The 111,253-nt window shown below is 69.8% G+C and carries 106 protein-coding genes and 1 pseudogene (1 of these 107 only partly in view); 57 read left to right on the forward strand and 50 right to left on the reverse strand.

Annotated elements, in window-relative coordinates:
* The first annotated feature begins 164 nt into the window (after positions 1-164).
* Genes moaB through ppk2 form a run of 3 tightly spaced genes read left to right on the forward strand, consistent with a single transcriptional unit; the run spans position 165 to position 1,826 of the window.
* On the forward strand, positions 165-683 hold the full coding sequence (gene moaB, locus SLW55_RS02605; RefSeq protein WP_267095789.1) for a molybdenum cofactor biosynthesis protein B: 519 nt from the start codon (positions 165-167) through the stop codon (positions 681-683).
* A 13-nt stretch (positions 684-696) separates the two neighbouring features.
* Complete coding sequence (locus SLW55_RS02610) at positions 697-1,041, forward strand: helix-turn-helix domain-containing protein (RefSeq protein WP_017911650.1); 345 nt, start codon at positions 697-699, stop codon at positions 1,039-1,041.
* Positions 1,038-1,826 carry a polyphosphate kinase 2 gene (gene ppk2 / locus SLW55_RS02615; RefSeq protein ID WP_152182232.1) on the forward strand — a complete coding sequence of 263 codons (789 nt, stop codon included), beginning with the start codon at positions 1,038-1,040 and terminating at the stop codon, positions 1,824-1,826. Before SLW55_RS02610 ends, ppk2 begins: the two co-directional genes overlap by 4 nt.
* A 313-nt stretch (positions 1,827-2,139) precedes the next feature.
* On the opposite strand, the gene SLW55_RS02620 is transcribed toward ppk2, so the two are convergent.
* Together SLW55_RS02620 and SLW55_RS02625 are read right to left on the reverse strand one after the other, a co-directional pair.
* On the reverse strand, positions 2,140-2,778 hold the full coding sequence (locus tag SLW55_RS02620) for a TlpA disulfide reductase family protein (protein ID WP_226978512.1): 639 nt from the start codon (positions 2,776-2,778) through the stop codon (positions 2,140-2,142).
* Positions 2,779-2,783: 5 nt separating this feature from the next.
* Positions 2,784-4,058: a YihY family inner membrane protein gene (locus SLW55_RS02625; RefSeq protein ID WP_043093046.1), complete on the reverse strand. Its 1,275-nt coding sequence runs from the start codon at positions 4,056-4,058 to the stop codon at positions 2,784-2,786.
* 76 nt (positions 4,059-4,134) lie between these two features.
* Between SLW55_RS02625 and wrbA the strand changes: the two genes are divergently transcribed.
* From wrbA to ybaK, 4 genes are all read left to right on the forward strand, one after another.
* The gene (gene wrbA, locus SLW55_RS02630) at positions 4,135-4,731 is read left to right on the forward strand and encodes an NAD(P)H:quinone oxidoreductase (RefSeq protein ID WP_209249102.1); all 597 of its coding nucleotides are present in this window, start codon (positions 4,135-4,137) and stop codon (positions 4,729-4,731) included.
* Positions 4,728-5,084 (forward strand): DUF2069 domain-containing protein, encoded by a 357-nt coding sequence (locus SLW55_RS02635; protein WP_043093047.1) that lies wholly within the window; start codon positions 4,728-4,730, stop codon positions 5,082-5,084. The genes wrbA and SLW55_RS02635 overlap by 4 nt, the downstream gene beginning before the upstream one ends.
* Positions 5,085-5,163: 79 nt before the next feature.
* Positions 5,164-5,649: an asparaginase domain-containing protein gene (locus tag SLW55_RS02640; RefSeq protein WP_017909075.1), complete on the forward strand. Its 486-nt coding sequence runs from the start codon at positions 5,164-5,166 to the stop codon at positions 5,647-5,649.
* Between the two features lie 9 nt (positions 5,650-5,658).
* Positions 5,659-6,132, forward strand: a complete 474-nt coding sequence (ybaK, locus tag SLW55_RS02645) for a Cys-tRNA(Pro) deacylase (protein WP_017909074.1) — start codon at positions 5,659-5,661, stop codon at positions 6,130-6,132.
* A 6-nt stretch (positions 6,133-6,138) separates the two neighbouring features.
* On the opposite strand, the gene SLW55_RS02650 is transcribed toward ybaK, so the two are convergent.
* The 4 genes from SLW55_RS02650 to sufT form a co-directional block, all read right to left on the reverse strand.
* Complete coding sequence (locus SLW55_RS02650; RefSeq protein WP_267100041.1) at positions 6,139-7,830, reverse strand: S8 family peptidase; 1,692 nt, start codon at positions 7,828-7,830, stop codon at positions 6,139-6,141.
* Positions 7,831-8,201: 371 nt separating this feature from the next.
* Entirely contained in the window at positions 8,202-9,974 is a 1,773-nt protein-coding gene (locus SLW55_RS02655) for a S8 family peptidase (RefSeq protein ID WP_017909072.1), read from the reverse strand.
* Between the two features lie 578 nt (positions 9,975-10,552).
* Positions 10,553-11,653 (reverse strand): branched-chain amino acid aminotransferase, encoded by a 1,101-nt coding sequence (locus SLW55_RS02660; RefSeq protein WP_267100040.1) that lies wholly within the window; start codon positions 11,651-11,653, stop codon positions 10,553-10,555.
* 109 nt (positions 11,654-11,762) lie between these two features.
* A complete protein-coding gene (gene sufT / locus SLW55_RS02665; protein ID WP_017909071.1) occupies positions 11,763-12,314 on the reverse strand; it encodes a putative Fe-S cluster assembly protein SufT in 552 nt (183 codons plus the stop codon).
* A gap of 105 nt (positions 12,315-12,419) precedes the next feature.
* Between sufT and SLW55_RS02670 the strand changes: the two genes are divergently transcribed.
* The gene (locus tag SLW55_RS02670) at positions 12,420-12,839 is read left to right on the forward strand and encodes a hypothetical protein (protein WP_017916700.1); all 420 of its coding nucleotides are present in this window, start codon (positions 12,420-12,422) and stop codon (positions 12,837-12,839) included.
* A gap of 177 nt (positions 12,840-13,016) precedes the next feature.
* Here the strand turns inward: SLW55_RS02670 and SLW55_RS02675 are convergent, their stop codons facing one another.
* Positions 13,017-14,459, reverse strand: a complete 1,443-nt coding sequence (locus tag SLW55_RS02675; protein ID WP_267113217.1) for an NAD(P)(+) transhydrogenase (Re/Si-specific) subunit beta — start codon at positions 14,457-14,459, stop codon at positions 13,017-13,019.
* Positions 14,460-14,590: 131 nt separating this feature from the next.
* Positions 14,591-14,902 carry an NAD(P) transhydrogenase subunit alpha gene (locus SLW55_RS02680; RefSeq protein ID WP_017909519.1) on the reverse strand — a complete coding sequence of 104 codons (312 nt, stop codon included), beginning with the start codon at positions 14,900-14,902 and terminating at the stop codon, positions 14,591-14,593.
* Positions 14,903-15,066: 164 nt separating this feature from the next.
* Here SLW55_RS02680 and SLW55_RS02685 point away from each other — a divergent pair, with 164 nt between their 5' ends.
* From SLW55_RS02685 to SLW55_RS02695, 3 genes are read left to right on the forward strand one after another with little or no spacing between them, the layout of a single operon-like run.
* Positions 15,067-15,642, forward strand: a complete 576-nt coding sequence (locus SLW55_RS02685) for an RNA polymerase sigma factor (RefSeq protein ID WP_017909518.1) — start codon at positions 15,067-15,069, stop codon at positions 15,640-15,642.
* Positions 15,639-16,055, forward strand: a complete 417-nt coding sequence (locus SLW55_RS02690; protein ID WP_320744489.1) for a hypothetical protein — start codon at positions 15,639-15,641, stop codon at positions 16,053-16,055. The genes SLW55_RS02685 and SLW55_RS02690 overlap by 4 nt, the downstream gene beginning before the upstream one ends.
* Before the next feature lie 5 nt (positions 16,056-16,060).
* A complete protein-coding gene (locus tag SLW55_RS02695) occupies positions 16,061-16,561 on the forward strand; it encodes a DUF3106 domain-containing protein (RefSeq protein WP_267085387.1) in 501 nt (166 codons plus the stop codon).
* 226 nt (positions 16,562-16,787) lie between these two features.
* Here the strand turns inward: SLW55_RS02695 and SLW55_RS02700 are convergent, their stop codons facing one another.
* The 3 genes from SLW55_RS02700 to SLW55_RS02710 form a co-directional block, all read right to left on the reverse strand.
* Positions 16,788-17,867 carry an NAD(P) transhydrogenase subunit alpha gene (locus SLW55_RS02700; protein ID WP_267100039.1) on the reverse strand — a complete coding sequence of 360 codons (1,080 nt, stop codon included), beginning with the start codon at positions 17,865-17,867 and terminating at the stop codon, positions 16,788-16,790.
* Between the two features lie 543 nt (positions 17,868-18,410).
* Positions 18,411-20,726, reverse strand: a complete 2,316-nt coding sequence (locus SLW55_RS02705; protein WP_267100038.1) for a DUF1631 domain-containing protein — start codon at positions 20,724-20,726, stop codon at positions 18,411-18,413.
* A 223-nt stretch (positions 20,727-20,949) separates the two neighbouring features.
* The gene (locus tag SLW55_RS02710) at positions 20,950-23,181 is read right to left on the reverse strand and encodes a DUF1631 domain-containing protein (protein WP_267100037.1); all 2,232 of its coding nucleotides are present in this window, start codon (positions 23,179-23,181) and stop codon (positions 20,950-20,952) included.
* Positions 23,182-23,336: 155 nt separating this feature from the next.
* Here SLW55_RS02710 and SLW55_RS02715 point away from each other — a divergent pair, with 155 nt between their 5' ends.
* From SLW55_RS02715 to SLW55_RS02730, 4 genes are all read left to right on the forward strand, one after another.
* The gene (locus SLW55_RS02715) at positions 23,337-23,912 is read left to right on the forward strand and encodes a nitroreductase (protein WP_152237899.1); all 576 of its coding nucleotides are present in this window, start codon (positions 23,337-23,339) and stop codon (positions 23,910-23,912) included.
* Entirely contained in the window at positions 23,909-24,832 is a 924-nt protein-coding gene (locus SLW55_RS02720) for a 5'-3' exonuclease H3TH domain-containing protein (RefSeq protein ID WP_267102857.1), read from the forward strand. Before SLW55_RS02715 ends, SLW55_RS02720 begins: the two co-directional genes overlap by 4 nt.
* A gap of 241 nt (positions 24,833-25,073) precedes the next feature.
* The gene (locus SLW55_RS02725) at positions 25,074-25,625 is read left to right on the forward strand and encodes an NUDIX hydrolase (RefSeq protein ID WP_267117146.1); all 552 of its coding nucleotides are present in this window, start codon (positions 25,074-25,076) and stop codon (positions 25,623-25,625) included.
* Positions 25,618-26,415, forward strand: a complete 798-nt coding sequence (locus tag SLW55_RS02730) for an N-formylglutamate amidohydrolase (protein ID WP_320744493.1) — start codon at positions 25,618-25,620, stop codon at positions 26,413-26,415. The genes SLW55_RS02725 and SLW55_RS02730 overlap by 8 nt, the downstream gene beginning before the upstream one ends.
* A 30-nt stretch (positions 26,416-26,445) precedes the next feature.
* Here the strand turns inward: SLW55_RS02730 and SLW55_RS02735 are convergent, their stop codons facing one another.
* Positions 26,446-26,916 (reverse strand): hypothetical protein, encoded by a 471-nt coding sequence (locus SLW55_RS02735; RefSeq protein WP_320744495.1) that lies wholly within the window; start codon positions 26,914-26,916, stop codon positions 26,446-26,448.
* A gap of 399 nt (positions 26,917-27,315) precedes the next feature.
* Here SLW55_RS02735 and SLW55_RS02740 point away from each other — a divergent pair, with 399 nt between their 5' ends.
* Complete coding sequence (locus SLW55_RS02740) at positions 27,316-28,206, forward strand: transglutaminase family protein (protein ID WP_267085624.1); 891 nt, start codon at positions 27,316-27,318, stop codon at positions 28,204-28,206.
* Between the two features lie 73 nt (positions 28,207-28,279).
* On the opposite strand, the gene pip is transcribed toward SLW55_RS02740, so the two are convergent.
* From pip to prmC, 5 genes are all read right to left on the reverse strand, one after another.
* On the reverse strand, positions 28,280-29,221 hold the full coding sequence (gene pip, locus SLW55_RS02745; RefSeq protein ID WP_152238576.1) for a prolyl aminopeptidase: 942 nt from the start codon (positions 29,219-29,221) through the stop codon (positions 28,280-28,282).
* A gap of 119 nt (positions 29,222-29,340) precedes the next feature.
* Positions 29,341-31,701, reverse strand: coding sequence for a hypothetical protein (locus SLW55_RS02750; protein WP_320744497.1), 2,361 nt, complete (start codon positions 31,699-31,701; stop codon positions 29,341-29,343).
* Positions 31,698-32,543: a hypothetical protein gene (locus tag SLW55_RS02755; protein ID WP_320744499.1), complete on the reverse strand. Its 846-nt coding sequence runs from the start codon at positions 32,541-32,543 to the stop codon at positions 31,698-31,700. Before SLW55_RS02755 ends, SLW55_RS02750 begins: the two co-directional genes overlap by 4 nt.
* A 383-nt stretch (positions 32,544-32,926) precedes the next feature.
* Entirely contained in the window at positions 32,927-33,631 is a 705-nt protein-coding gene (locus SLW55_RS02760; protein ID WP_320744501.1) for a hypothetical protein, read from the reverse strand.
* A gap of 43 nt (positions 33,632-33,674) precedes the next feature.
* Positions 33,675-34,508, reverse strand: a complete 834-nt coding sequence (gene prmC / locus SLW55_RS02765) for a peptide chain release factor N(5)-glutamine methyltransferase (RefSeq protein WP_320744502.1) — start codon at positions 34,506-34,508, stop codon at positions 33,675-33,677.
* Positions 34,509-34,748: 240 nt separating this feature from the next.
* Between prmC and ahpC the strand changes: the two genes are divergently transcribed.
* The 5 genes from ahpC to SLW55_RS02790 all read left to right on the forward strand — a co-directional run bounded on the left by ahpC (position 34,749) and on the right by SLW55_RS02790 (position 39,732).
* Positions 34,749-35,315: an alkyl hydroperoxide reductase subunit C gene (gene ahpC / locus SLW55_RS02770; RefSeq protein ID WP_010341941.1), complete on the forward strand. Its 567-nt coding sequence runs from the start codon at positions 34,749-34,751 to the stop codon at positions 35,313-35,315.
* A gap of 162 nt (positions 35,316-35,477) precedes the next feature.
* Positions 35,478-37,070: an alkyl hydroperoxide reductase subunit F gene (gene ahpF, locus SLW55_RS02775; RefSeq protein WP_320744504.1), complete on the forward strand. Its 1,593-nt coding sequence runs from the start codon at positions 35,478-35,480 to the stop codon at positions 37,068-37,070.
* Positions 37,071-37,221: 151 nt separating this feature from the next.
* Positions 37,222-38,175, forward strand: coding sequence for a LysR substrate-binding domain-containing protein (locus tag SLW55_RS02780; protein ID WP_320744506.1), 954 nt, complete (start codon positions 37,222-37,224; stop codon positions 38,173-38,175).
* Positions 38,176-38,285: 110 nt separating this feature from the next.
* Complete coding sequence (gene rnk / locus SLW55_RS02785) at positions 38,286-38,717, forward strand: nucleoside diphosphate kinase regulator (protein ID WP_017915104.1); 432 nt, start codon at positions 38,286-38,288, stop codon at positions 38,715-38,717.
* A 46-nt stretch (positions 38,718-38,763) separates the two neighbouring features.
* Positions 38,764-39,732: a transaldolase gene (locus SLW55_RS02790; RefSeq protein ID WP_320744507.1), complete on the forward strand. Its 969-nt coding sequence runs from the start codon at positions 38,764-38,766 to the stop codon at positions 39,730-39,732.
* Between the two features lie 81 nt (positions 39,733-39,813).
* On the opposite strand, the gene SLW55_RS02795 is transcribed toward SLW55_RS02790, so the two are convergent.
* Positions 39,814-40,419, reverse strand: coding sequence for a Vps62-related protein (locus SLW55_RS02795; RefSeq protein ID WP_152238569.1), 606 nt, complete (start codon positions 40,417-40,419; stop codon positions 39,814-39,816).
* A 415-nt stretch (positions 40,420-40,834) separates the two neighbouring features.
* On the opposite strand from SLW55_RS02795, the gene SLW55_RS02800 reads away from it, so the two are divergent.
* On the forward strand, positions 40,835-41,404 hold the full coding sequence (locus SLW55_RS02800) for a type 1 glutamine amidotransferase family protein (protein ID WP_267097087.1): 570 nt from the start codon (positions 40,835-40,837) through the stop codon (positions 41,402-41,404).
* Positions 41,405-41,596: 192 nt separating this feature from the next.
* Positions 41,597-42,826 (forward strand): hypothetical protein, encoded by a 1,230-nt coding sequence (locus tag SLW55_RS02805; protein WP_320744509.1) that lies wholly within the window; start codon positions 41,597-41,599, stop codon positions 42,824-42,826.
* A gap of 86 nt (positions 42,827-42,912) precedes the next feature.
* Here SLW55_RS02805 and msrA read toward each other — a convergent pair.
* Positions 42,913-43,562, reverse strand: a pseudogene (gene msrA, locus SLW55_RS02810) (peptide-methionine (S)-S-oxide reductase MsrA).
* Between the two features lie 103 nt (positions 43,563-43,665).
* Positions 43,666-44,187: an SgcJ/EcaC family oxidoreductase gene (locus tag SLW55_RS02815; protein WP_320744511.1), complete on the reverse strand. Its 522-nt coding sequence runs from the start codon at positions 44,185-44,187 to the stop codon at positions 43,666-43,668.
* 127 nt (positions 44,188-44,314) lie between these two features.
* On the opposite strand from SLW55_RS02815, the gene SLW55_RS02820 reads away from it, so the two are divergent.
* From SLW55_RS02820 to SLW55_RS02830, 3 genes are read left to right on the forward strand one after another with little or no spacing between them, the layout of a single operon-like run.
* Positions 44,315-45,016, forward strand: a complete 702-nt coding sequence (locus SLW55_RS02820) for a helix-turn-helix transcriptional regulator (RefSeq protein WP_320744513.1) — start codon at positions 44,315-44,317, stop codon at positions 45,014-45,016.
* Positions 45,013-46,923: an ATP-binding protein gene (locus SLW55_RS02825; protein ID WP_320744515.1), complete on the forward strand. Its 1,911-nt coding sequence runs from the start codon at positions 45,013-45,015 to the stop codon at positions 46,921-46,923. The genes SLW55_RS02820 and SLW55_RS02825 overlap by 4 nt, the downstream gene beginning before the upstream one ends.
* The gene (locus SLW55_RS02830; protein WP_320744517.1) at positions 46,920-47,393 is read left to right on the forward strand and encodes a response regulator; all 474 of its coding nucleotides are present in this window, start codon (positions 46,920-46,922) and stop codon (positions 47,391-47,393) included. The genes SLW55_RS02825 and SLW55_RS02830 overlap by 4 nt, the downstream gene beginning before the upstream one ends.
* Positions 47,394-47,468: 75 nt before the next feature.
* On the opposite strand, the gene SLW55_RS02835 is transcribed toward SLW55_RS02830, so the two are convergent.
* Entirely contained in the window at positions 47,469-47,696 is a 228-nt protein-coding gene (locus SLW55_RS02835) for a DUF2007 domain-containing protein (protein ID WP_152182097.1), read from the reverse strand.
* A gap of 257 nt (positions 47,697-47,953) precedes the next feature.
* Here SLW55_RS02835 and SLW55_RS02840 point away from each other — a divergent pair, with 257 nt between their 5' ends.
* The 7 genes from SLW55_RS02840 (at position 47,954) to rlmM (ending at position 54,481) form a co-directional block, all read left to right on the forward strand.
* Positions 47,954-49,705, forward strand: a complete 1,752-nt coding sequence (locus SLW55_RS02840) for a glutamine--tRNA ligase/YqeY domain fusion protein (protein ID WP_320744519.1) — start codon at positions 47,954-47,956, stop codon at positions 49,703-49,705.
* 459 nt (positions 49,706-50,164) lie between these two features.
* Complete coding sequence (locus SLW55_RS02845; RefSeq protein ID WP_295965455.1) at positions 50,165-50,941, forward strand: AraC family transcriptional regulator; 777 nt, start codon at positions 50,165-50,167, stop codon at positions 50,939-50,941.
* Positions 50,942-50,980: 39 nt separating this feature from the next.
* Complete coding sequence (locus tag SLW55_RS02850) at positions 50,981-51,940, forward strand: DMT family transporter (RefSeq protein WP_320744521.1); 960 nt, start codon at positions 50,981-50,983, stop codon at positions 51,938-51,940.
* A 46-nt stretch (positions 51,941-51,986) separates the two neighbouring features.
* A complete protein-coding gene (locus SLW55_RS02855; protein ID WP_267100020.1) occupies positions 51,987-52,367 on the forward strand; it encodes an STN domain-containing protein in 381 nt (126 codons plus the stop codon).
* Between the two features lie 59 nt (positions 52,368-52,426).
* A complete protein-coding gene (locus SLW55_RS02860) occupies positions 52,427-52,834 on the forward strand; it encodes a hypothetical protein (RefSeq protein WP_267100019.1) in 408 nt (135 codons plus the stop codon).
* On the forward strand, positions 52,834-53,394 hold the full coding sequence (locus SLW55_RS02865; protein WP_017914178.1) for a nucleoside deaminase: 561 nt from the start codon (positions 52,834-52,836) through the stop codon (positions 53,392-53,394). Before SLW55_RS02860 ends, SLW55_RS02865 begins: the two co-directional genes overlap by 1 nt.
* A gap of 22 nt (positions 53,395-53,416) precedes the next feature.
* Positions 53,417-54,481, forward strand: a complete 1,065-nt coding sequence (gene rlmM, locus SLW55_RS02870) for a 23S rRNA (cytidine(2498)-2'-O)-methyltransferase RlmM (RefSeq protein WP_267100018.1) — start codon at positions 53,417-53,419, stop codon at positions 54,479-54,481.
* Between the two features lie 117 nt (positions 54,482-54,598).
* Here rlmM and SLW55_RS02875 read toward each other — a convergent pair whose 3' ends face one another.
* Positions 54,599-55,714 (reverse strand): Gfo/Idh/MocA family oxidoreductase, encoded by a 1,116-nt coding sequence (locus SLW55_RS02875; protein WP_320744523.1) that lies wholly within the window; start codon positions 55,712-55,714, stop codon positions 54,599-54,601.
* Between the two features lie 125 nt (positions 55,715-55,839).
* On the opposite strand from SLW55_RS02875, the gene SLW55_RS02880 reads away from it, so the two are divergent.
* The 4 genes from SLW55_RS02880 to SLW55_RS02895 all read left to right on the forward strand — a co-directional run bounded on the left by SLW55_RS02880 (position 55,840) and on the right by SLW55_RS02895 (position 58,490).
* Complete coding sequence (locus SLW55_RS02880; RefSeq protein WP_267100016.1) at positions 55,840-56,739, forward strand: SMP-30/gluconolactonase/LRE family protein; 900 nt, start codon at positions 55,840-55,842, stop codon at positions 56,737-56,739.
* 81 nt (positions 56,740-56,820) lie between these two features.
* On the forward strand, positions 56,821-57,543 hold the full coding sequence (locus SLW55_RS02885) for a hypothetical protein (RefSeq protein ID WP_017907756.1): 723 nt from the start codon (positions 56,821-56,823) through the stop codon (positions 57,541-57,543).
* 43 nt (positions 57,544-57,586) lie between these two features.
* Entirely contained in the window at positions 57,587-57,982 is a 396-nt protein-coding gene (locus tag SLW55_RS02890) for an EF-hand domain-containing protein (protein ID WP_267100015.1), read from the forward strand.
* A gap of 187 nt (positions 57,983-58,169) precedes the next feature.
* Positions 58,170-58,490 carry a hypothetical protein gene (locus SLW55_RS02895; RefSeq protein ID WP_010340011.1) on the forward strand — a complete coding sequence of 107 codons (321 nt, stop codon included), beginning with the start codon at positions 58,170-58,172 and terminating at the stop codon, positions 58,488-58,490.
* 254 nt (positions 58,491-58,744) lie between these two features.
* Here the strand turns inward: SLW55_RS02895 and comJ are convergent, their stop codons facing one another.
* The 3 genes from comJ to ubiH all read right to left on the reverse strand — a co-directional run bounded on the left by comJ (position 58,745) and on the right by ubiH (position 61,840).
* On the reverse strand, positions 58,745-59,227 hold the full coding sequence (comJ, locus tag SLW55_RS02900) for a competence protein ComJ (RefSeq protein WP_267100014.1): 483 nt from the start codon (positions 59,225-59,227) through the stop codon (positions 58,745-58,747).
* A gap of 223 nt (positions 59,228-59,450) precedes the next feature.
* On the reverse strand, positions 59,451-60,629 hold the full coding sequence (locus SLW55_RS02905; RefSeq protein ID WP_320744526.1) for a UbiH/UbiF family hydroxylase: 1,179 nt from the start codon (positions 60,627-60,629) through the stop codon (positions 59,451-59,453).
* Positions 60,626-61,840: a 2-octaprenyl-6-methoxyphenyl hydroxylase gene (gene ubiH, locus SLW55_RS02910; RefSeq protein ID WP_043093093.1), complete on the reverse strand. Its 1,215-nt coding sequence runs from the start codon at positions 61,838-61,840 to the stop codon at positions 60,626-60,628. Before ubiH ends, SLW55_RS02905 begins: the two co-directional genes overlap by 4 nt.
* Positions 61,841-61,983: 143 nt before the next feature.
* Here ubiH and SLW55_RS02915 point away from each other — a divergent pair, with 143 nt between their 5' ends.
* From SLW55_RS02915 to SLW55_RS02955, 9 genes are all read left to right on the forward strand, one after another.
* Entirely contained in the window at positions 61,984-62,568 is a 585-nt protein-coding gene (locus tag SLW55_RS02915) for a hypothetical protein (protein ID WP_320744528.1), read from the forward strand.
* A 5-nt stretch (positions 62,569-62,573) separates the two neighbouring features.
* Positions 62,574-63,128 (forward strand): cob(I)yrinic acid a,c-diamide adenosyltransferase, encoded by a 555-nt coding sequence (locus SLW55_RS02920; RefSeq protein WP_043093097.1) that lies wholly within the window; start codon positions 62,574-62,576, stop codon positions 63,126-63,128.
* Between the two features lie 24 nt (positions 63,129-63,152).
* On the forward strand, positions 63,153-64,058 hold the full coding sequence (locus SLW55_RS02925; protein ID WP_043093099.1) for a histone deacetylase family protein: 906 nt from the start codon (positions 63,153-63,155) through the stop codon (positions 64,056-64,058).
* Positions 64,059-64,220: 162 nt separating this feature from the next.
* Complete coding sequence (gene lptD / locus SLW55_RS02930; protein WP_148830593.1) at positions 64,221-66,572, forward strand: LPS-assembly protein LptD; 2,352 nt, start codon at positions 64,221-64,223, stop codon at positions 66,570-66,572.
* Positions 66,569-67,930, forward strand: coding sequence for a peptidylprolyl isomerase (locus SLW55_RS02935; protein WP_150410673.1), 1,362 nt, complete (start codon positions 66,569-66,571; stop codon positions 67,928-67,930). Before lptD ends, SLW55_RS02935 begins: the two co-directional genes overlap by 4 nt.
* Positions 67,931-67,933: 3 nt before the next feature.
* Positions 67,934-68,911, forward strand: coding sequence for a 4-hydroxythreonine-4-phosphate dehydrogenase PdxA (gene pdxA, locus SLW55_RS02940; protein WP_320739574.1), 978 nt, complete (start codon positions 67,934-67,936; stop codon positions 68,909-68,911).
* Between the two features lie 129 nt (positions 68,912-69,040).
* Complete coding sequence (gene rsmA, locus SLW55_RS02945) at positions 69,041-69,835, forward strand: 16S rRNA (adenine(1518)-N(6)/adenine(1519)-N(6))-dimethyltransferase RsmA (RefSeq protein ID WP_152235574.1); 795 nt, start codon at positions 69,041-69,043, stop codon at positions 69,833-69,835.
* A 333-nt stretch (positions 69,836-70,168) separates the two neighbouring features.
* Positions 70,169-70,552, forward strand: a complete 384-nt coding sequence (gene apaG / locus SLW55_RS02950; RefSeq protein ID WP_010340000.1) for a Co2+/Mg2+ efflux protein ApaG — start codon at positions 70,169-70,171, stop codon at positions 70,550-70,552.
* Positions 70,552-71,475 (forward strand): symmetrical bis(5'-nucleosyl)-tetraphosphatase, encoded by a 924-nt coding sequence (locus SLW55_RS02955; protein ID WP_017916442.1) that lies wholly within the window; start codon positions 70,552-70,554, stop codon positions 71,473-71,475. The genes apaG and SLW55_RS02955 overlap by 1 nt, the downstream gene beginning before the upstream one ends.
* Positions 71,476-71,604: 129 nt before the next feature.
* On the opposite strand, the gene SLW55_RS02960 is transcribed toward SLW55_RS02955, so the two are convergent.
* From SLW55_RS02960 to SLW55_RS02995, 8 genes are all read right to left on the reverse strand, one after another.
* A complete protein-coding gene (locus SLW55_RS02960) occupies positions 71,605-72,111 on the reverse strand; it encodes a dihydrofolate reductase (protein WP_267100053.1) in 507 nt (168 codons plus the stop codon).
* A 92-nt stretch (positions 72,112-72,203) separates the two neighbouring features.
* Positions 72,204-72,998 carry a thymidylate synthase gene (locus SLW55_RS02965; RefSeq protein ID WP_295965446.1) on the reverse strand — a complete coding sequence of 265 codons (795 nt, stop codon included), beginning with the start codon at positions 72,996-72,998 and terminating at the stop codon, positions 72,204-72,206.
* Positions 72,995-73,903, reverse strand: a complete 909-nt coding sequence (lgt, locus tag SLW55_RS02970; RefSeq protein WP_017916439.1) for a prolipoprotein diacylglyceryl transferase — start codon at positions 73,901-73,903, stop codon at positions 72,995-72,997. Before lgt ends, SLW55_RS02965 begins: the two co-directional genes overlap by 4 nt.
* Positions 73,904-74,743: 840 nt before the next feature.
* Positions 74,744-75,235 (reverse strand): TPM domain-containing protein, encoded by a 492-nt coding sequence (locus tag SLW55_RS02975; RefSeq protein ID WP_320744532.1) that lies wholly within the window; start codon positions 75,233-75,235, stop codon positions 74,744-74,746.
* A complete protein-coding gene (locus tag SLW55_RS02980; RefSeq protein ID WP_320744534.1) occupies positions 75,235-76,209 on the reverse strand; it encodes a TPM domain-containing protein in 975 nt (324 codons plus the stop codon). Before SLW55_RS02980 ends, SLW55_RS02975 begins: the two co-directional genes overlap by 1 nt.
* Before the next feature lie 24 nt (positions 76,210-76,233).
* Positions 76,234-76,866 carry a LemA family protein gene (locus SLW55_RS02985; RefSeq protein ID WP_043093112.1) on the reverse strand — a complete coding sequence of 211 codons (633 nt, stop codon included), beginning with the start codon at positions 76,864-76,866 and terminating at the stop codon, positions 76,234-76,236.
* A gap of 74 nt (positions 76,867-76,940) precedes the next feature.
* Positions 76,941-77,690 (reverse strand): TerC family protein, encoded by a 750-nt coding sequence (locus tag SLW55_RS02990; RefSeq protein WP_010342213.1) that lies wholly within the window; start codon positions 77,688-77,690, stop codon positions 76,941-76,943.
* Between the two features lie 39 nt (positions 77,691-77,729).
* Positions 77,730-78,110: a diacylglycerol kinase gene (locus SLW55_RS02995; protein ID WP_010342212.1), complete on the reverse strand. Its 381-nt coding sequence runs from the start codon at positions 78,108-78,110 to the stop codon at positions 77,730-77,732.
* Between the two features lie 188 nt (positions 78,111-78,298).
* On the opposite strand from SLW55_RS02995, the gene SLW55_RS03000 reads away from it, so the two are divergent.
* Positions 78,299-79,015, forward strand: a complete 717-nt coding sequence (locus tag SLW55_RS03000) for an SGNH/GDSL hydrolase family protein (RefSeq protein WP_320744536.1) — start codon at positions 78,299-78,301, stop codon at positions 79,013-79,015.
* A 34-nt stretch (positions 79,016-79,049) separates the two neighbouring features.
* Here the strand turns inward: SLW55_RS03000 and SLW55_RS03005 are convergent, their stop codons facing one another.
* The 3 genes from SLW55_RS03005 to SLW55_RS03015 form a co-directional block, all read right to left on the reverse strand.
* Complete coding sequence (locus tag SLW55_RS03005; protein ID WP_152236702.1) at positions 79,050-80,330, reverse strand: HAMP domain-containing sensor histidine kinase; 1,281 nt, start codon at positions 80,328-80,330, stop codon at positions 79,050-79,052.
* 108 nt (positions 80,331-80,438) lie between these two features.
* On the reverse strand, positions 80,439-81,152 hold the full coding sequence (locus SLW55_RS03010; RefSeq protein ID WP_003481607.1) for a response regulator transcription factor: 714 nt from the start codon (positions 81,150-81,152) through the stop codon (positions 80,439-80,441).
* A gap of 92 nt (positions 81,153-81,244) precedes the next feature.
* Positions 81,245-81,868, reverse strand: coding sequence for an arylesterase (locus SLW55_RS03015; protein WP_242004321.1), 624 nt, complete (start codon positions 81,866-81,868; stop codon positions 81,245-81,247).
* A 160-nt stretch (positions 81,869-82,028) separates the two neighbouring features.
* Here SLW55_RS03015 and SLW55_RS03020 point away from each other — a divergent pair, with 160 nt between their 5' ends.
* The 3 genes from SLW55_RS03020 (at position 82,029) to SLW55_RS03030 (ending at position 86,177) form a co-directional block, all read left to right on the forward strand.
* The gene (locus SLW55_RS03020) at positions 82,029-82,631 is read left to right on the forward strand and encodes an ATP-binding cassette domain-containing protein (RefSeq protein ID WP_017917228.1); all 603 of its coding nucleotides are present in this window, start codon (positions 82,029-82,031) and stop codon (positions 82,629-82,631) included.
* Positions 82,628-85,111 carry an FtsX-like permease family protein gene (locus SLW55_RS03025; RefSeq protein WP_320744538.1) on the forward strand — a complete coding sequence of 828 codons (2,484 nt, stop codon included), beginning with the start codon at positions 82,628-82,630 and terminating at the stop codon, positions 85,109-85,111. The genes SLW55_RS03020 and SLW55_RS03025 overlap by 4 nt, the downstream gene beginning before the upstream one ends.
* A gap of 151 nt (positions 85,112-85,262) precedes the next feature.
* Entirely contained in the window at positions 85,263-86,177 is a 915-nt protein-coding gene (locus tag SLW55_RS03030) for a trypsin-like serine protease (RefSeq protein ID WP_295943274.1), read from the forward strand.
* Between the two features lie 200 nt (positions 86,178-86,377).
* On the opposite strand, the gene SLW55_RS03035 is transcribed toward SLW55_RS03030, so the two are convergent.
* From SLW55_RS03035 to SLW55_RS03055, 5 genes are all read right to left on the reverse strand, one after another.
* Positions 86,378-87,316 (reverse strand): DUF6607 family protein, encoded by a 939-nt coding sequence (locus SLW55_RS03035; RefSeq protein ID WP_295943272.1) that lies wholly within the window; start codon positions 87,314-87,316, stop codon positions 86,378-86,380.
* 49 nt (positions 87,317-87,365) lie between these two features.
* Positions 87,366-87,953, reverse strand: a complete 588-nt coding sequence (locus tag SLW55_RS03040; protein ID WP_267093524.1) for a Hemin transport protein — start codon at positions 87,951-87,953, stop codon at positions 87,366-87,368.
* Positions 87,954-87,959: 6 nt separating this feature from the next.
* The gene (locus SLW55_RS03045; RefSeq protein ID WP_320744540.1) at positions 87,960-90,185 is read right to left on the reverse strand and encodes a TonB-dependent hemoglobin/transferrin/lactoferrin family receptor; all 2,226 of its coding nucleotides are present in this window, start codon (positions 90,183-90,185) and stop codon (positions 87,960-87,962) included.
* A 175-nt stretch (positions 90,186-90,360) separates the two neighbouring features.
* Positions 90,361-90,561 (reverse strand): hemin uptake protein HemP, encoded by a 201-nt coding sequence (locus SLW55_RS03050; RefSeq protein ID WP_017907561.1) that lies wholly within the window; start codon positions 90,559-90,561, stop codon positions 90,361-90,363.
* Between the two features lie 192 nt (positions 90,562-90,753).
* Positions 90,754-91,725, reverse strand: a complete 972-nt coding sequence (locus SLW55_RS03055) for an aldo/keto reductase (RefSeq protein ID WP_152238307.1) — start codon at positions 91,723-91,725, stop codon at positions 90,754-90,756.
* 229 nt (positions 91,726-91,954) lie between these two features.
* Between SLW55_RS03055 and SLW55_RS03060 the strand changes: the two genes are divergently transcribed.
* The 5 genes from SLW55_RS03060 to SLW55_RS03080 all read left to right on the forward strand — a co-directional run bounded on the left by SLW55_RS03060 (position 91,955) and on the right by SLW55_RS03080 (position 96,878).
* The gene (locus tag SLW55_RS03060) at positions 91,955-93,253 is read left to right on the forward strand and encodes a nucleoside transporter C-terminal domain-containing protein (protein ID WP_267093521.1); all 1,299 of its coding nucleotides are present in this window, start codon (positions 91,955-91,957) and stop codon (positions 93,251-93,253) included.
* 67 nt (positions 93,254-93,320) lie between these two features.
* On the forward strand, positions 93,321-94,274 hold the full coding sequence (locus SLW55_RS03065; RefSeq protein ID WP_152236694.1) for a ribokinase: 954 nt from the start codon (positions 93,321-93,323) through the stop codon (positions 94,272-94,274).
* Between the two features lie 94 nt (positions 94,275-94,368).
* Complete coding sequence (locus SLW55_RS03070; RefSeq protein ID WP_267100002.1) at positions 94,369-94,974, forward strand: DUF4893 domain-containing protein; 606 nt, start codon at positions 94,369-94,371, stop codon at positions 94,972-94,974.
* A 54-nt stretch (positions 94,975-95,028) separates the two neighbouring features.
* The gene (gene dusB / locus SLW55_RS03075) at positions 95,029-96,027 is read left to right on the forward strand and encodes a tRNA dihydrouridine synthase DusB (RefSeq protein ID WP_267085591.1); all 999 of its coding nucleotides are present in this window, start codon (positions 95,029-95,031) and stop codon (positions 96,025-96,027) included.
* 23 nt (positions 96,028-96,050) lie between these two features.
* Positions 96,051-96,878, forward strand: coding sequence for a methyltransferase domain-containing protein (locus SLW55_RS03080; RefSeq protein WP_320744542.1), 828 nt, complete (start codon positions 96,051-96,053; stop codon positions 96,876-96,878).
* A gap of 413 nt (positions 96,879-97,291) precedes the next feature.
* Here the strand turns inward: SLW55_RS03080 and SLW55_RS03085 are convergent, their stop codons facing one another.
* The 4 genes from SLW55_RS03085 to SLW55_RS03100 all read right to left on the reverse strand — a co-directional run bounded on the left by SLW55_RS03085 (position 97,292) and on the right by SLW55_RS03100 (position 101,561).
* Entirely contained in the window at positions 97,292-97,963 is a 672-nt protein-coding gene (locus SLW55_RS03085) for a hypothetical protein (RefSeq protein WP_267100000.1), read from the reverse strand.
* Positions 97,964-98,640: 677 nt separating this feature from the next.
* Entirely contained in the window at positions 98,641-99,714 is a 1,074-nt protein-coding gene (locus tag SLW55_RS03090) for a metal-dependent hydrolase (RefSeq protein WP_320744543.1), read from the reverse strand.
* 380 nt (positions 99,715-100,094) lie between these two features.
* Complete coding sequence (locus tag SLW55_RS03095; RefSeq protein WP_043090382.1) at positions 100,095-100,772, reverse strand: hypothetical protein; 678 nt, start codon at positions 100,770-100,772, stop codon at positions 100,095-100,097.
* 126 nt (positions 100,773-100,898) lie between these two features.
* Positions 100,899-101,561, reverse strand: coding sequence for a hypothetical protein (locus SLW55_RS03100; protein ID WP_152243943.1), 663 nt, complete (start codon positions 101,559-101,561; stop codon positions 100,899-100,901).
* A gap of 369 nt (positions 101,562-101,930) precedes the next feature.
* On the opposite strand from SLW55_RS03100, the gene SLW55_RS03105 reads away from it, so the two are divergent.
* Positions 101,931-102,317, forward strand: a complete 387-nt coding sequence (locus SLW55_RS03105; RefSeq protein WP_148827875.1) for a hypothetical protein — start codon at positions 101,931-101,933, stop codon at positions 102,315-102,317.
* Positions 102,318-102,386: 69 nt separating this feature from the next.
* Here SLW55_RS03105 and SLW55_RS03110 read toward each other — a convergent pair whose 3' ends face one another.
* The 3 genes from SLW55_RS03110 to SLW55_RS03120 form a co-directional block, all read right to left on the reverse strand.
* Complete coding sequence (locus SLW55_RS03110) at positions 102,387-104,357, reverse strand: tetratricopeptide repeat protein (RefSeq protein ID WP_267121340.1); 1,971 nt, start codon at positions 104,355-104,357, stop codon at positions 102,387-102,389.
* Positions 104,358-104,994: 637 nt separating this feature from the next.
* On the reverse strand, positions 104,995-105,813 hold the full coding sequence (locus SLW55_RS03115; protein ID WP_017915584.1) for a UDP-2,3-diacylglucosamine diphosphatase: 819 nt from the start codon (positions 105,811-105,813) through the stop codon (positions 104,995-104,997).
* Positions 105,810-107,525: a lysophospholipid acyltransferase family protein gene (locus SLW55_RS03120; protein ID WP_267093515.1), complete on the reverse strand. Its 1,716-nt coding sequence runs from the start codon at positions 107,523-107,525 to the stop codon at positions 105,810-105,812. The genes SLW55_RS03115 and SLW55_RS03120 overlap by 4 nt, the downstream gene beginning before the upstream one ends.
* Positions 107,526-107,731: 206 nt before the next feature.
* Here SLW55_RS03120 and metK point away from each other — a divergent pair, with 206 nt between their 5' ends.
* Positions 107,732-108,943, forward strand: coding sequence for a methionine adenosyltransferase (gene metK, locus SLW55_RS03125; RefSeq protein ID WP_010342184.1), 1,212 nt, complete (start codon positions 107,732-107,734; stop codon positions 108,941-108,943).
* 430 nt (positions 108,944-109,373) lie between these two features.
* On the opposite strand, the gene SLW55_RS03130 is transcribed toward metK, so the two are convergent.
* Together SLW55_RS03130 and SLW55_RS03135 are read right to left on the reverse strand one after the other, a co-directional pair.
* Positions 109,374-110,591 (reverse strand): histidine-type phosphatase, encoded by a 1,218-nt coding sequence (locus SLW55_RS03130; protein ID WP_320744547.1) that lies wholly within the window; start codon positions 110,589-110,591, stop codon positions 109,374-109,376.
* Positions 110,592-110,635: 44 nt separating this feature from the next.
* Positions 110,636-111,253 carry the 3' portion of a Ca2+-dependent phosphoinositide-specific phospholipase C gene (locus tag SLW55_RS03135; RefSeq protein ID WP_320744548.1) on the reverse strand. Its footprint extends 498 nt past the window's final position, so 618 of the gene's 1,116 nt are visible here — the last part of the coding sequence; its start codon lies beyond the right edge, outside the window; it ends in the stop codon at positions 110,636-110,638.

Raw genomic sequence — 111,253 nt, forward strand, 5'->3', positions numbered from 1 at the left:
GGCGATCCCAGCGCGCGATCACCACGCACAGGCGCACACTTCGGCGGCCCGAAGCGCCCCCATTGCCGTCGTCCACGACAACCCGCCACCCCCGCCGTAGCCGTGGCTGAAGCGCCAACGCACCCAGGCTGTACGCCGGCCGGGCGAGCCGCTAGGCTGCCGGCATGACCGCCAACGCCGACTTCATCGCCTTGAACCTGTGCGTGCTGACCGTCTCGGACACGCGCACCCTCGACCAGGACAGCTCCGGCGACTATCTGGTCGCCGCTCTCGGCGGCGTCGGCCATCGCCTGCACGCACGGGAACTGCTGCCGGACGACCGCTACCGGATGCGCGCCACGGTCTCGGCCTGGATCGCCGATCCGGAGGTGGACGGCATCCTGGTCACCGGCGGCACCGGCTTCACCGGCCGCGATTCCACGCCCGAGGCGCTGCTGCCGCTGCTGGACAAGGAGATGCCAGGCTTCGGCGAGCTGTTCCGCGCGATCAGCGTCGAGGAGATCGGCACCTCCTCGCTGCAGTCGCGCGCCTTCGCCGGCCTGGCCAACGCCACCTTCCTGTTCTGCCTGCCCGGCTCCACCTCGGCCTGCCGCACGGCCTGGGAGCGGATCATCGCCGCGCAACTGGATGCCCGCACCCGCCCCTGCAATCTGGCCACGCTGCGCCCGCGGCTGAAGGAATGACCTGGACTCCCGCATGCCCCTGGACACCACGTTGCGTCTGCTGGCCAAGGCCAGCGGCATGAGCGCCGCGGACATCGCCGCGGCCATCCCGCGCGCCGGCGCGGCCACGGTCAAGGCCTGGATGGCGGGCGAAAAGCTGCCCGGACGCGCGCAGCTCACCGCCCTGGCGCGCACCTTCGGGGTGCCCGCCGGCGCGCTGCTCGGCGAACTGGCCAGCCAACTCGACCCGGCACGCACCCGCGGCGAACACGATCTGCTGCAGGCCTACCGCGCCCTCGACACCCGCCAGCAGGGCGCATTGCTGGAAGTGGCACGCAGCATGGCCGGTACCGGCACCCGCAAGCGGAGCAGCAAATGAGCCACCTCAAGCGCAAGCAGTACAAGGCCCTGATGCAGCCGCTGCAACTGGAACTGACCGCGATGGCGCAGGCGGTGCAGCACAGCGGCGAGCGCGTGCTGGTGCTGTTCGAAGGCCGCGACACCGCCGGCAAGGGCGGCGCGATCCAGGCCATCGCCGAACACCTGAACCCGCGCCAGTGCCGCGTGGTCGCCCTGCCCAAGCCAACCGACCGCGAAGCCACGCAGTGGTATTTCCAGCGTCACATCGCGCATCTGCCGGCGGCCGGCGAGATCGTGCTGATGGACCGCAGCTGGTACAACCGCGCCGGCGTGGAGCGGGTCATGGGCTACTGCAGCGATGCCGAATACCACGCCTTCCTGCGCCAGACCCCGCTGTTCGAGCAGTTGCTGGTGGACGATGGCATCCGCCTGTTCAAGTACTGGCTGTGCGTGGACCAGGCGCAGCAGGAAAAACGCTTCGCCGAGCGCCTGCACGATCCATTGAAGGGCTGGAAGCTGTCGCCGGTGGACCTGAAGTCGCGCAGCCAGTACGCCGACTACACCCGCGCGCGCGAGGCGATGCTGGAAGCCACCCACCGCGACTATGCGCCATGGACCCTGGTCGACTTCAACGACCAGAAGCGCGGCCGCCTGACCCTGATCCGGCACCTGCTCGACCAACTGCCGGAAACCCGCCTGCACGAACCGGACCTGGATCTGCCGCCGCTGAAGCAGAAGCTGCACAAGGAAAAGTTCGGATTGCTGCAGCCGATTCCGTCGTATGAGGCGGGGAGTGGGGATTAGGGAGTGGGGATTGGTTGAAGCCTGCGGCGCGCAGTCGTCGCTTTGCGACCGCGCGTCGCCGGGCGCGCCTCTCTCAGCCATTCCGGGAACAGCGCGTCGCGGTTGAAGCCGCCTCTACGGTTGTCTCGGCTCGCGCACCACTAAAGAGGCGGCTGTCCCCGCAGGAGCGGCTTCAGCCGCGGCGAGCGAAGCCATCCCATCCTCTGGTCGCGCAAGGCGTCGGGACTGAAGTCCCTCCCACAAGGAAGACTTTTCGCTTCCGACGCGCGCATCCCCAATCCCGAATCCCCAATCCCGGCGGCGGCCGCGGTCATCACCCCGCCGCCTTTCCCTTCCCCTTGCCCTGCCCGGGCGCCGGGCCACCGGCCGCGGCGATCGCGGTTTCGATGTCGTGGGCGGTGACCGGCCCCAGGAATTGCTTGGCGAGCTTGCCGTCGGGCGCGATCAGGTAGGTCATCGGCAGGCCGCGCGGGGTGGCGAAGTCGGCCGGCGGCGCATAGGTGTCGACGATGACGATCGGATAGGCGACCGGATGCTGCTTCAGGAACGCCTGCATCTCCGCCGGCTCGATGTCCTCGTAGGCCAGGCCCACCACCTCGATGTTGTCGCGCATCACGTGCAAGGCCGACAGTTCCGGCATCTCCTTCAGGCACGGCGCGCACCAGGTGGCCCAGAAGTTCACCACCACCCACTGCCCGCGGTGCGCGGCCAGGTCGTACTCGCGGCCGTCCACGGCCTTCATCTTCAGGGTCGGCTCGGGGCGGGTCTCCTGCACCACGGACGGCCCGGCCGCCGGCGCGGCGGGCGCCTCCGGCGCTGCCGGGGCGGGTGGCGCCTTGGGCGCGGTGGACGACGCGGTGGTCGCGCCGCCGTCGGCCGGCTTGGGCGTGGGCTGGCGGTCGCACCCGGCCAGCAGGGCGGCAGCGGCGAACAGCGGGAACAGCAGGCGCATGGCGGTCATGCAAGGTCTCCAATCTCGGTGTAGAGGTCGCCGACGCGACGCTTGAGCACGTCGCGCAACGGCAGGCGCAGTTCGTCCAGCGCGCGGCACGCCGCCTGGCCCAGGGCGTCGTCGCGGCACGGCAGATAGGTCTCGACGACAGGGATGCGCAGCTGGCAATTCTCGTACAGCTCGGCCACCGGCACGTCGCTCAGATCGCGGGCCAGCATCCAGTCGCCCTGCTCGGTACGACTGAGCAGGCGGATGCGCTCCAGTTCGCACAGCAGCTCCTGCACCAGCGAATCGGTCAGCATCGGCTCCAGTTCCAGGAGTTGGTCCTCCTGCAGCCCCCTGCCCTGCCTGCGCGCCTGCGCGAAGCGCCCGAGCAGGCGCAGCAGGCCGTAGATCTCGTAGCCGGCCGGCAGGCGCATCGAGGCCGGCTGGTAGCGGAAGGCGGCGATCGAAGAGGACACCGAGGCACCGAGCAGGATCGCGATCCAGCTCAGGTAGATCCACAGCAGGAAGATCGGCACGAACGCGACCGTGCCGTAGATGCGCTGATACGACTGGAAGCTGCCCAGATACAGGCTCAGGCCCCACTTCACCAGCTCCAGCAGCAGCACCGCCAGCAGTGCACCCGGCACCGCATGGCGCAGCTTGACCGTGTGGTGCGGCACCACCCGGTACACCAGGGTGATGCAGACGAATTCGATCAGCACCGGCGCCACGCTCAGCACCACCTGCGCCAGCAGCCGGCCCTCGCTGGTCTTGAACAGCGGCAGCGCGAAGAACCGCGCCGATACCGCCAGCGAGGCCGCGGCCAGCAGCGCGCCGAGGGTCAGCACGGTCCAGTACACCAGGAAGCGGGTCAGCTGCGGCCGCGCCGACACCACCCGCCAGATCTGGTTGAAGGTCTGCTCGACGCTGTTGAGGGTGATCAGCAGCGAGACCACCAGCGCTATCACGCCGGCGGTGGTCAGTTGCCCGGCGCTGGCCGAGAACTGCCGCAGGTAGGACTCCACCGAACGCGCCGCGGCCGGCACGAAGTTGGAAAAGATGTAGTCGCTGAGCTGGTCGCTCCACTTGTCGAACACCGGGAACGCCGACAGCACCCCGAACACCACCACCGCCAGCGGCACCAGCGCGAAGATGGTGGTGTAGGCCAGCGAGGCCGCGGCCTGGAACAGGCGGTCGTCGAGGAAGCGCCGCCACAGGAAGCCGGCGAAGCTGCGCATGCGCGCGCGGTCGCGCAGGCGATCGGCCCAGAGATTGACGGTGTCCAGCGGCTGCATCGGGCAAGGGTACCCGATGCGCATGGACGCCGGCATCGTCGATACTGGCGGTCGTTCCGATCCACGAGAGGGCCGCATGGCCGAGATTCTGGTCCTGTACTACAGCCGTGGCGGCTCGGTGGCGCGCCTGGCGCGGCAGATCGCACGCGGCGTCGGCGAAGTGCCGGGCATGGCCGCGCGCCTGCGCACCGTGCCGCCGGTGGCCGCGGTCACCCAGACCAGCGCACCGCCGGTGCCCGACAGCGGCGCGCCGTACGTGGATGCCAACGACCTGCGCGAATGCGTGGGCCTGGCGCTCGGCAGCCCGACCCGCTTCGGCAACATGGCCGCGCCGGTCAAGCACTTCATCGACGGCCTCGGCGCCGACTGGGCCAGCGGCACGCTGGCCGGCAAGCCGGCGGCGGTGTTCACCTCCACCGCGTCGCTGCACGGCGGCCAGGAAGCCACCCTGCTGTCGATGCACCTGCCGCTGCTGCATCACGGCTGCCTGATCGTCGGCATTCCCTACACCGAACCGCTGCTCAGCAGCACCCGCAGCGGCGGCACGCCGTACGGCGCCAGCCACGTCGCCGGCGCCGACGACGATCCGCAACCCAGCGAGGAAGAAGCGCAGCTGGCGCGCGCGCTCGGCCGGCGCCTGGCCGAGATCGCGCAACGACTGGCGGCGCCATGAGCGGCGGGCGCCTGCGGGTGGCGCTGGGGGCGACGCTGCTGGCGTTGGCGGCACTGTTCGCGACCTGGTTCCACGACGATCGCCACCGTCTCGCCGCCCTGCTGGTGTTCGCGCTGCCGCCGCTGTTGCTGGCCGTGGGCGTGCTGCGCGGCTCGGCAGTGGCACGATTCTGGAGCGGCGTCGGCGCGCTGCTGTGGTTCAGCCACGGGGTGATGACCGCCTGGAGCCACCCGCCACAGCGTGGCTACGGCTGGGCGGAACTGCTGCTGGCGCTGCTGGTGGTGGGCCTGTCCAGCGCGCCGGGCATCCGCGCACGCTTCGCGCGCCGCCGCGGCGCAGCCGGGCGCGACTGAGCGGCCGCCCCGCCGCGCCCGGTATCATGGACGGCCTGCGCGGCCACGGCCGCGCCCCGACATGCTTCTAGGAACGGCAATGGAAGAACTCCTGATCGTCACCACCGGCGGCACGATCGACAAGATCTACTTCGACGACAAGTCCGACTACCAGATCGGCGACCCGCAGATCGGCCAGATCCTCAAGGAACTGGGCGTGACCTTCCGCTTCACGGTGATCCCGATCATCCGCAAGGATTCGCTGCACATCACCGACGAAGACCGCGAGCTGATCCGCGCCACCATCGCCGCGCAGTCCGCGCGCCATGTGTTGATCACCCACGGCACCGACTCGATGGTGCAGACCGGCAAGGTGCTGCAGGCGATCGAGGGCAAGACCATCGTGATGACCGGCGCGCTTAACCCGGCGCGCTTCCGCGGCTCCGACGCCGAGTTCAACATCGGCTGCGCGGTCGGCGCAGTGCAGTCGCTGCCGGCCGGCGTCTACATCGCCATGAACGGGCGCATCTGGGATCCACAGAAGGTGCGCAAGAACGTGGCGGCGAACCGTTTCGAAGCGGCCTGAGCGGCGACGATGTCCAAGGCCACGCGCGCAACCAAGGCGCTGGATGCGGCCGGCGTCGTCTACCGGCTGCATCCCTACGACTACGAAGCCGAAGCCGGCGCCAAGGGCCTGCAGGCCGCACAGGCGCTGGGCCTGCCGCCGGAGCGGGTGCTGAAGAGTCTGATGGCCTGGGTCGACACGCGCGCGGTCTGCGTGGTGGTCCCGTCCGACCGCCGCGTGCAGTTGAAGAAACTGGCCGCCGCCGCGGGCGGCAAGGCGGCGCGGATGATGGAGGCCGCCGAGGCCGAGCGCCGCACCGGCTACAAGGTCGGCGGCATCAGTCCGCTGGGCCAGCAGCGGCCGGCGCCGGTGCTGATCGAGCAAACCGCACTGGGCGCAGGCAGCGTCTGGTTCAACGCCGGGCAGCGCGGCCTGCTGCTGGAAATGGAGGCCGCGCAGGTGCTCGACGCACTGCAGGCACGTGCCTGCGATCTGTGCGAGTGAGGCGCGTCAGTAACTCGCGGTCGCACTCACGCCCGCCACCGCGGTGACCGCCTTGATCCGCACGTAATAGAGCCCGGCCGGCAAGGTCAGCGTGCAGCGCTCGGTGGTGCCGGCGGCGACCGACCGGCAACCGTATGCGGTATCGGTCGGCAGGGCGCCCGCGCGCAGGTACAGATCGGCATTGCCGCTGCCACCGCTCAGGGCCAGCGTCAGCGCCGACGTGCCGGCGGGCACGGTGATCTGGTAGTACAGCGACGTTCCCGCCTTGAGCGACAGATTTCCCATCGGCACGCCACGCACCAGCGTCTGCGCCTTCACTGTCGCCGCCACCGCCGCCCCCGCATTGACCAGCCCTGCACCGCAGCCGGCGGTGCACGCCACCGGCAGCGGGCTGGCGGTGGCCTTCAGCCGGGCCTCCAGTTCCGCCGGCGTCAGCGGATTCAGCGCTGCCGACAGCGCCAGCGCGGCGACGCCGGCCACGTGCGGCGCCGCCATCGAGGTGCCGCTGTAGGACGCATACGCCGGCGCCCCCGGCCCCAGCGTGCCGGTATTGAGCGTGGACAGGATGCCCTGTCCGGGAGCGGCAATGTCCACGCCCGCCCCATAGTTGGAAAAACTGGCACGGGCGCCGGCGGAGGTGGTCGCGGCCACCGCGATCACGTTCGGACAGTTGGCGGGCACGCTGCCGACGACATCGCTGTTGCTGTTGCCCGCAGCGACGACGACGCTGGTCCCGCGCGCAACCGCACTCGCGATCGCCCCTGCCATCGTCGGCGAACAGCTTCCGGCGGCACCCAGCGACAGGTTGATGACCTGCGCCGGCGTCGGGTTGGCGGGAACGCCAGCGATGGTGCCGCCGGACGCCCAGACGATGGCGTCGGCGACATCGGAGAGATAACCACCGCATTTACCCAGCACACGCACCGGCAGGAGCTTCGCGTTGAAGGCGACGCCGGCGACACCGGCGGCATTATTGGTGACCGCGGCGATGGTGCCGGCCACATGCGTGCCGTGCCAACTCGAACTCGCCGCCGGCGTACCGGCACCGCAGGTATTGGCGGGATAGCCATCGCCCGGATCGGCGGCGTCACGGTCGCGGCCGCCACCATCGCCGGCCACCAGGGGATCGCTGATGAAGTCGTAGCCCGGCAACACGTTCGCCGCCAGATCCGGATGTGCGGTGATGCCGGTATCGAGCACTGCGACCACCACACCCTTGCCCGTCGCCAGATCCCAGGCCGGGCGCACATTGATCGTCGCCGTACCGGTTCCGAACGCCCATTGTTGGGACAGGCCAGGATCGTTCGGGACCAGCGAGGGGCGCAACAGCACATCGACCTCCACGCGCGCGACGGCCGGATCGGCGGCCAGGCGCCGCATCAGCGTCTCCGCCTCGACGCGATCCAGGCTGCGATCGGCGGCGATGACGTCGGCACCGGTCGCCAGGCGCCGCAACGATGCCAGGCCGAGGGCACGGCCGCGCCGGGCCGGCAACATGCGCGCGGCCTCCGCCAGCGGTGCCGCGCGCGAGGCCAGCGCAGGCGCGGCGTCATCGCGATAGGTGACGATGAAACGCTGTGGATTCGGCGTCGTCGCCAGCGCCTGCAATCCGATCTCGCCGGCAGCGGCGGTGCCGGCGGCTGCCAGCAGCAAAAGGCACGCGGCGCTGCGGCGCCGGAGCACGCTGTACTTGAACATGAGACTCCCCCCGGGCTATACACGTGGCGCAGTCGGCCGCCCACCGCGCAGGTTCGAACGTGGCGGTGCAGGCCGCGGCCACCGCGTACGCGACAGCCGCAGAACGGTCCTGCACCGCGGATAGCGGCAAGGCGCGGATCGGGTAGAGGGCGCAAGCGGCGCAATGTGCAGATCTGTGATCGGCGACGAGCCCGGCTGTGGAATGCATCAAGACGACCGGACCAGGGCGGCCGGACGCGGCACAAACAAAAAAGCCCCGCGCCGAAGCGCGGGGCGACCGAGAGTGGCGGCGGCGGCGTCCTGGCCGACCGCTGCGATCCGGCACCGGGAGGTGCGCGGCGGCCATGCCGCGGCCGCCGCGACGGAGTGCCTCAGTAGTCGGCCTTCAGGCTGACACCGGAGAACGTGCTGTACGCCTTCACCCGCACATAGTAGGTGCCGGCCTGCGGGGAGTTGAAGGTGCAGCTCTCGTTGTTGCCGTTCTTGTACGGACGGCAGTCGTAGGCCGAGTCGGTCGGCGCGCTGCCGAAGCGCACGTACAGGTCGGCATCGCCGCTGCCGCCGGAGGTGGTGACCACCAGGCTGCTGGCACCGGACGGCACCTTGACCGTGTAGTTCAGCGAGGAACCGCTGTTGGCGCTGAGGTTGGTGACCGCCACGCCGTCCTGCAGTTCGTTGCTGCTGCCGCCACCACCGCCACCACCGCTGCTGCCGCCGTTCAACGCCGCGGTGACCGCCGCGTTGGCGTCGAGCAGGCCGGCGCCGCACCCCTGCGAGCAGGAGAAGCTGGCCGCGGTGTTCTTGATGGTGCTTTCCACCTGCGCCGGGGTCAGCGCGGTCGGCGCCACCGACTGCATCAGCGCGACCACGCCGGCCACGTGCGGGGTCGCCATCGAGGTGCCGTTGTACGAGGCGTAGCTCGGGTTGCCCGGGGTGGTGGTGCCGTCGTTGAGCGTGGACAGGATGTTCGAGCCCGGCGCGGAGATGTCGATGCCCGCGCCGTAGTTCGAGTAGCTGGCCTTGGCCCGCGACGAGGTGGTCGCCGCCACCGCGATCACGTTGTTGCAGTTGGCCGGCACCGAGCTGGACACGTTGGTCGAGCTGTTGCCCGCCGCCACCACCACCGTGGTGCCGCGGCTGACCGCGCCGTTGATGGCGTTCTGGTAGGTGCTCGAGCAGGTGCCGCTGCCGCCCAGCGACATGTTGATGACTTCGGCCGGGTTCTGGTTGGTCGGCACGCCGCTGACGGTGCCGCCGGAGGCCCAGGTGATCGCATCGGCGATGTCGGAGGTGTAGCCGCCGCACTTGCCGAGCACGCGCACCGGCAGGATCTTGGCCTTGAACGCGGTGCCGGCCACGCCGGTGCCGTTGTTGGTGATCGCGGCGATGGTGCCGGCCACATGGGTGCCGTGCCAGCTGGAATTGGAGGCGGGCGAACCGGAGTAGCACTCGCCGGCAGCGGCCCAGTCGCCTTCGTCGGCCGGGTTGCTGTCGCGGCCGTTGCCGTCGCGCGCCGAATCCGCATCGCTGATGAAGTCGTAGCCCTGCAGGACGTTGGCGTTGAGGTCCGGGTGGCTGGTGATGCCGGTGTCGATCACCGCCACGACCACGCCGTCGCCGCTGGCCTTGTCCCAGGCCGAGCGCACGTTGATGCCGGCGTTGGTGGTGCCGAAGGCCCACTGGTCGCCCAGGCGCGGATCGTTCGGGGTCAGCGCGATGGTCATGCGCTGGTCGACCTCGACGTACTCGACGTTCGGGTCGGCGGCGATCTGCCGCATCAGCGTCTCGGCCTCGGCGCGGTCCAGCGGACGGCTGGCCTTGACCACTTCCGGACCCACCGCCAGGCGGCGCAGGCTGGTCAGGCCGAGCGCGCGGCCGTTCTTGGCCGGCAGCGCGGCGGCGGCCGACTGCAGCGTCGCGCGCAGCGCCGCCGAGGGCGCCGCAGCGGCGGCGGACGCGCTGGAGATGCTGACCGGCGCGGCATCGCGGGTCTTGACGATGAAGCGTTGCACGGTCGGCTCGGAAGACAGGCCGGAGAGGTTCACGTCACCGGCGAAGGCTGGGGTGGCCAACAACAGGGAGGTGAGAGCGGAGGCGCCCAGCACGACCAGCCACGGACGCTGGCGCGACCCACGATGCGACATTTCGGACATTCGGACTTCCTTTCGGTTGAGTAGCCGCCTGATGGCGGTGTTCCGCGCCGCACCGGTCCGGTCGAAACCTGAACCTGGCGTGCGTTGCGAGCCCGGTCGGATGGCGTGTTGCCGACCATTCATCGACGCTAGCTCAGTACAAGCGCGTATGGAGCAGGGTGTGACGGAAATCCGTTGTACAAAACGACGAAATGCAATGACCGTCGATGTCATAAAGAGAACCGCACCTCATTTTTGCTGCGTTGCAGCATGGAAAGACGCCAGACTTGGCAAATCAGGGGCAGATTTTTGGCTCCCGCGCGACACGCGGGACAAGAAAAGGAGACAGTGGATACAGACGACAGAGGCCGCCTGCATGGCAGCGCCATACATCGGGACGGACACGGAATGTCCGGGGAGCGGATTCCCGGGAAGGCGCGATGCGGAGGCGGGGCGGCGACACATCGCACGCCCCGGCGCACCAGCGCGGACGTCGCCGGCGATGGTCGACGCTGTCGGACCATGCGCCAAGTGGCATGAGGTCCATTCGCCAGGGCAGCCGACAGCCGCCCCAGCGTTGGGCGCTCGGCTCAGCCCAGCCGCACCAGCCAGCCGTGGCGGTCGGCCACGCGGCCGTACTGGATGTCGGTGAGTTCCTGGCGCAGCGACAGCGTCACCGGGCCGGCGGGCGCGGTCAGGTCGCCGACCGCGAAGTCCTTGCCCTTGAGCTGGCCGATCGGGGTCACCACCGCGGCGGTGCCGCAGGCGAACACCTCGGCGATCTCGCCCGAGGCCACGCCGTCGCGCCACTCGTCGATGCTCACCTGCCGCTCCACCACCTGCATGCCGCGGTCGCGGGCCAGTTGCAGGATGCTGTCGCGGGTGATGCCTTCCAGGATGCTGCCCGACAGCGCCGGGGTGACCAGGCTGCCGTCGCGCATCACCAGGAACACGTTCATGCCGCCCAGTTCCTCGATGTACTTGCCCTCGACCGGATCGAGGAACAGCACCTGCGAGCAGCCCTGCGCCTGCGCCTGCTGCTGCGGCAGCAGCGAGGCGGCGTAGTTGCCGCCGCACTTGGCCGCGCCGGTGCCGCCCTTGGCGGCGCGCGCGTAGTCGGTGGACAGCCAGATCGCCACCGGCGCCACGCCCTTGGCGAAATAGGCGCCGGCCGGACTGGCGATGACGTAGTAGCCGGCCTTCTGCGCGGCGCGCACGCCCAGGAAGGCCTCGTTGGCGATCATGAACGGACGGAAATACAGGCTGGTTTCCGGCGCCGACGGCACCCACGCCGCATCGACCGCGATCAGCTGCCGCAGCGATTCCACGAACAGCTCGACCGGCAGCTCCGGCAGCGCCAGGCGCTGTGCCGAGCGCTGCAGGCGCTTGCCGTTGGCCTCCGGGCGGAAGGTCCAGATCGAGCCGTCGGCATGGCGGTAGGCCTTGATGCCTTCGAAGATCTCCTGGCCGTAGTGCAGCACCGAGGCGGCCGGGTCCAGCGCCAGCGGGCCGTAGGCGCGCACTGCGGCGTCGTGCCAGCCCTGCTCGCGGCTCCATTCGATGGCGACCATGTGGTCGGTGAAATAGTTGCCGAAGCCCGGCGCGGCGAGGATCTGCGCGCGCGCCTCGGCGCTGCGTGCGGCGGTGGACGGGGTCAGGCGGAACTGCGTGGACGGCTCAGTAGCGGACACCGGGAATTCCTGTGGTAGTCGAGGGATGGCCAGGGCCGCAGCGTCGTGGCGACGGCAGCGGCGGCGCCCGATCGGGCTCCGTCGCGACGCGCGAGGCGTCGCGCGCGGGTCAGAGCATGCCGGTTTCCAGGCGCGCGGCCTCGGACATCATATGCCGGCCCCACGGCGGATCGAACACCAGCTCGACGTCGGCCTCGGCGATGGTCGGGATCATTTCCAGTTTGCTGCGCACGTCGTCGACCAGGATCTCGCCCATGCCGCAGCCGGGCGCGGTCAGGGTCATCTTGACCTCGACGGTGCGCTGGCCATCCTCGCGCGCATGCATGGTCACGTCGTAGATCAGGCCCAGATCGACGATGTTGAACGGGATCTCGGGGTCGAAGCAGGTGCGCAACTGCTGCCAGATCAGGGCTTCGACCTGCTCGTCGCCGGCATCCTCGGGCAGTTCCAGCCCCGGCGGCGGCTCCTTGCCGATGGCGTCGCCGTCCTTGCCGGCGATGCGGAACAGATTGCCCTCCACGAACACCGTGTAGCTGCCGCCCAGGGCCTGGGTGATGTAGCCGTAGCTGCCGGCGGGCAGGGTCACCGCGTCGCCCTGCGGCACCATCACCGCGGCGCAATCGCGTTCGAATTGGACAGGTTCGCTGCTGCGTGAGTACATGGGGGCGATATGGGGACAGGCCCCGCCGGTGCAAGTCGTGCAGTTTATCCGAGTGCGCGGGGCGCGCGCCGGAAGTATCCTGTACGCCTTCTCCGGGAACATCGAATGCCGCCTTCCTCCACGCCGGCCAGGCCGTCGCACTGGCTGTGGCCCCTGTTGCTCGCCATGGGCTGTTTCACCGCGCTGATCGCCTGGTTGCTGGTGGCGCTGTCGCTGGGTCGCCAGGCCGGCTGGATGGCCGTGGTGGTGGCGCTGGAGATCGCCTGGATGCTGCGTTTAGGCAACCTGCCGCGCGGCCCGCTGCGCATCGCCGTGGCGATGAGCGCCACGGTGCTGGTGATCGTCGCCGCCAACTGGGGCATCGCCGCCGCGCAGATGGGCGCGGGGCTGGGCCTGAACGTCTGGGATTCGTCGCTGAAGATGGGCGCCCACTACGCCTGGACCCTGACCGTGCTGGCCAACAGCCCGGGCGACCTGCTGTGGCTGGGCATCGGCGTGGCCACGGCGTATTTCAGCGCGCGCTGAGCACGGTCGGAGCGCGGCGGACGCCGCTGGGTGGCGATGGTGGTTGCGGCCTGATCACACCCCGATCATCCGCCTTGGCCATGAGGCGCATCGTTTTTTTTGTAGGCGCGGCCGAAGCCGCTCCTGCGCCCTGCGCTCGCTACGTCCCCCCTGCCCCGCCACTCCGCCTGCAACGGCTCAATGCCCGCCGCCATCCAGCGCCTTCAGTTCGCTGACCAGGGCGCCGGCCGCCTCGGCGCCGTCGCCGTACAGCATGCGGGTGTTGTCGGCATAGAACAGCGCGTTCTCGATGCCGGCGAAGCCGGTGCCCTTGCCGCGCTTGATGACGATGACGTTCCTGGAATTGACCACGTCCAGGATCGGCATGCCGTAGATCGGACTGGCCGGGTCGGTCTTGGCCACCGGATTGACCACGTCGTTGGCGCCGATCACCAGCGACACGTCGGTGCTGGCGAACTCGGGGTTGATGTCGTCCATGTCGGCGATCAGGTCGTAGGGCACGCCGGCCTCGGCCAGCAGCACGTTCATGTGCCCGGGCATGCGCCCGGCCACCGGGTGGATCGCGAACTTGACCTTGACCCCGCGCTCGATCAGCCGCTGCGCCAGTTCCCAGATCTTGTGCTGCGCCTGCGCCACCGCCATGCCGTAACCGGGCACGATCACCACGCGCTCGGCGTAGGCCATCATCGCCGCCACGTCGCCGGCCTCGATCGGCTTCTGGCTGCCGGCGATCGCCTGCGCCTGGCCGCCGCCGCCGAAGTTGGAGAACAGCACGCCGCGGATCGGCCGGTTCATCGCCTTGGCCATCAGCCGGGTCAGCAGGATGCCGGCCGCGCCGACCATCATGCCGGCGATGATCAGCGCCTCGTTGCCGAGCACGTAGCCCTCGAAGGCCACCGCCAGGCCGGTAAAGGCGTTGTACAGCGAGATCACCACCGGCATGTCGGCGCCGCCGATCGGCAGCGTCATCAGCACGCCCAGGGCCAGCGCCAGCACGAAGAACAGCACGATCGCCAGCGGACTCAGGCTGATCGCGGCCCAGGCGCCCACGCCCAGCATCGCCACGCACACCAGCAGGTTGAACACCTGCTGCGCGGGGAAGGTGACGCGCCTGTCCAGGCGCCCGTCGAGCTTGGCCCAGGCGATGATCGAGCCGGACAGCGACACCGCACCGATCGCCGAGCCGATCACCGCCAGCGCCAGCGTGGTCGCATCCGGCTGGCGCGCGGCCAGCGCGGCGATTGCGGCCTCGCTCCAGTGCGTGGTATCGCGGCGCATCAGGAACGAGAAGCGCAGCAGCTCCACTGCGCCGATCGCCGCCGCCGAGCCGCCGCCCATGCCGTTGTACAGCGCGACCATCTGCGGCATGTCGGTGATCGCCACCTTCTTGGCGGAGATCCACGCCGCGGCGGTGCCGAGCACGATCGCCAGCACGATCAGCGGCAGGTTGTGCAGACCCGGCAGCAGGAAGGTGGCGGCAGTCGCCAGCAGCATGCCGAAACCGGCCCAGCGGATGCCGCTGCGCGCGGTCCTGGGCGAGGCCATGCGCTGCAGGCCGAGCAGGAACAGGGTGGCGGCGACCAGATAGCTGCTCTTGATCAGGATCGGCAACAGTTCCATCAGCACGCGTGCTCCGAAAAAGGACATCTGCCCGAGTGGCAGAAGGTACGAGAGGACGCCCGGCGCGAGGCCGAGCAGTGCCAATAGGACGGCCACGGCCAGCGCCGCGGCGGTGCGCCGATGCCGCGCATTCAATCCTTCGCCTTGGTCTTGGAGGCATCCGGCTTGCTGGACTTGAACATGTCCAGCATGCGCTCGGTCACCACATAGCCGCCGGCGGCATTGCCGGCGCCGAGCAGCACCGCGACGAAGCCGATGGCTTTCTCCAGGGTGGTGTCGGCATGCCCCAGCACCACCATCGCGCCGATCAGGACGATGCCGTGGATGAAGTTGGAACCGGACATCAGCGGGGTGTGCAGGATCACCGGCACCCGCGAGATGATCACATGCCCGGCGATGGCCGCCAGCATGAAGATGTACAAGGCCACGAACCCGTCGCTCATCGCACCATTCTCCCGGGCGCCGCGCCCGTCCGCCGCATCATAACCGCGTGCTGAACCGCTGTGCGATGCCGGCATGCGCTTGCGCGAAGGCCGCGAGGCCCGGCCGGTCAACCACGCCCGCCACCGCGCGTTAACCACGGCATCCCCCTGCCGGAAGCTAAGCTGTGCTGGTGAGCACGCCCGCCCTCGCACCGCCATCGACCGATGCCGACACCGAACAGCGCCCGCTGCCGGCGTCGCTGGACGCGTTCCTGGCCGAGATCGGGCCGCGCGCGTTCCGCTTCGCCGAAGCCGGACTGCGCCAGCGCGAGGACGCGCTGGACGCGGTGCAGGACGCGATGATCAAGCTGCTGGCCTACCGCGAGCGCCCGGCGCAGGAATGGACGCCGCTGTTCTGGAGCATCCTGCGCCGGCGCATCATCGACCTGCAGCGCCGCCGCACCTTCCGCCTGCGCTTCTGGGCGCCGACCAGCGAGCGTGACGCGGACAGCCCGCCGGACTGGGCCGACGACGGCCCCAATCCGTCCGAGCAGCACGAGCGTCGGCAGACCCATGCGCGGCTGGTGACGGCGCTGCGCGCGCTGCCCGCGCGGCAGCGCGAGGCCTTCACCCTGCGCGTACTGGAAGAGCTGGACGTGGCCACCACCGCACGCGCGATGGGCTGCTCGGAAGGCTCGGTAAAGACCCATCTGTCACGCGCCCGCGAGGCGCTGCAGAAACATCTGGAGGACGTCCGATGACATCCGATCGCACCCGCCCGGCGGATTTCGACACGCAGATGCGCGCCGTCCACCAGGCCGGCTTGCAGGCCCTGCCCGCGCCGACCCTGGCGCGGCTGCGCGCCGCACGCCAGCAGGCCAGCCGTGCGCACGCGGCGCCAAGCCGGCGCTGGGGCTGGCTGCTGGCGGCGGTCCCGGCGCTGCTCGGCGCGGCGCTGGGCGTGCATCTGCTGCTGCGCCCCGCACCGTCGATGCCGACCACCACCACCGCCAGCGTCGCCACCGCCACCGCCACTGCCACGACCGTGGCCGCGACCGCCTCGGTGCGCGCCGGCGCGGCCGCCGACAGCGACCAGGCCGCGACCGCGATGCTCGACGAAAATCCCGACCTGTACCTGTGGCTGGGCTCCGATACCTCGCTGGCAATGGAATGAACCCGATGACTCGCCTGATCCGTCTCTCCCTGACGCTGACGCTGCTGGCCGGCACTGCCGTCCCGGCGGCCTTCGCCGCCCCGCCCCCGCCCGGGCCGCCGCCACCGCCGAGCGCGGCCGACCGCGACGACGACTCCGGCCCGCCGCTGCCCGACTGGGAACACCTGAGCCCACAGCAGCGCGAGCTGCTGATCGCCCCCCTGCGCCAGCGCTGGAACGATGCCCCGCAGCAACGCCGACGCATGTTCGAGCACGCGCAGCGCTGGCAGTCGATGACCCCCGAGCAACGCGACCGAGCACGCAAGGGCGCCCGCCGCTACGAGGACATGACCCCGCAGCAGCGCGAGGAGGCGCGGGTGCTGTTCGAGCGCATGCGCACGCTGCCGCCGGACCAGCGCAAGGCGCTGCGCGACCGCTGGGAAGCGATGACGCCGGCGCAACGCGCCGCCTGGATCCGCGCCAATGCCGGCCCGGACAACCTGCCGCCGCCGGATGCTGCCAGGTAGGCGAAACGCGGCGCCGGTTCAAGCCCGATGCGCATGGCGCGCGCGCCCTCGCCTCGTCGTGTGCGGCGCATGGAGTCCAGCGCCGCAGAAATCGCCTCGCAGGAGCGGCTTCAGCCCCCACGGCGTTCCCGGTGAACCCGGTCGCGGCTGAAACCGCTCTTGCACGGGCTCACCTTGGCCGCAGATCAGCGCCGCCCGAGCCGGCGCCCAACCATCGCGGCCGCACTCACGCCGTCCAGCGCGTCTTCGCCAGCAGTTCGTCGTTCCAGTCGTAGGCGATCGCGCCGTCCTTCAGGAACAGGGCGACGAAGTTGTAGACGTTGCGTGCGTACATCTCGCTCGCATGCACCGCGCCCATGCTGGCCAGATCCAACGGCCCGGCAATGGTCACGCCGGCGTGTTCGATGGTCTCGCCCGGTCGGGTGAGCTCGCAATTGCCACCGGTCTCGGCGGCCAGATCCACCACCACGCTTCCCGGCTTCATTCCGGCGACCATCGCCGCGCTGAGGATCTTCGGTGCCGGCCGCCCCGGCACCGCGGCGGTGCACACCACCACGTCGATGCCCTTCAGGTGCTCGGCCAGGCGACGCTGCTGCTCCGCGCGCTCGTCGTCGGTGAGTTGCCGCGCGTAGCCGCCCTCGCCGGCGGCGCTGACCCCGAGATCGAGAAACTTGCCGCCCAGCGATTCGATCTGCTCGCGGGTTTCCGGGCGCACGTCGAAGCCCTCCACCTGCGCACCCAGGCGCTTGGCGGTGGCGATGGCCTGCAGGCCGGCCACGCCGGCGCCGACGATCAGCACCTTGGAGGGGCGGATGGTGCCGGCCGCGGTGGTCAGCATCGGGAAGAAACGCGGCGCCAGCTGCGCGGCGATCAGGGTCGCCTTGTAGCCGGCCATGCCGGCCTGCGAGCTGAGCACGTCCATCGCCTGCGCGCGGGTGGTGCGCGGCAGCCGTTCCAGCGGAAAGGCGACCAGTTGCCGCGCCTGCAGCGCCGCCGCGCGCGCCGGATCGGCCTGCGGCTGCAGGATGCCGACCACGCCGGCGCCCTCCTTGAGCTGCTGCAGCGCCACCGCCGGCAGCGGCTGCACGCACAGCACCAGATCCGCCTGCGCCGGGCTGTTGGCATCGGCCAGGCTGGCGCCGGCGGCCAGGTAGGCCGCATCGACGAAGCCGGCCGACACGCCGGCCTGCGGCTCGACCCGCACCTGCGCGCCCAGGGCGACCAGTTTCTTGACCGTCTCCGGCGTCGCCGCCACGCGGCGTTCGCCCTGCGCCGATTCCTTCACCACCAGCACCTGCACTGCCATGCGATTCCCCGTGCCTTGCCTGTCGTCCGCGCCGATCCTACAGCGTCCGCACGCCAGGTGGAGGCGTCGCGCACGCCAAGTGGGCATCGGCGACCGGGCGCGTTGGCGCCCCCGACCCGAGGGCGCCCGGCGCACGCCGCCTCGGCGAAGGCGTGTTCTCCGCCGGGGCGGCCAGGGGCATGGCCAGGTCGGGAAGGACGCGGCGTGCGAGGAACCCCTGCATCGCCGGCAAGCGATCGCCAACGCGGGTCAGGCGCAGGCGCGGCGTCAGCCGCGACCGGCAGCGCGAGGAAACCCGGTCTCGGCGGAGGAGACCGCCTGATCCAGCCAAGGCCGACAGACAGGAAACGGCGGCAGCCGCGAATGGGGCTCCGAGTAAAGCCCCTCGCGGCTGAAGCCGCCCCTACGGTCGCGACGGCATAGCGACCAACGGCCGCCGGAACGCGTCGCTGGCGATGCGCTGACGCCGCCGATACCTACAGCCGAGCAGCACGCGACACGTGCAACGCCACGGCGGCGATCGCCCGCGCCGCCGCGGTGCTCTCAGTGCAAGGTCGCGCTATGCGGATCGAGACGGTCGATGACGCCCTGCATGGCGCTGTCGAAGGCGCCGTCGTCGACGTGCGCGCGCAGCCGGCCCAGCCGCACCATCACCGCCAGTTCTTCCGGCGAGGCCACGCAGAAGCGCACGCCGCGCCGGTTGACGAACAGCAGGCGCGACGAGATCGGGCTCACCCACGACAGCTTGCCGGCCTGCATCTTGCCGTCGCGGTCGACGAAATCCAGCCAGGTGCCGATCTGCATCGTGCGGAAGCGGTCGGCATCGGCGTTGTCGAAATCGTCCATGGTCTGCGGCGGCGCCACGTCCACCGGTTGCGCCTCCTGCACCGGCGGCTGCGGCAGCGCCACCTGCGGCAGCTCCGGCAGCGGCCGCTCCAGTTCCGGGCGCAGCTCGGCCACCGCCTGCAGCGTGTCGTGCAGCGCGTCGATCGCGGCCGTGGCCGCCTCGGCATGCAGGCCGACGCTGGCGAAGACCCGCTGCAGCGCGCCCTGCCAGGCCTGCAGCCAGGGCTTGCCGACGATGTGCCGCTGCGCCTCGGCGGCTTCCTCGAGCAGGCCGTCGGCCAGCGCCAGCGCATCGCGCACGCCGGGGCCGCCCTCGCCTTCGCGCAGCATCGCCATGGTCAGGTGGTGCTGCCACGGTTGCCGCAGGAACTCCTGCAGCGCCTGCGGCAACTGCCGGCCCTGCAGGCGCACCTGCAGTTCGGCCTCGGCGCGCTGCCGCGCCAGTTCCAGCTTCTCCTGGCCGCGCTGGGTCTCGGCGGCGCGGCGCTCGGCGATCTCGATGCGGCGGCGGTGCTGCACCAGGAAATCGCGGAATTCCTCCTCCAGGGTCAGGAAGATCGCCAGGTTCTCGTTGAACTCGGCCACCAGCCGGTCGATGATCTCCTCGACCTTGCCCATCAGCACGCGCTCGGCCTGGCTCTCGCCGGTGTTGCCCTCGCAGGCCTCGGCCAGCGAATTGAGCAGGCGCCGCGCCGGATGGGTCTTCTGCACGAACATGCGCCGGTCCAGCAATGCGACCTTGACGAACGGCACCACCAGCCGGCCGATCAGTTCGCGCGAGCGGCCCTCCAGGTCGCGCTCGTCGAGCATCACGTCGAACAGCATGCCGACCAGGTCGATCGCGTCCTCGTCGACCGGATCCAGCCGCGCATGCGCTGGGTCCACGCCGAACTGGGTGGCGTTGGACAGCACCTCGCTCTTGAGCCGCTGCGCCAGCGATTCGCTGTCGTCGCCGATCGCCGCGCGCAGCGTCGCGCTGGGCGTGGCCTGCAGCAGCGACAGCACCGACATCATCTCGCGCTGGCTCAGCGGGCGTTGCTGACCGACCGCCGCGGTGGCCGCGGAGGTGGCGCTCTCGCGCGCGTTGCGGGTCTGCTGCAGCAGTTCGTGCAACGCCTCCAGCAACACGCCCTGACTACCGCCGGGCAGGCGCGCCTCGCCGTCGTCGTAGCGCTCGCCGGCCTGCAGGCTGCCGCGGCGCTCGGCCCAGCGGTTGACGAAGCGGTTGGCCCAGGCCGGCGCGTAGTGCTCTTCGTCCTCGCCCAGCTCGGCACCGACGCCATCCCCGGCAGCGCCTGCCTCGCGCGGCGGGCGCTGCTCCGGCGGCGGTGCGCGCCGCGGCGGCGGCGGCGGTCGCGGCCGCGAGATCTCCGGCATGATCCCGGCCTGGGCGAGGCTGTCGTCCAGGTCCTGGTAGAGCTTGCCGACCCCGGCGGTGAAGTCGCGTTCGCACAGCTTGATCAGCACCAGCCGCACTTCCGGGGCCAGGTCGCTGGTGGAGAACGCGGCATGCACGGCCACGCCGATGTGTTCGGGGCCGATCGGATTGGTGTCCGCATCCAGCTCCAGGCCGCCGGCGATCCAGCCCAGGCGCCGGTCGATGCGGGTCAGCACCGGCTTCCATTCGCGCAGCAGCACGCTGGCGAGGTTGCGTACCGCCAGCCGCGATTCCAGCTCGTGTTCGGAGATCAGGCTCAGGCCCTGCCCGTAGCCGGCCAGGGCGACTTCGGCCGAGAGCGGCGCGCCGGCCTCCAGCGCTTCCCAGGCGGTATGCAGTTGCGCGCGGAAGCGCGCGGCGATCTCGTCGCGACGACGGCGCAGTTCGCGCATGCCGTCGAGGAACAGCAACTGCGACGCGCCGGCACTCTCGGCGCGATCGAACAGCACGTCGTCGAAATGCGCCAGCGCCGCGGCGAAGGCCTGGCCCAGCACTGGCAGCATGCCCTCGCGCGCCTGCGTCAACAGGCGCGGGTCACGCGCCGGGTGTGCGTGCGGGCTGGGGCTGAAACTCATGCGCGACGGCTCCGCGCCATGGACGGCGCCAGATAGAAGGAAGGTGGAAGACGATCGGACGCGGCCCCTGTTTCCGCTCCTGCATGGTAGGCAAGGTGTCTGAACAGCGACCGTGATGCGCTGCGCATTTCTGGCTCCAGAACGTGACCTCGTGCAGGATCGTAGGCATGGAAGGCGTCACTACGGCGGCAATGCGGCATGAATACGGCACGCCCGTCGAGGATCAGGCCGCCACCGCCACCCGTTCCAGGCGGTCGACCACGCCCTGCATGGCGCTGTAGAAGGCATCGTCGTCGCGATGCAGGCGCAGCCGGTCCAGCCGCGCCATCACTGCCAGCGCCTCGGCCGAGGCGACGCACAGCCGCCCGCCGCGGCGGTTGACGAACAGCAGGCGCGCCGAGATCGGGCTCACCCAGGTCAGTTTGCCGGGCTGCACGCGGCCTTCGCGGTCGACGAAGTCCAGCCAGGTCCCCAGCGGCAGGGTGCGGAAGTAATCGGCGGTGATGTGGTCGAAATCGGTGGCCTGGACCGGTTCCGGCAGTGCCGGCACGGTCTCGGCGGCGGGCGGCTCGGGCACGTCCACGCCCGTCGCCGGCAGCGCGGCCTGCAGCGGCCGCGCGTGCGCCAGATCGTCCAGCGCCGTGTGCAGGGCCTGCCAGGCGGCTTCGGCCGCCGCGGCGTCCAGGCCGACGCTGGTCCACAGCCGGGTCAGCTCGGCATGTTGCGGCTGCAGCCAGCCTTCTACCGGCACCGCACCGTTCTGGGCCTGGCGGCACTGCGCCAGCACCGCATCGCCCAGCGCCAGCGCCGCGGCGAGCGCGCTGCCCTGACCGTCGTCGCGCAAGGCCGACTGCTGCACGTACTGGCACCAGGACTGGCGCAGGAAGGCCTCGATGGGAGGCGGCACGGTCAGGTCGTCGCCGGCCTGTTGCAGCAGATCGTGCAGCGCCTGCGCGGCGCGCTGCCGGGCGACCTCGCGGCGCTCCTCCGCCCGTTGCAATTCGGCCGCGCGGCGCTCGGCGATCTCCACCCGGCGCCGGTATTGCTCGTAGGCGCTGCCGAACTCGGCCTCCAGCGCCAGGAACACCGCCAGGTGCTCGTCGAAATCGCGCACCACCCGCTCCACCGCCGCCTGCGCCTGCGCCAGCAGCGCCTGCTCCGGGCCGGTGCTGCCGGCATTGCCGTCGCAGGCGTCGGCGAGCAGATTGAGCAGGCGCCGCGCCGGATGCCCGTCGCGCACGAACAGGCGGCCGTCGATCAGCGCCACCTTGGCCATCGGCACCAGCATCTGCCCCAGCAGTTCGCGCTGCGCAGGTTGCAGCACGCATTCCTCCAGCATCACATCGAACAGCAGGCCGACCAGATCCAGGGTGTCGGCATCGGCCGGATCCAGGCAGGTGCTGGCCGGGTCCAGGCCGAGCGAGGCGCCGATACCGGCGATCTGCCGGCGCAGGCCCAGCGCCAGCGGGCCGCCGTGTTCGCCGACGACGGCGAATCCGGCCAACGGCATGGTCTGCAGCAACGACAGCACCGACAGCAGCTCGCGCGGCGACAGGCAGCGCCGGCCGTCGCCCGGGCCCGCGTCCGGCTGCGCCTCGTGCAGCAGCGCGCGCAGCGCCGGCGGCAGCACCTCCTGCTCGTTGCGCGCGTGTGCGTCCAGGGCGCGCGCGGCGCGGCGCTGCGCCGCCGACAGCGGCGCGGCGGTGTCCCAGTTCTCGAAGAAGCGGCTGATCCAGTCCGGCGCCGCCTCGTCCTCGCTCGCGCCCAGGCGCGGGATGGCGCGGCGGCGCTGGCGCCCGCTCGGCAGCGCGCGGGCGCGCGCGACCTCGTTCAGGCGCTGCTCCAGTTGCGCATACAGTTCGCCGACGCGCTCCTGCAGTTCCTGCTCGCAGATCTTGACGATCGCCAGTTGCACCTGCGGCGCCAGCACCAGCCCGTGCAGCGCCGCGTACACCGCCGCGCCCAGGTGCTCGGGGCCGAACGGGTTGTTGTCGGCATCGATGCGCTGGCCGCCGGCGATGAAGCCAAGAAACCGGTTCAGCCGCATCAGCTCCGGCCGCCAGCGGTGCTGGATCGCCCCGGCCAGGTTGCGCACCGCCAGGCGCACGTCCAGTTCCTGTTCCGAGACCAGGCTGAGGTCGCCGCGCTCGCGCGCCAGGCTGCGCTCCACCGACAGCGGGCGGCCGGCTTCCAGCGCCTGCCAGGCCTGGGCCAGGTGCGCGCGGAAGCGCGCGGCGATCGGCTCGCGCTGCTGGCGCAGCAGCTGGATCGCCTCGAAATAATCGTTCTGGGTCGGCCCGGCGCGCTCGGCCATGCGGAACAGCGCTTCGGCCAGCACATCCAGCACCTCGCCGAAAGCGCCGGCGAGCGGAACCGACACCACATCCCGGACCTGATCGAGCAGATCCGCGTTGCGGCTGGGCGACAACTCTTCAGCGTATTCAGCAAGGGTCATGGCAGTGTGATACGCAGGCAGCAGTGAGACCGACGTCAATTCGGAAGCTAGCGGCAGATCAGCAACTCAACGCGATTGTCCGTGTAACTGCGGCATCCGCTGCCGCCTGCGAGCGCCCGACTATAATTCCGCGCCCGCCCCACGGAATCGAGACTATGCGCACAATTCATTCGCTGCAAGCGCTGGATGCGCGCCGTTCAGTGCCATCCAAGCAGCTGGGCGAGCCGGGACCGGACGCGGAGACGCTGCTGGCGATGCTGCAGTCGGCGGTGCGTGTCCCCGATCACGGAAAGCTGGTGCCGTTCCGCTTCCTGCGCATCGCCGGCCCGGCGCGTCAGGCCCTGGGCGACATCCTCGCCGCGCGCACTCAGCAGCGCGATCCCGGCGCGGCGCCGGCGGCGGTGGAGAAGGATCGCGAACGCTTCGCGCATGCGCCGGTGGTGATCGCGGTGATCGCCTGCCTGCAGCGCGGACACAAGGTGCCGGAAATCGAACAGTGGATGACCGCCGGCTCGGTGTGCTTCGCGCTGCTGCAGGCCGCGCAGGCCTACGGCTTCGGCGCGCAGTGGCTGACCGGCTGGATGGCGTATGACGAAACGGTGTCCGCGCGGCTGGGCCTGGCCGAGCACGAGCACGTCGCCGGCTTCATCCACATCGGCACCGCCCGCCTCGACGTGCCGGAGCGTGAGCGGCCGGACCCACGCGCGCTGCTCAGCGACTGGACGCCGTGAACGCAGGCCTGCCCCTGTCGCGGCCGCTGTACCTGGTCGACGCCAGCCTGTACGTGTTCCGCGCCTGGCATTCGATTCCCGACGAATTCCAGGACGCACAGGGCTGGCCGACCAATGCGGTGCACGGCTTCGCCCGCTTCCTGCTCGACCTGCTCGAGCGCGAGCGCCCGCAGCACATCGTGATCGCCTTCGACGAAGCGCTGGACAGCTGCTTCCGGCATCGCCTGTACGCCGCCTACAAGGCCAACCGCGCGCCGGCGCCGGACGCGCTGCGCCGCCAGTTCGCGCACTGCAAGGCGCTGTGCGCGGCCCTGGGCCTGGGCGTGCTGGCGCACCACGACTACGAGGCCGACGACCTGATCGGCAGCGCCCTGCACAGCGCCCGCGGCAATGGCTTCCACGGCGTGATCGTCTCCGCCGACAAGGATCTGTCGCAGCTGCTGTTGGAGTTCGACGAACAATGGGACTACGGCCGCGGCCAGCGCTGGGGCGCGGCCGGGGTCAAGGCGCGCCACGGCGTGCATGCGCACCAGATTGCCGACTATCTGGCGCTGACCGGCGATGCGATCGACAACATCCCCGGCGTCACCGGCATCGGCGCCAAGTCGGCGGCGATCCTGCTGGCGCATTTCGGCGACCTGGACACGCTGCTGGCGCGGGTCGACGAAGTGGCGTTCCTGCGCCTGCGCGGCGCCGCGCAGATGGCCGTACGCCTTCGCGAGCAGCGCGAGCACGCGCTGCTGTGGCGGCAGCTGACCACCATCGCCCTGGACGCGCCGCTGCACACGGCCACCGTGAATTTCGCCCGCGGCGCGGCCGATGCCGACATGCTGCACGGCCTGTGCGAGGCGCTGCGCTTCGGGCCGCTGACCCGACGCCGCCTGCTGCAGGCGGCCGGCCTGGAGTTTGTGGCCGGCTGAGCGCTGGCCTTCGCCACGGGAAGGCGATGCCGCTGCCCGAAGCAGGCACGCCCTCGCACGCGCTGTGCCGGTTGCACCGTGCCGTCGCGACAGGCGCCGAGCGACTCGCGCGGCGCCAGCGACCCCGGGCACGACTTGGCGCGCATCAAAAAAACACAACGCACGTTCTACACTGCACCGCATCGCCGGACCGCGCCGTGCGCGACCGCGCCCTCTTCCTCCGCCATCTTGCGAGCTGCCCATGCCCCGCCACGATTCCCCGCCCCGCGTCGTCTACGAAGGCAAGTACCAGCGCATGGTCGTGCGCGGCACCTGGGAGTATTCCGAGCGCGTGCACGCCGGCGGCCTGGCCGCGATCATCGTGGCGGTCACGCCGGACGACGAGGTGCTGTTCGTCGAACAGTTCCGCGTGCCGCTGCAGGCGCGCACCATCGAGATGCCGGCCGGACTGGTCGGCGACATCGATGCCGGCGAATCGATCGAGGTGTCGGCGGTGCGCGAACTGGAAGAGGAAACCGGCTGGACCGCCGAGCACGCCGAGGTGCTGCTGATCGGCCCGACCTCGGCCGGCGCCAGCAACGAGAAGATCGCCTTCGTGCGCGCCAGCGGCCTGCGCAAGGTCGGCAACGGCGGCGGCGACGCCAGCGAGGACATCACCGTGCATTCGGTGCCGCGCAGGCGTGCCGCCGCGTGGCTGGTGCAAAAGATGGGCGAAGGCTACGCACTGGACGCGAAGCTCTGGGCCGGCCTGTGGATGATCGAACACGAGCTCGACGGGACGCCGCGTGGCTGAGGGTCTCAGCCACGCATTGCCGCCGCTGCTGGGCGCGGACGACCCGGCGGTGTTCAGCATCCACCGACCACACGGTACATCGCCGTTCGTGCTGCTGGCGGACCACGCCGGCCGGGCAGTGCCGCGCGCGTTGCACGGCCTCGGCCTGGCGCAGGCGGAACTGGACCGGCACATCGGCTGGGACATCGGGATCGCCGGCACCACCCGCGCGCTGTCCGCGCTGCTCGACGCCTGGGCGATCGAACAGACCTACTCGCGGCTGCTGATCGACTGCAACCGCCCGCTCGCCTCGCCGACACTGATCCCGTCCGTCAGCGACCGCACCGTGGTGCCGGGCAACGCCGCACTCACGGCGGCGCAGCGGCAGCAGCGCATCGATGCCGTGCATGCGCCCTACCACGCGCGCATCGCCGCCGAACTGGACGCGCGCGGCGCCGCCGCGCGCCCCACCGTGCTGGTGATGATGCACAGCTTCACCCCGGTGATGGACGGCGTGCCGCGGCCCTGGCATGCCGGCGTGCTCTACCACCGCGACACCCGTTTCGCCCACGCGCTGTTGCAGGCGCTGCGCGAGGAAGACGACCTGCTGGTCGGCGACAACGCGCCGTACGCGGTCAGCGACAGCAGCGACTACGCGGTGCCCGTGCACGGCGAAGGCCGCGGCCTGCCGCACGTGGAACTGGAGATCCGCCAGGACCTGATCGCCGATGCCGCCGGCCAGCAGGCTTGGGCGCAGCGGCTGGCGCGGATCTTCACCAGGCTGCAGCCGCAGTTGCTGGCGCTGGGCTGAGTAACGCCGACGCCCTTCCCGCACCACGCCTCATGCCAGCGTCGGCACTGGCATCCACGGAAACGCCTTGTAGCCCTGCACCTGCAGCGGAACGCCGAGTGCGGCGAAATCGGCCGCGATCGCCGCGGCACGAAGACCATCCAATGCCTCGCCCACGGTCAGCGACCCGGCGCGACAGGCGGCCAACGCCTGGCCAATCGGCCAGTCCAGCAGGTGCGCGACCTGCTGCGCTATCGGCTTGACGCATTCGGGCGGACAGCGCGCAAGCACCAGATCGAACGAGGCAAAGACGCCTGCACCGACGCCAACCGCGCGCGCCGCCGCGGGCGGCGTGTCATCGTCGCCGAATGCAGTGGCTTCGTCGGGCGGCAACCAGAAGCGCGCCTGCAGCGGATCCTCGCCGGTGGCATGCACCCAGCCGAACGCCTCGTGCACGTGGCCGTCGTCGTTGCAGGCGGCAAAGGCATCCAGCGTATCACGCAAGGTCAATAGCGGAATCATACGTCGTCGGGCAGGCAGCGCGCGGCAGCGCAGTCTACGGCAGGTGTGCGGACGCTGAAGGAGAATGAAGCCTGCGAGACCGGAGCGAGACGTCGCTGGACATCGCCTGGCGTGTCGATCCGCGACCCCGTTCGACGACGACCGCTCGCCCGCACCCAAGCAGTCCGCGACCGGCAGCGCCGCCGCGATGCGCCCCCAGTGCAGCGGTACGCGGCTGGCGCAGCGGCGCCCGCGATCCGCAACGCCCGGTTGCCCCTGCGGCCGTTCGGCATGCACTGGCCACGACGCCGCTCAGCATGCTGAAGCGGCTGCCGCCCGCCTTCACACTAAGCTGAGTGTCTCCTGCGCACGCTCGGGCTGGACCGGTCCGCCGGCACCCCGCCCCGCACCGGACCCCACATGCTCATCCGCCTCGGTTACGAAATCCGCTACCGGTTCGCGCAAGCGACGCCGATGCTGGCGATGCTGGACATCCACGACAGCCGCCGCGACGACATCGTTGCCGCCACCGCCTTGCACAGCGTGCCGGCGCTGCCGTTGCACCGTTATCGCGATGGCTTCGGCAACCGCTGCACGCGCCTGCAGGCGCCCGCCGGCACGCTGACCCTGCGTGCCGATGCGGTGGTGCGCGACAGCGGACTGCCGGACCAGTACCGCTACGACGCCGCGCAGACGCCGGTGGAGCAGTTGCCCGACGACGCCCTGGTGTACCTGCTCGGCAGCCGCTACTGCGAGACCGACCTGCTCAGTGGCATGGCCTGGGAGCTGTTCGGCGGCACGCCGCCCGGCTGGGCACGGGTACAGGCGATCTGCGACTACGTGCATACGCGCATCGCCTTCGGCTATGCCCATGCCTGCGCCACCAAGAGCGCCGCGCAGGCGCTGCAGGAAGGGCGCGGCGTGTGCCGCGACTTCGCGCATGCGGCGATCGCGCTGTGCCGCTGCATGAACATCCCGGCGCGCTACTGCACCGGCTATCTGGGCGACATCGGCGTCCCGGTCTCGGACGCACCGATGGATTTTTCCGGCTGGTTCGAAGCCTTCCTCGACGGGCGCTGGTACACCTTCGATGCACGCCACAACGTGCCGCGCATCGGCCGGGTGCTGATCGCGCGCGGCCGCGACGCCGCCGACGTGGCGATCAGCACCACCTTCGGCGACAACGTGCTCGAATCGTTCGTGGTGTGGACCGACGAGACCAAGCAGGCACAGCTCGACACGCGCCCCTGCGCAGCGGCCGGCGCCATCACCGCCGCCGGATGCGAACCCGGCAACGCGCTGACCTGCTGAATCATTGCGGTGGACGGTGCCGCCATGCGCAGCACCGCCCTTCCGTGAACGCGCTATGCAGCCGCGCGCGGACTCAGGCGAAGCCGTCGGTGGCGCGCACCAACGCGTCGACGTTCTCGGGCTCGAACGCGGAATGGCCGGAGGCCGGGGTGATCTGCAGCGTCGCCTTCGGCCAGGCCTTGGCCAGGTCCCAGGCATTGGCCAACGGGCAGACCACGTCGTAGCGGCCGTGCACGATCACCCCGGGGATGTCGGCGATGCGGTGCGCATCGCGCAGCAACTGATCCTCGACCTCGAAGAAGCCGCCATTGACGAAGTAGTGGTTCTCGATGCGGGCGAAGGCCAGCGCGAAGTGCGGGTCCTCGTGGCTGTCGACGAAATCGGCGTCCACGTGCAGGAAGCTGGTCGCGCCTTCCCACACGCTCCAGGCCTTGGCCGCGGCCAGACGGGTCGCCTCGTCGTCGCTGGTCAGGCGCCGGTGGAAGGCCGAGATCAGGTCTGCGCGCTCCACCGGCGGGATCGCCGCGACGTAGTGCTCCCATGCGTCCGGGAACAGGCGGCCGGCGCCTTCCTGGTAGAACCACTCCAGTTCCCAGCGACGCAGCATGAAGATGCCGCGCAGCACCAGTTCGGTGACGCGCTCCGGATGGCTCTGCGCGTAGGCCAGCGCCAGGGTCGAGCCCCAGCTGCCGCCGAACACCTGCCAGCGGTCGATGCCCAGGTGCGTGCGCAGCCGCTCGATATCGGCGACCAGGTCCCAGGTGGTGTTGTCGACGAGGTCGGCATGCGGCGTGGAGCGGCCGGAGCCGCGCTGGTCGAACAGCACGATGCGGTACTTGGCCGGATCGTGGAAGCGGCGCATCTTGGCGTTGCAGCCGCCGCCGGGACCGCCATGCAGCAGCACCACCGGCTTGCCGTGCGGATTGCCGCACTGTTCGTAGGACAGGGTATGCCGTGCGTCCACCGGCAACATGCCGCTGTCGAACGGCTCGATCTCGGGATACAGCGTGCGCATGGCGACTCCTGCGGGAAAACCGCGATTCTACCCATGCGCGCCACTTGAGCGGCGCTGACCAGCAACGGCCGGCCGCGAACGGACCTGGCGCAGCGCCGATCGGCCAACCGGGGTCGGGATCAACCGATCGCCGGCGCGCCTCTGCCGCCAGGGGCGTCCTGCAACCGCTGCTGCGCTTCCATGGCCAGGTGCTGCGCGCGCTGCTGGTTGAACGCCTGCGCCTGCTGCACCGTCTCGTGCATCGGTGCAGCAGCCTGCGCCACGTCCGTGGCGGCGCGGAAGCCCGGCGTGGTGCCGGACACCCACAGCGTGTCGCCGGCCATCTGCACCCGGTCGATCTTGTCGGCGCCGGCGATGCCGGCCTGCTTGGCGCCGAGCATCGCCTGCGCGACGTGCGCATCGCCGATCTGCGCCGGCACGTCCTTGCGGATGCGCGCGAACATGGCCTGATCGGACGCAGACAGCGCACCCAGCGTCTGCGCACGCTCATAGGTTTGTGCGGCCGACGGTGCCATGTGGGCTCCGGACGCAGGCGTCGCCACCGCCCCATGCGGATGCGCCGCTGCTGGCGCCTGCAGCTGCGCGGGCGCGGCGGCCGGCGCGCTGCGCTGGAACCACTGCCCGGGATGGGTCAGCGTGTCGTAGGCCTTGCCCGCCGCGTGCTTGGCGGCATCGATGCCCTGCGTGGCGGTCTGTCTTGCGGCTTCGTACGCGTGCGTACCAACCCGCGCGGCGCTGTCGGCCGCTTGCTTCGCCGCATCATAGACACTGGTGGCCGCACGTCCAGCTTGCGCAACGCCTTCGGTCACTACGTGTTTGGACGCGTCGTAGGTCTGCGTGACAGTGCGCTCGACATGCTCCACACCGTTTATGACCACGTGCTTCGCCGCACCGTAGGTTTGAGTGGCCGCGCGCCCAACCTGCTCCGCGCCTTCAGTCACCACATGCTTCGCGGCGTCGTAGGTCTGGGTGGCGGCACGACCGACCTGCTGGGCGCCTTCGGTCACCACGTGCTTGGTTGCGTCGTAGGTTTGCGCCACCGCACGTTCGGCCCGGTCGATCCCATCGGAGACCGCCTGCTTGCCGAGCTGATACGTCTGCGTGGCGGTTTGCGCCGCGACCCGCGCGCCATCGTAGGCATCGACGATGTGATTGGCGACGTTGGCCACGCCCGCCTGGAAGCGAGGATCATGGATCCGCTCCACCACGGCGTCGGCAGCCGCATGCGCGCCTCGCTCCACGGCGCCTTTGGCCGATTCCAGCCCGCCGCCCACCCACCGCGCCGCCGCATCCGCACCTTGACCGTGCAGACGGGCGGCTTCGCCCACCACATGTCCAGCCAGCGGCGCAACCGGGATGAAGGGCGCGGTAAGGCGCCCGCCCTCCCGCGCCAAGATCGCGATACGTTCGTCCAGCGCTTGCACGTAGCGACCGCCGGCGCGCACGGCATCGGCACCGTGTTGCAGGCCGTCGGCAACCCCGCGCACGGGCGCGCCACGCGCGATGGTGTCGCGAATGGGGGGATCGGCGTTGAGCACGAGGTACTCGTTGAGTTGCCGCCGCAGATTCGGCGACAGTTGGCCCTGCCCGTCGTTCCCGCGCATCTGCCGCAGCGACTCGGACAGTTCGGCGCGTGCGAAGGACACATCGCTGCCGAAGCGGTCGATGGCGTCCTTGTTCGCCGCGTAGCGCTGCGTCGCTTCCTGGAAACGCTGGGGTTGCAGGATATTGTCCGGACTGTCGCTGCTGAAGTGCTGCTGGCCGCCGTGGTCGCTCAGCCGCATCGCGATCAGCGCGTTTGGCGGCGCCGACCCGGGCGGCGCATCCAGGTAGCGGCCGGCCCGCAGGCTCTGGATGTCCTCTTCGCTGGCCAGCGACACCACCTTGCCGACATGCGGACTGGCCGCGCTCACCACGTCGCCGGCCATGCGGTAGTTGGTGAGCTGGAAGCCCGGCTGCGGCGGGCCATCGATCATGTCCGCCGCGCCGAAGCCGTTGTAGGTGGCGCCGCGCAGGCCATATTTGGCGGCCTGGAGTTCCGCCAATGCGCCGCCCAGGGAGTGGCCGGCAGCGAATATCTGGGTTTTCGGGATGCCCTGCGCAGCCGCTTTGGCGATCATCTGCGCTGTAAACGCGTCGGCCGCAGACCTCTGCGCGTTGACGGTATCTCGCACCATCTTTGCATCGACGGCGATGTCCTGCAGCGTCGTCAGCGCGTGGTCCGCTTTTTCCGAAACACTCTTACCTGAAAATAGACCAGGATCAGTACCTCGGTACGCGACAATAACATTGTGAGGCGACGCAACGCTTTGATACGCAGTTGCGTGAAAGCCGGTAGCCGGATCACTGGCATAGCCAAATATCTTATAACCCTGGCCATCCAGAGAAACATATCTATTGTTATCGCCCACATCACGCTGTGATCGGTTGGCATACGAGTCATTACTTGCATCAGCTAACGCTTGATCAATGACTTTCATGACTTGACTTCCTTAACAGTGATCGTCACTGGGAAATAAGCATCAGGGTCTTTAAGAACCTCGGGATCGTCAGACTGGAACTCTAGCGCACCATAGGGAACCAAAGCAGGATCCCCATAAGAACTATTCTTGAAATAGCTTTTCCCACCACCCTCGCGCAAGATTTTTTCCAACAACCCTCCCCAACCGAATTTCACACCCTTGCCAATCGCGCTAACACCCACACTTGTCACATCCCAGTGGCAAACCCCGAGATTGAAATAATCTTCATCCAGCAGGGCATCGCGATAAAAATATCCCTTCCATGTGTGGTCATCCACCTGGACCATAGGAATATCGAGCCCGGTGTTAGGCACATGCTGCTCGCCAAGAACTGGCATCATCGGCACACAATTCTTATTGATGACGTCATATCCAATGTAAGCACCCTTGAAAGAATCCCACGGTCCCGGCGCATTTGACGTGGCGATGACCTCGTAGCGCTTGACCGGATGCGGATTCAGATGCCCGGTCGCACCGTCGTTGCCAACATCGATACCTTTCGAACAACCGGCGGCGGTCGCGGCCAGGGGCATAATGGCGGCAGCGGCCAGGTGGTGCAGTTTCATCGTATCGTCCTCGGGGGGATAGGCCGCAGGCAGCGCGGCAGTGGGGTCTGGTGGCAATGGCAGTCTCGGCTTGCTCCAGGGCGCAATCGGCACCCCACCACGCGGCAGCGCGCCGAGCCTGGCGTAGACGTCCGCATTGATGCTGCCCATGTCGCGCAGGAGTTGCGCATCGCGCATCGTGCGGGCGCGTGGACGATAGGGATTGTCGCTGTACGTGCTCTTTTCGTCGCTCATCGCGCCACCTCTCCTTTATCAAGACTCCAAGTTGCGACTGCGATCTTACTCGCTGGAAACCATGTCGCCACTGCCCATCGCGCAAAGGGTACAAGTGAGATCCTGACCCACATCCATGGCCCGGATTTTCCTGATGAATCGCCATCGGGCTCTGATACCGGCATGCGGCAGCGTCAGGTATTGGTTACATAACTGACTGGAAGCCTGTAGCTGAGCCACTGGAAAAGCCGAAAACCCAGTAGCGCCTCTCACCTGAATGCACCTGCTTCTTGCAGCGATATCGCTTCGAGGACGATTCACATACGCGTCGTTGGCCGCATCGGCAACCGCTTGATCAATCCCCTTCATGGCTGGGCCTCCCTGACAGCGAGGGTGACAGAGAACTACGCGTCCGGATGCTGTAGCACTTCAGGATCAGCAGGATCGAAATCCTGTGCCCCGTAAGGGACCAGGGACTTATCCCCATGCGCGACCTTCTTGAAATACCTGGTCCCTCCACCTTCGCGCAGAATCTTCTCCATAGAGCCGCTCCACGCAAACCTCAGGCCCTGAGCAATCGCACTGGCGCTCACGCTCGTGACGTCCCAATGGCACACCCCAAGCTTGAAGTAATCCTCATCCTGCAGCGCATCACGGTAGAAATACCCCCTCCACGTATGGTCGTCTACGCGGGTCATCGGAACGTCGAGTCCGGTATTGGGGACTTGCTGTTGACCAATGAAGGGGATCATCGGAACGCACTTCTTATTGACGACGTCGTATCCGATGTAGGCGCCCTCGAACGCATCCCACGGCCCCGGCGCATGGGACGTGGCGATGACCTCGTAGCGTTTGACCGGGTGCGGATTCAGATGCCCGGTTGCGCCATCGTTGCCGACGTCGATGCCGTTGGAGCAGCCCGCGCCAGCCACGAGGATGGCAGCGACAGCGAGTGCGCGCAGGATTCTGAGACGGGGCCTGCGACGAGCGGTCACGCCGGCAGGGATCCACGCACCCTCGGCATGCCGCGCACCCGTCTGTGCCACGGCGGGCGTGGGCGGTAATCGCATTCGAAAGGCGACTGAGGGTGAACATTGCGGGTCATCCATGTCCGGCATCGTTACCCACGCACCATACCCCGGCGCCGGCGGGTCAGGCCAGCGGCTGGCGCCCCAGCGTGACCCGATCGCGCGCCTCCAGGTCCTGATACGTCGCCACCTCCGCGAAGCCGGCCGCCTCAAGCAGCGCGCGCACCGTCGCGCCCTGGTCCCAGCCGTGTTCCAGCAGCAGCCAGCCGCCGGGCAGCAGATGCGCCGGCGCATCGGCGACGATCCGGCGCAGGTCGTCCAGCCCATCGGGGCCGGACGCCAGCGCGCTGGCCGGTTCGTAGCGCAGGTCGCCCTGCTGCAGGTGCGGATCGCCGGCGGCGATGTACGGCGGGTTGCTGGCGATCAGATCGAAGCGCTGGCCGGCCAGCGGCGCCAGCCAGGCACCATGGACGAAGGCGACGTTGCCCAGGCCGTGCGCGTGCGCATTGGCCTGCGCGACCGCCAGGGCGGCTGTACTGAGGTCGGTGGCCGTCACCTGCGCCTGCGGGCGCTCGCTGGCCAGGGCCAGGGCGATCGCGCCGCTGCCGGTGCCGAGGTCGGCGATGCGCCGGCCCGGCGCCGGATCCAGTCGCTCCAGCGCCAGTTCCACCAGCCGCTCGGTGTCCGCGCGCGGGATCAACGTGGCCGGTCCGACCGCCAGGTCCAGGGTCCAGAAGCCGCGCCGGCCGGTCAGGTAGGCCACCGGCTCGCCCTGTACACGCCGGGCGAGCAGCGCCTGAAACCCATCCGCCACCTCGTCCGCCAACGGATCGCGGGCGTGCGCGAACAGCCACGCACGGTCGCGTTGCAGGGCGTGCAGCAGCAAGGCTTCGGCATCGCCGCGCTCGACCTGGGTGCAGGCGTCGCGCAGCAGGGATTCGGGGGTGGGCGCATTCATCGCTGTCACGATGACGCAGCGAGCGCGGAAAAGCCAACGTGGTAGAACGGACCGACGCCCATGCGCCCTGGGCGGCTGACGCGCTGTTCGCGCGGCAGTGCAGCAAAGAGCCAGGCTTGGGAATCGATAGGGGAAACCTATCTATTCAATTCCATCAATCGATTTGAGAGATCTATCGGCGCCCCCTATCATGAGCCTTGTTCCATCCCCCGACCCCTATTGCAACCACGAGGAAACTCCATGTCGTCTTTGATCAACACCCAGGTCCAGCCGTTCAAGGCCAACGCCTACCGCAATGGCGAATTCATCGAAGTCACCGACGCGGACCTGAAGGGCAAGTGGTCGGTGCTGATCTTCATGCCGGCCGCCTTCACCTTCAACTGCCCGACCGAAGTGGAAGACGCCGCCGAGCATTACGCCGAGTTCCAGAAGATCGGCGCCGAGGTCTACATCGTCACCACCGACACCCATTTCTCGCACAAGGTGTGGCACGAGACCTCCCCGGCGGTGGGCAAGGCCCAGTTCCCGCTGGTCGGCGACCCGACCCACCAGCTGACCCGCGCCTTCGGCGTGCACATCGAGGAAGAAGGCCTGGCCCTGCGCGGCACCTTCGTGATCAACCCGGAAGGCGTGATCAAGACCCTCGAGATCCACGACAACGCGATCGCCCGCGACGTCACCGAGACTCTGCGCAAGCTCAAGGCCGCGCAGTTCGTCGCCTCGCACCCGGGCGAGGTCTGCCCGGCCAAGTGGAAGGAAGGCGAGAAGACCCTGAAGCCGTCGCTGGACCTGGTCGGCAAGATCTAAGCCGCCCGCGCTCCCATCTCCGCCTCGCGGCGGGGGTGGGGGTGAACCGCAGCCGGCATCGCGCGCCGGCGCCGGCTGCGGTTCATCCCTCCTCCCCTCTTCGCAGCGCGCTGCTCCGGCAGCGTGCCTCCCCCTCGCTTTGCCCAACGTCAGGAGTCCGCCATGTTGGATGCCGATCTGAAAACCCAGTTGAAGGCCTACCTGGAGCGGGTCGTCCGGCCCATCCACATCACCGCGTCGGTGGACGATGGCGCCAAGTCGCGCGAGATGCTCGACCTGCTCGAGGACCTGGTGCTGCTGTCGGACAAGATCACCCTGGACGTGCACCGCGACAGCGGCGAGCGCGCGCCCTCGTTCGCGCTGAACAGCCCCGGCCACGACATCCACCTGCGCTTCGCCGGCCTGCCGATGGGCCACGAGTTCACCTCGCTGGTGCTGGCGCTGCTGCAGGTCGGCGGCCACCCGTCCAAGGCCACCGCCGAACTGATCGAGCAGGTGCGCAACCTGCCCGGCGAGTACCGCTTCGAAACCTATTTCTCGCTGTCCTGCCAGAACTGCCCGGACGTGGTGCAGGCGCTGAACCTGGCCGCGGTGTTGAATCCGAACATCCAGCACGTGGCGATCGACGGCGCGCTGTTCCAGGACGAGGTCGAGGCGCGGCAGATCATGTCGGTGCCCACCGTCTACCTCAACGGCGAAGTCTTCGATCAGGGCCGCATGACCCTGGAGCAGATCGTGGCCAAGCTCGACACCGGCGCGGCCAAGCGCGATGCGGCGGCGATCGCGGCCAAGGCGCCGTTCGACGTGCTGGTGGTCGGCGGCGGACCGGCCGGCGCGGCGGCGGCGATCTACGCCGCGCGCAAGGGCATCCGCACCGGCGTGGCGGCCGAGCGCTTCGGCGGCCAGGTGCTGGACACCATGGCGATCGAGAACTTCATCTCCGTGCAGGAGACCGAAGGCCCGAAAATGGCCGCGGCGCTGGAGCAGCACGTGCGCCAGTACGACGTGGACATCATGAACCTGCAGCGCGCCGAACAGCTGGTGCCGGCCGGTGCCGACGGCCTGGTCGAGGTCAAGCTGGCCAACGGCGCCTCGCTGAAGAGCCGCACGGTGATCCTGTCCACCGGCGCGCGCTGGCGGCAGATGAACGTGCCCGGCGAAGACCAGTACCGCAACAAGGGCGTGGCCTATTGCCCGCACTGCGACGGCCCGCTGTTCAAGGGCAAGCGCGTGGCGGTGATCGGCGGCGGCAACTCCGGCGTGGAAGCGGCGATCGACCTGGCCGGCATCGTCAGCCATGTCACCCTGGTCGAGTTCGACAGCAAGCTGCGCGCCGACGAAGTCCTGCAGCGCAAGCTGCGTAGCCTGGGCAACGTCGACATCCTGGTCAACGCGCAGAGCACCGAGGTGCTCGGCGACGGCCAGAAGGTCACCGGCCTGGTCTACAAGGACCGCGTCGGCGGCGATGTGCATCGCGTGGCGCTGGAAGGCATCTTCGTGCAGATCGGGCTGCTGCCGAACACCGAATGGCTGCAGGGCACGGTGGCGCTGTCGCCGCGTGGCGAGATCGTGGTCGACGACCGCGGCCAGACCTCGCTGCCGGGTGTGTTCGCCGCCGGTGACGCGACCACGGTGCCGTACAAGCAGATCATCATCGCCATGGGCGAAGGTTCCAAGGCGGCGCTGAGTGCGTTCGACCACCTGATCCGGCACAGCGCACCGGTCGCCAGCGGCGACGTGGCCGAAGCGGCCTGATCCGCATCCGTCCCGTGCCGCTTCGCCGGCGCGGGACCAGGGCGTGCGATCTCCACCGTGCGCGTCCATCTGTCTCGCCGGCATGTGCGCCACACGCTCTATGCTGTGACCCTGCGTCACCTCCCGCCGCTGCGTTCCGAGGAACCCGCTGATGAACCTGCGTGATCTGAAATACCTGGTGGCGCTGGCCGATCACAAGCATTTCGGGCGCGCCGCCGCGGCCTGCTTCGTCAGCCAGCCGACGCTGTCCACGCAGATCAAGAAGCTTGAGGACGAACTGGGCGTGCCGCTGGTCGAGCGCGCGCCGCGCAAGGTCATGCTGACCCCGGCCGGGCGCGAGGCCGCCAGCCGCGCGCGCGGCATCGTCGCCGAGATCGAGCAGATGAAGGAGGCGGCGCGGCGCAGCCAGGATCCGGAAGCCGGCACCGTGCGCCTGGGCATTTTCCCGACGCTCGGCCCGTACCTGCTGCCGCATGTGATCCCGCGCATCCGCGCGCGCTTCCCGCAGCTGGAACTGCTGCTGATCGAAGAGAAGAGCGACGTGCTGCTGACCCGCTTGCGCGAGGGCCGGCTGGACGCGGCGCTGCTGGCGCTGCCGTTGCACGACGAGCAATTGCATGCCGAATTCCTGTTCGAGGAACCGTTCGTGCTGGCGGTGCCCGAGCAGCATCCGCTGGCGCGGCGGCCGACCCCGCTGACCATGGACGAACTGCACGCGCAACGCCTGCTGCTGCTCGAGGACGGGCACTGTCTGCGTGACCAGGCGCTGGAGGTGTGCCACCTGTCCGGCGCGCTGGAGAAAGCCGAGTTCCAGGCCACCAGCCTGGAGACGCTGCGGCAGATGGTCGCCGCCAACGTCGGTGTGACCCTGCTGCCGCTGCTGGCGGTGCAGCCGCCGGTGGCCAATCCGCCGAACCTGCGCCTGCTCCCGTTCGCGCCCGACGGCGGGCCGAGCCGGCGCATCGCCATGCTGTGGCGGCGCAGTTCGGCGATGGGCGCGTTCCTGCAGCAACTGGCGCACCTGTTCGGTGCACTGCCCGAGGAGCTGTTCACGCTGCCGGCGCAGGCGTCGCTGCCGGACCAGGCGCCGCGCCAGGTGGCCTGAACAGGCCGACCGGCCGCGACGTCGCATCGGCGCCGGCTTGCTTGCACAATGGGAACGGGGGCGGCGCGGTGCCGCCTCCGTTCGTTGTGCCATCCAACCGGAGCCTGTCCATGACCTCGCAACACCACAGCGGCCTGCCGCCCTCGTTGATCGTCTCCAGCCGCGACCTCGCGCGCCTGGAAGCCCTGCTCGACTCCCCTGCCTTGCACCAGCACCCGGCCGCGCAAGCGCTGGGCGCAGAACTCGACCGCGCCACCGTGATGGCGCCCGACCAGATTCCCCCCGGCATCGTCACCATGCATTCCCGCGTGGAGTGCGAAGACGAACTGCACGGCGAACGCCATCAGCTGACCCTGGTCTATCCGCACGAAGCCGATGCCGCGCATGCGCGCATCTCGGTGCTGGCCCCGGTCGGCAGCGCCCTGCTCGGCCTGGCCGTGGGCCAGTCGATCGACTGGCAGGCGCCCGGCGGACGCCCGCTGCGCCTGCGCGTGACCGCGGTGCAGCGCGCCGACGACGACAATGCGCGCGCAGCGCGTTAACGTGCGCGGCCCTATCCTTGTTCCCACTCGTTCCCGAGAGATACCGATGACCTCTTCCGCCCCCTCCAAGCTCGCCCAGTTGCGCGAGTTGTCCGTGGTCGTGGCCGATACCGGCGACTACGACGCGATCAAGCGGCTCAAGCCGGTGGACTGCACCACCAACCCGACCCTGGTGAAGAAGGCGCTGGACCTGCCGGTCTATGCCGACCTGATCGACGAGGCGCTGGCCTGGGCGCGCGGCCAGGACGGCGACTACACCGCCCTGGTCGACGAGATCGCCGACCGCCTGACCATCGGCGTCGGCGCCAAGCTCAGCGCGCTGGTGCCCGGCCGCGTGTCCACCGAAGTGGACGCCGACCTGGCCCACGACACCGCCGCCACCATCGCCAAGGCGCACAAGTTCATCGCGATGTACGCCGAGCGCGGCATCCCCAAGGACCGCATCCTGATCAAGGTCGCCGCGACCTGGGAAGGCATCGAGGCGGCGCGGCAGCTGCAGCAGGACGGCATCGACTGCAACCTGACCCTGATCTTCAACCGCACCCAGGCCCTGGCCTGCGCCGAGGCCGGCGTGTTCCTGATCTCGCCCTTCGTCGGCCGCATCCTCGACTGGTACGTGGCCAAGGGCCAGACCCCGGCGACCATCGACGAGGACCCGGGCGTGCAGTTCGTGCGCGGCGTGTACGACGAGTTCAAGCGCCGCGGTTCGCAGACCGTGGTCATGGGCGCCTCGTTCCGTTCCACCGCGCAGATCGAGGCGCTGGCCGGCTGCGACCGCCTGACCATCTCGCCGGACCTGCTGGAAAAGCTCGACGCCGACCACGGCCCGCTGCCGCGCAAGCTCTCGCCCGGCCAGGCCGACGGCGCCAAGATCGAGCCGATCGACGTCAAGCGCTTCGCCGCCGACCTGGCCGCCGACCCGATGGCCACCGAAAAGCTGGCCGGCGGCATCGACACCTTCGCCAAGGATCTGCAGGCGCTGCGCGACACGATCCGGCACAAGCTGGTCGGCTGAGCGTCGCGCACATCACGGCAACGAAAGAGCGGCGGCGACGCCGCTCTTTTTCTGTCCCCGACACGCGCGCGGCAGGCTCGGTCAGGGCGGCAGCATGAGGTCGAAGGTCTGAATATCCGTCGGATACCCCTGGCTGCGCTGATAGCCACGGGCGAAACACGCGCCGGAGTACGGAAGCTGCCACACCAGCACGTTGCGGTCGGCGCCGGACTCCGCGTTGTCCCAGATCAGGTTTTCCTTGCCCAGCGTGACCACCTGGCAGAATTCGTCGCGCACGCACATCAGGCTCGGGTAGTCGGCAAGGCTTGGCGGGGTATTGAAATCCGCCACCGCGATCGACCCGAGCGCGATGTATCCGGCCGGCGCCTGCAGGTTGTAAATGCCGAGATTGCAGGGACTGTCGTTGCCTTCGCACTCCCACACGGTCGTGAAGCCGAGGGGCGCGCTCAGGCATAGATTCTTGTCGGAATCGTATTCCTGCAACACGACCACCGGACCGGATGGGGACGGCGGATTGGCGTAGTTATTGGTCGCGTACAGGCCAATGTAGAAATAATCCTCGCCATGGCCAATGCCGCTCACCAGCGGATGCCAGAAGCTGATTTCCCGTCCCGAACGGCTTCCCTGGTCGGTGATCTGTTTGTTGAGGTCGAAACTGTTGCAGACGCCCTGACAGAGAAAGCTCATCACCTGTTCTCCAGATACGAACCATCGAACCACGCAGGCGAAGACACAGGCATCGACGAACCGCAGCCTCGTCGGCGCCGTGCTCCGATCTCGAAATTCCGCTCCCCCTTTCACACCGTGCGTCGTCCTCGCCCGGCACAGGTGCGACCGCACGGTTTGTAACATGCTTTTTGCACACCGTGGTTGCAAGACATGCCACATCGACTTCATGGCCGCTTGCATGGCCGCTTGTGCACGCGCCGCACCATGACTGGCCGGGCGGCGCCCGGGATAGTCGAACCATACGCCGGGGCGACGTCGCTCCTCCGGGCAGGGTGCCGCATGACAGGCCATCGCGCCCGGTCGTCGCCGTGCGTTTGGCGCAGCGGCGACGTCTTCCCGGCTATGCTGCCTCCCCGCGTGCAGAGGCAAGGCAATGGCAACGATCGCAGTGGTGATGGTGGACGGCGTGGCGGACTGGGAAATCGGCACGATCCTGCCGGCAGCGCGGGCCTGGTTCGGCGACACGATCCAGATCGCCAGCATCGACGGCAAGCCCATCACCTCGATCGGCGGGCTGGAGCTGCACCCCACCTATGCGCTGTCGGACCTGGCGCCATTGGACGCCGACCTGTGGCTGCTGCCCGGCAGCGACCGCTGGCAGGCCGGCGAGATTCCAGGACTGAGCGCACTGCTGCAGCAGCGCCTGGAGGCTGGCCGCGGCGTGGCGGCGATCTGTGGGGCGACCCTGGCGCTGGCCTACGCCGGCCTGCTCGATAGCCGCCCGCACACCAGCAATTCCGAAGCCTTCCTGCGCGAGCACGCCGGCGTCTACGCCGGCAGCGCGCATTACCAGGAGCGCCGCGTGGTCAGCGCCGGCGGCCTGATCACCGCCCCCGGCACCAGCCCGGTCAGTTTCGCCGAGGAATGCCTGCGCCTGCTGCACCCCGAACGCGAGGAGCAGATCGCGCAGATGCGGCAGATGTTCGCGGCCGAGTTCGTGTAGCGCGACCAGTGCCACCTGTCATGCAGACTGCGGTGGCGTCGCATGACTACACTTGTCGTCACGCACCGCGTGGTACGCCATCGGCGGCTGAGCGCGGCGTCGCGATCGACCCTTGGCGGGCGTGACGCAACGGCGGTCACGCATGCCAGCGCGCCAGCAGGGTGCTTCCACGACGTCGACAGGAGAAGGCGCATGCGCGGATGGATGGCGCGTTATTTGTTTTCGCTGGCGCTGGCCGCCGCCAACGCCACCGGCATGGCCGCCACACCGGCACCGACCCGGGTCGCGATCCTGGGCGTGGAGCACGCGGCGCAACTGGTTTCCGAACGCGACCAGCCGGGCTTGCTCGCGGCGTTCCTGGAGCAACTCGCGCCGGACGCGATCTGTATCGAACGCCCGCCGGAGCAGGCGGCGCGCGGCGATTACTACGAATACACCTACGAGGTGCAGGGCGTGATCCTGCCGTACGCTGCGGCGCATCCCGTCGCCCTCTGTCCGATCGACTGGATGCCGCCGGTGGAGGACGCCAGACTCGGCTTCGGCGTGGACCTGGACACCCCGCTGGAACTGCGCCGCGAACAGGGCTTCCAGGGCTTCCTGTCGTTCCCCGACAAGGCCGCCCTGCAGCGCGACTTCTTTGCGGCGGATGCGGCCGAGAACGTGGCCGCGGTGCGGAAGTGGGCGCAGACGCCGGCGCCGCGGGCCGACCAGGACCTGCCGCGACGCCTGTACCTGTACCGCACCTTCCTGCAGGCCCAGCGCATCCGCGCCGCAGCGCTGGCGCATCCGGGCAAGACCGTGCTGGTCGTGGTGGGCTATTTCCACAAACCGGACCTGGAGGCGATCCTTGCGCACGACCCGGCGATCGCGCTGGTGCAGCCGTCGACGCTGGGGCGCCCCACTGCGGACGCGGTCGAGCGCGCCGCCACCGCGACGCAGCGCGCCGCGATCCTCGCCTTCAACCTGCTCGGCACCCAGGCCGAGACCGGCAACGTCGACTGGGCATGGATGAGCCGCGTCCTGGCTGCCTACGCCGCCGACGCGCCGGCCGCCGAAACGGCGCTGTTGCGGATCCGCCTGGCCCTGCTGAGCGGCCAGCTCGCACCGGCCGAAGCACGGCGGCGCTACGCACGGCTCGCCGAGGAAACTCCAGCCGAGCTGGCATTCGGCTGGACCGGCGTGCAGGACCGCACCCGCGTGGATTCGTTCTTCGATCCCTTCGGCAATCTGACGGTCCGCCAGCGCGCGACGCTGGAACTGGCGCGGACCGACTACGCGCTCGGCCGCAGCCGCGACGGCGACGCGGCGATCGAACGGCTCAAGGCCGACCTGTCGCCACGCAAGGCGCTGCAACTGTCCGGCTATGCGGCACGGCTGCGGCCCGTCGCCGCGAGCACGCGCGATTCGCGCGCCGCGAAGTAACGGGCTCGCGTCGAGACGTCACCCGCGGTCGCCGTGACCCTCGATGGCGACAGCATCCTGCGCGAACGACGCGCAGGTGCGATCGTTCAGGCCTCCAGCCCGATCGGGCAACTCACCCCGGCCCGCCCAGGCCGCAGTAGCCGCCCGGGTTCTTGGCCAGATACTGCTGGTGCTCGTCCTCGGCGTAGTAGAACGGCGGCGCCGGGAAGCGGATCTCGGTGGTGATGGGGCCGTAGCCGGCGGCGTCCAGGCGCTGCTGGTAGGCGTCGCGGCTGGTCAGCGCGGCCTCGTACTGCGCCTGGGTGGTGCAGTAGATCGCCGAGCGGTACTGGGTGCCGGTGTCGTTGCCCTGGCGCATGCCCTGGGTCGGGTCGTGGCTTTCCCAGAAGGTCTGCAGCAACTGCTCGAAGCGCACGGTCTGCGGGTCGAACGCCACCAGCACCGCCTCGGTGTGGCCGGTCTGGCCGGAGCAGACCTCGCGATAGGTGGCATTGGGCGTCTCGCCGCCGGCGTAGCCGACCGCCGTGCTGAACACGCCGGGCAGCGACCAGAACTTGCGTTCGGCGCCCCAGAAACAGCCCAGGCCGAACTGCACCTGCTCCAGGCCGGCAAAGGCATCGCGCAAGGGGTGGCCATTGACGAAGTGACGGTTGTGCAGCGGCAGCGGCTGCGCGCGTCCCGGCAGGCTCTCGCCCGGGCGCGGCAGGCGCTGCTTGAAGGCACCGATTCCCAACATGGCATGGACTCCTGGCAGCGACGACGATGTCGTGTGGATGGCGCTGCCGGAGTCCGCTTTCAAGTGCGCCCGACCACCGCGGCGGCGGTGACAGGCGCGACGTTCACTTCGCTGCGGCGCTGGCCGTGGCGGCGGCGACCGGTTCCGGCATCGCCGAGCTGTGGTGGTTGATGATCAGCCAGCGCCCGTCGCGCTTTTCGTAGACGAAGGTGTAGCGCGCCTGCACCTGGCGGGTGCTGCCGTCAGGATTGTTCAGGGTGAAGGTGTAGACGCCGGCGTCGACCGCGCTGTCGTCGTCGAGCAGCCGCACCTGGCGGTAGTTGATGGCCCCGCGCGGCTTGGCGGCGAGGAAGTGGCTGAAGTAGTCCTCGATCTCGGCGCGGCTGGCGCGCACCTGGTTGGACACGGTGGGCAGCAGCACGCCGTCGCGGGCGTACAGGTCGGCCACGCGCTGCGGATTGCCTGTGGCCAGCGCCGCGTTCCAGCGGTCGAACAGGCCGGCGATCTCGCGTTCGGCGCTGCTGGCCGGCGTCGCCGGCTGGCCGTCGTAGTGCATCGCCGGCGCGGCCAGCGCGGCGGAGGTGGTGGTCAGGCCCAGTGCCAGGGCGAACAGGATGCGACGCATGGGAAGTCTCCGTTTGCTGAGGGGATGCCGTCTCGAGGCGAAGCGAGTATCGGCAGCGGCGGCTTGCGCAACATCCGCCGGGCGGCATATCCTCGAATATGCCGTTCGGCATATCGGAGACGCGCCAGTGCACCCTCCCTCCAATGCAGGCCAGTGGCGTGAGGCACTGCGCCGCGACGCCGCCGACGCGGCGCGCTGGCAGGCCGTGGCCGCCGCCGCGGCGGCGCTGCGCGAGGCCGGCGATGCCGCGCAGGCCGCCGCGCACGCACTCGTGCCGGCCAGTGCCCTGGTGGCGGCCCCGCATGCTGCGGTGCTGGCGGTGCGGGGCGCCCGCTGCCTGGTACTGGCCAGCCAGGGCGATGCGTTGCCGCCGGGCGCCAGCGTCGCCGTCGAGGCGTCGGCGCATGCCTGGCGCCTGCGCGGCACGGCCGCCACCGAGGCCGGCGAACTGTGCCTGCCGATCGCCACGCTGGGCGTGCCGCTGGGCATGCTGTGCCTGGGCTGGGACGCCCGCACCGTCCCGGCACCGGAGGACGTGCAAGCCCTGTCCGCGATCGCCGCGCTGCTGGCGCCGCTGGCGGCCGAACCGCCGCGTGCGCCGCGGCGGCGCAAACCGGCGCAGGCCGACCGCCTGGCCGTGCTCAGCGCGCGCGAGCGGCAGGTGCTGGCGCTACTGTCGCGCGGGCTGACCAATGCCGCGCTCGGCGCCGAACTGGGCATCAGCGCCGGCACCGCCAAGGTCCACGTCGAGCGCATCCTGCACAAGCTGCAGGTGGCCGACCGCACCCAGGCCGCGGTGGTCGCGGTGCAGGCGGGGGTGGCGCTGTGAGGGCGCTGGCGCGGCGCTGGAACGACTGGCCGCTGACCCGCAAGAGCCTGGCGCTGGTGGCGCTGCCGCTGTTGCTGCTGGTGGCGGCGCTGGTGGCGATCTACAGCGTCGAGCGGCAGAACATCGCCGCCGAGAACGACGTGCGCCGCACCCTGCAGTTGCTCAGCGATTTGCACGAGGCGCATGCGCTGCTGGCCGAGACCGCCGCCGGCGTGCGCGGCTACCGGCTGGTGCGCCAGGACGCGTTCCTGACCCCGTACCGCGACGCCGAGCCGCGGCTGAAGACCGTGGTGCAGCGCCTGTCGCAACGCATCACCGACCCGCGCCAGGCGCAGCGCTTCGCCCGCATCCAGCCGCTGTTCGAGGAGAAGATGCAGGGCTGGCGGCGGCTGCTCGCGCCGGACCTGAGCCGCGAGGAAGAGATCCGCCAGCTGCGCGAGGGCAAGGTCACCCTCGACATCCTGCGTGCGGAACTGCGCGAGCTGCGCAACTACGAGACCGCGCAGTTGCAGGTGCGCACCGCCAAGGCGCAGGCGCTGCGCCAGCGCAACCTGCTGATCACCCTGTGCGCGGCGATGCTGGGCGGACTCGGTGCGGTACTCGCGGTGGCCTGGTTCGCCTCGTCGCTGTCGCGACGCCTGCGCCAGCTCTCGGCCAATGCCGACCGCCTCGGCGACGGCCGGCCGCTGGCGCCACAGCCACCGGCCGGCGACGAGCTGGGCCAGGTCGCGCAACGCCTGCAGCAGGCCAGCACCCTGCTCGCCGCGCGCGCCGAGGAAGCGCAGTCGGCGCGCCGCGAGGCCGAGAGCGCCAACCGGGCCAAGACCGAATTCCTCTCGCGCAGCAGCCACGAACTGCGTACGCCGCTCAACGCCATCCTCGGTTACGCGCAGGTGCTGGAGATGGACCTGACGGGCGCGGCGCAGCGCGACCACCTGCAGCACATCCTCGGCGCCGGCCGACACCTGCTGGGACTGATCACCGAACTGCTGGACATCGCCCGCATCGAGGCCGACCAGCTCGACCTGAGCCCGCGCCCGGTGCCGGTGCATGCCGCACTGGAAGAGGCGATGGGCCTGGTCGCACCGGAGGCGCAGGCGCGCGGCATCGTGCTGCGGCCGCCGCAGTTGCCGCCGGAGTGGACCGTGCGCGCCGACCCGCAGCGGCTGCGCCAGGTGCTGATCAACCTGCTGTCCAACGCGATCAAGTTCAACCGCCCGGGTGGCGCGGTGTGGGTGAGCGCGGTGCCCGAAGGCCAGTCCCTGGCGCTGAGCGTGCACGACCAGGGCCACGGCCTGACGCCGGCGCAGGTGGAACGATTGTTCACGCCGTTCGAGCGGCTCGGCGCCGAGCGCTCGGCGATCGAGGGCACCGGTCTGGGCCTGGCGCTGAGCAAGCGCCTGACCGAGGCGATGGGCGGGCGCATCGCCGTGGACAGCGGCGCGGACGGATCGCGCTTCACCATCGCGCTGCCGCTGGACCGCCCACAGGCAGCGGCACTGCCTGACCCCGCCGTGATGGCGACGACGGCGAGCGGGATCCAGCGCCAGTTGCTGAGCGTGGAGGACAACCCGTCCAACCAGGCGCTGATCCGCACCCTGGTCGAACGCCGCCCGCACTGGCGCCTGCACGAGGCAGCCAGCCTGGCGCAGGCGCGCGCGCATCTGCAGCAGGCCACGCCCGACCTGATCCTGCTCGACCTGCACCTGAGCGACGGCAACGGCGAGGACCTGCTGCAGGCGCTGCGCGCGCAGCCGCACACCGCGGCGATCCCGGTGGTGGTGATCAGCGCCGATGCCACCGCGACCACGCTGGTGCGCGTGCAAGGCGAGCCGGTGTGCGCCTACCTGACCAAGCCGCTGGACGTGGCCGACTTCTTCTCCGTTCTGGACCGACACCTCGCATGACCCGCAACGATGTCCTCGCCGCGCGCATCCTGATCGTCGACGACGAACCGGCCAACGTGCGCCTGCTGGAAGAACTGCTGCAGCACGAAGGCTTCCGCCAGGTGGTGGCGACCACCGACCCGCAGCGGGTGCTGGGCCTGGTCGCGGCGTTCGCGCCGGACCTGATCCTGCTCGACCTGATGATGCCGGAGCTGGACGGCTACGCGATCCTGGAACAACTGGCGCGCCTGGCCGGCCCGTCCAGTTTCCTGCCGGTGATCGTGCTCACCGCCGACCCCAGCCGCAGCGCCCGCCACCGCGCCCTCGGCCTGGGCGCCAAGGATTTCCTGACCAAGCCGCTGGACACCTTCGAAGTCGCCCTGCGCGTCTGGAACGTGGCCGAGACCGTGGTGCTGTTCAAGCGCCTGGGCGGCCTCGCCGTGGCGGATGCCGCGCCGCCGGGTTGGCTGACGGCCGGGATTGGGGATTAGGGATTGGGGATTCGCAACGGCAGCCCCCCGCTTTTGCCAATCCCCAATCCCGACTCCCCAATCCCAGCCCCCAAACTACATCGCCCGCGTCACCTGCCCGCCCAGGCCCAGCGTCATCAGCACTTCCTGGGCTCTTTCCAGCAGTTCGTCGGCCACGCAGACCTGGACCACGCCGAACGGCAGTTCGCCGGCGCCGCCGAGCAGGGCCTCGCCGAACACGAAGGCGGTGATGCCGGCATCCTCCAGCGCGTGCTTGGCCAGGTGCGCATCGATCAGGTGCTGGGCGCGGTAGGCGATCTGCATGGTCGGCCCCTCAGCCGTACACAGCGACATTGGCGACGGCACGGGAGACGCGCCGCACGCTCGCAGACAGGGTCTGGGCGCCGATAACGAGGCTGAGCAAAGGCATGGCGCGTTCTCGCAAAGGGAGATCGGCAGAGTACGCTGGGGACGCCGGTCGCAGCCAGCCGAACCGAGCCCCCAGCGTCAACAGAGTCAACATAGGGTCAACGTTTGTTGACCCGAGTAGACTGTTGCGCACCCAATTTGTTGACGCGCGCATGTCCGACACCCCCGCCACCGACGCCTCCGCCCCGGCCGAGAAGAAAGACTTCATCCGCCAGATCGTCCGCGAGGACCTGGCCAGCGGCAAGCACACGGCCATCCGCACCCGCTTCCCGCCCGAGCCCAACGGCTACCTGCACATCGGCCATGCCAAGGCGATCTGCCTGGACTTCGGCATCGCCGCCGAGTTCGGCGGGCGCTGCAACCTGCGCTTCGACGACACCAATCCGGCCAAGGAAGATCCCGAATTCGTCGCCGCGATCCAGGACGACGTGCGCTGGCTGGGCTTCGACTGGGCCGAGCTGCGTCACGCCTCGGACTATTTCGAGGTGTACTACCTGGCCGCCGAGAAGCTGATCCGCGACGGCCACGCCTTCGTCTGCGACCTCTCCGCCGAGCAGGTGCGCGAGTACCGCGGCACCCTCACCGAGCCGGGCCGCGACTCGCCCTACCGCACCCGCAGCGTCGAGGAGAACCTGGACCTGTTCCGGCGCATGCGCGCCGGCGAGTTCCCGGACGGCGCGCGCACCCTGCGCGCCAAGATCGACATGCGCAGCGGCAACATCAACCTGCGCGACCCGGCGCTCTACCGGATCAAGCACGTCGAGCACCAGAACACCGGCAACGCCTGGCCGATCTACCCGATGTACGACTTCGCGCATTCGCTGGGCGATGCGGTGGAAGGCATCACCCACTCGCTGTGCACGCTGGAGTTCGAGGACCACCGCCCGCTGTACGACTGGTGCGTGGACAAGGTCGATCTGGCCGGCCACCCCGAACTGCTGCAGCCGCTGCTGGACAAGGGCCTGCCGCGCGAGGCGGCCAAGCCGCGGCAGATCGAGTTCTCGCGGCTCAACATCAACTACACGGTGATGAGCAAGCGCAAGCTGACCCAACTCGTCGCCGAAGGCCTGGTCGACGGCTGGGACGACCCGCGCATGTACACCCTGCAGGGCCTGCGCCGCCGCGGCTACACGCCGGCCGCACTGCGCCTGCTGGTCGACCGCGTCGGCATCAGCAAGCAGAACTCGGTGATCGATTTCTCGGTGCTGGAAGGCTGCCTGCGCGAAGACCTGGACGCGCACGCCGCGCGGCGCATGGCGGTGATCGAGCCGCTGAAGCTGGTGCTGAGCAACCTGCCCGAGGGCCACAGCGAAACGCTGACCTTCTCCAATCATCCCAAGGACGAGAGCTTCGGCACGCGCGAAGTGCCGTTCTCGCGCGAACTGTGGATCGAGCGCGAGGACTTCGCCGAAGTCCCGCCCAAGGGCTGGAAGCGGCTGGTGCCGGGCGGCGAAGTGCGCCTGCGCGGCGCCGGCATCGCCCGCGTCGACGAGGTGATCAAGAACGACGCCGGCGAGATCGTGGAACTGCGCGGCTGGCTCGACCCGGAATCGCGCCCGGGCATGGAAGGCGCCAACCGCAAGGTCAAGGGCACCATCCACTGGGTCAGCGCCGCGCACGCGGTCGAGGCCGAGATCCGCCTGTACGACCGCCTGTTCTCGGTGGAGAAGCCTGACGACGAGTCCGACGGCAAGACCTACCGCGACCACCTCAACCCCGACTCCAAGCGCAGCGTGCGCGGCTACGTCGAACCCGCCGCCGCCCAGGCCGCGCCGGAGCAGGCGTTCCAGTTCGAGCGCACCGGCTATTTCGTCACCGACCGCTACGACCACCGCGCCGACGCGCCGGTGTTCAACCGCAGCGTGACCCTGCGCGATACCTGGAGCGGCGGCCAGGGCGGCTGACCAAGCGCGTGTGCGATGCCTCCAGCGACGGCGATGTCCTGGAGGAAGGCAGCGCATCGGCCGCGGACCGCGTGCCCGAACATCTGCCGCGTCGTTCGGCGCTATCGCGTCGGGACTGAAGTCCCTCCCACAGGATGGCTGCATGCGCGGCTGCTTCCTGCAGGGCCAGCGTTAGCCGTGCCGCTTTTGTCGGTAAGGCGTTGCGGCCGAAGCCACCAAAAGCGGGGATTGGGGATTCGGGATTTTCCCGCGAGTGCTGGGCGGTTGCGATTGCACTGTGGGAGGGGCTTCAGCCCCGACGGGCTTTACCGATAACGCCTGTCGGGGCTGAAGCCGCACCCACCGTGGAGTCGCGGAGTGGCTTTTTGTCGCCAGAGGCGCCGCACATACCGTGCACTCGCGAAAAATCCCCAATCCCCGCCCTTCCCCCGCCACCGCCCGCGCGCTAGCGTAACGGGCATGTCCCCCGCCCCGTCCTTCAGCCTGCGCAGCTACGGCCGCGACGGCGCCGCCCATCAGCACGACCACGTACAGTTGGTGCTGCCGTTGCACGGCTCGATGGAACTGGAGGTGGACGGCCGCGGCGGCTATCTGGACCGTTTCCGCGCCGCGGTGGTCGCGCCGCAGACCCGGCATGCGCAGTCCGCGCTGGATGCCAACCGCTTCCTGGTCGTCGATTGCCGCACCGATGCCTTCGGCGACGACGCGCTGGAGCACCTGCGGCGACGGCCGTTCCTCGACCTGCCGCCGCCGCTGCAGGATCTGCTCGCCGACCAGACACCGCATCCGGACCTCGCTGCCGCCCATGCACGAGCCGGCGCCGCCGTGCTGGCCTGGCTGCAGGCGGACACCGCGCCGCGCGGCTGGCAGCGGCTGCAGGCGCTGTGCCGGCGCATCGAGGCCGCGCCCGGCCAGGACTGGCCGGTGCGGCGCATGGCGCAGCTGGCGCACCTGAGTCCGAGTCGCCTGCACGCGCTGTTCCGCGCTGCGTTCGGACGCACGCCGCAGGACTGGGTGGCGGCACGGCGGCTGGACTGGGTGCGCCGACAGCTGGCGCACGGCACCCGGCCGATCGCCGACCTGGCCCAGGACAGCGGCTATGCCGACCAGAGCGCGCTGACCCGCGCGCTCAAGCGCAGCACCGGGCAGACCCCGGCCGCCTACCGCCGCCGTCATCGCCCGGCGCCAGGACAGGAGTCTGGGACAAGCCGGCCGCTGCCGGCGCCGGCATGCTGAGCCGTCACGGCTGACACGGCCGACACGGAAACGAACCGCATGCGCGAACGTCTATGGGCAGGGGTCGGCAGCGGCATGGTCGCGGGCGCGCTGTGGGGCCTGGTGTTCCTGGCGCCGCAACTGCTGAGCGCCTTTTCGCCGCTGCAACTGGCCATCTCGCGCTACCTGGCCTATGGCGCCATCGCTGCCGTGGTGCTGCTGCCGCGCTGGCGCACCGCCACCGCGCCGCTGGGCGCGCCCGAATGGTGGGCGCTGCTGCGCCTGAGCCTGCTCGGCAACATCGTCTACTACGTGCTGCTGGGCAGCGCGGTGCAGTGGGCCGGCGGCGCCGCCACCGCGCTGATCATCGGCCTGTTGCCGGCGGCGGTCACGGTGATCGGCTCGCGCGCGGCCGGCGCGGTCCGCCTACGCCGGCTCGCCGCGCCCTGCGCGCTGTGCGTGCTCGGGGTGGCGCTGGTCGCGGTGCAGACCCTGGCCGTGGCGCGGCCGCACATTCCCGCCAGCCTCGGCCTGCGTGCGGCGGGACTGGCCTGTGCGGTCGGCGCGCTGGCGTGCTGGACCGCCTACTCGATCAAGAACGCGCGCTGGCTGCGGCGGCGCCCGGACCTGTCCGGCCGCGACTGGTCGCTGCTGACCGGCGTGGTCACCGGCGCGCTGGCCCTGACCCTGGCGCTGCCGGCGTTCGCCCTGTCAGGCACGGCCCATGCCGGCGCCGACTGGATGCGCTTCTGGGGCATGGCGCTGGTGCTGGCGCTGTTCGCTTCGGTGATCGGCAACGCCTGCTGGAACCACGCCAGCCGGCTGCTGCCGCTGACCCTGGTCGGGCAGATGATCGTGTTCGAGACCGTGTTCGCGCTGCTGTACGGCTTCCTGTGGGAACAGCGCTGGCCGACCGCGCTGGAACTGCTGGCGATCGCCTGCCTGCTCGGCGGCGTGCTGTGGTGCACGCTGGTGCATGCGCGGCCGCAACCCACCGTGCGCGAAGCCAAGCCCGGTTAAGCGGCGCTGCCTAGACTTGCGAAGGTCCTCCAACGGGAATCGCGCCATGCACACCGTCCTGCGCCGTTGCTGTCCCGCTCTCGTCCTAGTCGCCGCACTGGCTGGCTGCCACGCCTCCAACGCGCCATCCGGCGCGGCGCCGAACCCGGCCACCAACGCCATCGCACCGGCGGCAACCGGCAAGTGTGACGCCGTCCCCGACCACGCCTACGACCTGCCGGCCGGGCGCTTCGATGAGGTGTCGCAGCAACTGGCCCACGCCACCGGCTGCATGGTCGTGTACCGCGATCCAGGCCTCGCATCGTTGCCGGTCAACGCGGTGAAGGGACAGGTCAGCATCCGCCAAGCGCTGCACCAGGCGCTGGACGGCACAGCGCTGCGGATCTCGGAGGAAAGCGCCGACGCGATGACCGTCGTGCGCCGCTGACCCGGCGGCGGCGCGGTGGGTTGCTACCATGGCCGCACTCCACCGCACGGAAGATCGCCATGCCCCGTCATTTCGCGTCGTTGCTGTGTTCCCTGTGCCTGCTCGCCGGCATGCTGCTGTCCAGCGCCTGCGCGCGCAGCGAGACCGCCAAGCCGGCGGTGCCGGCACCGACGCCGACGGCGTCCGCACCGGGCCTGCCAATCAAGGTCGACACCAGTTGCCGCACCGATGCCGACTGCACAGTCAAGAACGTCGGCAACTGCTGCGGCGCGATGCCGGCCTGCGTCAACCGCGACAGCCCTACCGATCCGCAGGGCGTGATGGCGCAGTGCCAGGCCAGCGGGCGCATGAGCGTGTGCGGCTCGCCCGCGATCGCCGGCTGCTCCTGCGTGGCCGGGCAATGCAGCGCGCGCGCCGCGCAAGCCGATACACTGCGCGCCCCCCAGCCTGCCGAACCCGTCCGCTGATGCTCTACGCGCAAGTCCACCTCACCCTGCCCGCCTGGATCCACGAGGCGGTCGATCCGCAGGCCGTCTACGCCAGCGATGCCGACAAGGTCGCGCTGGCGGTGGAACTGTCGCGGCTGAACGTGGACGCCGGCAGCGGCGGCCCGTTCGGCGCGGCGGTGTTCGGCCCGGACCACCGCATCATCGCCGTCGGCGTGAATCGGGTGGTGCCGCAGACCACCTCGCTGGCGCATGCCGAGAACATGGCCTACATGCTGGCCCAGCAGCGCCTGCAGACCCCGCGGCTGAACGCGGTGCTGTCGCCGGTGACCCTGGCCACCTCCTCGCAGCCGTGCTGCCAGTGCTACGGCGCCACCATCTGGGCCGGCATCGACCGCCTGCTGATCGGTGCCAGCGCCGAGGACGTGATGGCGCTGACCCCGTTCGACGAAGGCCCGCTGCCGGCGGACTGGGTCGGCGAACTGCAGCGCCGCGGCATCGAGGTGGTGCGCGGCCTGCACCGCGACGCCGCCTGCGCGGTGCTGCGCCGCTACGGCGAACTCGACAGCCCCCGCTACTGACGCCGCCGGCGAAGGCTTGCCCATGTCCTCCGAGAACGGCCCGCTGGTCCATGGCCTGCTGTGCTACTGCCGGCCCGGCTTCGAACCCGAACTGGCGGCCGAGCTCAACGCCCGCGCCGGCGAGGCCGGGCTGGCCGCCTACGCGCGCACCGAGCGCAACAGCGGCTACGCGCTGCTGCTCAGCGACACGGCGGTGCCGGCGCAGGCGCTGCCCTGGCGCGGGCTGATCTTCGCCCGGCAGAAGCTGCAGTTGCTGGCCGACCTGCGCGAGCTGCCGGCCAGCGACCGCATCGCGCCGATCCTGCAGGCGCTGGGCGGCCAGCCGCGCTTCGGCGACCTGTGGGTCGAACATCCGGACTCGGACGCCGGCAAGCCGCTGTCGGGCCTGGCGCGCAGTTTTGGCAACGCGCTGCGCCCGGCGCTGCGCAAGGCCGGCCTGCTCAGCGACAAGCCGCAGCCGCGGCTGCCGCGCCTGCACGTGTGCTTCGTGACCGGCACCCACGCCCTGCTGGCGGTGGCCGACAGCGAGGACAGCGCGCCGTGGCCGCTGGGCATCCCGCGCCTCAAGCTGCTGCCGGAGGCGCCCTCGCGGTCGGCCCTGAAACTGGAAGAAGCGCTGCGGGCGCTGCTGACCCCGCACGAGCGCGAGACGCTGCTGCGCCCGGGCATGCGCGCGGCCGACCTCGGCGCCGCCCCCGGCGGCTGGACCTGGGTGCTGACCCGCCAGCACCTGCACGTGACCAGCGTGGACAACGGCCCGCTGCGCCAGCACGTGCTCGACAGCGGCCTGGTCGACCACCTGCGCGCCGACGGCTTCCACTGGAAACCGCCGCAGCCGCTGGACTGGATGGTCTGCGACATGGTCGAGCAGCCGCGCCGCGTCGCCGAGCGCATGGCCACTTGGTTCCGCGAGGGCTGGTGCCGGCACGCGATCTTCAACTTGAAGCTGCCGATGAAGAAGCGCTGGGACGAGACCCGGCTGTGCCTGGACCTGTTCGCCGAACGCGCCGAGCGCCCGCTGCAGTTGCGCGCCAAGCAGCTCTACCACGACCGCGAAGAGATCACGGTGCTGGCGATCCCCGGCTGAGCGGTCGCGCGTCCACATCCGGTGTTTCGTAGCAGCGGCTCGACCGCGATGGGTTTCCCGGGAAAGCCATCGCGGCTGAAGCCGCTCCTGTGACGAGCGCATTGGCGCCGCCCACCGCTACAACACGATCCGCGCCCCGTCCTCCCGCGCCGAGCGCTGGATGGCCTCGACGATGCGGATATCGCGCAAGCCTTCCTCGCCGGGCACGCGCAGCGGCGTGCCCTGCAGGATCGCCAGCGCATCCTCGTCCATCTGCAGCGCCTGCTGGTGGTGCACCCGCGCGTCGAACAGGCGGCCATCGCTGGCCCGGCCGCGCACGCCGTCGTAGGCCTGGAACGGCGCCAGTTCGTACCAACCCTTCGCGCACTCGGCGCGCAGCAGGTTCATGGTGCGGCCGAAGCTGGCCGCGCAGCTCGCAGTGATCCCATGCGGAAACTCCAGGGTGAAGTGCATGTGCTCGTCGACCTCGTCGAACAATGCCGGCCGATCGGTGGATCGCCGCGCGCTGACCGCCAGCGGCTCGGCGCCGGTCGTGTAGCGCGCCGCGTTGAGCGGATACACGCCCATGTCGTACATCGCACCGCCGCCGTACTGCGCGCGCAGCCGCCACGGCCGCTGCGCCGGGTCGGTGTCGCCGTAGCCGGCATAGCCCGCCTCGGCGCGCACGCTGCGCATCGCCCCGAACGGGCGTTCGCCGGCCAGGGCGATGAGGCGCCGGGTATTGGGCTCGTGCTGCATGCGGTAGCCGATGCTCAGCCGCACCTTGTTGCGCGCGCAGGCCTCGATCATCGCCTGCGCCTGTTCGGCGTGCAGCGCCATCGGCTTCTCGCACCACACGTGCTTGCCGGCGGCCGCGGCGCGGATGCTCAGCGGCGCATGCAGATGGGTGGGCGTGACCACGTAGACCACGTCGATGTCCGGGTTGTCGGCGATGCGCTCCAGCTCGTCGTAGCTGTAGACGTTGCGATCCGGGATGCGGTAGCGCGCCTGCCACTGCGGGATCTTCTGCGGCGAGCCGGTGACGATGCCGGCCAGGCGGCAGTGCCTGGTCAGGGTGAGCCCCGGCGCCAGACGACTGCTGGCGTACTCGCCCAGACCGACCAGGGCCACGCCCAGCGGCTTGCGGCGTCGTGCCGGCGCGGCCGCCCATGCAGACGATCCGAGCAGGCCGGCGGCGGTGGCGGAGAGGCCGGCCAGCAACAGGCGGCGGCGATTCGGCGAGGACGGCTCCATGCGCAACTCCGACCGGAAGGATGCTTCACCCTAACCGCTGGCGCGGCATCGGCACTGTGAGCGCTATCGCGCGATGCGCCGGGGCCTCTGGCACACTGCCGCCTCCCCCGCCGTTCGGACACCCGATGCGCTGCCGCCCACTGCTTGCCGCCCTCGCCCTGCTGCTGGCTGCCCCGGCCGGGGCGCAGGAACCCCTGTTCCACGCCCGCGACCTGGTCGGCGATGGCGTATTCACCGACAAGATCGAAGGGCCTGCGACGGGTCCCGATGGTGCGCTATACGTGGTCAACTTCGCCCACGACGGCAGCATCGGCCGGGTCCAGCGCGACGCCGACGGCCGCGGCCAGGCCACGCTGTTCGTGGATCTTCCCGACGGCAGCATCGGCAACGGCATCCGCTTCGACCGCCGCGGGCGCATGTACGTTGCGGACTACGGCCAGCACCGCATCCTGCGCATCGCCCTGCGCAGCAAGCGCATCGAGGTCTACGCCACGCTGCCGGGCGCGTTCCAGCCCAACGACATCGCGATGGCGCCGGACGGCACCCTGTACGCCAGCGACCCGGACTGGAAGCACGACGGCGGCCAGCTGTGGCGCATCGACCGCGACCGCAGCGCGCACCTGATCGAAACCGGCATGGGCACCACCAACGGCATCGAGGTCAGCCCCGACGGCAAGCGCCTGTACGTCAACGAGAGCGTGCAGCGGCGGATCTGGGTCTACGACCGTGCGGCCGACGGCGCCGTCTCCAACAAGCGGCTGTTCGCCAGCTTCACCGACGCCGGCCTGGACGGCATGCGCTGCGACGTCGACGGCAACCTGTACGTGGCCCGCTACGACGCCGGCAAGGTGATCGTGCTGGCGCCCGACGGCACGCTGCTGCACGAGGTCGCGACCAAGGGCCGCAAGCCCACCAACCTGGCCTTCGGCGGCGCCGACGGGCGCGATGTCGACGTGACCCTGCAGGACCGTGGCGCGATCGAAACCTTCCGCAGCGACCGCCCCGGCCGCGAGCACGGACGCTGATGGGATGCGTATCGCAGCGGCGTCTCAGCCCGCGCAATGGTCCCCTGGCATCCTGGCTGCACTGACTGGAGGGCCGCGCACATGCAGCCGATCGAACTGAACAACCCGGCCGGCTTCGCCGACGAATTCCTGCGCCTGACCCTGCTGCAGGGCTTCCAGTCGCTGACCAAGCGCGACCTGGAACTGCTGATCTTCGTGTTGCTGGAACGCGACGGCGCGATCTCGCGCAGCGATTCCAACAACGCAGTGGCGATGCGCCTGCGGGTGACCCCGGCCAAGGTCAAGGGCCTGCGCCGCGACGGCTATGCGCGCTGGCGTGCGCTGGTGCCGGAGGACAACGAGGCGGCGCTGCAGCGCATCGTCGCCACGGTGCTGACCGAGGACAACCTGCGCGCCGGGGCAAAGCATGTCAGCGAGCGCAGCAAGAAGGACGGCTTCCTGGCGATCCGCATCGAGCATCCCGACGACCAGCAACGCTTCGAACAGGCCATCGTCGACGTCGGCGCCATGCCCGTGTACGAGCGCAACCGCGACGTGATGGCGGTGCGCTTCGACACGCTGCTGAAGATCGCCGAGCGCTGGGGCTACCTGCAACCGGAGCCGGAGAAGGTGACGCACGAACTGCAGAAGCTGGCGCCCACCGCCGAGGAGGTCGCCGATCTATTGAAGAAGGACGTGAGCAAGCTACGCTGGGAGGACGTGCGCCGCGCGCTCAACAGCCTCGGCGCCAAGGCCGTCGCCAGCACCGCCGAGGGCGGGCTGAAGGGCCTGTTGAAGCTCGCGTTTCCGTTCATCCCCGGCTGAGCCGGGGCCGCCATCCATCGCCATACTGGAGTCCGTTGTGTCCATGTCCTGCCGTTCCCTCGCCCTGCTCTGCTGCCTGTGCGCCTGCGCCGCGCCGGCCGCGGCGCAGAATCTCAATACTGCCTCCAGCGCCACCACCGAGCCGCTGCGCGACGTGCCGGTCAACGTGCGCGCGCAGCCGCTCAGCAATGGCGTGGTCACTCACCAGGTGCAGTTGCCGGCCACGCCCGGCGAAGCGCAGGTGACCGTGCGCAGCATCCAGCCGGACCGTGTGGCCGGCAGCTACCGCATCGACTTCGAGGCGCTGGACACCGACCACGACGGCTACATCAGCCGCAGCGAAGCGCAGGCCAATCCGTCGCTGGCCGACGAGTTCGACGCGCTGGACACCAACCGCAGCGGTCGCCTCAGCCGCGCGCAGCTCGCCGGCTGGCTGTAGCCGCAGCGACATGCGTCCCGGCGCCGCCATGAAGGACGCCGGGATGCCGTCGGTCGCGGCCCAAGGCATATTGGAAACGCTTGCTAAACAGCGCCGACGTGCAGATGCGAACGCCCGATTTTTTTAGCGTCGATTAATTCGGCCAGGCCTATGTTCTTGACTCCTTCCCAGCAACAGGAGTCGTGCCATGAACCGCATCGTTCCTCGTCTCGTCCCGTTCGCGTTCGCGCTGCTTGCCGCGCCGGCGCTGGCCATGGCGCAGTCGGCGCCGGACGAAGTGACCCTGCACCAGAACGGCCAGATCATCAATGTCACCTCGGTCGAACCCAACTCGATCGTCGGCGACTACCACATCGACTTCGCCAAGCTCGACCGCAACCATGACGGCTACATCAGCCGCGCCGAAGCCAAGGCCGACCCGACGCTGTACGCCGAGTTCGATGCCGTCGACGTGCATCACCACGGCCGCCTGAGCAAGGCCGACCTGGAAGGCTGGATGTCGACGTGACGCGACTCACGCGTAGACTGACCCGCACCCTCTCCACCACGCGCGCCGCCTGCGGCCTTCCCGCCGCATGCGGCGCGATTGTTTTCTGAAGCGACAACACCGCAGACACCGGCAACGCGAGCGCCACAGCATCGCGCAACCGCATCACCCACACTGACGCCGCCATCGCCGCTGCATCGACCCGATCTCCTCGCAGCGCGTGTCTTCCACCACGCCACCCCGCCGCTCGGCCTCGCCCACCGCGCTGACGACAGCTACAGGAGTCCCTCCTGCAGCGGCGCATCCCGCACCCCGCCCCAGGGATCATCCAGCAGATAGCGCGCCGCGACCGGCTGCGCCGCCGGCACCAGGGTGAGCCGGTAATACACCTCGTCGTCGCCTTCGCAGACTTCGTAGTACAGCGCGTAGTCGCCAGGCTGCAGCGCCAGTGTCACATCGAAGGCCTCGGCGGCAGACGCCACCTGCACCCGCGCATCCGGATCCACCCGGAACGGCACCTGCATGCGCCGCTGCGCACGCGGATCGGGCGCGAACGCCTCGGCCAGCACCAGGTGCACCTGCGCGCCGAACGCGTCCTCGGGCAACGGATCGAACACCACGTAGTCGCGATGCAGGATCACCCCCTGCTCCAGGTTGCGCGGCCCCCAGCGGCAGGCGGCCTCGTCGAAGGCGCGGGCGCGCAACTGCAGCTGGCTGTGGGAAATCAAAAGATCCACGTTCTGTGTCGCGTCTTGCATCGTCATCCTCCATGGCAGGGACGCGGCCTGCGTGCTGCGCTTCGCGCCCTCCCCTCACCCCACCCCCTCTCCCGAGGGGAGAGGGGCTCAAGCAAACCAGCCGAAGCTGGCTCTTCCTTCTCCCTCCAGGAGAAGGTGCCCCCGAGGGGGCGGATGAGGGTACGGGCGCCGCTCGGCGCGCGTGGTCGAATCTGCGGCCGCCGCGCCGGGCCGGAGCGCGCAGTCACACGCCGGAAGCGCGCTTCCAGAAACCATGCATCAACAACGGCAGATTGCCGGCCAGGCCCAACAGCGGGCCGCGCAGCAGGGTGAGGTGCAGCTCATCGTTGGAGAACAGCCGGTTGATCGCATCGAAGCCGTAGGCGGCCACGGTGTTGTCGCTGCGGCGGCCACGCGCCCAGCGCGCCAACCGCTGCGGCGCCGCCCAATCGACCCGCTGCGCCTGCGCCTGCCGCACCAGTGTCGCCAGCGCGGCGACGTCGCGCAGGCCCAGGTTGACGCCCTGCCCGGCCAGCGGATGCACCACGTGCGCGGCATCGCCCAGCACCAGCAGACGACCGCGCTGGTAGGCCTCCACCAGTTGCCGGCGCAGCGGGAAGCCCAGCCGCGGCGACAGCGCGCGCACCGCACCCAGGCGGGCGCCGAAGGCCTGGGTCAGTTTGGCGCCGAACGCCGCATCGTCCAGCGCCAGCACCCGCGCCGCCTCGGCCTCGGGCAAGGTCCACACGATCGAGCTGCGGCCGTCGGCGAACGGCAGAAACGCCAGCGGGCCGCCCGGCAGGAAACGCTGCCAGGCCGTGTCCTGGTGCGGCTGTTCGGTCTGCACGAAGGCGACCACGCCGCGCTGGCCGTAGTCGTGCGCCGGCGCGTCCAGCCCGGCCAGGCCGCGCACCGTGGACTCGGCACCGTCGGCGGCGATCGCCAGGCGTGCGTCCAGGCGGCTGCCATCGTCCAGGCGCAGACGCGCGCGCTCGGCAGACGGCTCCAGCGCCTCCACCCGCGCCGGGCAATGCACCTGCACGCCGGCCGCCGGCAGCGCTGCCCACAGTTGTTCGACCAATAGATTGTGTTCGACGATCCAGCCGAGTTGGTCGCGGCCCAGAGTGTCGGCGTCGAAGGCCAGTTCGCCACCGCCGCCGGCATCCCACACGCGCATGCGCCGGTACGCGCTGGCGCGGCTGGCGACGACCTGCGGCCACACGCCCAGGCCCTGCAGCAGCGCCGCGTTGTCCGGGGCGAAGGCATAGACGCGCAGGTCCGGCGTGTCGGCCGACCAGCGCGGCGGCTCGCGACCCTCGACCAGCGCCACCGCCAGGCCTTCGCCGGCCAGGGCCAGCGCACAGGCCGCGCCGACCACGCCGCCGCCCACCACCACCACATCCAGCACGCCGCGCCGGCTCATGCGCGCGTCTCCCGGCACAGCTGCGGCACATCGCCGCGGAAGCCCATCGCGCCGCCGACCAGGAACGACTGCAACGGCGTGGCCTGCGCCGCCGCCAGCAGGCCCAGGCTGCGCAGCGGGCGCAGCAGCGGGGCCGAATTGGCGGTCAGCCGCGCCAGCCCGCCGGAGAACGTCACCGTGCGCTGGCGATCCTGCTCGCGGCGCTGCGCGTACTGCTGCAGCAGCGCCGGCGCGCCCGGGTCGGTGCCGTCGCGCTCGATCAGTTCGGCCAGGGTCAGCGCATCGCGCAGGCCCAGGTTGAAGCCTTGCGCGCCCAGCGGGTGCAAGGTCTGCGCGGCATTGCCCAGCAGCACCGCGCGCGCATCGGTCAGCCGCTCGACCAGCACCTGCACGATCGGATAGGCGCTGCGCTCGCCGCTACCGAGCAGGCGGCCGACGCGCCAGCCCAGCGCGTCCTGCAGCCGCTGCAGCCAGGCGCCCTCGTCCAGCGCGGCCACCGCGTCGGCGTCCTCGGCGGCGACCGCGTGGATCGCGCCGTAATGGCGGTCGCCGCGCGGCAACAAAGCGGTCGGGCCGTCATCGCGGAAGCGCTCGTAGGCGGTGCCGTCGGGCTGGCGGCTGCCGCGCACCCGCGCCACGAACAGGGTCTGCTGGAAATCGTGGCGCGTTGCGGCGATGCCCAAGGCCTCGCGCACCGCGCTGGCGCTGCCGTCGGCACCGACCAGCAGCCGCGCGTGCAGGACCTGCTCGCTGCCGTCGCGCAGGATCCGCACCCGGCGCTCTCCATGCTCGGCGTCGGGCTCCAGTGCCACGAACTGCGCCGGGCGGTAGCGGGTCAGCTGCCGCGTCGCCGCCAGGCTGGCCTCCAGCGCCTCGCCGAAGTCGCGCGCGACGACCACCTGGCCGAAGGCCTCGCGTCCGTAGTCGGCGGCTTCCAACCGCACCCGGCCGAAGTCGCCGGCGCGGCTGACGTGGATGCGGCGGATCGGTCCGGTCGCCGCGCGCAGCCGCTGCATCACCCCAAGCGCGCTCAGCGCGTTGACCGTAGCGGCGGCGAAGCTGAGGTTGCGCTGGTCGAACACCGGCGGCAACGCGCCCGGCGGTGCGGCCTCGACCAGACCCACGTCCACCCCCAGCCGGTCCAGGGCGATGGCCAGGCTGGCGCCGACCAGGCCGCCGCCGACGATCACTACGTCATGTCGTTTGCTCATCCGGCCATGATACGACCCGCACCCGTCTGCCCGGTGAGCGCCACCGCCCAGCTTGCGTGCCGTGGCGGCAGCGGCGCACGGCGCTCGCGCGCGCCGCGCTTCCAGTAGAATCCGGGGTCTTACGTGCCCCGGTGCCCGCCGTCATGACGCCTTCCACCCACCGCCTCCCCGCCCTGCTGCTGTTGACCGCACTGCTGGCCGCGACCCGCATCAACCACTTCGGGGCGATCCCGGACGCGTCGTGGGCGGTGTTCTTCGTCGGCGGCTTCTACCTGCGCAGTTGGACCCGCTGGGCGTTCCCGCTGCTGATGGCGCTGGCGGTGCTGGTCGACTATCTGGTCATCCGCAGCCAGGGCCTGGATTTCTGGCAGCACTACTGCGTGTCGCCGGCCTACTGGTGCCTGATCCCGGCCTATTTCGTGCTGTGGGTCGGCGGCGCCTGGCTGGCGCGGCGCTACCACGGTGCCGACTGGCGCGCCCTGGGCCTGGCCGCCGCCAGCCTGCTGGTGGCGGTGGCGCTGTGCCACCTGCTGGCGCAAGGCAGCTTCTACTGGGTCAGCCGCAGCGTGCCGAACCCGACCCTGGCCGGCTGGTGGCAGAACTACAGCGACTGGCTGCTGCCCTACCTGGGCAGCGCCAGCCTGTATGTGGCGCTGGCCGCGGCGGTCCAGGTCGGCGTCGAGCAGCTGGCGCGGCTGGGCCAGCGCGGCCAGCCGGTCGGTCACTGACCAGGATGGGCAACCGCCTCTCCAAGATCTACACCCGCACCGGCGACGACGGCAGCACCGGCCTGGGCGACGGCAACCGGGTCGGCAAGGACTCGGCGCGGGTCGCCGCCTACGGCACCGTGGACGAGGCCAACTCGGCGATCGGCTTGGTCCTGGCCTGCCCGCTGGCCGAGGACGTGCGGCAGTTGCTGACCGCGATCCAGCACCAATTGTTCGATCTCGGCGGCGAGCTGTGCATCCCCGGCCACGCGGCCATCCATGCCGCCGACATCGACGCACTGGAACGGCACCTGGACCGCTACAACGACACCCTGCCGCCATTGCAGGACTTCATCCTGCCCGCCGGCGGCGAGGCGGCGGCGCGCTGCCACCTGGCCCGCACCATCGTGCGCCGCGCCGAGCGCGAGACGGTGGCGCTGTCGCGCCAGGACGCGGTGCGCCCGGAAGCGGTGCGCTACCTCAACCGCCTGTCCGACCTGCTGTTCGTGCTGGCGCGGGTGCTGGCGCGGGCCGACGGCCACGGCGAAGTGCTGTGGCGCCACGACCGGCGCCAGGCCTGAGCGACGCCCGGGCCGCGGCCGCGCATGCTGATCTATACCCATCCTGCCTGCCTGGGCCACGCGCCCGGACCGGAACACCCGGAACGGCCGCAGCGCCTGGAGGCGGTGACCACCGCGCTGCGCGAGGCGTTTCCTGCGCTGGAATGGCGCGAGGCGCCGCTGGCCAAGCTCGGCGACCTGGCCCGGGTCCATGAGCGCGAACTGATCGATCGCGTTCTGGCCGATCTCGACGGTCCGCAGATGCTCGACGTGGACACGGTCCTCTCGCCCGGCTCGCGCGCGGCCGCACTGCGCGCCGCCGGCGCCGGCGTCGCCGCGGTGGACGCGGTGATGCACGGCGTGACCGACACCGCCTTCTGCGCGGTGCGCCCGCCCGGCCATCACGCCACCACCGACACCGCGATGGGCTTCTGCCTGTTCAACAACGTGGCCGTGGCCGCCGCCCACGCCCGCGACGCGCATGGACTGGAGCGGATCGCCATCGTCGATTTCGACGTGCATCACGGCAACGGCACCCAGGCGATCTTCGAGCGCGAGCCGAAGGTGCAGTACCTCAGCACCCACCAGTCCGGGCTGTTCCCGCACACCGGCGGGGTCCACGACCGCGGCGTCGGCAACCTGCACAACGCATTGCTGCCACCAGGCAGCGGCGGTTTCCGCTTCCGCAACACCTGGGCCGACCAGATGCTGCCGTTGCTGGACGCGTTCAAGCCACAGCTGCTGCTGATCTCGGCAGGCTTCGACGCGCACATGCGCGACCCGCTGGCCGACCTGATGCTGGAGACCGAGGACTTCGGCTGGATCACCGCCGAACTGCGCGCAGTCGCGCAGCGGCACGCGCGCGGCCGGGTGGTGTCCCTGCTGGAAGGCGGCTACGACCTGCAGGCCCTACGCGAGGGCAGCGTCGCCCACGTCGACGCGCTGCGCTGAGGGTCAGCGCCCGCGCGGCGGCGGCCGCGGCGCGCACACCCGGATCGAAACCCCGCCCCGCCAGGCCGATGAACCCCGTCCCCCGCCCCGGGGACGCCTTCATTGCCCCTATGCACGGGATGGGGCAAGCTAGCGACCGTTTTCGCCCGATACCTGACGCGCGTGCGCCGAACCCTTCGCCTGCTCCCTCTTCCGTTCAGTATCGCCCTGTGCCTGCCGGCATTGGCGGCTGAAAAGCCGCCGAACTGGGGTCTGTGCCCGACCCCGGACGTGCTGCCCAAGTTCGACGACGCGCAGCAGCCGGATCCCAAGCTGGCGCAGAACCGCGAGCAGCAGCCGACCAATATCGAAGGCGACCAGCTGTCGGGCACCACCACCATCCCCAACTACACCGGCAACGTCGCGCTCAAGCGCGGCGACCAGTTCATGGGTACGGACAGCCTGCGGGTGGACACCGAGACCGGCAATTACATTGCCGAGGGTCACGTGCGCTACCAGGACTCGTCGATCCGCATGATCGCCGACCGCGCCGAGGGCAATCAGGACACCGACACCCACAAGATCACCAACATCCGCTACCAGCTGCTGGCCCGCCGCGGCAACGGCAAGGCCGACTCGGTCGACCTGCAGGGTGCGCTGGGGCAGATGCATCGCTCCACCTACACCACCTGCGACCCCTCGCAGCGGGTGTGGGAGCTGCACGCGCCGGAAATCGACGTCGACAACGACGAAGGCTTCGGCACCGCGCGCAACGCGATCCTGAAGATCTACAACGTCCCGATCCTGTACGCGCCCTGGTTCAAGTTCCCGATCGACGATCGCCGCAGCAGCGGTTTCCTGTTCCCGGCGATCGGCATGTCCAGCCGCAACGGCTTCGACTACACCCAGCCGTACTATCTGAACCTCGCGCCGAACTACGACGCCACCCTGTATCCGCGCTTCATGGCCCGCCGCGGCCTGATGCTGGGCAGCGAATTCCGCTATCTCTACGACGGTGGCAAGGGCGAACTGCAGGCCGCCTACCTGCCGGACGACAAGTTGCGCGACAAGGATCGCGGCCGCTTCAGTTACCAGGGCTACCACAACATCAATGCGCAGTGGCAGGCGCGCGCCTCGCTGGCCTGGGTCAGCGACGAGCGCTACACCGAGGACTTCTCCAACCGCCTGCTCGGCAATGCGGTGTCCAACATCCAGAGCACGATCGGCGTCTACGGCACCGGCGAGACCTGGACCGCGGGCGTGATGGCCGACCGCTGGCAGCTGACCGACTACACCCTGACCGAGGATGCGCTGCCGTACAACCGCCAGCCGCGCGCCTTCTTCAACTGGGACCAGTCGTTCGGCAACTATTTCGAAGCCGGGCTGTACAGCGAAGCGGTGCGCTTCGTGCACGACGATATCCATCAGAAAACCACCGACGGCACCTACGAACGCACCGGCGTGGTCACCCCGCGCCCCGGCGGCAGCCGCCTGGACCTGAAGCCCTACATCTCGATGCCGCTGGCCGGCGCCGCCTGGTTCCTCAAGCCGACCCTGGCCTGGCGTTATACCGCCTATCAGCTGGACAAGGATCTGGCGGCTACGCTCGGCGGCGACACCACGCCCTCGCGCAGCCTGCCGATCGCCACGGTCGATGCGGGCGTGTACTTCGACCGCGATACCAAGTGGGGCAACACCAACTATCTGCAGACCCTGGAACCGCGACTGTTCTACCTGTACACGCCGTACCGCGACCAGAACGATCTGCCGATCTTCGACACCCGCGAGTTCACCTTCAGCTGGGGCCAGTTGTTCCGCGATTCCCGCTATACCGGCGCCGACCGCCAGAACGACGCCAACCAGTTGACCATGGCCCTGAGCTCGCGCCTGCTGCGCCAGGACGATGGCAAGGAGAAGCTGTCGGTCAGCCTCGGCCAGATCCTGTATTTCAGCGATTCGCGGGTCAGCCTGCCCAACAGCGACACCACCATCGAGCAGGGCAAGTCGGCCTGGGTGGCCGATGCCAACTACATGATCAACGATCGCTGGAATCTGGGCGCCACCTACCAGTGGGATCCCAAGTACCGGCGCAAGGACCTGGCCAGCTTCCGCGCGCGTTACCTGATGCCCGGCGACGGCATCGTCAATATCGCCTACCGCTACCGCCGCGATCTGCTGGAACAGGCCGACGTGTCGTTCCTGTACCCGATCAATCCGACCTGGAGTGTCGTTGGCCGGCATTACTACTCGCTGATGGACAAGAAGCCGCTGGAAAGCATCCTCGGCGTGCAGTGGGACAGCTGCTGTCTGGCGGTGCGGGCGCTGGCGCGGCGCTACGTGCGCAACCGCACCGGCGCGCTGGATACCGCCTTCCAGATCGAGTTCGTGCTCAAGGGGCTGTCGTCCCTGGGCCAGGACACGGACCGCGTTCTGCGCCGTGCTATCCTCGGCTACAACCGCGACGACCTGTACTTGGTCCCGCCCAGCAACACCACGACCGATCCGGACGCTTACGATCCGAACCAGATTCCATGACCAAGACCCTTTCTGTTTTTCTCGCCGCCCTGGTGGCGATCGCCGGCGTGTCCGCTCCGGCCGCCGCGCAACAAACCCAACCGCTGGACCGCATCGCCGCGGTGGTCGACGAGGATGTCGTACTGCAGAGCGAACTGGATCGTGCCGTGCGCAATGTGAAGGCGCAGTATGCCGGCCGCGAGGCGCAGCTGCCGCCGGATAACGTGCTGCAGCGGCAGGTGCTGGAACGCCTGGTCCTGGTCAAGCTGCAGGTCGCGCGTGCCAACAGCACCGGCATCCGCGTCGGCGACGACGAACTGAACCGCGCCATCGCCAGCATCGCCCAGCAGAACGGCACCGACGTGGACGGCCTGCGCAAGAAGCTGGCCGCCGACGGCATGTCCTACACCGACTTCCGCAACTCGGTGCGCGACGAAATCACCGTGCAGCGCCTGCGCCAGAGCTTTGCGCAGAGCCGCATCAACGTCAGCGAGGCCGAAGTCGACGCGGCGCTGGCGCAGCAAGCCACCACCGGCACCCAGTACCACTTGGCACACATCCTGGTCGGCCTGCCGGAAGGCGCCACCGCCGAGCAGATCAAGACCGCTCAGGGCAAGATCGACGGGGTCAAGAACCTGATCGACAAGGGCGAGATCGATTTCAACGCCGCGGCGGTGCGCTATTCCGACAGCCCCAACGCGCTGGAAGGCGGCGACCTGGGCTGGCGCAGCCTGGACGAGATCCCCAACGCGTTCGCGCAGCTGATCCGCGACATGAAGCCGGGCCAGGTCGCCGGCCCGCTGCGCGGCCCCAGCGGCTTCCAGCTGCTGAAGCTGGTCGAAGTGCGCGACGCCTCGGCCAATCCGGAAAAGAAGACGGTCACCGAGTACCACGCCCGCCACATCCTGATCCGGGTCAACGATGCGCAGCCCGACGCGGCCGCCAAGGCCAAGATCGAAACGCTGCGCGCCCGCATCGCCGGCGGCGCCGACTTCCAGGCCGTGGCCAAGGAAGCGTCGGAAGACACCAACAGCCGCAGCCAGGGCGGCGATCTGGGCTGGTTCCCGGCCGACGCGTTCGGCCCGGACTTCGGCCAGCACGTCGCCAGCCTCCAGGACGGCCAGATTTCGCAGCCGTTCCGCACCGAGGCCGGCTGGCACATCGTGCAGCGCGTCGGCGAGCGCCAGACCGACGTGACCAGCGATACCCAGCGCGCCCAGGTCCGCGAGACCATCGGCCGCCGCAAGCTGGAAGAGGAATACAACCGCTTCCTGCAGGAAATGCGCGGCGAAGCCTACGTCGACCTGCGCGTGGGCAACACCGACGCCGCCACTGCGCCGGCGGCCACGCCCGCGCCGGCGCCCGCCGCCAAGCCCTGATCCATGCGCCCCTCGCTCGCGCTGGTGCCGGGCGAGCCGGGCGGGATCGGCCCGGAGCTGTGCGTGCGGCTGGCGCAACAGCCGCGTCACGACTGCCAGCTCCTGGCCTTCGCCGATCCCGACACCTTGCGCGCCGCCGCGGCGGCGCTGTCGCTGCCGCTGCAGCTGCTGCCCGAATCCAGCCCTGCCGTCGCCCCCGGCGACCTGCGCCTGCGCACGGTCGCCAATGCCGTGCCAAGCCGCTTTGGCGCGACCGAACCGGCCAACGCGGCTGCGGTGATCGCCGCACTGACCCAGGCGGCCGATGCCTGCCTGAGCGGGGAACTGGACGGCGTGGTGACCGGCCCGGTCCATAAAGCGGCGATCAACGCCGGCGGCATCGCCTACACCGGCACCACCGAACTGCTGGCCCAACATGCCGGCCGCGAGGTGGTGATGATGCTGGCCAACGCCATCGTGCGCGTGGCCCTGGTCACCACCCATCTGCCGCTGCGCGCCGTCGCCGATGCGCTCACGCCGACCCTGCTGGAACGCAGCCTGCGCATCACCGAGGCCGCCTTGCGCCACGCGTTCGGCATCGCTACGCCGACCATCGCGGTGCTGGGGCTGAACCCGCATGCCGGCGAGGATGGTCACCTGGGCCTGGAGGAAATCCAGGTGATGCAGCCGGTGCTGGACGCCTTGCGCGCGGAAGGCATGCGCCTGCTCGGCCCGCTCCCGGCCGATACCGCGTTCCTGCCGCAGAAGCTGGCGAGCGTGGACGCGGTGCTGGCGATGTACCACGACCAGGGCCTGCCGGTGCTCAAGTACAGCGGCTTCGAGCAGGCGGTGAACCTGACCCTGGGCCTGCCCTACCCACGCGTGGCGGTCGACCACGGCACCGCACTGGAGCTGGCCGGCCGCGGCGTGGCCGACCCGTCCAGCCTGTTCGCTGCCACTGCGCTGTGCGCGCAACTGGCGGCGCGCCGCGCGCAGTCCTAGGCGCATATCCGGGCGGCGTTCGCGACCTGCCGCAACCAGGGCGCGCCCGGTGATGCCGGCCGCGGCTGAAGCCGCTCCTGCGTCGCTGCAAGCGCGCGCCGCCCCGTGCATGCCGATAAAATGCCGGCCATGACTTCCTCTTCCGGCTTCGGCGCCCCGGCCAAGAAATCCCTCGGCCAGCACTTCCTCAGCGATCGCCACTACATCGACAGCATCGTCCGCGCGGTCGATCCCAAGCCGGGCGACCGGCTGGTGGAGATCGGCCCCGGCCAGGGCGCGATCACCTTCCCGCTGCTGCGCCGGCATGGCCGGCTGACCGTGATCGAATTCGACCGCGACCTGATCGCGCCGTTGACCGCGGCAGCGGCCGACGTCGGCGAACTGACCATCCTCAACCGCGACGTGCTGTCGGTGGATTTCGCCGCCCTGGCCGAGGGCGCGCGCATCCGCCTGGTCGGCAACCTGCCCTACAACATCTCCTCGCCGATCCTGTTCCATGCGCTGGACCACGCCGCAGCGATCGCCGACATGCACTTCATGCTGCAGAAGGAAGTGGTCGACCGCATGGCCGCCGACCCGGGCAGCAAGGTCTATGGCCGACTCAGCGTGATGCTGCAGGCCTACTGCGAGGTGACCTCGCTGTTCGTGGTGCCGCCGGGCGCGTTCCGGCCGCCGCCGAAGGTGGATTCGGCCGTGGTGCGGCTGGTGCCGCGGCCGCCGCAGACGGTGGGCATCGCCGATCCCAAGCGCTTCGCCGACGTGGTCCGCGCCGCGTTCGGGCAGCGCCGCAAGACCCTGCGCAACGCCTTGAACGGCGTCTGCGATGCCGCGCAGTTCGAGGCCGCGGGCGTGCGTCCGGACGCGCGCGCCGAGCAGCTCGAGGTCGCCGACTTCGTGCGCCTGGCCAACATCGCGCACGCCTGAGCGGACGTCCCGCGCGGCGCGCGCATGCATGCGTGGTGCGAACCTCTGCGCACGCGTTGCTCCGCTCCTTGCATGTCGGCGCAGGCGTCGCCGACCTGCGCCGTAGACATGCTGATGACGGCACCGCCTCGAAACCGCAACTTGGCAAGCCGCACAGCACAGACCACCACCGCGAACGACGGCCCTCCTGCGCACTGCCCGCGGCAACAACAGGCCCGCACGGGCGGCTCGCGCAGGCGGCAGCCAGGGCCACTGCCACGCGTCAGCCGCCTGGCAGTGACAACCGCTGTCGCATCTCGCCTCAAACGGCAAAACACGCTCTAAACTGTGGGGATGAACGATGACGCCCCCTATCGGATCGAGGTCGAAGTGTCGCCCCGATTCCTCGACGACCAATCGGCGCCGGAGGACGGACGCTACACGTTCGCCTACACGATCCGCATCCACAACCGCGGCCGCGTCGCCGCGCGCCTGATCGCCCGCCACTGGGAGATCACCGACGGCAACGGCCGCATCGAACGCGTCGACGGCGATGGCGTGGTCGGCGAACAGCCGCGGCTGCGCCCGGGCGAGGATTTCCGCTACACCTCCGGGCTGGTACTGGAAACCGAGCACGGCACGATGCGCGGCCACTACGACATGGAAGCCGACGACGGCACCCATTTCATCGCCGCGATTGCGCCGTTCGTGCTGTCCGTCCCGCGGACCCTGCACTGATGGCGGTCTGGGCGATCGGCGACCTGCAGGGTTGCTACGACATCACCCAGCAGTTGCTGGAGAAGATCCGCTTCGATCCGGCGGTGGACCGGCTGTGGTTCTGCGGCGACCTGGTCAACCGCGGCGGGCAATCGCTGGAGACCCTGCGCCTGGTGCACTCGCTGCGCGAACACAGCGTGGTGGTGCTGGGCAACCACGACCTGTCGCTGCTGGCGATCGGCGAGCGCAGCCCGGACGAACAGCGCAAGGTCAATCCGGACCTGCAACGCATCGTGCTGGCCGAGGATCGCGACGAACTGCTGACCTGGCTGCGCATGCAGAAGCTGCTGCATGCCGACCGCCAGCTCGGCTGGATGATGATCCACGCCGGCCTGGCGCCGAAGTGGACCACCGCGCTGGCCGAGAAGCATGCACGCGAGGTCGAGCAGCAACTGCACGGCAACGGCTACCGCAAGCTGTTCCGCAACATGTACGGCGACCGCCCCGCCTGGTCGCCGGGCCTGACCGGCTACGACCGCTCGCGCGCGATCATCAACCTGTTCACCCGCGCCCGTTACTGCACCCCGCGTGGGCGCATCGCGATCGAGGAAAAGGGCACGCCCGGCACCCAGGCGCAGGGCCTGTATCCGTGGTTCGAGGTGCCGGGGCGGGTCGAGCGCGACCTGAAGATCGTCTGCGGACACTGGTCGACGCTGGGCCTGACCATCACCCAGGGCGTGCACGCGATCGACACCGGCGCGGTCTGGGGCGGCAAGCTCACCGCCCTGCGCCTGGACAGCGAGGACCTGCAGGTCGTGCAGGTCCCCGGCCGGCCGGTGCAGGGACCGCCGCCGGCGGCGCGCACCGCCACGCCGCGGCGGCGCAGCGCGCCGAACCGTGGACAACCGGCGCCGGCTGCCTCTGCTGCGCCCGAGCAGGAATAGGTCTAACGCGAGACGTTGCGGTTTCGCAGGAGCGGCTTCAGCCGCGACAGGCGTTCCCGGGAATGCGTGTCGCGGCTAGCTGCTCCTAACAATCCCGGCATGTGCGCCGGCATCCGCCACAGCCACTGCTTACACCGCGCCCGCCCGGCGCCGGTAATCCACGAATTCGAAGGCCAGCGCATGCCGCGCATCCACCGGATGCGCCTGCCGCGCCACCACCTCCCATTGCGCCGGATCGAACGCGGGAAAATGCGCATCGGCGCCGTCGACCACGGTGTCGACATGGGTGAGGTACAACACCTCGGCCAGCGGCAGGGTCAGGGCGAAGATGTCGCCACCGCCGATCACCGCCAGCTCCGTGGCACCGGCCTCGCGCGCCGCGTCGATCGCCGCCTGCAGCGACGCCACCGCTTGCATGTCCGCGAACGGCACCTGCCCGGAACGGGTCATCACCAGGTTCAAGCGCCCGGGCAGCGCGCGCCCCAGCGACTGCGCGGTCTTGCGCCCCATCAACACCGGCTTGCCCAGGGTCAGCGCCTTGAACCGCTTGAGATCGTCCGGCAGGCGCCACGGCAAGTCGTTGTCGCGACCGATCGCATTGGCCCGATCCAGCGCCGCGAGCAGGCTCAACTGCAGCGAGGGGCGCGTAGACCGCTCCAAATCCGTCCCCGTCGCGACGGCGGCGCTCGCCGATTCCCGATTCCCCACTCCCGATTCCCAGCTGCTGTTCACACCGCCACCGGCGCCTTGATCGCCGGATGCGGGTTGTAGCCCTCGATGGCGATGTCGTCGTAGGTGAAGGCGAACAGATCGGTCACCGCCGGATTCAGCCGCAGCTGCGGCAGCGGCCGCGGCGTGCGTGCCAGCTGTTCGCGCGCCTGTTCGAAGTGGTTGGAATACAGATGCGCATCGCCCAGCGTGTGCACGAAATCGCCCACGCCCAGGCCGGTGGCCTGCGCCACCATGTGGGTCAGCAGCGCATAGCTGGCGATGTTGAACGGCACGCCCAGGAAAATGTCGCCGCTGCGCTGGTACAGCTGGCAGCTGAGCTTGCCGTCGACCACGTAGAACTGGAACAGGCTGTGGCAGGGCATCAGCGCCATCTGCGGCAGCTCGGCCACGTTCCAGGCGCTGATCACCAGCCGGCGCGAATCCGGGTTGCGCTTGATCTCGTCCACCAGCCACTGCATCTGGTCGATCTCGCGACCGTCGGCACCGGTCCAGCGCCGCCACTGCTTGCCGTACACCGGGCCGAGTTCGCCCTGCGCGTCGGCCCACTCGTCCCAGATGCTGACCTTGTTGTCCTTGAGATAGGCGATGTTGGTCTCGCCCTTCAGGAACCACAGCAACTCGTGCACGATCGAGCGCAGGTGCAGCTTCTTGGTGGTGACCAGCGGGAAGCCATCGTTGAGATCGAAGCGCATCTGCCAGCCGAACACGCTGCGCGTACCGGTGCCGGTGCGGTCGGATTTCTCCGCGCCGCGCTCCAGCACGTGCTGCAGCAATTCCAGGTACTGCTTCACTTGCTCACCTCCGGCGGCGGCACCGGCTGCAGCACCGGCGCGCTGCGCGAGCGCCACAGCAGGAACAGGCCGAGCAGGATCAGCGGGATGCTCAGTTGCTGGCCGCGGGTCAGCCAATGGAACGCCAGGTAGCCGAGTTGCGCATCCGGCACCCGCACGAATTCCACGGCGAAGCGGAACACGCCGTACAGCAACGCGAACAAGCCGGACACCGCATAGCGCGCGCGCGGCTTCATCGAGAACGTCCACAGCACCACGAACATCACCAGCCCTTCCAACGCCGCTTCGTACAGCTGCGACGGATGGCGGGCATAGCGATCGAGCAGGCCCGCGGCGTATTGCTGCTGCAGTTGCGCGGCACTCTTCAGGCTCTCCAGTGCCGGCGCATTGGCCACGCCGTCCTGTATCGGCGCGTGCGGGAAGATCACGCCCCAGCCGGCATGGGTCAACTTGCCCCACAACTCGCCGCCGACGAAATTGCCGATGCGGCCGAAGCCCAGGCCCAGCGGCACCAGCGGCGCGATGAAATCGACGGTGTCGAAGAAATGCAGGCGCGCCTTGCGCGTCCACCACAGGCAGGCCGCCAGCACGCCCAGCAGGCCGCCGTGGAAGCTCATGCCGCCGTCCCACACCTTGAAGATCAGCAGCGGGTCGGCCAGGAAATCGGACAGTGCGTAGAACAGCATGTAGCCGATGCGCCCGCCCAGCACCACGCCGAGCATCGCGTAGAACAGCAGATCGGAGAAGCCGTCCTCGTTCACCCCGGGCAGGCGCCCGGCGCGGATGCGGCGGCGGCCAAGCCACCAGGCCGAGATGAAGCCGGCCAGATACATCAGCCCGTACCAATGCACCTTCACCGGCCCGAACGAGAAGGCGATGGGATCGATCTGGTGGAGATAGGTCATGCGCAAACGTCGGCCGGGGGCAAAGAGTGCCTATTCTGCCACTGACTCCGCTCCTTGCCGCGCCTATGGACGGCGCAGCGGGGTAGCGCTTCATCTGCTGGCAGGCGCACGCGTCTGCCACTGACTCCGCTCCTTGCCGCGCCTACGGACGGCGCAGCGGGGTAGCGCTTCATCTGCTGGCAGGCGCACGCGTCTGCCACTGACTCCGCTCCTTGCCGCGCCTACGGACGGCGCAGCGAGGTAGCGCTTCATCTGCTGGCAGGCGCACGCGTCTGCCACTGATTCCGCTGCTTGCCGCGACTGCGGACGGCGCAGCGGGGTAGCGCTTCATCTGCTGGCAGGCGCACGAACCTGCCACTGACTCCGCTGCTTGCCGCGCCTACGGACGGCGCAGCGGGGTAGCGCTTCATCTGCTGGCAGGCGCACGAACCTGCCACTGACTCCGCTGCTTGCCGCGCCTGCGGACGGCGCAGCGGGGTGGCGCTTCATCTGCTGGCAGGCGCACGAACCTGCCGCCGACCGACTCCAAGGCAATATGCTCAGCCCAGACGCCACGTGCCCCTCGTTGCTTGTGGGAGCGGCCCATGTGGCCTCCAGGCCATCAGCGGCAACGAGCAGAGCCATCGGGTTCACTCCGGCGCTATCGCGTCGGGACTGAAGTCCCTCCCACAACACCACCCGTCGCACCATGCAGGAGCGGCATCGCCCTGATGTGGGAGCGGCTTCAGCCGCGACGAGCAGAGCCATCAGGCCCCAGCCCGGCACTCTCGCCTAGGGACCGAAGTCCCTTCCACAACACCGCCGCCTCTGCTGGCAGCGCAAACCACCACAGCAGCACACTCAATCCAGCACCTGCGGCAGGTTCGGCAGTTCGTTCTCGCCCGGCTGGCCCGGCTGTGCCGGGAAGTGCGCGGCCAGCAACGCGGACACCGCGCCAACACCAGCGATCACCGCCTGTTCGGGTTGGCCCGCACGCATCTCGCGCTCGATCAGCGCGCAGACCTGGCGCCATTGTGGGGCGTCCACCCGCCCGTGCAGTCCACGGTCGGCGACGATCTCGATGTGGTGATCGGCCAGCAGCAGATAGATCAGCACGCCGTTGTTGGCCTCGGTATCCCAGGTGCGCAACTGTGCGAACGCGTGCTCGGCGCGCAGCCGCGGCGCCATGCCGCGCAGCACCTGCGCCGGTGCCAGCCCCGATTCCACTGCGAACATCACCTGCCCGCTGTGCAGGCGCTCGCCCTCGGCGATCGCCGCGCCGATGCGCTCTAGGCTGGCCGCCGGGAACAGGCGCTGTGCCGACGGCGCGAACAGGTGCCGGACCAAGCGCATCACCAGCTCCCCGAGGCGCCGCCGCCTCCGGAACTGCCGCCACCACCGCCCCAGCCGTCGCCGCCGAAGCCGCCTCCGCCGCCACCCCAACTACCGCCACCGCCGCCCCAGCCACCGCCGAAGCCGCCGCCACCCCAGCCGCCCCAACCGCCGCCGCCGGCCGAACGGCCCGGTGCGATTCCCACAAACAGGCCCAGCAGCAGGCCGATCGCGCCGGTCAGCGCACCGACGAACAGCGACAGACTCAGCAGCAGGCCGACGCCGCCGCCGACCACGCCGCTCAGCACGCCGCGCACCGGGCGCGACAGCCGCGCGAACAGCACCTGCGCGACCAGCGCCGCGAACAGGCCGGCGAAGAAACCGAATCCCAGGCCGCCGCCGCGCGAGGCCGAGGCGTGCGCGCTGACCGGCGCCGGCAACGCTTCGCCGTCGATCAGCTTGACCAGCATCGCGGTCGCTTCGGAAATCCCGCCACTGTAGTCGCCTGCGCGGAAGCGCGGCACCAGGTACTCCTGGATGATGCGGTTGGCGGTGGCGTCGGGAATCGCGCCTTCCAGGCCGTAGCCGGGCTGGATGCGCACGCGCCGGTCGTCCTTGGCCACCACCAGCAGGACGCCGTCGTCCACGCCCTTGCGGCCGAGCTTCCACTGGTCGAACACGCGCTGGGTGTATTGCTCGATGCTCTCGGGCGCGGTGCTGGGCACCACCAGGACCTGCAACTGGCTACCCTTGCGCTGCTGCAACTGCACCGCCTGCCGGTCCAGCTCCAGGCGCTGGTTCGGCGTCAGCGTGCCGGTGGTGTCGACCACCGGCGCGTCCAGCGGCGGGATCGGCGCCTCGGCCTGCGCCCAGGCCAGCCAGGGCAGCAGCGCCAGCAGCAGCACCAGCCAGACGCCGGCGAGCCGGCGGCGAGCGGCGCCACGCGACGCCGCCGATGCGACAGCGCGCTCAGTCACCACGGGTGCGGAACGCATGGTCACGCCGGCCCGCGGCGGCGCTTAGTGCGCCGGCGCCGGCTGTTGCGGCTGCTGTGGAGCGGACGCGGGCTGGCCACCGAAGTTCACCGCCGGCGCCTCGGAAATCTGCGCTTCGTTCTCCACCGAGAAGTTGGGCTTCTCCTTGTAGCCGAACATCTTGGCGGTGAGCACCTGCGGGAAGGACAGGATGTAGGTGTTGTAGTCCTGTACCGCCTGGATGTAGCGGCCGCGCGCCACGGTGATGCGGTTCTCGGTGCCTTCCAGCTGCGCCTGCAGATCGCGGAAGGCCTGGTCGGACTTGAGGTTCGGGTAGTTCTCGCTGACCACCAGCAACCGCGACAGCGCGCTGGACAACTGGCCCTGCGCCTGCTGGAACTGCTGCAGCGAGGCGGCATCGTCGGCATTGACCTGCACTTGGCCGACGCGGGCACGGGCGTTGGTCACGTCGGTCAACACCTGCCGCTCCTGGTCCGCATAGCCCTTGACCGTGTTGACAAGGTTCGGCACCAGGTCGGCGCGGCGCTTGTACTGGTTCAGCACTTCCGACCAGCCGGCCTTGACCGCCTGGTCCTTCTGCTGGATCGCGTTGTAGCCGCAGCCGGACAGCAACACCGCCAGCGCGGCCAGAAACAAGGAGCGGGACAACAGGCGCATGCGAGGACTCCGGCGGATGACTGCGCGCAGCTTGCCACGCCGCCGGTGAAAACGCAGCCGACCTCAGTGGCGGCTCACCACTTCCCGGCGCCGGGCACCTGGTGCGCGGCGGCGCGGCGGCGCATCAGCAGGTTCAGCCATTCCACCAGCACCGAGAAGCCCATCGCCGCGTAGATGTAGGGCTTGGGCACGTGCACGTCCAGGCCGTCCAGGATCAGCACCACGCCGATCATCAGGATGAAGGCCAGCGCCAGCATCTTCACCGTCGGGTTGGCGTCGATGAAGCGGCCCAGCGGATTGGCCGCCAGCAGCATCACCGCCACCGCCAGCAGCACGGCGGCGATCATCACCGGGATGTGCTGGGCCATGCCCACCGCGGTGATCACCGAATCCAGCGAGAACACGATGTCGATCACCGCGATCTGCGCGATCACCATCCAGAACACGCCCGAGGCCTTGCTGGTGGTGGGGTCTTCGTCTTCGCCGCCGGTGATCAGCTCGCGGATCTCCATCGTGCCCTTCACCAGCAGGAACAGGCCGCCGACGATCAGCACCAGGTCGCGGATCGAGATGCCCATGCCGGCGACGCTGAACAGCTCGCCCTGCATACGCGCCAGGAACGCCAGCGACACCAGCAGCGCGATGCGGGTCAGGCACGCCACCGCGATGCCGAACTTGCGCGCGGCCGGGCGCTGCGCTTCCGGCAGTTTGCCCACGGCGATGGAGATGAACACCAGGTTGTCGATGCCCAGCACGATCTCCAACGCACTCAGCGTCAACAGCGTCAGCCAGGTGTTGGGGTCGGCGAGAAACTCGAGGGCCATGGCGTCGGATCCTTTAACGGAAGAAGAAACGGGCGGCGATCACAGCAGGCGCGGCAGCAGGATCAGGCCCCAGCACAGCACCACGTTGGCCAGCATCACGAAGACCGCGGCCGAGCCCATGTCCTTCGCGCGGCCGGCCAGTTCGTGATGCTCGGGGCCGTAGCGCTCGATCACCGCTTCGATCGCCGAATTGAGCAGTTCCACCGCCAGCACCAGCAGCAGCGAGCCGATCATCAGCACCTGCTGCACGGGTCCCTGCCCCAGCCACAGCGCCAGCGGCGCCAGGATCAGGAACAGGCACACCTCCAGGCGAAACGAGGACTCGTGCAGCCAGGCCGCGCGCAGCCCCTGCCACGACCAGCGTGCCGCCATCAGCATGCGGCGCGGTCCACGCGGCAGATGCCCGAACTGGTCGGCCACGGCTCAGCCCCGCCCCAGGGAACGGGGACGCGACGACGACGGCCGGAAGGAATCGGTCATGGGCAAGGCGCAGCGGGATAGGCGGCAATTTTGCCACAAGCCCCGCAGCACCGCCGGCATCGCCGCGGATTTGCCTGCATGTCGTGCCTGCGGCACCATCGCCGATCCCCTTGCTTCGAGGAGGCGTCATGCCCCGTTCGCCGCTGCGCGCACCGCTGCTCGCCCTGAGTCTGTTCAGTCTGTCCCTGCTGGGCCTGTCGCCGGCGCTGGCGCTCACCCCACCCCCGCCGCCCAGCGTGCCCGACCAGGTCTCCAATGCCGCCTGGGAAGAGGACATGGCGCGTTTCGCCAAGGACGATGCCGCGCATCCGGTCAAACCCGGTGGCGTGCTGTTCGTCGGCAGTTCCTCGATCCGCTTCTGGACCTCGCTGGCCACGGATTTTCCGGGCGTGCAGACGCTCAACCGCGGCTTCGGCGGCTCGGAGATCCGCGACAGCACCTGGTATGCCCACCGCATCGTGGTGCCGTACAAGCCGCGCCTGATCGTGTTCTACGCCGGCGACAACGACCTCAACAGCGGCCGCAGCCCGCAGCAGGTGCGCGACGACTTCGTGGCCTTCGCGACCCGCGTGCACCGCGACCTGCCCAAGACCCGCATCATCTATCTGTCGATCAAGCCCAGCCCCTCGCGCGCGGCGCTGATGCCGAAGATGGCCGAGGCCAACGCGCTGATCCGCAAGGCCGCCGCAAGCCTGAAGCAGGTGCAGTTCGTCGACGTGTACACGCCGATGCTGGGTGCCGACGGCCAGCCGCGCGCCGAGCTGTTCGGACCGGACAAGTTGCACATGAACGCGGCCGGCTACGCGCTGTGGCGCGACACCGTGCGTCCGTACCTGAAGGATTGAACCGTGACGCGCCCGCGCCGCCGTGCGCGGGCGCTCACGTGACCGGCGGGAACCGCACGGTCGCAAGAATGCCGCCGCCCTCGGCGCTTTCCAGGGCCACCTGCCAACCGAAACGGTCGCACAGCCGGCGCACGATCGACAGGCCCAGCCCGGTGCCTTGCGGGCGCTCCGGCTCGGCACGGAAGAACGGCTCGAAGGCGTGCCGCAAAGCGTCCTCGGACATGCCGATGCCGGTGTCGCGGATGCGGATGCGGTCGGCCTCGACCTCGACCTCGATGCGCCCGGCGTCGGTGTAGCTGCAGGCGTTGCGCAGCAGGTTGCTGACCACCACGTGCAGCACGCGCGGCGGCGCATGCAATGTCGCCGAGGCCAGCACGCGCACGCTCAGGGTCACCGGCTTGCCGATCAGCAGTTCGCGCGCGTTCTCGGCCTCGTACTCGACCACGTCGGCGATCTCGAAGAGTTCGCTCTGCGGCACCACGTCCGCTTCCCGCGCCAGGATGAGGAAGGCGTCGATCACCGCCTCCATGTCGCGGCCGGCGCGCTGGATGCGCTGCAGGCTGCGGTGCAGGCGCGGCGGCAGTTCCTGCTCGGTCATGGCGATGTCGGTGGCGACGCGGATCACCGTCAGCGGGGTGCGCAGCTCGTGGCTGGCATCGCGGGTGAAGTTGCGTTCGCGGGCGACGTGGTCGGTGACGCGCAGGGCCAGCGCATGCAGGGCGGCGGCCAGTTGCCGCGCCTCGCCCTGTACGTCGGTCGGCAGGTTTTCCGGGGCCAGTTCGGCGGCGGCTGGATGCCGCGGATCCCAGCGCGCGACCCGCCGCGCCAGCCAGTTCATCGGCGACAGCAAGCGCCGCGACACCCGCCAGGTCAGCCAGGCCACCACCAGCACCGCGATCAGGGTGAGCAACGTCGGCACCACGCCGAACCAGAACGCCAGCCGCTGCGCCGGTGCGCGCAAAAACACCAGGTACAGGCGCCCGCTCTCGGTCTGGTCGACCAGCACCATCTCGCCGCCGGGGCGATCCTCGTGCAGACCGGGCGCCAACCCGCGCAGGTCGGCAGGCACCGCCGCATCGGATTGCCCGGCCGGCACCAGATAACCGCGCAGGCTGTGGCTGTTGGGCGGCGGTTGCTGCGGCAGCTGCGCGCGCAGGCGCCAGTAGTAGCGCGCCTCCTGCTTCAGGATCGAGCCGACCAGCGAGTGCTGCACGATCGCGACCACCAGATAACTGGCAAGCGTGACCACACAGCCCGCAAACACGATGCGGGCGATCAGGGCGAGGCGAAGTTTGCGCGGCAACCCGTGCGGCATACGGCATCCGTGATCGTTGCCGCGATTATAGGAAGGCCGATCGTGAGCCTTTCGTGCAAGCGGCCCCGTTCACCGGGGCCGCTGCGGGGTCCACGATCGGGCGTTGCCTCAGCTCATCGGCTGGGCGATGTCGGCGATGCGGTAGCCGGCGCTCTGCACGGTGTGCAGCAGCGGGCGGTCGAACGGCTTGTCGATGATCTTGCGCAGGTTGTACAAGTGGCTGCGCAGGGTGTCCGAGTCCGGCAGGCCGTTGCCCCAGATCTCGCGCTCGATTTCCTGGCGGGTGACCACGCGCGGCGATTCGCGCATCAGGATGGTCAGCAGGCGCAGGCCGATCGGCGAGAGCTGCAGCTCGGTGCCGGCGCGGGTGGCACGCATGCTCACCGGATCCAGCACCAGGTCGGCCACCTTCAGCACTTCCGAACCGACCTGGCGGCGCTCGCGGCGGATCAGTGCGCGCAGGCGGGCTTCCAGTTCCTGGATCGCGAATGGCTTGGTCAGGTAGTCGTCGGCACCGAAGCCCAAACCGGTGAGCTTGTCGTCGAGCGTGTCGCGCGCGGTCAGCATCAGCACCGGGGTCGACTTGCGCGCGTCGTTGCGCAGGCGGCGGCACACTTCGATGCCGTCCAGACGCGGCAGCATCAGGTCCAGCACCACCACGTCGTAGCTGTTCTCCGCCGCCAGGCGGTAGCCGTCCAGGCCGTCGCAGGCGTAATCCACTTCGAACCCGCGGCCTTCCAGGTACTCGCCGATCATCTCGGAAATATTGCGGTTGTCCTCCACGACCAGCACGAGCCCGGATGTTTCCTTGGTCTGACGCATAACGCTTCCTCAGTCTTCAGCTTTGTGAAACATGCCGGATGGGCGGTGGTGGCGGCGTGAAGGCCGCTTCATCTGCCTGAGCAACAAAAAAACTACTGCGCGATCAATGGCTTGAGCTGAGGCCAGACATTGTCCAGCACCTTGGGCTGGGCCGCCGCGGTGGGGTGCAGGCCATCGCCCTGCATCAGCGACGGGTTCAGCGCCACGCCCTCCAGCAGGAACGGCAGCAGGCCGGTCCGGTACTGCCTGGCCAGGTCCGCATAGACCGCACGCAGGCGCTGCCGGTAGCCCGGGCCGTAGTTCGGCGGCACGTCGATGCCCAGCAACAGCACCTTCGCACCGGCGTCACGGCTGAGCACGATCATCTTCTCCAGGTTGCCGCGCAGTTCGGCCGGGCTGAGCCCGCGCAATGCGTCGTTGCCGCCCAGTTCGATGACCACCACCGACGGCCGATGCTTCTGCAGCAGCGCCGGCAGGCGGGTCAGCGCGCCGGAGGAGGTCTCGCCGCTGATGCTGGCATTGACCACCGCCGGTGGCGCCCGCATCTGTTGCTGCAGGCGCTTGTCCAGCAAAGCCACCCAGCCGGACTGCACCGGAATGTTGTGCGCCGCGCTGAGGCTGTCGCCGAGTACCAGCACCGGCCCCGTCGCACCTTTGGCACAGGCGATGGCGGGCAGCAGCACCCACCATGCCAGCAGCAGCCAGGCGCGGCGCATCCAGGCCCGCTTGCTTCTCGTCTCGTCGCCACGCATTGGAGATTCCCTCATCGACAGTCAGGCCCCCACGCTTCGCGCCAGCATCGCCATCGACGTACGCGATGTCGGCAAATCCGTCAGCGGACCGGAGGGTACGGTCCACATTCTCGACAAGGTCGGATTGACCATCGGTGAAGGCGACAGCGTCGCCATCGTCGGCGCCTCCGGCTCCGGCAAGACCACCCTGCTCGGCCTGCTGGCCGGCCTCGACCTGCCCACGCGCGGCGAGATCGTGCTGGCCGGGCAGTCGCTCAATGCATTGGACGAGGAAGCGCGCGCCGCGCTGCGCGCGCGCGCGGTCGGCTTCGTGTTCCAGAGTTTCCATCTGCTGCCGTCGCTGACCGCGGCGGAAAACATCGCGCTGCCGCTGGAGTTGGCCGGACGCGAGGATCCGGCGCGGGTGCGCGAGGTGCTGGAAGCGGTCGGGCTGAGCGCGCGGGCGCGGCACTACCCGCGGCAACTGTCCGGCGGCGAGCAGCAGCGCGTGGCGCTGGCGCGCGCCTTCGTGGCGCGGCCGCGGATCCTGTTCGCCGACGAGCCCACCGGCAGCCTCGACCAGGCCACCGGACAACAGATCAGCGACCTGCTGTTCGCGCTCAACGAAGGCAGCGACACCACCCTGGTGCTGGTCACCCACGACATGCGCCTGGCGCAACGCTGCGAACACCGCTACCGGCTCGACGGCGGCCGCCTGCGCGCCGCCGACGCGGCGGATGCCGCATGAACGTGCTGCGCCACGCCGCGCGCGCACTGCGCCGCGAACTGTTCGCCGGCGATCTGCTGACCGTGTTCGCCGCGCTGGTGCTGGGCGTGGCGGTGATGACCGCGGTCGGCACCCTGGTCGACCGGGTGACCCTGGCGCTGACCGGCAGCGCCGCCGAGGTGATCGGCGGCGACCTCGGCGTCAGCGGGCGCCAGGACATCCCCGCCGCCTTCGCCGAGGAAGCGCAGCGGCGCGGACTGCGCAGCACGCGCATGGTCAGTTTCCCGAGCGTGCTGTTCCATGGCGACGCCAGCCAGATGGCCAACATCAAGGCGGTGGGCGCGGGTTATCCGCTGCGCGGCGAGTTGTTGGTGGCGCGCGACACCGTCGGCGCCGGCAGCGAACGCGCCGGGCCGCCGCCACGCGGCGAGGCCTACGCCGATCCGCGCCTGCTCGAAGCGCTGGGGCTGAAGCTCGGCGATGCGCTGGAGTTCGGCGCCGGCACGCTGCGCGTGACCCGGGTGCTGCGCGCCGAACCGGATGCCTCCGGCGAACTGATGCAGTTGTCGCCGCCGCTGCTGGTCAACCGCGCCGACGTCGATGCCGCCGGCCTGCTCGGCCCCGGCAGCCGCGCCTCCTATCGACTGATGTTCGCCGGCGCGCCCGGCGAGATCGCCGCCCTGCGCGAATGGCTGGCGCCGCGTGCCAAGGCCTATCGTCTGGTCGGCATCGAGGACACCCAGCGCGGCGTGCGTGGCGCCTTCGACCGCGCCGGGCGCTTCCTGGCGCTGGCCGCGTTGCTGGCGGTGCTGCTGGCCGGCGTCGCCACCGCGCTGGCCGCCAACCGCTTCGCCCTGCGCCGCATCGATCAGGTCGCGGTCTTGCGCTGCCTGGGCGCGCGCCAGCGCGACATCCTCGGTGCGCTGGCGGTGCAGTTGCTGCTGCTGGCGATCCCCGCCTGCGCGCTCGGCGTGGGCCTGGGCATGCTGGCCCAGGTCGGCCTGGTCGAAGCGCTGGGCAGCCTGATTCCCGACCGCCTGCCCTTGCCGCAGGCGACCCCGGCGCTGGCCGGTGCCGGCATCGGCCTGTTGCTGCTGCTCGGCTTCGGCCTGCCGCCGCTGCTGCGCCTGCGCGACGTGCCGCCGATGCGCGTGCTCAACCGCAGCTTCGCCGCGCTGCCGCCAACCTCACTGCTGGTCTACGCCGCGGCCCTGGTCGCCACCGTGGTGCTGGCGGTCTACGCCACCGGCGACGGCGTGCTGGCGGCCTGGGTGCTGGGCGGCCTGACCCTGCTGGCGGCGCTGGCCGCGGCGGTCGGCGGCGTGCTGCTGGCGGTACTGCGGCGACTGCAGGGACAGCTGCGCGGGCCATGGAAGCTGGGCCTGGCGGCGCTGACCCGGCGCCGCGCACTGAGCGTGGTGCAACTGGTAGGCCTGTCGCTGTCGCTGTGCGCCTTGCTGTTGCTGGCGGTGATCGGCCCCGGCCTGCTCGGGCAGTGGCGCGACCGGCTGCCGGCGGACACGCCGAACTACTTCCTGATGAACATCCAGCCCGACCAGGCCGAGCAGGTGCTCGGCACCTTGCGCACGCTCGGCGTCGCCGATGCGGCGGTCGAGCCGTTCAGCACCGGCAAGCTGGTGGCGATCAACGGCAAGCCGCCGCAGCGCCGCGAGCAGGGGCCGGAGGACGATGGCGACGGCAGCGACCGGCCGATCAACTTCTCCTGGCGGCACGAGTTCCCCGCCGCCAACCGGCTGCTGTCCGGACGCTTCTGGGCCGCCGACAGCACCGCCGCCGAGGCCTCGGTGGAGGAAGGCTGGGCGCAGCGTTACGGGCTCAAGCTCGGCGACCGCATCACCCTGCTGCTCGGCGACCAGCAGCGCAGTTTCACCGTCACCAATGTGCGCAAGGCCGACTGGGATTCGTTCCGGGTCAACTTCTTCCTGCTGCTCAACGCCGGCGCGGTGCAGGACGCGCCGTACAACCTGATTTCCGCTTTCCATCTGCCGCGTGCCTCGGCCGCGCAACTGAGCGGACTCAGCCGTGCCTATCCGAACGTGTCGCTGCTGGACATCGACGCGATCCTGCAGCGGGTGCGCGAGGTCATCGACCGCGTCGCCCAGGCGGTGCAACTGGTGATGGGCTTCAGCCTGCTGGCCGGCGCACTGGTGTTGCTGGCCGCCTTGCAGGCCACCGCCGGCGAGCGCCGCTACGACAGCGCGGTGCTGCGCACGCTGGGCGCGCGGCGCGGGCAGTTGCGCGGCGCGGTGCTGGTGGAATTCGGCGCACTCGGCCTGCTCGCGGCGATCCTTGCGGTCGGCGCGGCCGCGATCATCGGCGTGGTGGTGGCCAGGCAGGCCTTCGACCTCGCGTTGTCTCCGCCGTGGCCGGCGCTGCTGCTCGGCGGCCTCGGCGGCGTGGCGCTGAGCCTGCTCGCCGGCTGGTCCGGCACCCGCCGCATCCTGCGCACGCCGCCGGCGCTGGCCTTGCGCGAGAACTGAGTGGAGCCGGGACTGGGGATTTGGAAGAGCGCCGCAGGCTGCGCGGACGCGATGCGGTCGCTACCGGTGCTCGGCGGCGGTCTGCCGCGACGACGGGAGCGATGCGTGCCGCGCCATGGGTAAGATCACGCTGCATCGAAAAGAGAACCGCATGAAATGGATTGTCGCCTGCTGCCTGCTGACCATCGCCAATACGGCCGGTGCCGTGGTGGTCAGGGCGGACGTGGAGGAAGCGCGCTATCGGATCCCGGCGGCGGCATTCCCGGCACTGGCCGACCTGCCCGGCGAAGGACACGGCGTGCTGATCGCGCCGCAGTGGGTGGTCACCGCCGCGCACGCAGCGCCGATGCAGATGCCGGGCATGGATCAGGACGTGTCCATCGGCGGCGTGGCGCACAGGATCAAGCGGGTCGTCGTCCATCCCGGCTACCGCAAGCCGCCCGATGCGCTGGTGCAGGAGGCGCTGGCCTCGCGCGACTTCGCCAAGTTCTACGCGTTTCTGGCCGCCTCCGACGATATTGCGCTGATCGAGCTGGCCACGCCGGTAACGGGCGTGGCGCCGGCCGCGCTGTACCGCGGCGACGGCGAGGTGGGGATGACCGCCGAACTGATCGGTAAGGGCGCCACCGGCGACGGCAACGCCGGCCAGGATCCCCACGGCGCCCATCGCGGCGTGCTGCGCCATGCGTTCAACACGATCGTCGGCGCCGACCCTCGCTACCTCTCGTATCGCTTCGACGCGCCCCCGGCCGCCCTGCCGCTGGAAGGCATCACCGGCAGCGGCGACAGCGGCGGCCCCTTGCTGATTGGCACCGGCGACGCGCGGCAACTGATCGGACTGGCGTCGTGGGGCAACTATCCGCCGGACCATCCGTTCTGGACGACCTGGACCGCGGATCGTTCCTTCGTGCAGGGTCTTTACGGCCAGATCGTGCACGCCGTGCGCGTGTCGCGCTATCTGCCGTGGATCGAGCAGGTGATGTCCGCCTCCACGGGTGACGCGTCATCGCCAACGACGCCGCCCGCACCGGCGACGACCACACGCGCGCACGACGCGGGACGCTGAGAATCCCGCGCGGCGCCGTGCTGGCGCCGGCCTTGCGTCGCCTTGCCTCCGTTGGCGCACCTGCGGCTCAGAGCGTGAGCCGCGATCTACGCGCCTGCCAGCGCCAAGCACCATCTTCGGCGACGCGACACACGCAAGAAAAAGGGGAAGGCGCCATCCCGGCCGCCTTCCCCACCCTGGCTGTGTCGCCGGCGCTGTGCTCAGCGCGCGGCCGGCGCCGGCGCGGTCCATTGCGCGAACACCGCATCGAGTTGCGCATCGCTGACCGGCTTGCCCTGCTGCACCGCCTCGGCCTGGCCGAACAGCGGCACGATGATCGCCATGCCGTCGACTTTGGTCTTCAGCTGCACGCCCGGCGGCTTGCCGAGCAGGCCGTCCCAGCGCGCGCGCACCCTGGCCCAGTAGCCCTGGGTGGCCTTCCAGTAGGCGTAGGCCGGTGCGAAATCCAGGGTCGTGGTCTTGACGTAGTCGTTGAAGCCGAATTCGCGGGCGATGGCCTGCTGGCTGCCATCGGGCTTGCGCAGCACCTTGGTGTTGAACTGCTCGTGGGTCCAGCCGGCCGGGGTCAGCGTATGCCGGTTGATCACCGCCAGCGCGTTGTAGTCGCTGCGCTTGGTGTACTCGCGGCGCGGCAACGGACGCCAGCTCAGGTCGCTGGTCCAGGTCGGATGGCCATCGGCGTAGTCCCAGCGCCCGGTGCCGCAGTAGCGCGGCGCGTCGCTGACCTCGTACACGCACTGCGTCCAGGCGCCGCGGGTGGCCGCCGCGTCGAGCGGGCGCACCTGCCAGGCCTGGTCGGCGCTGAACTCGAAGCGCTGCGGCGCCTCGTAGATCCAGTCCTGGCGCCAGTGCTTGGTCACGTGGCCGCTCTTGGGCTCCACCAGCAGATGCTGCAGCACCACCTTGCGCGGACTGTCCTCGACCACGATCACCACTTCGTCGCCACCGCTGCGCATTGGCGCGGCGCGCGCATAGCCTGGTTGCAGCAGCACGGTCTCGTCGAAGGCGAACGCCACCGTGTACTCGCCCTGCATCGCCAGGATGCTGGCACGGTCGCGCGCCGGGTCGGCGCTCTCGGCGTGGACGGGGAGGCTGCCGGCAAGCAGCAAGGCGCAGAACAGGGGCGGAGCTTTCATCATCGAGAGAGGAGTCTTGGTTGATGGGAAACGAGGAAACGCCAGCGGCCGCTCACAACCGCAGCAGCGGCCACGGCCGGTCGGGATCGGGGCGCGGCGCAGGGCGTCCGGCGCGGGCGCAACAGCAGTCGTCGACCAGCACGTCGCCCTCGGCCGCCTCCAGGCGCGCGATGCGGCGGGCGATGCTGGCACCGAGCGGCGACACGCCGGCGACGCTGGCCGCCAGCACGCCATCGGCCGCGTGCAGGCGCAGCGCCCGCGCATGCCAGCCGTCGCCGCGCAGGCGCCCGGCGACGCGCCGCCACAGCCGCTCGGCGACGCCGCCATCGGCGGCATCCTGCGCCGCGGGCAGCGCCGACAGCAGCATGTCCCATGCGACGAAATCGCTGTCGGGCAGCAGGTACAGGCGCCAGCAGCATTGGTGTTGGCGGTCGTAGAAGCGCAGGCTCTCCAGCACGCCATCGCTGTCCACGTCCAGGTGCGCGGCCACGCTGCAGGCGTGGCGCCAGCCGATCAGTTCGGCGCCGGTGTGGGCGCGGTACAGGCACAACACCGTGCCCAGTGCGGCCAGCTGCGCCGGGCGCGGCAGCGGCGCGGCGATCCGCTCCGGGCCGGTACGCGCTGGCGCGGCCGTGCGCATCCGCCGCTACCAGTCCAGCGCCAGGCTGACCGAGACGTTGCGCCCGGCACCGGTATAACGGTCGAGCACGGCGCTGCTGGCCAGGGTCGCGCCGGGCAGCATGTTCCAGTCGATGTAGCGGCGGTCGGCCAGGTTGAACACGCCCACGTCGAGCCGCGCACCTTCGGTGAAGTGCCAATGCGCGAGCAGGTCCAGCGTCGCGTAGCCGGCCGGCGTGTAGTAGGTCGGCAGTTCCGGCCGGCGCTTCTTCGCCACCGCGGTGGCGACCAGTTGCGCGCCCCAGCTGCTGCGGTCGTAGCCCAGCCCGACCACGCCGCGCAGCGGATCCACCGAATTGAGCGGGGTGCCGTCGGTGCGGTTGTCGCCGCGCGCATAGGCCGCGCTGGCCTGCAGCGACCAGCCAGCCCAGCGCGCATCGAGTGCGCCGAAGTCGACACCGGCCTTGGCCTCCACGCCACGGATGGTCACCCGGTCGACGTTGCGCGACTGATACAGCATCAGGCCGTCGGCGTTGAAGCCGACGAAGCGGTAGGACTCGATGAAATCGCGGTAGGCGTTGCGGTAGGCGCTCAGGCCGACGTAGACGGCCGGACCGGCGTAGCGCACGCCCAGTTCGGCGCCGCGGCTGGTCTCCGGCTTCAGGTCGGGATTGGCGATCGCGGTGTAGCCGATCAGCAGGTTGGTGAAGCCGATATTGACGTCGTTGTAGGGCGGCGCGCGGAAGCCGTGCGCGTAGTTGGCGTACAACGACCAGGCGTCGTCCAGGCGCCAGATCGCGCCGAGCTTGGGCGAGACGTTGCGATCGCTGATCTTCTTCGCCGCCACGCCGGGATTGTCGGTGGCGAAGATCGCGTCGACCTGCGGCGACAGCCGGTAATAGTCCGCACGCAACGCTGGGGTCAGGCTGAAGCGGCCATCGGCCAGCGCGATCTCGTCCTGCAGGTAGGCGCCGGCCTTGAGCGTCTCGGTGATCGGGAAGTCGCGGACCGGGAAGGTCTCCATGCCCACGGTCTTGCTGATCGCGCCGGTGCGCAGGTTCAGCGTGTGGCCGTCGCGCTTTTCGTGGGTGTCGGTGTGCGACAGATCGATGCCGTAGCTGATGTCGTGGACGACGCGCCCCTGATCGACCCGCTTGTGCAGATTCGCCTGCAGCCCGTACAGGCGCTGGTCGAAGTCGTGCTCCATGTGCCGCAGCGTGCCGTTGCTGCGGCGTTCGTCGGTGCGCTGCAGGCTCTGGCTGTCCTGGCGGTACAGCTGCCACTGCAGGTCGTCGGCGAGCAGCGTGTCGAGCTGGTCCACCTCGTGTGCCAGCGACACGCGGGCGCGGGTCTGATGGTCGCGGCCGCGCTGCGACAGGATGCTGGCGGTGACGTTGCTCAGCGCATCGATGCGCGAGTAGTCCTCGTTGCCTTCCACGGTCAGCTTGAAGCGCTGATTGGCGCTGGGCGCGTAGACCAGCTTGCTGAGCAGGCTGCGGCCGTCGCTGCTGAGCGGATTGGGCGCGGTGCGGGCGGCGCCGATGCTGCGGTTGTCGCCCTGGGTTTCGCTTTCCTGGCCCTGGCGATGGCTGATCGCGGCCATGCCGCTCCAGCGGTCGCCGCCGAAGGCGACCAGCGCGCCGGCGAACAACCCCTTCCACTCGCTCTCGTAGCCGAACTTCAGGCCGACGTAACTGTCCTTGCCCGGCGCCAGGTAGTCGGCCGGATCCTTGGTGACGTAGGCGACCACCCCGCCCAGCGCATCCGAACCGTACAGCGCGCTGGCCGGACCGCGCACGATCTCCACGCGCTTGAGCGTGTCCATGTCGACGAAGTTGCGGTTGGCGTTGAGGTAGCTGCCGAAGCTGAAGGTGTCCGAGACCGGGATGCCGTCGGTCTGGATCAACACGCGGTTGCCGTCCAGGCCACGGATGCGGATGCCGGAGATGCCGCTGAAGCGGCCGCTGTTGCCGGTGGCGGACACGCCGGGCGTATAGCGCAGCAGATCCTTCAGGTCGTGGACCAGTGAGCGGTCCATCTGTTCGCGGTCGATCACGTCGACGCTGCCGGGCACGTCGACGATGGCGCGCTGGGTGCGCGTGGCGGTGACCTGCAGGCGATCGAAATCGCGGATGGCGGCCGCCGCACTGGCGGCGGCGTCAGCGTCGGAGGCAGAGGCGGATGCGGGAGCGGCATGCGCGCCGGCGGCCAGGGCCAGCCACAGCGCGCCGGTGAGCGGGGCGGTACGGAACATGGGGAGCATCGGTGGTCGCGGAAGACCCTCGACCGGCACGGCGCGGGGTCCGCGCCTGGCCGAGGGGGAGAGAAGGATCGCGACTGCGAGGCGGCCGCGGCCGACGCGCAAGGGCGTGGGCCAGGTGGCGGCAGATCGGGCGGGGAGGCCGGCCGCATGCGGCGGCCGGAGGGCATCACTTCGTCAGGATCAGCTTGTCGTTGCTGGTGTGGCGCAGACGATAGACGCGGTCGCCGTGCTGGATCAGCACTTCGCGGCGGCCCTTGAGCAGCGCCTGGCTGCTGATGGTTTCTTCGGCCGGCACGGCGCGCGGCACGGTGCGCTCGCGCAGGCTCAGGGTCTCGGGGTGACGCAACAGCACGGGTTGAGCGGTCATGGTCGAACTCCATCCACGGGGTGCATCGAGATGATAATGATTCTCAATACTTAATCAAGACCCATTCTCGCCAGATTCGATTCGCAATCTCGATCGAAACCACGACCACGAAAGATTCCAAAGATCGCCACACATCGACGCCTTCGCTGCCGCGCCGCCGCTGCACTGCGGCGGCGCAAGCGCATGCCGTCGTCAGCGCACCGCGGCGTCGACCCGTTCCCACCACGCCGCGTCGTCGCGCGCGGCCAGTTCCAGCGCGGCCAGGTTCTCCAGCAGCTGCGACACCCGGCTGGCGCCGAGGATCACCGTGGACACGTGCGGGTTGCGCAGGCACCAGGCGATCGCCAGCGACGCCGGCGCCACGCCCTCGGCCGCGGCCAGCGCGGTGAAGGCGCGCGCGCGCTCGATGCGGCGCTGCGCCGGCGGCCCGATCACCTCCTGCTGCAGCCAGGCATTGCGCTCCTGGCCAAGCCGCGAGGCCGGATCGATGCCGTCGTTGTACTTGCCGGTCAGCAGGCCCGAGGCCAGCGGCGACCAGATGGTGGTACCCAGGCCGAGCTCGGCGTACAGCGGCGCGTACTCCTGCTCCACGCGCGCGCGGTGCAGCAGGTTGTACTGCGGCTGTTCCATCGACGGCCCGTGCAGGCCCAGCGCGCGCGCCACCTGCGCCGCCTCGCGGATGCGCTCGGCCGGCCACTCGGAGGTGCCCCAGTACAGCACCTTGCCCTGGCGGATCAGCGCGTCCATCGCGCGCACGGTTTCCTCCACCGGCGTGTCCGGATCGGGGCGGTGGCAGTAGTACAGATCCAGATAGTCCACCCGCAAGCGCTTGAGCGCGGCATGGCAGGCGTCGGTGACGTGCTTGCGCGACAGCCCGCGCTGGGTGGGGCGCGGCGACTCGACGGCGCCGAAGTAGACCTTGCTGGACACGCAGAAGCCGTCGCGCGGCAGCCGCAGGTCGGCGATCACGTCGCCCATCACCTGCTCGGCGCGGCCGTGCGCATAGACCTCGGCGTTGTCGAAGAAGTTGATGCCGTGGTCCCAGGCGGCGGCGATCAGGTTGCGCGCTTCGTCGCGGCCGGTCTGCCCGCCGAAGTTGATCCAGGCGCCGAACGACAGCGCCGACAGTTGCAGCCCGGTGGCACCGAGGCGACGGTATTGCATGGCAACTCCTCCTGCTGAGCGAACCCGCGGCACGGCCGGCGGGCGGCCGCACAGTGTAGCGGCGCTGCCGCGAGGCACCGTCGGCATCGCCGCACCTGCGGCAGCGGGGCGCCTGCTCTTACGAATCCCCAATCCCCACTCCCGAATCCCCGACTGAACACCGCTCGCCTTGCCGGCCGTCACCCCCTGCACTAGGCTTCCCGTCTTTGGTCGGGGACAGGGGACGCAGATGGTCGAGGGATTGGGAAGGATCGGCTTCGGCCTGTTCGGTTTGGCGGTGTTGATCGGGATCACCTGGCTGTTCTCCAACAACCGCCGGGCAGTGGACTGGAAGCTGGTCGCGACCGGCCTGGTCCTGCAGATCGGGTTCGCCTCGCTGGTGCTGCTGGTCCCGGGCGGCCGTGAGGTGTTCGACTGGCTCGGCCAGGTGTTCGTCAAGGTGCTGAGCTTCGTCAACGAAGGCTCCAGCTTCATCTTCGGCAGCCTACTCGACACCAAGACCTACGGCTTCATCTTCGCCTTCCAGGTGCTGCCGACCATCATCTTCTTCTCCGCGCTGATGGGCGTGCTGTACCACCTGGGGGTGATGCAGGCGGTGGTGCGGGTGATGGCCTGGGCGATCACCAAGGTGATGCGCGTGTCCGGCGCCGAGACCACCAGCGTCTGCGCCAGCGTGTTCATCGGCCAGACCGAGGCGCCGCTGACGGTGCGTCCGTACATCCCGCGCATGACCGAGTCCGAGCTGCTGACGATGATGATCGGCGGCATGGCGCACATCGCCGGCGGCGTGCTGGCGGCCTACGTGGGCATGCTCGGCGGCGGCGACCCGGCGCAGCAGGCGTTCTATGCCAAGCATCTGCTGGCGGCCAGCATCATGGCCGCGCCGGCGACGCTGGTGGTGGCCAAGCTGCTGATCCCGGAGACCGGCACGCCGCTGACCCGCGGCACGATCAAGATGGAAGTGGAGAAGACCACCAGCAACGTGATCGATGCCGCCGCCGCCGGCGCCGGCGACGGCCTGCGCCTGGCGCTGAACATCGGCGCGATGCTGCTGGCGTTCATCGCCCTGATCGCGCTGGTCAATGCGCCACTGACCTGGATCGGCGACGTCACCGGCCTGGCCAGCGTGATCGGCCGCCCGACCAACCTGTCCACCATCTTCGGCTACGTGCTGGCGCCGGTGGCCTGGGTGATCGGCACGCCGTGGCCGGATGCGACCACGGTCGGTTCGCTGATCGGCCAGAAGGTGGTCATCAACGAGTTCGTCGCGTATACCGAGCTGTCGCGTATCGTCCAGGGCCAGGTGCCGGGCGTGAGCCTGAGCGCGGAAGGCCGGCTGGTCGCCACCTACGCGCTGTGCGGCTTCGCCAACTTCAGCTCGATCGCGATCCAGATCGGCGGCATCGGCGGCCTGGCCCCCGAGCGCCGCCACGACCTGGCCCGCTTCGGCCTGCGTGCGGTGCTGGGCGGCTCGATCGCCACCTTCATGACCGCGACCATCGCCGGGGTGCTGTCGCACTTCGCCTGATCCGGCCGCGGCATCCGCCGCACCCGTCTTTCTTTTTTCAGTTCCAGTCGAGAAGCAGTACATGCCTATGAGTTCGGTCATCGTCGTCGGTTCGTTCAATGTCGACCATGTGTGGCGGTGCGAGAATCTGCCCGCACCGGGGGCGACCATCGCCGGCCGCTACAGCACCGGCCCCGGCGGCAAGGGCTTCAACCAGGCGGTGGCGGCGGCGCGTGCCGGCGCGCGCACCAGCTTCGTCTGCGCGCTCGGCGACGACGCCGGCGGCGCGATGGCGCGCGGCCTGGCCGCGCAGGACGGTATCGCCCTGGTCGCCGAGGCCCGCAGCGAGCCGACCGGCACCGGCGGTATCTACGTCGACGGCCACGGCCGCAACACCATCGTCATCGGCGCCGGCGCCAACGCCGCGCTGAGCCTGGACTTCGTGCAGGCGCAGCGTCCGCTGCTGGGCTCGGCGCGGGTGCTGCTGGCGCAGCTGGAATCGCCGATCGAGACCATCGAGGGCACCCTGGCGCTGGCCCGCGAGGCTGGCCTGACCACGGTGCTCAACGCCGCCCCGGCCAACGCGCAGACCAGCATCGGCCTGCTCAAGCTGGCCGACGTGCTGACCCCCAACGAAACCGAGTTCGCCGCCCTGCTCGCCCGCCATGTCGGCGTGCGCGTGGACGCCGACGACGTCGCCGCCACCGATGGCGGCAGCCTGCACGCGCTGTGCCGCAAGCTGCTGCCGGGCGGCACCGTGGTGGTGACGCTGGGCGCGGTCGGTGCGTTCATCTCGCACCCTGAGGAGCGCCTGCTCGGCGACACCCAGCCCTACTACCGGATCGGCGCCGAAACCGCGCATACCGTGGACACCACCGGTGCCGGCGACGCCTTCAACGGCGCCCTGGTGGCGTCGCTGGCGCAGTCGCCGAACGCCGCGTTCGCCACCCATGTGCGCTTCGCCAACCACTACGCGGCGCGCTCCACCGAGGCCGAAGGCGCGGCGGCATCGATGCCGCGGCTGACGCCCGAGGCCGGCTGAGCGATCGGCGCGACGGCGCCGGCCGTCGCCGTTGCCTGCCATCACAAACCAGCGCCGGCGCTGCGCCGGCCACGCATCCGACAAGGAGTTGCCGATGCCCCGCCGTTCCGTCATCCCGTTCGCCGCGCTGTGCGCACTGCTGCTCCCGTTGTCCGCCGCCGCGGCACCGCACTGCGACTGGAACAGCCTGGCCGCCGACGCCGACCGCGCCGCGGTGACCGTCTCCGCCGAACGCCTGCAGCAGGTGATCGCGGCGCATTACGACGATGCCGAGCAGGAAAAGGGCGCGGCGCTGGCGCGCAGCCTGCTGCAGCGCGCGCAGACGCCGCAGCAGCCCGGCAAGCTGGAGGGCCGCTGGAAGGTGCGCTCGATCCAGATCGACCCGCACTTCGCCTACGCCTATCCCCACTTCAAGGCCGAGATCCGCCGCGATCCCTGCGGCTACCACCTGAGCAAGACCAGCGGCTCGCAGCGCCGCAGCGGCACGCTGTATCCGCTGTCCGCCGGCAGCCATGAGCTGGCCTTCCTCGGCGCAAGCACGGTCAACGACGAGCCGGAAGCGGCCTACGCGCCCGGCCATGCCTCCGACGGCACGCACGGCAACAGCGTCGGCCGCCTGGTCGCGCTGGGCCCGGACGAACTGCTGCTGATCCTGGACGGCAAGGACAACGGCTTCGAGCTGTACCAGCTGATGCGCTGACGGCCGCGCGGGCCGCCCGGCCCGCCAGCGCATGCACCCCGCTACACTACGCGCATGCGTATCGGCCCCTACACGATCGAACCGAAGGTGATCCTGGCACCGATGGCCGGGGTCACCGACAAGCCGTTCCGGCTGCTGTGCAAGCGGCTGGGCGCGGGCCTGGCCGTGTCGGAGATGACCATCTCCGATCCGCGCTTCTGGCAGACCCGCAAGTCGCTGCAGCGCATGGACCACGCCGGCGAGCCGGACCCGGTCAGCGTGCAGATCGCCGGCACCGAGCCCCAGCAACTGGCCGAGGCCGCGCGCTACAACGCCGACCACGGCGCGCAACTGATCGACATCAACATGGGTTGCCCGGCGAAGAAGGTGTGCAACGCCTGGGCCGGCTCGGCGCTGATGCGCGACGAGGCGCTGGTGGCGCGCATCCTCAGCGCAGTGGTGAAGGCCTCGCCAGTGCCGGTGACGCTGAAGATCCGCACCGGCTGGGACTGCGACCACCGCAACGGCCCGGTCATCGCGCGCATCGCCGAGGACTGCGGCATCGCCGCGCTAGCAGTGCACGGGCGCACCCGCGATCAACATTACAGCGGCCAAGCCGAGTACGCGACCATCGCCCAGATCAAGGCGATGCTGCGCATTCCGGTGATCGCCAACGGCGACATCGATTCGCCGCAGAAGGCGGCGCAGGTGCTGGCCGCGACCGGCGCCGATGCGGTGATGGTCGGGCGTGCGGCGCAGGGCCGGCCGTGGATCTTCGGCGAGATCGCGCACTACCTAGTCACCGGCGAACTGCGGCCGGCGCCGTCGCTGACGTTCGTCCGCGACACCCTGCTCGGCCACCTGCAGGCGCTGCACGCGTTCTACGGCGAGGTGCAGGGCGTGCGCATCGCGCGCAAGCACCTGGGCTGGTATGCCAAGGATCAACCCGAGAACGCCGCGTTCCGCGCCGTTGTCAACCGCGCCGAGAGCGCACAGGCGCAACTCGCGCTGACCGCCGAGTACTTCGACGCGCTGATCGCCGGCGTGCCGCCTGCCTTGTCCGCCGCCGCCTGACGTTTTCTCCCTGGAGCACCGCCATGCGCTCGTCTCCCGACACCCCGACCTATCTGCACGGCTATTCCGACACCGAACAGGCACGCCTGCTGAAACAGGCCCGGCTGCTCGAAGCCACCCTGTTCAACCAGATCGACTACACCGGCGCGCGGCGCCTGCTGGAAGTGGGCAGCGGCGTCGGCGCCCAGACCGAAGTCTTGCTGCGACGCTTCCCGGAGCTGCACGTCACCGGCATCGACCTGAGCGAGGCGCAACTGCAGGCCGCACGCGACAACCTGCAGCGCATGCCCTGGTGCCAGGACCGCTACACCCTGCAGCAGGCTGATGCCGGCGACCTGCCATTCCAACCGCGCAGCTTCGATGCGGCGTTCCTGTGCTGGGTGCTGGAGCACGTGCCGTCGCCGGCGCGGGTGCTCAGCGAAGTGCGGCGGGTGCTGGCACCGGGGTCGCCGGTGTACGTGACCGAGGTGATGAACGCCTCGTTCCTGCTGCATCCGTACTCGCCGAACGTGTGGCGCTACTGGATGGCGTTCAACGACTTCCAGTACGACCACGGCGGCGACCCGTTCGTCGGTGCCAAGCTCGGCAACCTGCTGCTGGCCGGCGGCTATCGCGACGTCAGCACCGAGATCAAGACCCTGCACCTGGACAACCGCGAGCCGGCGCGGCGCAAGACCATGATCGGGTTCTGGGAAGAGTTGCTGCTGTCGGCGGCCAAACGGCTGCTGCAGGCCGGCGCGGTGGATGCGGAGACCGTGGCCGGCATGCGTCGGGAGATGGCGCAGGTGCAGAGCGACCCGGACGCGGTGTTCTTCTATTCGTTCGTGCAGGCGCACGCGACGGTGTATTGAGTCGCTTTCATGGCGCTCACCGCGTCGCTGGCGCTTGCGCGCGCACCGGCGCGGGCGATGCCGGCTCTGTCCACAGATCCGCCGCCACATCCGCGCCAGTGCTGCGCGAACGTGCCCGCGTGCTACCGGCGCCCGATACGCCGCCTGCAGCTACCCCAGGGCGATTGCTTGCCAGCCGTTGCCCTGCTGCCGCGCCACCGCGACGTTGAAGTTGTCGCACGCAACTACTTTGCTGGCGATGCGAAGAAGGCTCGGCTCCGCCGCCTTCAGAAGCCCGGATCAAGGCTGCACCTGTGCGCCAGAACAGTGGCGACGTATCCGCATTCTCGGTGTGCCTGATAAAGAAAGGCGCCCCTTCGGGAACGCCTTCTTTATTTCATCCGCAATGCCTGAAGCAAGATCATGAAGAAAATTTAGTTTGCGTAGAGTGGGAAGTATCCCTGCGAAGCAAGTTCTTGATAGGCTGAATAGGAAACGGAAGACGCCATTTCGCTGCTGCCAAAGAAAAGCGCGCCCATTGCATCGCACACTGAGACAATCGCCCAGCCCTTTTTAGGGTCCGGCTTCGACGTGGCGCCGGCCGCGAGTTTGGACCAATAGCGCGCTGAGTGTCTCACTACACTCAGCCCGCCCAGAACCAGCGCGCCATTCTTGGACTTGGGATCAAGCCGCGCGATACCTTCCCGTTCCAATTCCTCGAATTGCACCGCGGCGGCGTCCAGGCTCTCGGTGTTCTGCACAATCTGGTCCATTCGCACGATGAACGAGAACTCGTATGCACTGAGTTGTTGGCGCAGCTCGGCCAGGTTTTCGGCCATCGGCCGGAGCGGATCGATTGCATCCACCATGGGCTGGTGCGTGGCGATGAAGTGCTCCAGCGGCATGCCAGGGCTGTAGCCGCACTTCTCGACCAGGACGGCGAGGGCCTCATCGCGCGAGGCTTTCGTGTCCATCAGGCAGCCCAGATACATGTTGTGCTGGATGCCTACCTGATCGAGCGGATTCTCGGCCGCCAGCACGGGGGCGGTACCGAAGGCACTGCCGACCAGGAGGGTGGCGGTCGCGGCAAAGAGCTTTTTGTTCATCAACGTTCTCATGTAATGGATGGAGGGGGGCCCAGATCTCCCGACGTTCCTGCGGAGGACCCAGCCGAGGCGACCACACCGCATCGGCACACGGCGCGATGCGACGGTTTCAGGCTAGGCAGATCTGCGGCGACGCACGAGGACGAAACCGGGTCGCGACGGGAACGAACCGGGTCGAATTGGCGAATCGATGGCACCGTCACCACATCGCGCAAACGTGGCCCTGGCTGCCGGCGGACATTCCATGATCGAAGAATCAATGCCTTGCGCCGATTCGTTCCCGATCCGTCGCCGCGAATGCGCTGGAACCGCGGCGTCGCTGCAACGCGGCTGTTGCGCGCCTTGTGGTTAGGAAGCTCACCCACTCACCAGCGTCGCGTCGCCCATGCCGCGTTGGCCGCACCGCGGCCGCCGGCGCGCATTCCGTCGTGGCGGCCCTTCGAGCTTGCCGTTAGCCGCCCACGGGCACGACACCGCACCTACCGTCGGACTGCTGCCTGCAGCAGGATCACAAGCCGGAGGTGGTGACGAAGTTCGATTTCAACCGGGAATCACCGCGGCAGGTGATGGTCACGTACAGTGCAGCCGACCACGAGATGCCTGACTCGAATGCCCTGGCAACCATTGCCGCTTGTTGCGACTTGGCTTCGGCAGCACCACGCACCATTGCAACCAGCTCAACGCGCCGCGGTAGGCACCTGCGCACCGACCGGCGCGGGCGATGCCGGCTCGGTCCAGATCCGTTGCCACATCCGCGCCAGCGCTGCACCAATCTGCCCACGTGCCACGGGCGCCCGGTACGCCGCCTGCAGCTGCCGCGGCGGTATCGCCGCCCAGCCGTCGCCCTGCTGTCGCGCCACCGCGAAGTTGAAGTTGTAGTCCGGTTCCAGGCCCATGCGCAGGTCGCTGAGCACCAGCTCACCGTCCTTGACTTGGGCGCGCATGAAGCCGCGGTTGAACCAACTCAATCGCTGCACCGCCGGCAGCTCGCGCACCTGCGCCAGCGCCTGGGTGTTGGAGGGATAGCCCTGGAAGCGCATCGGCCCGCGATCGGCGACCAGCGAACGCTCGCCGATCACGTAGCCGCTCGGGGTCATCGCCACCACCCGCCACAGCAGCGTGTTGAACGGCATCGGTACCGAGAAGCGCGGTGCCTGCGCCAGGCCCATCGCCGCCAGCGCGCGGTCGGCCTCGCGGTCGACCAGCTGCTTGGCCAGCAGCGACCAGCCCAGGTAGACACTGCTCAACAGCAGTCCGACCAGCAACGCCTGCTGCGCCACGCGCCGCGCGCGGGCGAACCAGGCGATGGCGCAGGCCAGCAGCAGCCACAGCGTGTAGGCGGGATCGATGATGAACACGCTCGACCACATCGTCGGCGCTGGCCGCAGCGGCCACCACAGCTGCGTGCCGTAGACGGTGAACGCATCCAGCAGCGGGTGGGTGATCAGCGCCAGCTGGATCGCCCAGAACCAGCGGTGTGGCGCTTCGGCCACGCGTCCATGGCCGAAGCGCCGGAACAGCCACCAGATCAGCCAGCCGAGCAACGGCAGCACGAACAGCGAATGGCTGACGCTGCGATGCACCGTCATCAGCGTGACCGGATCGCGGGTCAGCGGCAGCAGGATCAGCGCATCGAGATCCGGCAGGGTGCCGAGCGCGGCGCCGGCAAGCAGTGCCGCGCGCCGATGTGCGGCCGGGGCGATGGCGGCGGCAATGGCGCCGCCGAGCACGATCTGGGTAAGGGGATCCATCGGCCGATGCTAGCAGCGATGCGGGAATGGGTGCGTGGCCATGGCAGTGGCAGTGGCGCGGCGGTCGCTCGTTTGCTGCTGTCGCAGATGTACAACACGCGGCACGGGCAGTTCGGCCCGATGCCGATCCTGCCAAGCGCTTCAAGCGAACGCGCCGCTGCGACTGCAAGGGCATCTCCGATGACGAGGGAAGGCCATGTGCAGGAGCGGCGTTAGCTGCGGCGAGACGCCACAGGTAACGCCTGTCGCGGCTGAAGCCGCTCCTGCGACGACAACGGCATGTCCACACCGAGTCGCAGCAAAGCGGATGAGCTGACGTCGCTCCCTCTGCGGAAAGGCACCCCATCAGGATGCCCTTCCCTACCCAGGCAGCGCCTGGATCAGAATCCGAATCCCTCGAAGAACAGGGTGTACGCATCGTCGGAGGACGTGGCCGCCGTGCCGGGATTCTCCGATTGGAAATAGCTGATCACGTCGGCTGCGATGACGCCCAGCCACTTCCAGAATCGTCCCTTCCTCTTCGAGGTGCCGCCCTCTGCCGCGAACTGACCGCTTTCGGCCGCCTGCCTGGACCAGTAGCGTGTGGAGTGCCTGGCCACGCTCAATCCACCCAGGATCAACGCGCCATTCCTGGAGGTGGGATCGAGCTTCGCCAAGGCGTCCCGCTCCAGTTCCTCGAATTGCGCCGCGGCGGCCTCCAGGTCGTCGGCGTTCTCGACGATCTGGTCGATCCGCACGACGAATGCGAATTCCTCGGCACTGAACCGCTGGCGCAATCCCGTCAGGTTTTCGGTCACAGAACGCGTCGGGTCGATCCCATCGATGATCGGCTGCTGTGTGGCGATGAACTGTTCCAGCGGCATGCCCGGGGCGTAGCCGCACTTCTTGACCAGCAGCGTCAGGGCCTGGTCGTGCGAGGGATTGAGGTCCATCAGGCAACCGAGGTACATGTTGTGCTGGGCGCCGGCGTGGTCCATGGGATTCTCCGCGGCCAGCGCGGGGAGACCGACGGCGCTGCCGACCAGCAGGGCGGCGGTTGCGACAAAGTGCTTCTTCATGTGCATTCTCTTCATTGAACGGGGATGAGTGGGCCCGGACCCACATGGGTCATGGGCAGGCGGTCACCGCCGCATCGGCGCACGGCACGATGCGGCGGTCTTCAAGCGGAGTGGGCTGCAGCCCGGTCAGAACACGATGTCGTAGACGGTGCTGGAGGTGGTGGCCGCGGTGACCGGGTTTTCGGTGAGCAGGAAACCCACCACGTCAGAACCCACGACGGCCAGCCATCGCCAGAAGCGCCCCTTCTTCTTCGCGGTGGCGTCGCCAGCCGTGGTCTCGCCATGCTCTGCCGCGACCTTGGCCCAGTAGCGGTTGGAATGCTTGGCCACGCTCAGCCCGCCCAGCACCAGCGCGCCGTTCCTGGAGGCAGGATCGAGCCGTGCCATGGCTTCCTTCTCGAGTTCCTCGAACTGCACCGCCGCCGCATCCATGTCCTCGGCGTTCTCGATGATCTGGTCCATCCGCACGATGAACGAGAATTCGTAGGCACTGAGCTGCTGGCGCAACCCGGCCAGGTTGTCGGTCATCGGCCGGGTCGGATCGACCGCATCGATGATGGGCTGTTGCGTGGCGATGAACCGCTCCAGCGGCATGCCGGGGTTGTAACCGCACGTCTTGACCACGACGGTGAGGGCCTCGTCGGGCGAGGCATTGGCATCCATCAGGCAGCCCAGGTACATGTTGTGCTGGATGCCGGCCTGGTCCACCGGGTTTTCCGCCGCCAGCGCAGGGGCGCCGACCACACTGCCCGCCAGCAAGGCGGTTGCGACAAGGAGCTTCTTCTTCATGATGAGCGTTCTCTCGCTATATGGAAGGGATTGGAGATGGCTGGGGTTGCGTGCATCGCCCCCGGGGGATATGGCCATCGCCGCATCGGCACTCGGTGCGATCCGGCGATTTCAGGCTAGGCAGGCCGCCGCCGCGGCACGAGGGCAAACCCGGGTCGCCACGGGAGCGAATCGGGTCGAATTGCCGGGGCCACGGCGCAAGCACGGCGGGCCGCGGACGCGCGAGCCGGCAGCGCGGCGCGTTGCCACCATCGGAGAATCAATAGCTTAGGAGGATTTATTCCCGGTCTATACCCGCGGATGCGCTGGCATCGGCCGCAGCCCCGCTCGTAGGCTGCGGACTCTTCTTCTGCGCATTGCGAGGTTCCGATGCCTGCCTGCCGTTCCGTCTTCCATGCCGCCCTTGCCGCGGCCCTGCTGACCTTGCCGCTGATCGCCCACGGCCACGACACCCTGCCGCCGGACTGGTGCCTGGAGGAGAGCCAGGAACCGGAGGTGGTGGTGAAATTCGATTTCGACGGCGAGCAGTTGCGGCAGACGATGGACAAGTGCGGCGTGGTCGATAGCCACGAGCCGTACACCAATACGCTGAACACCATCGCCGCCTATTGCGAGGTGGTGGCGCCGTCGCGCTCGGCCAAGCCCATCGTGCTCGGCCCGACGACCTTCCTGGCACGCGACCACCACAGCGCCTACCGCATGGAGCAAGGCTTGAAGGGCGCCTGCGTGGTCTGCCCGGCCAAGCGCGGGCGCTGACGCACCATGCAGGCGCGCTCGCCGGTTAGCGCAGCCGACGATCGCCGGCAGGAGAAGTGCCGGGCTTGCTCAGCCGAGCGCGTCCCGGCGGGTGTAGGCCAGCACCGTGTCGATCCTCGACTGCAGGGCGGCGCGCGCCTCCGCCGACAGCTCTCCGCAGTGCGCGAGCACGAAATAGGCCGAGCGCAGCACGTCCCGCCAGCGCGGGTTGCTAGGCAATTTGGAGACCGCCAGGTAGCGCTCCATCGCCCGCGCACGCAGGCGGCCGTCGTCGATGTTCACGCGCCAGATGCGGCTGCGCTCGGCCAACTCCAGGCGACCGGTCGCGGTGGCGCGCTCCCAGGTGTCGATGACCGCCAGCATCAGGTCGACCAGCGCGCGCCGGAAGGCATCGCGCAACGCAGGCGCGGCGGCCTCCGCTGGCGTGTGCTCGGCCTGCGCGGTGTCCGCCACCGCGCCACGGTCGCGTTCCTGCAGGCCAAGGACGACCAGCCCATCGCCGCCGCGCCAGGGCGTGAAGGTCACGGCGAGCGGCGTGCCATGCCGTGCGACGATCTCCAGGCGTTGCGCGGCGCTGTCCTCCATCCGCTCCAGCGCCGCCTGCAACGCCGGGCGGTCGCCCTCGGCAACGCAGGCGAACACTGGCTGCCCGACCGGTTCGGCGTCGTCCGCGCCGCCGAGCAGCAGGCGGCCGGCACGATTGGTGGCCAGGACCTGGCCTTCGGCATCGAGCAGGCACAGCGCGTCCTCGCGGCTGTCGAGCAGGGTCTGCAGCAGGCTGCGATCCTCGGCCAGCGCGTCCGCCTCTCGCCGATAGCGGGCCAGTTGCTCCTCGTGGCGGACCTGCCGTGCGGCTTGCAGCAAACGTTCGCGCTGGCGGCGACGCTGCAGCCACAGCCAGAGGCCGAGCGCGGCGGCGACGCCGGACACCAATGCCAGCCACAGCAGCAACGTGCGTTGGCGCAGCTGGACCTGGCGCAGGCGGTTCTCGCTTTGCAGGGCATCGATGGTGCGCTGCTTTTCGGCGGTGTCGAAGCGGATCCGCAGCCAGTCCAACTGGCGATCGTGCTGCGCGCGGACCAGCGCCGCGGCCTCCGCATTCGCGCGCCGCAGCGTGGCGATGGCCGCGGCCGTATCGCCACTGCTTTCCTGCAGCCGCGCCAACTCCTCCAGCAACGGCACCCGCACCGGATCGCCGCCGGCGGCCGCCGCCAGCGCCGCGCGCAGGCGGGCCGCGGCGGCGGCCGCGTTGCCTTCGAGGCGGGCGGTCCGCGCCAGCTGCAACTGCAGCGCGGACGGCAGCGGCAGCGCCCATGCCTCGGCGAGCGCCAGCGCACTGGAACTCCAGCGCTGCGCCTGCGCGATGTCGCCGAGCGCCAATGCCGCGCGGATCAGGCCATCGTGCACACGCAATTCGTACACGCGGCGGCCCTGCGCCCGGTACACGGCAAGCGCCTCCTGCAGCCAGGCCAGCGCCTGCGGCGTGTCGCCGCTGTCGAGCGCCAGCTCGGCCATGGTTTCCTGCACGTGCGCGGCCTCGATGGCGTCGCCCTGCGCGCGGTTGGCGGCAAGCGCATCGCGGTAGTAACGCATCGCGGTGTCGGACTCGCGCAGTTCGCGATACACGTCGGCGATATTGGTCAGCACGGACGCAGAGACCGCGCCGCGCGCGCGCTGGATGTCCAGGCTCAGCGTCAGGTTGCGCAGGGCACCGCGAAAATCGCCGAGCCGGCGCAGCGCCGCACCGACGTTGTTCAGATCGCGCGCCTCGCCCATGCGATCGTGCAGCGAGCGGGACAGCGTGGCCGCACACTCGAAGCGCGCCAGCGCCTGCGGCAGGCGTTCGCGGCGGAAATCGAGAATGCCGCGGCGGCGGGTGAGCTCGTAGCGCAAGCGCGCGCCGCCGGCATCGCCGAGGTTGGCCTGCGCGCAATCCAGCGCCTGTTCGGCGGCGTCGAAGCGGCCGCCATCGAGTTGCTGCTTGGCACGTGCGAACAACGCCTCGACCCGCGCATCGCCCGCCGAGTGCGGCGTCGACACGCCCGCCTGCTGCACGCACAGCAGCGGATCGGGAAGCGGACGCGGCGCGGCGGGCTCCGCGCAGCCATAGATCGTGTTCTGCGCAATCGCGGTCGCGCTCGCCGCGAGCAGGACGCCCAGGCACGCCCATCGCAGGCATGTCCGCGGCCACATGCCAGGCGCGGTGACGTTCGCCTGGACGGAATCGCCAGAAACGGCGGACCAGGCCAAGCCGAACCATGTCCCCATGGATCTGCGCGACCGGCCGCACGACGCCTTCCCTGGTTTCACGGTCTCCACAACTCCAGAACTGATCGGGATGCGGCGCACGCGCGCCGCAGCGACATGGATCAGCGTGACGCCCGGGCGCGAACGTGGATTCCTGCCCGGGCATGTCGCGCCGACGCATCGCAGTAGACCCGATGCCACGGAAGCCGGGCAAGCGCGCGTGGTGGTGATGCACACCACACACGGGCCATCGTGGAATAGCGGTCACACCGGGTTCTACGCTTCCGTCCAGTGCAGGGACGGCGGTGCCACGCCCGGGGCGATTCGAGACAAGGACACCTGCGGGGTGCGCAGGCGCGGCGGCAGTCAAACACACGACCTGCCAGTCACGCGCCAGGCTGTGCGGCGCCGCCTGGCACGATCGGCTGATTCAGGCCGCGCGCGGCCAGACGTTCTCCTGCACCAGTCGCAGGCGCGGCGGCAGTTCGCGCAGCACGTCGCCGCGGTGCGAGAGCAGGCGCAGGGTGCCGTCGGCCTCTTCGGCGAGCGCGGTGAGGTTTTCCACCCAGTCGCCGTCGTTGGCGTAGACCAGACCGTCGCGCTCGAACAGCCCGGCGCGGTGCACGTGGCCGCAGATCACCCCGTCCAGGCCGCGGCGGCGCGCGTCGTCCAGACCGGCGGCGACGAAGCGCTCGATGTAGCGCTCGGCGGCGCTGCTCTGCCGCTTCAGGTAGTCGGCCAGCGACCAGTAGCGCATGCCCAGGCGGCGGCGCACGCGGTTGGTCAGCTGATTGCCGGTGAGGATGCGGTAGTACAACCAGTCGCCGAACTTCTCCTGCAGGCCGCCGAACTGGGTCACGCTGTCGTAGTCGTCGCCGTGCACCACCAGCAGGCGACGCCCGTCGGCGGTGGCGTGCACCGCGCGCCGGCGCACCTGCATCGCCGGCAGCGCCAGCCCGCAGAAACGGCGGATCGGCCGGTCGTGGTTGCCGGGGACGTAGATCAGTTCGGTGCCGCCGCGGGCCAGCGCGTGCAGCGCATCGACCACGCGCTGGTGCGCCGCGCTCCACACCGCGCGGCGCTGCGCCATCCACCAGAAGTCGACGATGTCGCCGACCAGGTACAGCTGGTCGCAGCGCAGGCCGCCGAGGAAGTCGGCCAGCTCGCGTGCGTGGCAATGCGGTGCACCCAGGTGCACATCGGAGACGAACACCGCGCGGCGCGGCGCCAGGCTGTTGAGCGGACTCATGCCACCACCTCTGCTTCGTTGCGGGGACGTTCGAGGTAGCGCGCGCGCTTCTTGCTGCGGATGCGCTGTAGATCCAGCTCGATCAGGCCGTCGACGGCGTCGTTGAACGCAGGGTCCACGCCGAAGGCGAGGAAGCGCGCACCGCCGGGCTCGCATAGATCGGTGTACTGCTTGTAGAGCATCGGCACCGCCGCGCCCAGCGCGTCGAGGTTGCCTTTGAGCACCTTGAAGGCCGTGTCGGCGTCCAGTTCGTCGAACGCCGACGGCGCTTCCGGATACGGGAACGGCCGCGCCGAGGCGGCTTCGCCGCTGGCGTCGCCGTAGTAGCGCGCGTAGTAGGCCACGATCTGCTCGCGCGCCGCGTACGGCAACGCGGCGCTGATCGACACCGCACCGAACAGGTAGCGCACCTGCGGATGGTCCTGCAGATAGGCGCCGATGCCCTGCCACAGGTAGTCGATGCTGCGGCTGCCCCAGTAGTCCGGCACCACGAAGCTGCGGCCCAGTTCCATGCCCGCGGCGATGCGCGGCAGCATGCCCTCGCCGTAGCGGAACAGTTCGGCGGTGTAGAAGCCGGCCAGGCCGCGTTCGGCCAGCACCGGCGCACCGCGCGCAACCCGGTAGGCGCCGACCACGCGGGTGGCGGCGCCGTCCCACAGCACGATGTGCTCGTACCAGGTGTCGTAGTCGTCCAGGTCCAGGCGCCGGCCGGTGCCCTCGCCCACCGCGCGGAAAGTGAGTTCGCGCAGGCGGCCGATCTCGCGCAGCAGCGCCGAGCCGGCGCGCAGCCGGCCAACGCGGATCTGCTTGCCGTCCAGGGTATGGCCGAGGCTGCGCAGGCCGGCCACTTCCACGGCCAGTTGCGCCGGATCCTCGGCGGCGACCAGCGCTTCTTCGCTCGGCGCGGCCTGCCCGCCGCTGCGGCCGAGCGCGTACAGCTCGCTGCGCAGGCGCCGCATCAGTTCGGCTTCGGGCAGGTCCTGCGGCAGCGCGCGGGCGCGGCCCAGGCTGAGCGCGATGCGGCGCTCGCGGCGGGCGAACATCTCCCGCGCCAGCAGCGCGGTGCCGGCCGGCTTGAACAGCGCCGAAGCGCCGTAGAACAGCGCCGAATTGCGTGCATGGATGCGCACCGGCAGCACCGGCGCGGCGGTGCGCAGGGCGAAGCGCAGGAAGCCGCGGCGCCAGCGCCCGTCGGCGACGCCGCCCCAGCCCAGCCGCGAGACCTCGCCGGCCGGGAACACGATCACGCATTGCTCCTGCGCCAGCGCCTGCTCGATCGCCCGCACGCTGGCCGGCGACGGTGCGCCGCCGAGGATGCGCACCGGCAGCAGCAGGTCGCGCAGGCCTTCCAGCGCCCACAGGAAATCGTTGGCGACGATCTTCACGTCGCGCCGCACCTGGCCCACGCAGTCCAGCAGCGCCAGCGCATCCAGCGCCCCGGAAGGATGATTGGCGACGATCAGCAGGCGCCCGCGCGCCGGGATGCACTCGGCGGCGGTCGGTGCGACCACGTAGCGGGCCTGCAGGAAATCCAGTCCGGCCTGGACCAGGGCGAAACCGCGCAGGTCGCGGTTGGCCTCCAGGAACGCGTCCAGCGCGTCCAGTCCCGACCATTTCTGCAGGCCGCGCAGCAATGGCCGGACCAGCCGCGAGCGGCGTCCGGCAAACCAGTGCGGGTAGCGGTCCTGAAGACGGCGTTCGAGTGCGAGCACGGCAAGCCCCCTTGCTGACTGCGCACAGCTTCGGCCGCGGCGGCGACACCGATCTTGCAATCTGACTACGGCAAAGTGACGGGCGCACCATGGCGCGCCAACCGGTTAACCTTGGGCAACGTCCGACCCGGGCAGCATGCACGCCGCCCGGCGCCCGTGTATCATTCGCCTCCATCTTTTCATCCGAATACAAGGATATAGCCGCGATGTCCAGCTATCTCTTCACCTCCGAGTCGGTCTCCGAAGGCCACCCGGACAAGATCGCCGATCAGATCTCCGATGCGGTGCTAGACGCGATCCTGACCCAGGACAAGCGCGCGCGCGTGGCCTGCGAAACGCTGGTCAAGACCGGCGTGGCGATCGTCGCCGGCGAAATCACCACCAGCGCCTGGATCGATCTGGAAGCGCTGACCCGCAAGGTGATCCTGGACATCGGCTACAACAGCTCCGACGTCGGCTTCGACGGCGAGACCTGCGGCGTGCTCAACCTGATCGGCAAGCAGTCGCCGGACATCAACCAGGGCGTGGACCGCAAGAAGCCGGAAGAACAGGGCGCTGGCGACCAGGGCCTGATGTTCGGCTACGCCACCCGCGAGACCGACAGCTTCATGCCGGCCGCCATCCACCTGTCGCACCGCCTGGTCGAACAGCAGGCCAAGGTGCGCAAGAAGAAGAACTCGCCGCTGGCGTGGCTGCGCCCGGACGCCAAGAGCCAGGTCACCCTGCGCTACGAAGACGGCGTGGCGACCGCCATCGACGCAGTGGTGCTGTCCACCCAGCACGATCCGGACATCAAGCAGAAGCACCTGGTCGAGGCCGTGCGCGAGGAAATCCTCAAGCCGGTGCTGCCGGCCAAGTGGCTGCACAAGGGCACCAAGTTCCACATCAACCCGACCGGCAAGTTCGTGATCGGCGGGCCGGTGGGCGACTGCGGCCTGACCGGGCGCAAGATCATCGTCGACACCTACGGCGGCTGGGCGCGCCACGGCGGCGGCGCGTTCTCCGGCAAGGATCCGTCCAAGGTCGACCGTTCGGCCGCCTACGCCGCGCGCTACGTCGCCAAGAACGTCGTCGCCGCCGGCCTGGCCGACCGCTGCGAAGTGCAGGTGTCCTACGCCATCGGCGTGGCCGAGCCGACCTCGATCTCGGTCACCACCTTCGGCACCGGCAAGATCGCCGACGACAAGATCGAGAAGCTGATCCGCAAGCACTTCGACCTGCGTCCGTTCGGCATCATCCAGATGCTCGACCTGATCCACCCGATGTACCAGCAGACCGCCTCGTACGGCCATTTCGGCCGCACCCCGAAGGCCTTCACCTACACCGACGGCACCGGCGCCCAGCACCAGGCCACCGCGTTCTCGTGGGAGAAGACCGACCGCGCCGAGGCGCTGCGCGCGGACGCCAAGCTGAAGTAAGCCGGCCTGCCCGCGCTTGCAAGAAAGAACGGGCCGCATTGCGGCCCGTTCTGCGTTTGGGTGGTGGGAACTGGCCAGTGGCGGACACTGGCAACGGCCATGCAGGCAGGGGTGTGCCATGCCGCAGGAACGCTTCCGCGCAGGAGCGGCTTCGGCCGCGACAGGCGTTGCTTGGAACGCGCGTCGCAACGGAAGCCGTTCCGCAGGATGGACTGGGCCTCCTTGTGGGAGGGACTTCAGTCCCGACGACGGAGGGTGTCAGTCGGCTGTCGGCGCCGCTTGCCGCGGCTGCATGACAGTCGACTCCCGCAGGCAGACGCGCGCGCTACCGCATCGTCGGCGTGCGCTCAAGGGCGGCCGTACAGGCGGCACGGCATGTGTGCTTCGCCCTGGTCCGCCAGGCAGCAGCGATGGTCACGGCGGGAGCGCCTCAGCCGCGGCGCTGCAGCGCGGCCTGCAGCAGCGCCTGGAACTTCGGCAGCGGACACAGCCCGGTCGCGGCGTCGCTGCAATCCGGAATCTGCAGGGTCTGCAGCAGCGGCGGATGGCGCAGGCTCAGCGGGGTCAGCGCGCGCAACTGGTCCAGCGACTGTGCCTGGTAGCGCACACGCACGTAGCGCTGGCCGCTGCGTGGGTCGCGCACCTGCTCCACCACCAACGCGCCGCCGGGGGGCGCGTCGTCACGGCCGAAGCCGGGCAGATGAAAATGCAGGTCGAGCAGGCCGCTGAGCGCGGCGATGTGGGTGTCGCTGGCGACCAGCACGCTCAGCCGCGGCGCGTCGTCAGCGCCCAGCGTGTCCAGCAGGCGGTGCGCCAGCGGCGCGCCAGCTCGCGCGGCCATGTACTGCGGCCGTGCGTAGATCTCGAACAGCAAGGCGTGCAGTCGCGACACCGTAGCGATGCTCGCCGGCGTCGCGCGGCCCCAGCCGACCTGGTCCAGCGGCATGCCTTCTGCGTACTGCAGGATGAACACCTCGGCCGTGCCCGAGGTCAGGTCCAGCGGGCCGTGCAAGGCCAGGCTGCGCCCGTTCGCGCCCGGGGTCAGCGACGAGGGCATGTGCACGAAGTCGCAACGCTCCGTGCAGCCGAGGATCTCCTGCATGGTGCGCAGTTCGCGCGCATACGGTGCCAGCACCGCGCCCGGGCCGCCGGTCTGGCGCTGGATCGATGCCACCGCGGCGGCGGCATCGAACTCCACCGCGCCGGCTTCCACCGGGCGGAACAGCGGGTCGTCGCTGCCCTCGGCCTGGTGGCCGGCCTGCAGATGGCAGCCGGGCGCGAGGGTGTCGGCGAGCAGCTCCGCACTGACGATGGTGCGCTGGTCGGTGTTGGCGTAGATGCTGACCGTGCCGTCGGCGGGGCAGCCATGCGCCGGCAGCACGCCATCGCGCAGCAGCCATTGCCGGGTGTAGTCGCCGCTGCGTTCCACCGCCGTGCGGCCGTGCGCGGTGAGCAGGCTCGGCGGCGTGTCCCACACCGGCCAGGGCTGCGACGCCAACGCGGCGGCCGCGGCCTCGCCCGGCAACGGCGCGCGTACGCCGTGGCGGAACAGCATCCAGACCTTTTCGACCTGCAGCGCGGGCGCGGGCTTCGGCGCCGGCCGCGCCTGCGCGCCCAATGCCGCCACCAGCAGCACGACCCACAGCATCCAACGCGTTCTTGTTTTCATCATCGTCCCCAACATGGAAAGTCTCACGGTGCGCTCGTGCCGCATGCGGCCGTGACCCGGTCGCAGCGCAGGCCCGTGGCGATACCGAGCCAGTAGCCCAGCCGCTGCGGATCCGGTGCGCCGGCGTAGTAATCGGTGCTGATCCATTGCGCGCCGGCCTCCAGCGCCGCCCGTGCGCGGCGGCGGTCGTGCGCGCGCGCCTCGCGGCCATCGGTATCGGCGCGGGTGCGCACCAGGAAGCCCTGCGTCACCAGCGTGCGGATCCGCGGCGCCTCGGCCAGCGGATCCTCGATCGACAGCACCGCCGCCTCCGGCTGGTCCGGCGCGTACCAGCCGAACATCATGCGGCCGCGCAGCGATGGATGATCCTGTCGATACAGCGCCTCGTGCCGCGGATTGCCGTCGAGCACGAACAGCAGGCGGCCGCGCGCCTGCGCCACCCGCGGCCAGGCATGCGCCAGCACCGCCTCGCGCAGGCTCGGCGCGTCGCCGCGCACGTCGTCGGGCACGATCAGGCGCGCGCGCCCGACCACCTCGACGATGTCGCGGTCCAGTGAGTCCAGGTCATGAGCGTCGAAGGCGGAACGGTGCGGCCACAGGCCCGGCACCGGATCGAAATCCACCGCATTGACCAGCACCAC

This window comes from Xanthomonas sp. LF06-19 (assembly GCF_034105425.1).
GTDB lineage: Bacteria > Pseudomonadota > Gammaproteobacteria > Xanthomonadales > Xanthomonadaceae > Xanthomonas_A > Xanthomonas_A sontii.

What these genes read in the sequence shown, in the direction of transcription:
- ahpF (WP_320744504.1), top strand. Translation starts at nt 35,478, where the DNA reads ATGTTGGATGCCGATCTGAAAACCCAGTTGAAGGCCTACCTGGAGCGG.
- SLW55_RS03030 (WP_295943274.1), top strand. Translation starts at nt 85,263, where the DNA reads ATGAAATGGATTGTCGCCTGCTGCCTGCTGACCATCGCCAATACGGCC.
- SLW55_RS02880 (WP_267100016.1), top strand. Translation starts at nt 55,840, where the DNA reads ATGCGCTGCCGCCCACTGCTTGCCGCCCTCGCCCTGCTGCTGGCTGCC.
- metK (WP_010342184.1), top strand. Translation starts at nt 107,732, where the DNA reads ATGTCCAGCTATCTCTTCACCTCCGAGTCGGTCTCCGAAGGCCACCCG.
- SLW55_RS02850 (WP_320744521.1), top strand. Translation starts at nt 50,981, where the DNA reads ATGCGCGAACGTCTATGGGCAGGGGTCGGCAGCGGCATGGTCGCGGGC.
- SLW55_RS02650 (WP_267100041.1), bottom strand. Translation starts at nt 7,830, where the DNA reads ATGTTCAAGTACAGCGTGCTCCGGCGCCGCAGCGCCGCGTGCCTTTTG.
- ahpC (WP_010341941.1), top strand. Translation starts at nt 34,749, where the DNA reads ATGTCGTCTTTGATCAACACCCAGGTCCAGCCGTTCAAGGCCAACGCC.
- SLW55_RS02640 (WP_017909075.1), top strand. Translation starts at nt 5,164, where the DNA reads ATGGAAGAACTCCTGATCGTCACCACCGGCGGCACGATCGACAAGATC.
- SLW55_RS02990 (WP_010342213.1), bottom strand. Translation starts at nt 77,690, where the DNA reads ATGGCCCTCGAGTTTCTCGCCGACCCCAACACCTGGCTGACGCTGTTG.
- SLW55_RS03010 (WP_003481607.1), bottom strand. Translation starts at nt 81,152, where the DNA reads ATGCGTCAGACCAAGGAAACATCCGGGCTCGTGCTGGTCGTGGAGGAC.
- SLW55_RS03080 (WP_320744542.1), top strand. Translation starts at nt 96,051, where the DNA reads ATGCGCTCGTCTCCCGACACCCCGACCTATCTGCACGGCTATTCCGAC.
- SLW55_RS03100 (WP_152243943.1), bottom strand. Translation starts at nt 101,561, where the DNA reads ATGAAGAAGAAGCTCCTTGTCGCAACCGCCTTGCTGGCGGGCAGTGTG.
- SLW55_RS02705 (WP_267100038.1), bottom strand. Translation starts at nt 20,726, where the DNA reads ATGAGTTTCAGCCCCAGCCCGCACGCACACCCGGCGCGTGACCCGCGC.
- SLW55_RS03055 (WP_152238307.1), bottom strand. Translation starts at nt 91,725, where the DNA reads ATGCAATACCGTCGCCTCGGTGCCACCGGGCTGCAACTGTCGGCGCTG.
- SLW55_RS03025 (WP_320744538.1), top strand. Translation starts at nt 82,628, where the DNA reads ATGAACGTGCTGCGCCACGCCGCGCGCGCACTGCGCCGCGAACTGTTC.
- ppk2 (WP_152182232.1), top strand. Translation starts at nt 1,038, where the DNA reads ATGAGCCACCTCAAGCGCAAGCAGTACAAGGCCCTGATGCAGCCGCTG.
- SLW55_RS03105 (WP_148827875.1), top strand. Translation starts at nt 101,931, where the DNA reads ATGCCTGCCTGCCGTTCCGTCTTCCATGCCGCCCTTGCCGCGGCCCTG.
- SLW55_RS02955 (WP_017916442.1), top strand. Translation starts at nt 70,552, where the DNA reads ATGGCGGTCTGGGCGATCGGCGACCTGCAGGGTTGCTACGACATCACC.
- rsmA (WP_152235574.1), top strand. Translation starts at nt 69,041, where the DNA reads ATGACTTCCTCTTCCGGCTTCGGCGCCCCGGCCAAGAAATCCCTCGGC.
- SLW55_RS02740 (WP_267085624.1), top strand. Translation starts at nt 27,316, where the DNA reads ATGCTCATCCGCCTCGGTTACGAAATCCGCTACCGGTTCGCGCAAGCG.
- SLW55_RS02610 (WP_017911650.1), top strand. Translation starts at nt 697, where the DNA reads ATGCCCCTGGACACCACGTTGCGTCTGCTGGCCAAGGCCAGCGGCATG.
- SLW55_RS03015 (WP_242004321.1), bottom strand. Translation starts at nt 81,868, where the DNA reads ATGCGCCGCGCCTGGCTGCTGCTGGCATGGTGGGTGCTGCTGCCCGCC.
- SLW55_RS02830 (WP_320744517.1), top strand. Translation starts at nt 46,920, where the DNA reads ATGACCCGCAACGATGTCCTCGCCGCGCGCATCCTGATCGTCGACGAC.
- SLW55_RS02635 (WP_043093047.1), top strand. Translation starts at nt 4,728, where the DNA reads ATGAGCGGCGGGCGCCTGCGGGTGGCGCTGGGGGCGACGCTGCTGGCG.
- SLW55_RS02865 (WP_017914178.1), top strand. Translation starts at nt 52,834, where the DNA reads ATGCTCTACGCGCAAGTCCACCTCACCCTGCCCGCCTGGATCCACGAG.
- SLW55_RS02875 (WP_320744523.1), bottom strand. Translation starts at nt 55,714, where the DNA reads ATGGAGCCGTCCTCGCCGAATCGCCGCCGCCTGTTGCTGGCCGGCCTC.
- SLW55_RS02885 (WP_017907756.1), top strand. Translation starts at nt 56,821, where the DNA reads ATGCAGCCGATCGAACTGAACAACCCGGCCGGCTTCGCCGACGAATTC.
- SLW55_RS02675 (WP_267113217.1), bottom strand. Translation starts at nt 14,459, where the DNA reads ATGGAACTGTTGCCGATCCTGATCAAGAGCAGCTATCTGGTCGCCGCC.
- SLW55_RS02710 (WP_267100037.1), bottom strand. Translation starts at nt 23,181, where the DNA reads ATGACCCTTGCTGAATACGCTGAAGAGTTGTCGCCCAGCCGCAACGCG.
- SLW55_RS02700 (WP_267100039.1), bottom strand. Translation starts at nt 17,867, where the DNA reads ATGGCAGTGCAGGTGCTGGTGGTGAAGGAATCGGCGCAGGGCGAACGC.
- SLW55_RS02920 (WP_043093097.1), top strand. Translation starts at nt 62,574, where the DNA reads ATGGGCAACCGCCTCTCCAAGATCTACACCCGCACCGGCGACGACGGC.
- SLW55_RS02795 (WP_152238569.1), bottom strand. Translation starts at nt 40,419, where the DNA reads ATGAGCTTTCTCTGTCAGGGCGTCTGCAACAGTTTCGACCTCAACAAA.
- SLW55_RS02835 (WP_152182097.1), bottom strand. Translation starts at nt 47,696, where the DNA reads ATGCAGATCGCCTACCGCGCCCAGCACCTGATCGATGCGCACCTGGCC.
- SLW55_RS03070 (WP_267100002.1), top strand. Translation starts at nt 94,369, where the DNA reads ATGCCCCGCCGTTCCGTCATCCCGTTCGCCGCGCTGTGCGCACTGCTG.
- SLW55_RS03060 (WP_267093521.1), top strand. Translation starts at nt 91,955, where the DNA reads ATGGTCGAGGGATTGGGAAGGATCGGCTTCGGCCTGTTCGGTTTGGCG.
- lgt (WP_017916439.1), bottom strand. Translation starts at nt 73,903, where the DNA reads ATGACCTATCTCCACCAGATCGATCCCATCGCCTTCTCGTTCGGGCCG.
- SLW55_RS02680 (WP_017909519.1), bottom strand. Translation starts at nt 14,902, where the DNA reads ATGAGCGACGGGTTCGTGGCCTTGTACATCTTCATGCTGGCGGCCATC.
- sufT (WP_017909071.1), bottom strand. Translation starts at nt 12,314, where the DNA reads ATGTACTCACGCAGCAGCGAACCTGTCCAATTCGAACGCGATTGCGCC.
- SLW55_RS02975 (WP_320744532.1), bottom strand. Translation starts at nt 75,235, where the DNA reads ATGCGCTTGGTCCGGCACCTGTTCGCGCCGTCGGCACAGCGCCTGTTC.
- SLW55_RS02655 (WP_017909072.1), bottom strand. Translation starts at nt 9,974, where the DNA reads ATGTCGCATCGTGGGTCGCGCCAGCGTCCGTGGCTGGTCGTGCTGGGC.
- SLW55_RS02800 (WP_267097087.1), top strand. Translation starts at nt 40,835, where the DNA reads ATGGCAACGATCGCAGTGGTGATGGTGGACGGCGTGGCGGACTGGGAA.
- pip (WP_152238576.1), bottom strand. Translation starts at nt 29,221, where the DNA reads ATGCGCACGCTGTATCCCGAGATCGAGCCGTTCGACAGCGGCATGTTG.
- SLW55_RS03095 (WP_043090382.1), bottom strand. Translation starts at nt 100,772, where the DNA reads ATGAAGAAGCACTTTGTCGCAACCGCCGCCCTGCTGGTCGGCAGCGCC.
- SLW55_RS02780 (WP_320744506.1), top strand. Translation starts at nt 37,222, where the DNA reads ATGAACCTGCGTGATCTGAAATACCTGGTGGCGCTGGCCGATCACAAG.
- SLW55_RS02750 (WP_320744497.1), bottom strand. Translation starts at nt 31,701, where the DNA reads ATGAAAGTCATTGATCAAGCGTTAGCTGATGCAAGTAATGACTCGTAT.
- SLW55_RS02805 (WP_320744509.1), top strand. Translation starts at nt 41,597, where the DNA reads ATGCGCGGATGGATGGCGCGTTATTTGTTTTCGCTGGCGCTGGCCGCC.
- SLW55_RS02890 (WP_267100015.1), top strand. Translation starts at nt 57,587, where the DNA reads ATGTCCTGCCGTTCCCTCGCCCTGCTCTGCTGCCTGTGCGCCTGCGCC.
- SLW55_RS02860 (WP_267100019.1), top strand. Translation starts at nt 52,427, where the DNA reads ATGCCCCGTCATTTCGCGTCGTTGCTGTGTTCCCTGTGCCTGCTCGCC.
- SLW55_RS02735 (WP_320744495.1), bottom strand. Translation starts at nt 26,916, where the DNA reads ATGATTCCGCTATTGACCTTGCGTGATACGCTGGATGCCTTTGCCGCC.
- wrbA (WP_209249102.1), top strand. Translation starts at nt 4,135, where the DNA reads ATGGCCGAGATTCTGGTCCTGTACTACAGCCGTGGCGGCTCGGTGGCG.
- SLW55_RS02760 (WP_320744501.1), bottom strand. Translation starts at nt 33,631, where the DNA reads ATGGATGACCCGCAATGTTCACCCTCAGTCGCCTTTCGAATGCGATTA.
- SLW55_RS02985 (WP_043093112.1), bottom strand. Translation starts at nt 76,866, where the DNA reads ATGCGCCTGTTGTCCCGCTCCTTGTTTCTGGCCGCGCTGGCGGTGTTG.
- SLW55_RS03005 (WP_152236702.1), bottom strand. Translation starts at nt 80,330, where the DNA reads ATGCCGCACGGGTTGCCGCGCAAACTTCGCCTCGCCCTGATCGCCCGC.
- SLW55_RS03065 (WP_152236694.1), top strand. Translation starts at nt 93,321, where the DNA reads ATGAGTTCGGTCATCGTCGTCGGTTCGTTCAATGTCGACCATGTGTGG.
- apaG (WP_010340000.1), top strand. Translation starts at nt 70,169, where the DNA reads ATGAACGATGACGCCCCCTATCGGATCGAGGTCGAAGTGTCGCCCCGA.
- SLW55_RS02840 (WP_320744519.1), top strand. Translation starts at nt 47,954, where the DNA reads ATGTCCGACACCCCCGCCACCGACGCCTCCGCCCCGGCCGAGAAGAAA.
- SLW55_RS02855 (WP_267100020.1), top strand. Translation starts at nt 51,987, where the DNA reads ATGCACACCGTCCTGCGCCGTTGCTGTCCCGCTCTCGTCCTAGTCGCC.
- comJ (WP_267100014.1), bottom strand. Translation starts at nt 59,227, where the DNA reads ATGCAAGACGCGACACAGAACGTGGATCTTTTGATTTCCCACAGCCAG.
- SLW55_RS02925 (WP_043093099.1), top strand. Translation starts at nt 63,153, where the DNA reads ATGCTGATCTATACCCATCCTGCCTGCCTGGGCCACGCGCCCGGACCG.
- SLW55_RS03090 (WP_320744543.1), bottom strand. Translation starts at nt 99,714, where the DNA reads ATGGATCCCCTTACCCAGATCGTGCTCGGCGGCGCCATTGCCGCCGCC.
- prmC (WP_320744502.1), bottom strand. Translation starts at nt 34,508, where the DNA reads ATGAATGCGCCCACCCCCGAATCCCTGCTGCGCGACGCCTGCACCCAG.
- SLW55_RS02895 (WP_010340011.1), top strand. Translation starts at nt 58,170, where the DNA reads ATGAACCGCATCGTTCCTCGTCTCGTCCCGTTCGCGTTCGCGCTGCTT.
- SLW55_RS03045 (WP_320744540.1), bottom strand. Translation starts at nt 90,185, where the DNA reads ATGTTCCGTACCGCCCCGCTCACCGGCGCGCTGTGGCTGGCCCTGGCC.
- SLW55_RS02980 (WP_320744534.1), bottom strand. Translation starts at nt 76,209, where the DNA reads ATGCGTTCCGCACCCGTGGTGACTGAGCGCGCTGTCGCATCGGCGGCG.
- SLW55_RS02790 (WP_320744507.1), top strand. Translation starts at nt 38,764, where the DNA reads ATGACCTCTTCCGCCCCCTCCAAGCTCGCCCAGTTGCGCGAGTTGTCC.
- SLW55_RS02845 (WP_295965455.1), top strand. Translation starts at nt 50,165, where the DNA reads ATGTCCCCCGCCCCGTCCTTCAGCCTGCGCAGCTACGGCCGCGACGGC.
- SLW55_RS02695 (WP_267085387.1), top strand. Translation starts at nt 16,061, where the DNA reads ATGACTCGCCTGATCCGTCTCTCCCTGACGCTGACGCTGCTGGCCGGC.
- SLW55_RS02670 (WP_017916700.1), top strand. Translation starts at nt 12,420, where the DNA reads ATGCCGCCTTCCTCCACGCCGGCCAGGCCGTCGCACTGGCTGTGGCCC.
- ubiH (WP_043093093.1), bottom strand. Translation starts at nt 61,840, where the DNA reads ATGAGCAAACGACATGACGTAGTGATCGTCGGCGGCGGCCTGGTCGGC.
- SLW55_RS03040 (WP_267093524.1), bottom strand. Translation starts at nt 87,953, where the DNA reads ATGCGCACGGCCGCGCCAGCGCGTACCGGCCCGGAGCGGATCGCCGCG.
- SLW55_RS03000 (WP_320744536.1), top strand. Translation starts at nt 78,299, where the DNA reads ATGCCCCGTTCGCCGCTGCGCGCACCGCTGCTCGCCCTGAGTCTGTTC.
- pdxA (WP_320739574.1), top strand. Translation starts at nt 67,934, where the DNA reads ATGCGCCCCTCGCTCGCGCTGGTGCCGGGCGAGCCGGGCGGGATCGGC.
- SLW55_RS02935 (WP_150410673.1), top strand. Translation starts at nt 66,569, where the DNA reads ATGACCAAGACCCTTTCTGTTTTTCTCGCCGCCCTGGTGGCGATCGCC.
- SLW55_RS03115 (WP_017915584.1), bottom strand. Translation starts at nt 105,813, where the DNA reads ATGAGTCCGCTCAACAGCCTGGCGCCGCGCCGCGCGGTGTTCGTCTCC.
- SLW55_RS02715 (WP_152237899.1), top strand. Translation starts at nt 23,337, where the DNA reads ATGCGCACAATTCATTCGCTGCAAGCGCTGGATGCGCGCCGTTCAGTG.
- SLW55_RS02755 (WP_320744499.1), bottom strand. Translation starts at nt 32,543, where the DNA reads ATGAGCGACGAAAAGAGCACGTACAGCGACAATCCCTATCGTCCACGC.
- SLW55_RS03050 (WP_017907561.1), bottom strand. Translation starts at nt 90,561, where the DNA reads ATGACCGCTCAACCCGTGCTGTTGCGTCACCCCGAGACCCTGAGCCTG.
- SLW55_RS02915 (WP_320744528.1), top strand. Translation starts at nt 61,984, where the DNA reads ATGACGCCTTCCACCCACCGCCTCCCCGCCCTGCTGCTGTTGACCGCA.
- ybaK (WP_017909074.1), top strand. Translation starts at nt 5,659, where the DNA reads ATGTCCAAGGCCACGCGCGCAACCAAGGCGCTGGATGCGGCCGGCGTC.
- SLW55_RS02725 (WP_267117146.1), top strand. Translation starts at nt 25,074, where the DNA reads ATGCCCCGCCACGATTCCCCGCCCCGCGTCGTCTACGAAGGCAAGTAC.
- SLW55_RS03130 (WP_320744547.1), bottom strand. Translation starts at nt 110,591, where the DNA reads ATGCTGTGGGTCGTGCTGCTGGTGGCGGCATTGGGCGCGCAGGCGCGG.
- rlmM (WP_267100018.1), top strand. Translation starts at nt 53,417, where the DNA reads ATGTCCTCCGAGAACGGCCCGCTGGTCCATGGCCTGCTGTGCTACTGC.
- SLW55_RS02815 (WP_320744511.1), bottom strand. Translation starts at nt 44,187, where the DNA reads ATGCGTCGCATCCTGTTCGCCCTGGCACTGGGCCTGACCACCACCTCC.
- SLW55_RS03035 (WP_295943272.1), bottom strand. Translation starts at nt 87,316, where the DNA reads ATGATGAAAGCTCCGCCCCTGTTCTGCGCCTTGCTGCTTGCCGGCAGC.
- SLW55_RS02625 (WP_043093046.1), bottom strand. Translation starts at nt 4,058, where the DNA reads ATGCAGCCGCTGGACACCGTCAATCTCTGGGCCGATCGCCTGCGCGAC.
- moaB (WP_267095789.1), top strand. Translation starts at nt 165, where the DNA reads ATGACCGCCAACGCCGACTTCATCGCCTTGAACCTGTGCGTGCTGACC.
- SLW55_RS03085 (WP_267100000.1), bottom strand. Translation starts at nt 97,963, where the DNA reads ATGAACAAAAAGCTCTTTGCCGCGACCGCCACCCTCCTGGTCGGCAGT.
- dusB (WP_267085591.1), top strand. Translation starts at nt 95,029, where the DNA reads ATGCGTATCGGCCCCTACACGATCGAACCGAAGGTGATCCTGGCACCG.
- SLW55_RS02905 (WP_320744526.1), bottom strand. Translation starts at nt 60,629, where the DNA reads ATGAGCCGGCGCGGCGTGCTGGATGTGGTGGTGGTGGGCGGCGGCGTG.
- rnk (WP_017915104.1), top strand. Translation starts at nt 38,286, where the DNA reads ATGACCTCGCAACACCACAGCGGCCTGCCGCCCTCGTTGATCGTCTCC.
- SLW55_RS02620 (WP_226978512.1), bottom strand. Translation starts at nt 2,778, where the DNA reads ATGCGCCTGCTGTTCCCGCTGTTCGCCGCTGCCGCCCTGCTGGCCGGG.
- SLW55_RS02690 (WP_320744489.1), top strand. Translation starts at nt 15,639, where the DNA reads ATGACATCCGATCGCACCCGCCCGGCGGATTTCGACACGCAGATGCGC.